Source organism: Actinokineospora iranica (assembly GCF_900101685.1).
Taxonomy (GTDB): Bacteria; Actinomycetota; Actinomycetes; order Mycobacteriales; family Pseudonocardiaceae; genus Actinokineospora; species Actinokineospora iranica.
On the sequence record NZ_FMZZ01000008.1, the window covers coordinates 1 to 113,248 of the forward strand.

111 protein-coding genes (1 of these 111 cut by a window edge) are annotated in these 113,248 nt (G+C 69.7%); 81 read left to right on the top strand and 30 right to left on the bottom strand.

Going from position 1 to position 113,248, the window contains the following annotated elements; genetic code table 11:
• Positions 1 to 169: 169 nt before the first annotated feature.
• From BLS56_RS17095 to purH, 8 genes are all read left to right on the top strand, one after another.
• A complete protein-coding gene (locus BLS56_RS17095; protein ID WP_139190763.1) occupies positions 170 to 1,939 on the top strand; it encodes a hypothetical protein in 1,770 nt (589 codons plus the stop codon).
• Entirely contained in the window at positions 1,936 to 2,235 is a 300-nt protein-coding gene (locus BLS56_RS17100) for a hypothetical protein (protein WP_139190766.1), read from the top strand. The genes BLS56_RS17095 and BLS56_RS17100 overlap by 4 nt, the downstream gene beginning before the upstream one ends.
• Positions 2,236 to 2,357: 122 nt before the next feature.
• Entirely contained in the window at positions 2,358 to 3,527 is a 1,170-nt protein-coding gene (sucC, locus tag BLS56_RS17105) for an ADP-forming succinate--CoA ligase subunit beta (protein ID WP_091451725.1), read from the top strand.
• Between the two features lie 2 nt (positions 3,528 to 3,529).
• Positions 3,530 to 4,417, top strand: a complete 888-nt coding sequence (gene sucD / locus BLS56_RS17110) for a succinate--CoA ligase subunit alpha (protein ID WP_091451726.1) — start codon at positions 3,530 to 3,532, stop codon at positions 4,415 to 4,417.
• Positions 4,418 to 4,683: 266 nt separating this feature from the next.
• Positions 4,684 to 5,352: a DUF5336 domain-containing protein gene (locus BLS56_RS17115; RefSeq protein ID WP_091451729.1), complete on the top strand. Its 669-nt coding sequence runs from the start codon at positions 4,684 to 4,686 to the stop codon at positions 5,350 to 5,352.
• 138 nt (positions 5,353 to 5,490) lie between these two features.
• Positions 5,491 to 6,843 carry a cell division protein PerM gene (locus BLS56_RS17120; RefSeq protein ID WP_091451730.1) on the top strand — a complete coding sequence of 451 codons (1,353 nt, stop codon included), beginning with the start codon at positions 5,491 to 5,493 and terminating at the stop codon, positions 6,841 to 6,843.
• 46 nt (positions 6,844 to 6,889) lie between these two features.
• Positions 6,890 to 7,537, top strand: coding sequence for a phosphoribosylglycinamide formyltransferase (purN, locus tag BLS56_RS17125; protein WP_228771713.1), 648 nt, complete (start codon positions 6,890 to 6,892; stop codon positions 7,535 to 7,537).
• Positions 7,534 to 9,105, top strand: coding sequence for a bifunctional phosphoribosylaminoimidazolecarboxamide formyltransferase/IMP cyclohydrolase (purH, locus tag BLS56_RS17130; RefSeq protein WP_091451735.1), 1,572 nt, complete (start codon positions 7,534 to 7,536; stop codon positions 9,103 to 9,105). The genes purN and purH overlap by 4 nt, the downstream gene beginning before the upstream one ends.
• A gap of 46 nt (positions 9,106 to 9,151) precedes the next feature.
• On the opposite strand, the gene BLS56_RS17135 is transcribed toward purH, so the two are convergent.
• Entirely contained in the window at positions 9,152 to 9,460 is a 309-nt protein-coding gene (locus BLS56_RS17135; protein WP_091451738.1) for a hypothetical protein, read from the bottom strand.
• Between the two features lie 206 nt (positions 9,461 to 9,666).
• On the opposite strand from BLS56_RS17135, the gene BLS56_RS32320 reads away from it, so the two are divergent.
• Both BLS56_RS32320 and BLS56_RS17145 read left to right on the top strand, forming a co-directional pair.
• Positions 9,667 to 10,560, top strand: coding sequence for a ricin-type beta-trefoil lectin domain protein (locus BLS56_RS32320; RefSeq protein ID WP_091451741.1), 894 nt, complete (start codon positions 9,667 to 9,669; stop codon positions 10,558 to 10,560).
• 28 nt (positions 10,561 to 10,588) lie between these two features.
• Positions 10,589 to 11,383 (top strand): class I SAM-dependent methyltransferase, encoded by a 795-nt coding sequence (locus BLS56_RS17145; protein ID WP_091451743.1) that lies wholly within the window; start codon positions 10,589 to 10,591, stop codon positions 11,381 to 11,383.
• A gap of 1 nt (position 11,384) precedes the next feature.
• Here the strand turns inward: BLS56_RS17145 and BLS56_RS17150 are convergent, their stop codons facing one another.
• Both BLS56_RS17150 and BLS56_RS30685 read right to left on the bottom strand, forming a co-directional pair.
• Positions 11,385 to 12,116, bottom strand: coding sequence for a hypothetical protein (locus BLS56_RS17150; RefSeq protein WP_139190769.1), 732 nt, complete (start codon positions 12,114 to 12,116; stop codon positions 11,385 to 11,387).
• An 845-nt stretch (positions 12,117 to 12,961) separates the two neighbouring features.
• On the bottom strand, positions 12,962 to 13,249 hold the full coding sequence (locus BLS56_RS30685) for a hypothetical protein (RefSeq protein ID WP_139190770.1): 288 nt from the start codon (positions 13,247 to 13,249) through the stop codon (positions 12,962 to 12,964).
• A gap of 169 nt (positions 13,250 to 13,418) precedes the next feature.
• Between BLS56_RS30685 and BLS56_RS17155 the strand changes: the two genes are divergently transcribed.
• The 6 genes from BLS56_RS17155 to BLS56_RS17175 all read left to right on the top strand — a co-directional run bounded on the left by BLS56_RS17155 (position 13,419) and on the right by BLS56_RS17175 (position 20,471).
• A complete protein-coding gene (locus BLS56_RS17155) occupies positions 13,419 to 14,180 on the top strand; it encodes a hypothetical protein (RefSeq protein ID WP_139190772.1) in 762 nt (253 codons plus the stop codon).
• A 48-nt stretch (positions 14,181 to 14,228) separates the two neighbouring features.
• Positions 14,229 to 15,770: a DNA polymerase Y family protein gene (locus BLS56_RS17160; RefSeq protein WP_091452381.1), complete on the top strand. Its 1,542-nt coding sequence runs from the start codon at positions 14,229 to 14,231 to the stop codon at positions 15,768 to 15,770.
• Positions 15,770 to 15,898, top strand: coding sequence for a hypothetical protein (locus tag BLS56_RS32775; RefSeq protein WP_267463921.1), 129 nt, complete (start codon positions 15,770 to 15,772; stop codon positions 15,896 to 15,898). Before BLS56_RS17160 ends, BLS56_RS32775 begins: the two co-directional genes overlap by 1 nt.
• Positions 15,898 to 19,326 carry an error-prone DNA polymerase gene (locus tag BLS56_RS17165; protein ID WP_091451750.1) on the top strand — a complete coding sequence of 1,143 codons (3,429 nt, stop codon included), beginning with the start codon at positions 15,898 to 15,900 and terminating at the stop codon, positions 19,324 to 19,326. Before BLS56_RS32775 ends, BLS56_RS17165 begins: the two co-directional genes overlap by 1 nt.
• Positions 19,327 to 19,433: 107 nt before the next feature.
• Entirely contained in the window at positions 19,434 to 19,868 is a 435-nt protein-coding gene (locus tag BLS56_RS17170) for a universal stress protein (protein ID WP_175482890.1), read from the top strand.
• A gap of 12 nt (positions 19,869 to 19,880) precedes the next feature.
• Positions 19,881 to 20,471, top strand: a complete 591-nt coding sequence (locus tag BLS56_RS17175) for a pentapeptide repeat-containing protein (protein WP_091451752.1) — start codon at positions 19,881 to 19,883, stop codon at positions 20,469 to 20,471.
• Here BLS56_RS17175 and BLS56_RS17180 read toward each other — a convergent pair.
• Complete coding sequence (locus BLS56_RS17180; protein ID WP_091451755.1) at positions 20,468 to 25,720, bottom strand: glycohydrolase toxin TNT-related protein; 5,253 nt, start codon at positions 25,718 to 25,720, stop codon at positions 20,468 to 20,470. The two genes, BLS56_RS17175 and BLS56_RS17180, sit on opposite strands and share 4 nt — an antisense overlap.
• A 26-nt stretch (positions 25,721 to 25,746) precedes the next feature.
• Positions 25,747 to 26,067, bottom strand: coding sequence for a TNT domain-containing protein (locus tag BLS56_RS33040; protein ID WP_091451757.1), 321 nt, complete (start codon positions 26,065 to 26,067; stop codon positions 25,747 to 25,749).
• Between the two features lie 130 nt (positions 26,068 to 26,197).
• On the opposite strand from BLS56_RS33040, the gene BLS56_RS17190 reads away from it, so the two are divergent.
• From BLS56_RS17190 to BLS56_RS17205, 4 genes are read left to right on the top strand one after another with little or no spacing between them, the layout of a single operon-like run.
• On the top strand, positions 26,198 to 27,184 hold the full coding sequence (locus tag BLS56_RS17190; protein WP_091451760.1) for a helix-turn-helix transcriptional regulator: 987 nt from the start codon (positions 26,198 to 26,200) through the stop codon (positions 27,182 to 27,184).
• Between the two features lies 1 nt (position 27,185).
• Positions 27,186 to 28,127, top strand: a complete 942-nt coding sequence (locus BLS56_RS17195; RefSeq protein WP_091451761.1) for a DMT family transporter — start codon at positions 27,186 to 27,188, stop codon at positions 28,125 to 28,127.
• Positions 28,128 to 28,132: 5 nt separating this feature from the next.
• A complete protein-coding gene (locus tag BLS56_RS17200) occupies positions 28,133 to 28,987 on the top strand; it encodes a bifunctional methylenetetrahydrofolate dehydrogenase/methenyltetrahydrofolate cyclohydrolase (protein WP_175482891.1) in 855 nt (284 codons plus the stop codon).
• Positions 28,984 to 29,286 (top strand): DUF3017 domain-containing protein, encoded by a 303-nt coding sequence (locus tag BLS56_RS17205; protein WP_228771714.1) that lies wholly within the window; start codon positions 28,984 to 28,986, stop codon positions 29,284 to 29,286. Before BLS56_RS17200 ends, BLS56_RS17205 begins: the two co-directional genes overlap by 4 nt.
• Before the next feature lie 34 nt (positions 29,287 to 29,320).
• Here the strand turns inward: BLS56_RS17205 and BLS56_RS17210 are convergent, their stop codons facing one another.
• The gene (locus BLS56_RS17210; protein ID WP_175482892.1) at positions 29,321 to 30,154 is read right to left on the bottom strand and encodes a helix-turn-helix domain-containing protein; all 834 of its coding nucleotides are present in this window, start codon (positions 30,152 to 30,154) and stop codon (positions 29,321 to 29,323) included.
• A gap of 243 nt (positions 30,155 to 30,397) precedes the next feature.
• Here BLS56_RS17210 and BLS56_RS17215 point away from each other — a divergent pair, with 243 nt between their 5' ends.
• The 3 genes from BLS56_RS17215 to BLS56_RS17225 all read left to right on the top strand — a co-directional run bounded on the left by BLS56_RS17215 (position 30,398) and on the right by BLS56_RS17225 (position 32,820).
• Positions 30,398 to 31,381 (top strand): malate dehydrogenase, encoded by a 984-nt coding sequence (locus BLS56_RS17215; RefSeq protein ID WP_091451769.1) that lies wholly within the window; start codon positions 30,398 to 30,400, stop codon positions 31,379 to 31,381.
• A gap of 60 nt (positions 31,382 to 31,441) precedes the next feature.
• Positions 31,442 to 32,257, top strand: coding sequence for an inositol monophosphatase family protein (locus BLS56_RS17220; protein ID WP_228771715.1), 816 nt, complete (start codon positions 31,442 to 31,444; stop codon positions 32,255 to 32,257).
• Between the two features lie 158 nt (positions 32,258 to 32,415).
• Entirely contained in the window at positions 32,416 to 32,820 is a 405-nt protein-coding gene (locus BLS56_RS17225; RefSeq protein WP_091451771.1) for an SsgA family sporulation/cell division regulator, read from the top strand.
• Positions 32,821 to 32,893: 73 nt separating this feature from the next.
• Here the strand turns inward: BLS56_RS17225 and BLS56_RS17230 are convergent, their stop codons facing one another.
• Positions 32,894 to 33,274 carry a bacteriophage spanin2 family protein gene (locus BLS56_RS17230; protein ID WP_091451775.1) on the bottom strand — a complete coding sequence of 127 codons (381 nt, stop codon included), beginning with the start codon at positions 33,272 to 33,274 and terminating at the stop codon, positions 32,894 to 32,896.
• A gap of 206 nt (positions 33,275 to 33,480) precedes the next feature.
• Here BLS56_RS17230 and BLS56_RS32780 point away from each other — a divergent pair, with 206 nt between their 5' ends.
• Positions 33,481 to 34,116, top strand: coding sequence for a spermidine synthase family protein (locus BLS56_RS32780; RefSeq protein WP_091452392.1), 636 nt, complete (start codon positions 33,481 to 33,483; stop codon positions 34,114 to 34,116).
• Here the strand turns inward: BLS56_RS32780 and BLS56_RS17240 are convergent.
• Both BLS56_RS17240 and BLS56_RS17245 read right to left on the bottom strand, forming a co-directional pair.
• A complete protein-coding gene (locus BLS56_RS17240) occupies positions 34,109 to 34,669 on the bottom strand; it encodes an HhH-GPD-type base excision DNA repair protein (RefSeq protein ID WP_091452395.1) in 561 nt (186 codons plus the stop codon). The two genes, BLS56_RS32780 and BLS56_RS17240, sit on opposite strands and share 8 nt — an antisense overlap.
• 434 nt (positions 34,670 to 35,103) lie before the next feature.
• On the bottom strand, positions 35,104 to 37,194 hold the full coding sequence (locus BLS56_RS17245; RefSeq protein WP_175482893.1) for a GmrSD restriction endonuclease domain-containing protein: 2,091 nt from the start codon (positions 37,192 to 37,194) through the stop codon (positions 35,104 to 35,106).
• A gap of 727 nt (positions 37,195 to 37,921) precedes the next feature.
• On the opposite strand from BLS56_RS17245, the gene BLS56_RS17250 reads away from it, so the two are divergent.
• Entirely contained in the window at positions 37,922 to 38,182 is a 261-nt protein-coding gene (locus BLS56_RS17250) for a Prokaryotic metallothionein (protein ID WP_091451779.1), read from the top strand.
• Here BLS56_RS17250 and BLS56_RS17255 read toward each other — a convergent pair.
• Entirely contained in the window at positions 38,170 to 38,988 is an 819-nt protein-coding gene (locus BLS56_RS17255) for a metal-dependent hydrolase (protein ID WP_175482894.1), read from the bottom strand. The two genes, BLS56_RS17250 and BLS56_RS17255, sit on opposite strands and share 13 nt — an antisense overlap.
• Positions 38,989 to 39,047: 59 nt before the next feature.
• Here BLS56_RS17255 and BLS56_RS17260 point away from each other — a divergent pair, with 59 nt between their 5' ends.
• Positions 39,048 to 39,614: a GNAT family N-acetyltransferase gene (locus tag BLS56_RS17260; RefSeq protein ID WP_091451783.1), complete on the top strand. Its 567-nt coding sequence runs from the start codon at positions 39,048 to 39,050 to the stop codon at positions 39,612 to 39,614.
• A gap of 19 nt (positions 39,615 to 39,633) precedes the next feature.
• Here the strand turns inward: BLS56_RS17260 and BLS56_RS17265 are convergent, their stop codons facing one another.
• Positions 39,634 to 40,038 (bottom strand): hypothetical protein, encoded by a 405-nt coding sequence (locus BLS56_RS17265; protein WP_091451786.1) that lies wholly within the window; start codon positions 40,036 to 40,038, stop codon positions 39,634 to 39,636.
• A gap of 139 nt (positions 40,039 to 40,177) precedes the next feature.
• Here BLS56_RS17265 and BLS56_RS17270 point away from each other — a divergent pair, with 139 nt between their 5' ends.
• The 9 genes from BLS56_RS17270 to BLS56_RS17310 all read left to right on the top strand — a co-directional run bounded on the left by BLS56_RS17270 (position 40,178) and on the right by BLS56_RS17310 (position 46,295).
• Complete coding sequence (locus BLS56_RS17270) at positions 40,178 to 40,645, top strand: hypothetical protein (protein ID WP_091451788.1); 468 nt, start codon at positions 40,178 to 40,180, stop codon at positions 40,643 to 40,645.
• An 86-nt stretch (positions 40,646 to 40,731) separates the two neighbouring features.
• On the top strand, positions 40,732 to 41,304 hold the full coding sequence (locus BLS56_RS32785; protein ID WP_267463922.1) for a serine hydrolase domain-containing protein: 573 nt from the start codon (positions 40,732 to 40,734) through the stop codon (positions 41,302 to 41,304).
• Entirely contained in the window at positions 41,238 to 41,873 is a 636-nt protein-coding gene (locus tag BLS56_RS32790; RefSeq protein WP_091451792.1) for a serine hydrolase domain-containing protein, read from the top strand. Before BLS56_RS32785 ends, BLS56_RS32790 begins: the two co-directional genes overlap by 67 nt.
• Positions 41,874 to 42,002: 129 nt before the next feature.
• A complete protein-coding gene (locus tag BLS56_RS17285; RefSeq protein ID WP_091451795.1) occupies positions 42,003 to 43,223 on the top strand; it encodes an NADP-dependent isocitrate dehydrogenase in 1,221 nt (406 codons plus the stop codon).
• Between the two features lie 168 nt (positions 43,224 to 43,391).
• Positions 43,392 to 43,712 carry an SH3 domain-containing protein gene (locus BLS56_RS17290; protein ID WP_324187524.1) on the top strand — a complete coding sequence of 107 codons (321 nt, stop codon included), beginning with the start codon at positions 43,392 to 43,394 and terminating at the stop codon, positions 43,710 to 43,712.
• A 489-nt stretch (positions 43,713 to 44,201) separates the two neighbouring features.
• The gene (locus tag BLS56_RS17295; RefSeq protein WP_091451797.1) at positions 44,202 to 45,029 is read left to right on the top strand and encodes an exodeoxyribonuclease III; all 828 of its coding nucleotides are present in this window, start codon (positions 44,202 to 44,204) and stop codon (positions 45,027 to 45,029) included.
• A gap of 10 nt (positions 45,030 to 45,039) precedes the next feature.
• Complete coding sequence (locus BLS56_RS17300) at positions 45,040 to 45,354, top strand: nucleotidyltransferase family protein (protein WP_228771716.1); 315 nt, start codon at positions 45,040 to 45,042, stop codon at positions 45,352 to 45,354.
• Positions 45,344 to 45,706: a HepT-like ribonuclease domain-containing protein gene (locus BLS56_RS17305; protein ID WP_091451799.1), complete on the top strand. Its 363-nt coding sequence runs from the start codon at positions 45,344 to 45,346 to the stop codon at positions 45,704 to 45,706. The genes BLS56_RS17300 and BLS56_RS17305 overlap by 11 nt, the downstream gene beginning before the upstream one ends.
• 235 nt (positions 45,707 to 45,941) lie before the next feature.
• Positions 45,942 to 46,295, top strand: coding sequence for a hypothetical protein (locus tag BLS56_RS17310; protein WP_091451802.1), 354 nt, complete (start codon positions 45,942 to 45,944; stop codon positions 46,293 to 46,295).
• Here the strand turns inward: BLS56_RS17310 and BLS56_RS17315 are convergent.
• Complete coding sequence (locus BLS56_RS17315) at positions 46,292 to 47,800, bottom strand: S8 family peptidase (RefSeq protein WP_228771717.1); 1,509 nt, start codon at positions 47,798 to 47,800, stop codon at positions 46,292 to 46,294. The genes BLS56_RS17310 and BLS56_RS17315 overlap by 4 nt on opposite strands.
• Before the next feature lie 168 nt (positions 47,801 to 47,968).
• On the opposite strand from BLS56_RS17315, the gene trpS reads away from it, so the two are divergent.
• On the top strand, positions 47,969 to 48,991 hold the full coding sequence (gene trpS, locus BLS56_RS17320) for a tryptophan--tRNA ligase (protein ID WP_091451808.1): 1,023 nt from the start codon (positions 47,969 to 47,971) through the stop codon (positions 48,989 to 48,991).
• Between the two features lie 217 nt (positions 48,992 to 49,208).
• Positions 49,209 to 50,198 (top strand): inner membrane protein YhjD, encoded by a 990-nt coding sequence (yhjD, locus tag BLS56_RS17325; protein ID WP_091451811.1) that lies wholly within the window; start codon positions 49,209 to 49,211, stop codon positions 50,196 to 50,198.
• A 13-nt stretch (positions 50,199 to 50,211) separates the two neighbouring features.
• On the opposite strand, the gene BLS56_RS17330 is transcribed toward yhjD, so the two are convergent.
• Positions 50,212 to 51,519 (bottom strand): D-alanyl-D-alanine carboxypeptidase family protein, encoded by a 1,308-nt coding sequence (locus tag BLS56_RS17330; RefSeq protein WP_228771718.1) that lies wholly within the window; start codon positions 51,517 to 51,519, stop codon positions 50,212 to 50,214.
• 90 nt (positions 51,520 to 51,609) lie between these two features.
• On the opposite strand from BLS56_RS17330, the gene BLS56_RS17335 reads away from it, so the two are divergent.
• From BLS56_RS17335 to BLS56_RS17345, 3 genes are all read left to right on the top strand, one after another.
• On the top strand, positions 51,610 to 51,840 hold the full coding sequence (locus tag BLS56_RS17335; RefSeq protein WP_091451817.1) for an SCO4848 family membrane protein: 231 nt from the start codon (positions 51,610 to 51,612) through the stop codon (positions 51,838 to 51,840).
• A 1-nt stretch (position 51,841) separates the two neighbouring features.
• Positions 51,842 to 52,183, top strand: a complete 342-nt coding sequence (locus BLS56_RS17340; RefSeq protein ID WP_091451820.1) for a hypothetical protein — start codon at positions 51,842 to 51,844, stop codon at positions 52,181 to 52,183.
• 129 nt (positions 52,184 to 52,312) lie between these two features.
• Positions 52,313 to 53,488, top strand: coding sequence for a saccharopine dehydrogenase family protein (locus BLS56_RS17345; protein WP_091451822.1), 1,176 nt, complete (start codon positions 52,313 to 52,315; stop codon positions 53,486 to 53,488).
• Between the two features lie 388 nt (positions 53,489 to 53,876).
• Here BLS56_RS17345 and BLS56_RS17350 read toward each other — a convergent pair whose 3' ends face one another.
• Genes BLS56_RS17350 through BLS56_RS17355 form a run of 3 tightly spaced genes read right to left on the bottom strand, consistent with a single transcriptional unit; the run spans position 53,877 to position 56,116 of the window.
• Positions 53,877 to 54,947: a fatty acid desaturase family protein gene (locus tag BLS56_RS17350; protein WP_091451825.1), complete on the bottom strand. Its 1,071-nt coding sequence runs from the start codon at positions 54,945 to 54,947 to the stop codon at positions 53,877 to 53,879.
• Between the two features lie 18 nt (positions 54,948 to 54,965).
• Positions 54,966 to 55,100, bottom strand: a complete 135-nt coding sequence (locus BLS56_RS32795) for a hypothetical protein (RefSeq protein ID WP_267463923.1) — start codon at positions 55,098 to 55,100, stop codon at positions 54,966 to 54,968.
• A 14-nt stretch (positions 55,101 to 55,114) separates the two neighbouring features.
• The gene (locus BLS56_RS17355) at positions 55,115 to 56,116 is read right to left on the bottom strand and encodes a DUF2156 domain-containing protein (protein ID WP_091451828.1); all 1,002 of its coding nucleotides are present in this window, start codon (positions 56,114 to 56,116) and stop codon (positions 55,115 to 55,117) included.
• 204 nt (positions 56,117 to 56,320) lie between these two features.
• On the opposite strand from BLS56_RS17355, the gene BLS56_RS17360 reads away from it, so the two are divergent.
• The 10 genes from BLS56_RS17360 (at position 56,321) to BLS56_RS17405 (ending at position 66,437) form a co-directional block, all read left to right on the top strand.
• The gene (locus tag BLS56_RS17360) at positions 56,321 to 57,268 is read left to right on the top strand and encodes a diacylglycerol/lipid kinase family protein (RefSeq protein WP_091451831.1); all 948 of its coding nucleotides are present in this window, start codon (positions 56,321 to 56,323) and stop codon (positions 57,266 to 57,268) included.
• The gene (locus tag BLS56_RS17365; protein ID WP_091452403.1) at positions 57,265 to 58,707 is read left to right on the top strand and encodes an MmgE/PrpD family protein; all 1,443 of its coding nucleotides are present in this window, start codon (positions 57,265 to 57,267) and stop codon (positions 58,705 to 58,707) included. The genes BLS56_RS17360 and BLS56_RS17365 overlap by 4 nt, the downstream gene beginning before the upstream one ends.
• A gap of 118 nt (positions 58,708 to 58,825) precedes the next feature.
• Complete coding sequence (locus BLS56_RS17370; protein WP_228771719.1) at positions 58,826 to 60,481, top strand: aldehyde dehydrogenase family protein; 1,656 nt, start codon at positions 58,826 to 58,828, stop codon at positions 60,479 to 60,481.
• A gap of 27 nt (positions 60,482 to 60,508) precedes the next feature.
• The gene (locus BLS56_RS17375; protein WP_091451834.1) at positions 60,509 to 61,648 is read left to right on the top strand and encodes an acyl-CoA dehydrogenase family protein; all 1,140 of its coding nucleotides are present in this window, start codon (positions 60,509 to 60,511) and stop codon (positions 61,646 to 61,648) included.
• A gap of 12 nt (positions 61,649 to 61,660) precedes the next feature.
• A complete protein-coding gene (locus tag BLS56_RS17380; RefSeq protein ID WP_091451836.1) occupies positions 61,661 to 62,947 on the top strand; it encodes an aspartate aminotransferase family protein in 1,287 nt (428 codons plus the stop codon).
• 3 nt (positions 62,948 to 62,950) lie between these two features.
• On the top strand, positions 62,951 to 63,439 hold the full coding sequence (locus tag BLS56_RS17385; RefSeq protein ID WP_091451838.1) for a type II toxin-antitoxin system RatA family toxin: 489 nt from the start codon (positions 62,951 to 62,953) through the stop codon (positions 63,437 to 63,439).
• Positions 63,440 to 63,454: 15 nt separating this feature from the next.
• Positions 63,455 to 63,961, top strand: coding sequence for a hypothetical protein (locus BLS56_RS17390; protein WP_091451841.1), 507 nt, complete (start codon positions 63,455 to 63,457; stop codon positions 63,959 to 63,961).
• Positions 63,962 to 63,978: 17 nt separating this feature from the next.
• Positions 63,979 to 64,953, top strand: coding sequence for a VlmB-like protein (locus BLS56_RS17395; RefSeq protein ID WP_091451842.1), 975 nt, complete (start codon positions 63,979 to 63,981; stop codon positions 64,951 to 64,953).
• 33 nt (positions 64,954 to 64,986) lie between these two features.
• On the top strand, positions 64,987 to 65,217 hold the full coding sequence (locus tag BLS56_RS17400) for an acyl carrier protein (protein ID WP_091451845.1): 231 nt from the start codon (positions 64,987 to 64,989) through the stop codon (positions 65,215 to 65,217).
• A complete protein-coding gene (locus BLS56_RS17405; RefSeq protein WP_091451846.1) occupies positions 65,217 to 66,437 on the top strand; it encodes a beta-ketoacyl-[acyl-carrier-protein] synthase family protein in 1,221 nt (406 codons plus the stop codon). The genes BLS56_RS17400 and BLS56_RS17405 overlap by 1 nt, the downstream gene beginning before the upstream one ends.
• Positions 66,438 to 66,483: 46 nt before the next feature.
• On the opposite strand, the gene BLS56_RS17410 is transcribed toward BLS56_RS17405, so the two are convergent.
• Genes BLS56_RS17410 through BLS56_RS17425 form a run of 4 tightly spaced genes read right to left on the bottom strand, consistent with a single transcriptional unit; the run spans position 66,484 to position 69,530 of the window.
• On the bottom strand, positions 66,484 to 67,221 hold the full coding sequence (locus BLS56_RS17410; RefSeq protein WP_091451849.1) for an ESX secretion-associated protein EspG: 738 nt from the start codon (positions 67,219 to 67,221) through the stop codon (positions 66,484 to 66,486).
• Between the two features lie 7 nt (positions 67,222 to 67,228).
• Positions 67,229 to 68,488 (bottom strand): hypothetical protein, encoded by a 1,260-nt coding sequence (locus tag BLS56_RS17415; protein WP_091451852.1) that lies wholly within the window; start codon positions 68,486 to 68,488, stop codon positions 67,229 to 67,231.
• A gap of 13 nt (positions 68,489 to 68,501) precedes the next feature.
• A complete protein-coding gene (locus BLS56_RS17420) occupies positions 68,502 to 69,068 on the bottom strand; it encodes a DUF3558 family protein (protein WP_139190775.1) in 567 nt (188 codons plus the stop codon).
• Between the two features lie 27 nt (positions 69,069 to 69,095).
• Positions 69,096 to 69,530 (bottom strand): hypothetical protein, encoded by a 435-nt coding sequence (locus tag BLS56_RS17425; protein WP_091451857.1) that lies wholly within the window; start codon positions 69,528 to 69,530, stop codon positions 69,096 to 69,098.
• Positions 69,531 to 69,716: 186 nt separating this feature from the next.
• Here BLS56_RS17425 and BLS56_RS17430 point away from each other — a divergent pair, with 186 nt between their 5' ends.
• The 7 genes from BLS56_RS17430 (at position 69,717) to BLS56_RS17460 (ending at position 79,390) form a co-directional block, all read left to right on the top strand.
• Positions 69,717 to 70,112 (top strand): acyl carrier protein, encoded by a 396-nt coding sequence (locus BLS56_RS17430; RefSeq protein WP_091451860.1) that lies wholly within the window; start codon positions 69,717 to 69,719, stop codon positions 70,110 to 70,112.
• Between the two features lie 22 nt (positions 70,113 to 70,134).
• The gene (locus tag BLS56_RS17435) at positions 70,135 to 75,084 is read left to right on the top strand and encodes a type I polyketide synthase (RefSeq protein WP_228771720.1); all 4,950 of its coding nucleotides are present in this window, start codon (positions 70,135 to 70,137) and stop codon (positions 75,082 to 75,084) included.
• Between the two features lie 10 nt (positions 75,085 to 75,094).
• Positions 75,095 to 76,654, top strand: a complete 1,560-nt coding sequence (locus BLS56_RS17440; protein ID WP_091451862.1) for a long-chain-fatty-acid--CoA ligase — start codon at positions 75,095 to 75,097, stop codon at positions 76,652 to 76,654.
• On the top strand, positions 76,651 to 77,628 hold the full coding sequence (locus BLS56_RS17445) for an LLM class flavin-dependent oxidoreductase (protein WP_091451864.1): 978 nt from the start codon (positions 76,651 to 76,653) through the stop codon (positions 77,626 to 77,628). The genes BLS56_RS17440 and BLS56_RS17445 overlap by 4 nt, the downstream gene beginning before the upstream one ends.
• Before the next feature lie 10 nt (positions 77,629 to 77,638).
• Entirely contained in the window at positions 77,639 to 78,394 is a 756-nt protein-coding gene (locus tag BLS56_RS17450; RefSeq protein ID WP_091451866.1) for a thioesterase II family protein, read from the top strand.
• A 41-nt stretch (positions 78,395 to 78,435) separates the two neighbouring features.
• Positions 78,436 to 78,789 (top strand): PaaI family thioesterase, encoded by a 354-nt coding sequence (locus tag BLS56_RS17455; protein WP_091452411.1) that lies wholly within the window; start codon positions 78,436 to 78,438, stop codon positions 78,787 to 78,789.
• A gap of 157 nt (positions 78,790 to 78,946) precedes the next feature.
• Positions 78,947 to 79,390 (top strand): hypothetical protein, encoded by a 444-nt coding sequence (locus BLS56_RS17460; RefSeq protein WP_228771721.1) that lies wholly within the window; start codon positions 78,947 to 78,949, stop codon positions 79,388 to 79,390.
• 165 nt (positions 79,391 to 79,555) lie between these two features.
• Here the strand turns inward: BLS56_RS17460 and BLS56_RS32900 are convergent, their stop codons facing one another.
• Positions 79,556 to 80,848 (bottom strand): tyrosine-type recombinase/integrase, encoded by a 1,293-nt coding sequence (locus tag BLS56_RS32900; protein WP_324187526.1) that lies wholly within the window; start codon positions 80,846 to 80,848, stop codon positions 79,556 to 79,558.
• Positions 80,845 to 81,402 (bottom strand): hypothetical protein, encoded by a 558-nt coding sequence (locus tag BLS56_RS17470; RefSeq protein ID WP_139190777.1) that lies wholly within the window; start codon positions 81,400 to 81,402, stop codon positions 80,845 to 80,847. Before BLS56_RS17470 ends, BLS56_RS32900 begins: the two co-directional genes overlap by 4 nt.
• Before the next feature lie 152 nt (positions 81,403 to 81,554).
• Between BLS56_RS17470 and BLS56_RS17475 the strand changes: the two genes are divergently transcribed.
• The 5 genes from BLS56_RS17475 (at position 81,555) to BLS56_RS17495 (ending at position 85,184) form a co-directional block, all read left to right on the top strand.
• Positions 81,555 to 81,749: a helix-turn-helix domain-containing protein gene (locus BLS56_RS17475; RefSeq protein ID WP_091451871.1), complete on the top strand. Its 195-nt coding sequence runs from the start codon at positions 81,555 to 81,557 to the stop codon at positions 81,747 to 81,749.
• Positions 81,746 to 82,078, top strand: a complete 333-nt coding sequence (locus BLS56_RS17480) for a hypothetical protein (RefSeq protein WP_139190779.1) — start codon at positions 81,746 to 81,748, stop codon at positions 82,076 to 82,078. The genes BLS56_RS17475 and BLS56_RS17480 overlap by 4 nt, the downstream gene beginning before the upstream one ends.
• Before the next feature lie 101 nt (positions 82,079 to 82,179).
• Positions 82,180 to 83,223, top strand: a complete 1,044-nt coding sequence (locus tag BLS56_RS17485) for an AAA family ATPase (RefSeq protein WP_228771722.1) — start codon at positions 82,180 to 82,182, stop codon at positions 83,221 to 83,223.
• A gap of 386 nt (positions 83,224 to 83,609) precedes the next feature.
• A complete protein-coding gene (locus BLS56_RS17490; RefSeq protein ID WP_091451877.1) occupies positions 83,610 to 84,134 on the top strand; it encodes a hypothetical protein in 525 nt (174 codons plus the stop codon).
• Between the two features lie 213 nt (positions 84,135 to 84,347).
• Positions 84,348 to 85,184, top strand: a complete 837-nt coding sequence (locus BLS56_RS17495; protein WP_091452422.1) for a phage major capsid protein — start codon at positions 84,348 to 84,350, stop codon at positions 85,182 to 85,184.
• 702 nt (positions 85,185 to 85,886) lie between these two features.
• Here BLS56_RS17495 and BLS56_RS17500 read toward each other — a convergent pair.
• Positions 85,887 to 86,831, bottom strand: coding sequence for a helix-turn-helix domain-containing protein (locus tag BLS56_RS17500; RefSeq protein ID WP_175482895.1), 945 nt, complete (start codon positions 86,829 to 86,831; stop codon positions 85,887 to 85,889).
• A 422-nt stretch (positions 86,832 to 87,253) separates the two neighbouring features.
• Here BLS56_RS17500 and BLS56_RS30690 point away from each other — a divergent pair, with 422 nt between their 5' ends.
• Positions 87,254 to 87,514: a hypothetical protein gene (locus tag BLS56_RS30690; RefSeq protein ID WP_139190781.1), complete on the top strand. Its 261-nt coding sequence runs from the start codon at positions 87,254 to 87,256 to the stop codon at positions 87,512 to 87,514.
• 448 nt (positions 87,515 to 87,962) lie between these two features.
• Positions 87,963 to 88,304, top strand: a complete 342-nt coding sequence (locus BLS56_RS30695; protein WP_139190783.1) for a hypothetical protein — start codon at positions 87,963 to 87,965, stop codon at positions 88,302 to 88,304.
• A gap of 223 nt (positions 88,305 to 88,527) precedes the next feature.
• Here the strand turns inward: BLS56_RS30695 and BLS56_RS17505 are convergent, their stop codons facing one another.
• The 4 genes from BLS56_RS17505 to BLS56_RS17520 form a co-directional block, all read right to left on the bottom strand.
• Complete coding sequence (locus BLS56_RS17505) at positions 88,528 to 89,310, bottom strand: helix-turn-helix domain-containing protein (protein WP_091451882.1); 783 nt, start codon at positions 89,308 to 89,310, stop codon at positions 88,528 to 88,530.
• 297 nt (positions 89,311 to 89,607) lie between these two features.
• The gene (locus BLS56_RS17510; protein ID WP_091451885.1) at positions 89,608 to 90,978 is read right to left on the bottom strand and encodes an MFS transporter; all 1,371 of its coding nucleotides are present in this window, start codon (positions 90,976 to 90,978) and stop codon (positions 89,608 to 89,610) included.
• 295 nt (positions 90,979 to 91,273) lie between these two features.
• Positions 91,274 to 92,485: a cytochrome P450 gene (locus tag BLS56_RS17515; RefSeq protein WP_091452425.1), complete on the bottom strand. Its 1,212-nt coding sequence runs from the start codon at positions 92,483 to 92,485 to the stop codon at positions 91,274 to 91,276.
• 151 nt (positions 92,486 to 92,636) lie between these two features.
• Positions 92,637 to 93,656 carry a ketoacyl-ACP synthase III family protein gene (locus tag BLS56_RS17520; RefSeq protein WP_091452427.1) on the bottom strand — a complete coding sequence of 340 codons (1,020 nt, stop codon included), beginning with the start codon at positions 93,654 to 93,656 and terminating at the stop codon, positions 92,637 to 92,639.
• 222 nt (positions 93,657 to 93,878) lie between these two features.
• Between BLS56_RS17520 and BLS56_RS17525 the strand changes: the two genes are divergently transcribed.
• A complete protein-coding gene (locus tag BLS56_RS17525) occupies positions 93,879 to 95,300 on the top strand; it encodes an MFS transporter (RefSeq protein WP_228771723.1) in 1,422 nt (473 codons plus the stop codon).
• 11 nt (positions 95,301 to 95,311) lie between these two features.
• Positions 95,312 to 96,703 (top strand): phenylacetate--CoA ligase family protein, encoded by a 1,392-nt coding sequence (locus BLS56_RS17530; RefSeq protein ID WP_091451889.1) that lies wholly within the window; start codon positions 95,312 to 95,314, stop codon positions 96,701 to 96,703.
• Positions 96,704 to 96,709: 6 nt separating this feature from the next.
• Here the strand turns inward: BLS56_RS17530 and BLS56_RS17535 are convergent, their stop codons facing one another.
• Both BLS56_RS17535 and BLS56_RS17540 read right to left on the bottom strand, forming a co-directional pair.
• Complete coding sequence (locus BLS56_RS17535; protein ID WP_175482896.1) at positions 96,710 to 97,171, bottom strand: MarR family winged helix-turn-helix transcriptional regulator; 462 nt, start codon at positions 97,169 to 97,171, stop codon at positions 96,710 to 96,712.
• 167 nt (positions 97,172 to 97,338) lie between these two features.
• Positions 97,339 to 97,797 carry a MarR family winged helix-turn-helix transcriptional regulator gene (locus tag BLS56_RS17540; protein WP_228771724.1) on the bottom strand — a complete coding sequence of 153 codons (459 nt, stop codon included), beginning with the start codon at positions 97,795 to 97,797 and terminating at the stop codon, positions 97,339 to 97,341.
• 236 nt (positions 97,798 to 98,033) lie between these two features.
• Here BLS56_RS17540 and BLS56_RS17545 point away from each other — a divergent pair, with 236 nt between their 5' ends.
• From BLS56_RS17545 to BLS56_RS17570, 6 genes are all read left to right on the top strand, one after another.
• The gene (locus tag BLS56_RS17545; RefSeq protein WP_091451897.1) at positions 98,034 to 99,677 is read left to right on the top strand and encodes an FAD-dependent monooxygenase; all 1,644 of its coding nucleotides are present in this window, start codon (positions 98,034 to 98,036) and stop codon (positions 99,675 to 99,677) included.
• A gap of 410 nt (positions 99,678 to 100,087) precedes the next feature.
• Positions 100,088 to 100,978: an AfsA-related hotdog domain-containing protein gene (locus BLS56_RS17550; RefSeq protein WP_175482897.1), complete on the top strand. Its 891-nt coding sequence runs from the start codon at positions 100,088 to 100,090 to the stop codon at positions 100,976 to 100,978.
• Positions 100,979 to 100,982: 4 nt separating this feature from the next.
• On the top strand, positions 100,983 to 101,678 hold the full coding sequence (locus tag BLS56_RS17555) for an HAD-IB family hydrolase (RefSeq protein WP_091451901.1): 696 nt from the start codon (positions 100,983 to 100,985) through the stop codon (positions 101,676 to 101,678).
• A gap of 5 nt (positions 101,679 to 101,683) precedes the next feature.
• On the top strand, positions 101,684 to 103,387 hold the full coding sequence (locus tag BLS56_RS17560; protein WP_407640534.1) for an acetyl-CoA carboxylase carboxyltransferase subunit alpha: 1,704 nt from the start codon (positions 101,684 to 101,686) through the stop codon (positions 103,385 to 103,387).
• 321 nt (positions 103,388 to 103,708) lie between these two features.
• Positions 103,709 to 103,939: an acetyl-CoA carboxylase biotin carboxyl carrier protein gene (locus BLS56_RS17565; protein ID WP_228771725.1), complete on the top strand. Its 231-nt coding sequence runs from the start codon at positions 103,709 to 103,711 to the stop codon at positions 103,937 to 103,939.
• 12 nt (positions 103,940 to 103,951) lie between these two features.
• Positions 103,952 to 105,328 (top strand): acetyl-CoA carboxylase biotin carboxylase subunit, encoded by a 1,377-nt coding sequence (locus BLS56_RS17570; RefSeq protein ID WP_091451908.1) that lies wholly within the window; start codon positions 103,952 to 103,954, stop codon positions 105,326 to 105,328.
• A gap of 131 nt (positions 105,329 to 105,459) precedes the next feature.
• On the opposite strand, the gene BLS56_RS17575 is transcribed toward BLS56_RS17570, so the two are convergent.
• Complete coding sequence (locus BLS56_RS17575; RefSeq protein WP_175482898.1) at positions 105,460 to 106,197, bottom strand: AfsR/SARP family transcriptional regulator; 738 nt, start codon at positions 106,195 to 106,197, stop codon at positions 105,460 to 105,462.
• 261 nt (positions 106,198 to 106,458) lie between these two features.
• Here BLS56_RS17575 and fabI point away from each other — a divergent pair, with 261 nt between their 5' ends.
• The 9 genes from fabI to BLS56_RS17620 form a co-directional block, all read left to right on the top strand.
• Complete coding sequence (gene fabI / locus BLS56_RS17580) at positions 106,459 to 107,280, top strand: enoyl-ACP reductase FabI (RefSeq protein ID WP_091451913.1); 822 nt, start codon at positions 106,459 to 106,461, stop codon at positions 107,278 to 107,280.
• Positions 107,277 to 107,774, top strand: a complete 498-nt coding sequence (locus BLS56_RS17585; protein ID WP_091451916.1) for a MaoC family dehydratase — start codon at positions 107,277 to 107,279, stop codon at positions 107,772 to 107,774. The genes fabI and BLS56_RS17585 overlap by 4 nt, the downstream gene beginning before the upstream one ends.
• On the top strand, positions 107,771 to 108,370 hold the full coding sequence (locus BLS56_RS17590) for a flavin reductase family protein (RefSeq protein ID WP_091451918.1): 600 nt from the start codon (positions 107,771 to 107,773) through the stop codon (positions 108,368 to 108,370). The genes BLS56_RS17585 and BLS56_RS17590 overlap by 4 nt, the downstream gene beginning before the upstream one ends.
• Positions 108,367 to 109,404 (top strand): beta-ketoacyl-ACP synthase III, encoded by a 1,038-nt coding sequence (locus BLS56_RS17595; protein ID WP_091451920.1) that lies wholly within the window; start codon positions 108,367 to 108,369, stop codon positions 109,402 to 109,404. Before BLS56_RS17590 ends, BLS56_RS17595 begins: the two co-directional genes overlap by 4 nt.
• Positions 109,405 to 109,444: 40 nt before the next feature.
• Positions 109,445 to 110,710, top strand: a complete 1,266-nt coding sequence (gene serS / locus BLS56_RS17600; protein WP_091451923.1) for a serine--tRNA ligase — start codon at positions 109,445 to 109,447, stop codon at positions 110,708 to 110,710.
• A 239-nt stretch (positions 110,711 to 110,949) separates the two neighbouring features.
• Positions 110,950 to 111,291 (top strand): hypothetical protein, encoded by a 342-nt coding sequence (locus tag BLS56_RS17605; RefSeq protein WP_091451925.1) that lies wholly within the window; start codon positions 110,950 to 110,952, stop codon positions 111,289 to 111,291.
• 12 nt (positions 111,292 to 111,303) lie between these two features.
• The gene (locus BLS56_RS17610) at positions 111,304 to 112,266 is read left to right on the top strand and encodes a hypothetical protein (protein ID WP_091451928.1); all 963 of its coding nucleotides are present in this window, start codon (positions 111,304 to 111,306) and stop codon (positions 112,264 to 112,266) included.
• Positions 112,263 to 112,745: a YbaB/EbfC family nucleoid-associated protein gene (locus BLS56_RS17615; protein ID WP_091451931.1), complete on the top strand. Its 483-nt coding sequence runs from the start codon at positions 112,263 to 112,265 to the stop codon at positions 112,743 to 112,745. Before BLS56_RS17610 ends, BLS56_RS17615 begins: the two co-directional genes overlap by 4 nt.
• A 74-nt stretch (positions 112,746 to 112,819) precedes the next feature.
• Positions 112,820 to 113,248 carry the 5' portion of a hypothetical protein gene (locus BLS56_RS17620; protein WP_139190785.1) on the top strand. 411 nt of this gene lie beyond the right edge of the window, so only the first 429 of its 840 coding nucleotides appear in the window; the start codon lies at positions 112,820 to 112,822; its stop codon lies beyond the right edge, outside the window.

Here is a 113,248-nt window from a genome sequence, read left to right on the forward strand (position 1 = left end):
GCGAGGGGCGGCCTGCGAGGGGCGGCCTGCGAGGGGCGGCCTGCGAGGGGCGGCCTGCGAGGGGCGGCCTGCGAGGGGCGGCCTGCGAGGGGCGGTGCCGGGGGCTGGGCGCGGGGATCGGGCGGTCTTGCCCGGCCTTCGGACGTGCGGGTTGCTAGCGTTGCCGTCGATGACTTCGCGGACTCGAACGCCGCTGGGCCGCTCGGCGGCCATGGTGGGCGACACCGATCCTGTGCCTGTTCCCGGTGAGCGGATCGGGTGGGGCGAGGCGCCGCTCCGCGTCCGTGCCGCGCTCGGGTTCGCCGTGGTGGGCGCTGTGCTGCAGAGCGCGGGACCGGTCGTCGGGCTGGTGGACGGCTCGCCGCCGCGGGGGTTTGGCGCGGTGCCGCTGTTGGTGGTGCTCGCGCTGCTGCCCCCGTTGTGCGCGGTGGTTCTCACCGTGGCCGGGCGGGCGGTCACGGCCGCTGGGGTGCTCGTCGGGGCGGCGTTGCTCGCGCCAGGGCGGGCGCTGGTCGACGCGCAGTTCCTCGCCGAGCCACTGGTCGCCTCGCGGCCCGAGATCATGGTTCCCACCAGCCTCGCGCCGCTCACCGCTGGCGGCGGGCTGTGGCTGCTGCTCGGCGGGCACCTCGCCGTCGCCGTCGCCGGGCTGCTCGCGGTGGGGCGGGCGGGGGCTCCGCTCGGGACCGCCTACGCCGCCGAGTTCGACGACCACTCCGACGACCGCTCCGCCCGCGCCCGCGGGATCTCGCTGTTCTTCGCCCTGGTCGCGGGCAGCGGCGCCGCCGTCGGGCTGCTGCTCGCGCCGTTCGTCTCCGCCGACGCGTTCGTGCTCGCGGGCGACGTCATCGAAAGCCCCGCCCCCGCCCGCTACGGACTGCTGGCGCTCGCCGTCGCCACGGCGGCCGCCGCGGTGTTCGCCGCCGGGTCCGACCGGCCCGCCGTCGCCCGCGGCGTGCTGACCGGCGTGGCGCTGGCCGTGCTGGCGGTCACCGGGCCGCAGATCGCCGCGGGCCTGGTGGTCGACCGGCTCAGCCCCGCTCCCGGGCCGTACTTCGCGGCCCTGGGCATAGCCGCCGTGACCGCCGCGGTCTGGCTGCTCGGCCGCGACGCGCCCGAACCCGAGCAGCGCGAGGTGAGCCTGGAGTCCGGTCGGGTGCACCGGGTCGCCGGGGTGCTCGGCCTCCTGGCGGGCGCGGCGGCGCTCGGCGCGGCCTTCGGCGACCAGCTCGTGGTCGCCGCGGGCATCGAAGCGCCGGTCGCCTACTCGAACCGGCTGTTCGTCCCGGCCGGGCTGCTCGTGCTCGGCCTTTCCGCCGCCCTGCTCGTCCCGCGCGCCGCGCCCGCTGTGCGGCCTGCGTTCACCGTCGCCCTCGCCGCCGTGCCTCTCGCGGCCGCGGCCGCGCTCGACGGCGCGTTCACCGCCACCGGGGTAAGCGACGACGTCCGGGTCGGGCCGGGGGTGTGGTCCGCGGGCGTCGCGCTCGCGTTCGCCGTCGCCGCCGCCGTGGCGGGCGGGATCGCGGGCGGCGCCGAACGCGACGACGTCGACCTCACCGAGCGCCGGGTCGACCTGACGCTCGCCGGTCCGCTGGCCGCGGCCGCCCTGTTCGCCGTCGGTGCCTTCGGCCTTCCCGCGGTCAAGGCGCCCGCCCTGGTCCCGCCGGGCATCTGGGCCGAGTTCCGGCTGGCTTCCTGGGGTCTGCTGCTCGCGGTCCTGGTCGTGCTTGCCGTCACCGTGATAGCCCCGGCGTCCCGGCCCACCCGCGCGGCCGCGCTGCTGCTCGGCGCGGCCGGGCTCGTCGGCGTGCGGGTGCTGGAGTTCCCGCTGACCGCGGCCCGCGCCGAGCAGTCGGCGCCCGGCCCCGGCCTGTGGCTGTCGCTGGCCTGCCTGGCGGCCCTGGTCGTCGGCGCCGCGACCGCGGTGGCGCGCCGGTGAGGCGCGTGCGGATCGTCCTCGCCGAACTCGGGCCGGGGGAGCGCGCCCAGGCCGTCGCGCGCGACCTGCGCGACGCGGGTGCCGAGGTCATCTACACCGGCAGGCTCACCGGCCCCGCGCACGTCGTGGGCACCGCGCTGCAGGAGGACGCCGACGCGATCGCCGTCGACGAGCAGCGGGAAGCGGTCGCGTCGCTGCTGTCCGAACAGGACGCCCCCGACGTCGAGGTCCTCGGGTTCGACACCGTCCTGGACTGGGCGAGCGAGGCCGGGCGTGAGGCCCGCCACGGGCGGTGAGCGAACTCACCACCTGCCGTGATGGACCTCACCGGGTGCGAAGTGTCAACCCCATTCCCACGTCGCTAGGGTTCCCACCGTCCGACAGCAGCGCGTCGACACCGTAGTCAGGAGACTGTCGAGTGGACCTGTACGAGTACCAGGCGAAGGACCTCTTCGCCGCCCACGGGGTCCCGGTCCTGCCGGGCGACGTGGCAAGCACCCCCGAGGAAGCCCGCGCGATCGCGGAGAAGCTCGGGCAGACCGTCGTCATCAAGTCGCAGGTCAAGACCGGCGGCCGCGGCAAGGCGGGCGGCGTGAAGCTCGCCGACGACCCGGCCGACGCCCAGGTCAAGGCCGAAGCGATCCTCGGGCTGGACATCAAGGGGCACATCACCCGCAAGGTGCTGGTGACCGTGGCGTCCGACATCGCCGAGGAGTACTACTTCTCCTTCCTGCTCGACCGGGCCAACCGGACCTTCCTCGCCATGGCCTCGGCCGAGGGCGGCATGGAGATCGAGCAGCTGGCCGTGGAGCGCCCCGAGGCGCTGGCCAAGGTCCCCGTGGACGCGATCGAGGGCGTCGACCTGGCCAAGGCCCGCGACATCGTGGCCCAGGCGAAGATCCCGGCCCCGGTGGCCGAGCAGGCCGCCGAGGTCATCGTCAAGCTGTGGGACGCCTTCGTGCAGGAAGACGCCACGCTGGTCGAGGTGAACCCGCTGGTCCGCGACCCGCAGGACAAGATCATCGCCCTCGACGGCAAGGTCACCCTGGACGAGAACGCGTCCTTCCGCCACCCGGCGCACGCCGACCTGGTGGACACCGAGGCCGAGGACCCGCTGGAGGCCGCGGCCAAGGCCAAGGACCTCAACTACGTCAAGCTCGACGGCGAGGTCGGCATCATCGGCAACGGCGCGGGCCTGGTCATGTCCACCCTGGACGTGGTGGCCTACGCGGGCGAGAAGCACAACGGCGTGAAGCCCGCGAACTTCCTCGACATCGGCGGCGGCGCGTCCGCCGAGGTGATGGCCAACGGCCTGCACATCATCCTGAACGACCCGGACGTCAAGTCCGTGTTCGTCAACGTCTTCGGCGGCATCACTGCCTGCGACGCGGTCGCCAACGGCATCGTCGCGGCGCTGGCCATCCTGGGCGACGAGGCCACCAAGCCGCTCGTCGTGCGCTTGGACGGCAACAACGTCGACGAGGGTCGGCGCATTCTGGCCGAGGCCAACCACCCGCTGGTTACCGTGGTCGACACTATGGACAACGCTGCCGACAAGGCCGCCGAGCTCGCGGCCGCGGGGGTCTGACAATGGCTATCTTCCTGACCAGCCAGAGCAAGGTCATCGTGCAGGGCATGACCGGCTCCGAGGGCACCAAGCACACCGGCCGGATGCTCAAGTCCGGCACCAACATCGTCGGTGGGGTGAACCCGCGCAAGGCGGGCACCAAGGTCGAGATCGAGGGCGTCTCGCTGCCGGTCTTCGCGACCGTCGCCGAGGCGATCGAGGCCACCGGCGCGGACGTGACGGTGATCTTCGTGCCGCCGAAGTTCGCCAAGGACGCGGTGATCGAGGCGATCGACGCCGAGATCGAGCTGGCCGTGGTGATCACCGAGGGCATCCCGGTGCACGACAGCGCCTACTTCTGGGCGCACGCCGTCGCGAAGGGCAACAAGACCCGGATCATCGGCCCGAACTGCCCCGGCCTGATCAGCCCCGGACAGTCGAACGCGGGCATCATCCCCGCCGACATCACCGGCCCCGGCAAGATCGGCCTGGTGTCGAAGTCCGGCACGCTGACCTACCAGATGATGTACGAGCTGCGCGACATCGGCTTCTCGTCCGCGGTCGGCATCGGCGGCGACCCGATCATCGGCACCACCCACATCGACGCGCTCGCCGCGTTCGAGGCGGACCCGGAGACCGAGCTGATCGTGATGATCGGCGAGATCGGCGGCGACGCCGAGGAGCGGGCCGCGGCCTACATCAAGGAGAACGTCACCAAGCCGGTCGTCGGCTACGTGGCGGGCTTCACCGCCCCCGAGGGCAAGACCATGGGCCACGCAGGCGCCATCGTCTCCGGCTCGGCGGGCACCGCGCAGGCCAAGAAGGAGGCCCTTGAGGCCGCCGGGGTCAAGGTCGGCAAGACGCCGTCGGAGACCGCCGCGCTGGCGCGCGAGCTGTTCCAGGCGCGCTAAGGCGTCCGGAAGGCGTCCCGGAGGCATCCTGAAGGGCATCCTGGAAGGCATCCTGGAAGGCATCCTGGAAGGCATTGTGATGACACTGAGGCGATGACGCTGAGGTGTTAGGACCACACGGTGGGGCCGGCGCTGGTAGCGTCCGGCCCCACGGTCGTTTTCCCGATCGGGGGGAACCGACGCAGGCCTGCGGACGTCGCACGGCCGAGCGGGGCCGGCGTTCTCGTTGGCTCTGATAGTTCTTTTGTCGCTGAGGAGAGCACGCGATGACCTACCCAGGCGGTGCACCGGGCGGATACCCGGGCCCAGGACCGCAGCAGCCACCCCAGGGCTTCGGCCCGCCGCCGACCGCAGGCGGTGGCGGCAAGCTCGGCTTGGCGCAGATCCTGCACCTTGCCGTCGCGGGCCTCGGCACGCTGAACCTGTTCCTCGGTTTCGCCCCGCTCGCCATCGAGCGCAGCTTCTACGAGAGTTTCACCGGTTGGGTGCCCGGCCTGCTGTTCGTCGGCGGCCTGTTCGCGCTTCCCGCGATTCTGCCCGGTGAGAAGAAGGTCGGCATCGCCTCGGCAGCGGTGACGCTCGGCGTGACGCTGGCGTTCCTGTTCACCGTCTTCGCCGCCGACGGTGAGTTGAAGGCTGGCGGGATCATGGTGCTGATCTTCGGCATCCTGCAGGCCGTCGCCGCGGTCGCCGCGTTCCTGTTCGAGGCGGGCATCGTCAAGCCGCCGCAGCCGGGGGCGCAGCAGCACGGCCACTTCGGCCAGCCGGGCGGGTACAACCCGCAGTCGAGCCAGTTCCCGCAGCCGCAGTACGGGCAGCCGCAGCCGCCGCCGCAGTCGGGCCAGCAGACCACCTTCGCCCCGCAGCAGGGCCAGTTCGGCCAGCAGCCGCCGGGGACCCCGCCGGGCGGGTACCCGCAGCAGCCGCAGGGCTGAGCGAAGGATTTTCCCCGAGGGGGGCGGCACTCGGTGCCGCCCCCCTCGGTTTTTGTCCATTGTGGTCGCTTCACCGGATCGGGCGGGCGGCGGCGTGCCGCGCCCGATCAGCGCTAACCGAATGTCAGAGTGGGTGACATGCGCGCTGCCCGAACGGAGGTCGACCGGACTTTCCCCCGGTCACTGTGGGCCAAAGTGCTCGCGGTAGTCGCGATCGGCCCCCTGCTCGCCGTCTACGCGGCGGTGGCCGCCCTGCTGGCGTTGGTCACCGCTGTCGCCGCCGAGGCGCACTTCTCCACCGCGGGGGTCCTCGCCGCCGCCATGCCCGGCTGGCTCGCCGCGTACCAGGTGCCGGTCGGGATCGGGGGCCGCTCTCTCGGCGCGCTGCCGATGCTGCCGACGGTCCTGGTGCTGCTGCTGGTCTGGCGCACGGCGGGGAGCGCGGCCGACCGGCTCGACGTCGTCGGCCCCCGGGAAGCGGGCCGGGTGGTCGCCGCCGTGGTCGGCGCGCACGCGGTGGTGGGGCTGGGGCTGGCGTTGCTGTGCTCGGGCGGCGCGATCGACGTCGATCCGCTGGCCGGTCTGTACTACCCGGCGCTGTTAGCGGGTCTTGCCGCTTCTGTCGGCGTGCTGCCGCGCTCGGGCGCGGCCGAGTGGGTGGCGCTGCGGGTCGACCGGCTCGCGTTGCGCGGGCTGTGGGCGGGGCTGCTGGCGGTCGTGGCGCTGCTCGCGGTCGGCGCGGGTGTGCTGACCCTGGCGTTGGCCGCCTCGTTCGGCACTATCCGCGATCTGTTCGATGTGGACGACACCGGTAGCGCTGTCGGGATGCTCTTGCTGTCCGCGGGCTACCTGCCGAACGCGATCATCGCGGCTACCGGGTTCGCGGCAGGCCCCGGATTCGGCATGGGCGGGCTGTCCATCGGGCCGCTGGGCTTCACCGGCGGATCGGTCCCCGCGCTGCCGCTGCTGGGGGCGCTGCCCGCCGACCACGCGCTGTGGTGGCTGCTGCTGCTCGCCCTGCCCGCTGGTGTGGGCGCGCTGGTCGGCTGGGTGCTGCGCGCGGTGGACGACTCGCCGCGGTCGCGGCTGCGGGCCGTCGCGGTGGCCTCGGTGGTGGTCGCGCTGGTGTTCGCGGTCCTGGGCGGGAGCGCGGGCGGCCCGCTCGGCGGCGGGCCGTTCGACCCGCTCGACCTGCGGGCGGCGTGGCTGTCGGTGGCGCTGGCGGTGTGGGTGGGCGTGCCCGGCGGAATCGTGGCGTGGCTTACCGGGCCGAGGGAGCACGAGGCTATAGAGCCGGACAGCTTTGACTCGGACGGTTTCGACTCGGACAGCTCCGCCGCCGACAGCGTTGACCTGGACGATCTTGACCGGGACGACCCCGACTTCGGCGACGACCCGGCCGACGTTGATCCACATGATGATCCACTCGCCGATCCACAAGCCGCCGAGACCCCGGACGAGCCCGAGGGCGAACCGGGATCGGGGCGCTGAGCAAGATCAACTCGGCACGCCTTACGCTGGGCCTATCCCGTTCCGGTTGCCGCAGGAGTCCACGCTGAGCGCCCAGTACCCGCCCGCCACGCCTGCCAGGATCGTCGTCCTGGTGTCCGGGTCGGGCACCCTGCTGCAAGCCCTCCTCGACGAGGCGGCCCGCCCGGCTTTCCCAGCCGCGATCGTGGCCGTCGGCGCCGACCGCACCGGCATCGAGGGCCTCGCCCGCGCCGAACGCGCCAACCTGCCCGCGTTCGCCGTCCGCGTCGGCGACCACCCCGACCGCGCGGCCTGGGACAAGGCGCTCACCGACGCCGTCGCGGCCTACACCCCCGACCTGGTGGTCTCGGCCGGGTTCATGAAGATCCTCGGCCCGGCCTTCCTCGACCGCTTCGGCGGCCGGGTGATCAACACCCATCCCGCGCTGCTGCCGTCGTTCCCCGGCGCGCACGCGGTCCGCGAAGCCCTCGCCTACGGCGTCCGCGTGACCGGCAGCACGGTTCACCTGGTCGACGGCGGCGTCGACACCGGCCCGATCATCGCCCAGGAGCCCGTCGAGGTGGCTCCCGGCGACGACGAGGCGGGCCTGCACGAACGAATCAAGGCGGTGGAGCGGCGGCTCCTGGTCGACGTGGTCACCAGGATGGCGCGCGAGGGCTACACCGTGGACGGACGAAAGGTGAGCATCCCGTGACGGAATCTGCCCAGCGGCGGCCCATCCGCCGCGCGCTGATCGGCGTGTCGGACAAGGCCGGACTCCTGGAGCTGGCGACCGGCCTGCACGCCGCCGGGGTGGAGATCGTCTCCACCGGCGGCACCGCGAAGACCCTCGCCGACGCGGGCGTGCCGGTCACCCCGGTCGAGGAGGTCACCGGCTTCCCCGAGTCGTTCGGCGGCCGGGTCAAGACGCTGCACCCGCGCGTGCACGCCGGTCTGCTCGCCGACATGCGCGACCCCGCGCACGTCGCGCAGCTCGACCAGCTCGACATCACGCCGTTCGACCTGCTCGTGGTCAACCTGTACCCGTTCGTGAAGACCGTCGCCTCCGGCGCGTCGCCGGACGAGTGCGTCGAGCAGATCGACATCGGCGGCCCGGCGATGGTGCGCGCGGCGGCGAAGAACCACGCCAACGTCGCCGTCGTTGTCGACCCCGCGCGCTACGAGTGGGTCTTGGCCGAGATCGCCGCGGGTGGTTTCACCCTCGCTGACCGGCAGGCTCTTGCCGCTGCCGCGTATCGGCACACGGCGTCTTACGACGTGGCGGTAGCGTCGTGGATCGGCAACGTCTTGGCCCCCGACGACGAGGGCTCCGGCTTCCCCGGCTGGGTCGGCGCGACCTGGGAGCGCCGCGACGTGCTGCGCTACGGCGAGAACCCGCACCAGCGCGCCGCCCTCTACGTCCAGGGCGACGGCTCGTCCGGCCTGGCCACGGCGACTCAGCTGCACGGCAAAGAGATGTCCTACAACAACTACGTCGACGCCGACGCCGCCTGGCGTGCCGCCCACGACCACGCCGCGCCCTGCGTCGCGATCATCAAGCACGCCAACCCGTGCGGCATCGCGGTGTCCGAGGTGGACATCGCCGAGGCGCACCGCAACGCGCACGCGTCCGACCCGCTGAGCGCCTTCGGCGGCGTGATCGCGGCGAACCGCGAGGTCAGCGTGGCCATGGCCGAGCAGGTCGCGGAGATCTTCACCGAGGTCATCGTCGCCCCGGCCTACGCCGACGGCGCGGTCGAGGTGCTGACCAGGAAGAAGAACGTGCGCATCCTCGTCGCGGAGCCCCCGCGCCGGGGCGGCGCCGAGATCCGCCCGGTGTCCGGCGGCCTGCTCATGCAGACCGTCGACACCATCGAGGCCGAGGGCGACGACCCGGCCAAGTGGACCCTGGCGACCGGGACCGCCGTCGACGAGGCCACCCTCGCCGACCTGGCGTTCGCCTGGCGGGCCTGCCGCGCGGTGAAGTCCAACGCGATCCTGCTCGCCCGCGGCGGCGCGACCGTGGGCGCGGGCATGGGCCAGGTCAACCGCGTCGACGCCGCCCGCCTGGCGGTGTCCCGCGCGGGCGACCGGGCCAACGGCTCCGTCGCCGCGTCCGACGCCTTCTTCCCGTTCCCGGACGGCCTGGAGGTCCTGCTCAAGGCGGGCGTCCGCGCGGTCGTCCAGCCCGGTGGGTCCGTGCGGGACGCCGAGGTCATCGCCGCGGCGGAAGCGGCGGGCGTCCCCGTCTACCTCACCGGCACCCGCCACTTCGCGCACTAGACCACGCTGACGGCGCCCTTCCACCGGAAGGGCGCCGTCGCCGCGCTCACGCCGGGAACGCGTCCCACTGGACGGGGATCTTGAGGGACGAGTAGACCGACGAGCAGTAGGCGTAAGAGGTCGTGCCGGACGCGGCTTTCGCGCCCTGTGCGACCTGGCCGTTGTTGCAGACCGCCGCGCCGATAAACGAACTACCGGTGCATCGGATACCGGCGGTGGCGCTGTCATTCCATACCAACGAGCAGTTGAACGCGGCGGCTGTGCTTTCCGCGTTGGCGGTAGACGCGCCGGAGAGAAGACCGGCAGAGCTGATCAGAACCGCGGCAAGCGCCGAGGCGAAGTTCATGGTGCGCATGGAGAGACCCTTCGTTCGGTGTGGAGCCCGGCCGCCGATCTCGCCGGGTCGCTTCACGGTGGCCGGTCGGCGTGTCGCATCTGTGGACACGTTTGTCGCGACACTTCGCACCCCCGCTGACCAGGTCTTTCACTCCCAAGATGCTGTCCGTGTCGGTTTCGCTACCCTCCGACAGACAGAGGGTCGACAAGTGGAGCGGGGAGCGCGTGGACGCCGAGGAGGAGCCCGGGATCACCACCCTGGGCGAGTTGGGCGGGTATCTGCGGGCGCTGCGCAAGGGCCAAGGGCTGTCGCAGGACAACGTCAGCGGCCGCGCCGCCCGACAGCACCTCAAGATCCGCCGGGAGCGGGTCTCGGAGATCGAGAACGCCAAGCGGGAGCCGCCGACCGAGCGTGAACTGCTGGCGATCCTGACCGCCCTGCGGCGTCCTGCGGCCGACATCGAACGGCTTCAGGCCGCCCGCGCGAGAATCCTCGGCGGCGAGTCGGAAAGTCCCGTGGAGCCCACTCCGGCGCGCCGGAAAACCCGGCTGCTCACCGTCGCCGCCGCCGTGGCGATCGTCGCGGCCTCGGTGGCCGTGCTGTGGTCGAGCCGGGGCGACGAACCCGTCGCCACCCCGCAACCGGTGGCCGCCTGGGGCGCTCCGCCCGGCGCGCTGACCCCCTGCGAGACAGTCGACGGGCAACAGCACTTCGAGTGCTTCCTCTTCTCGCAAGGCAACCCGTCTTACGCGCTCGACTTCTACGCGCACTCTTATGAGGTCGTCATCTGGGAACGCAAACCGGATAACGACACGTACGCGTGGAGTCAACGCTGGCAGTTCTGGCGGATCGCCGACCGCGACGCCTACCTGCTGCGCAACCCGCGCACCACCCAGTGCCTCACCGCGCTCGGCCCCGACCTCGGGATGCCGCTGTCGATCACCCCGTGCGACCCCGCCAACCCACACCAGCTCTGGAACCGGCGAGACGGCACGCTCAAGACCCAGTCCGGTATGTGCGTCGACGTGCCCCGAGAGCAGTACCGCATGGGCGAGAAGCCGTACCTCTATCCCTGCCACGGTCGTGCCAACCAGGTGTGGCTGGCACGACACACGTGACGGTCCTCCGATCGGTTAACTTGGGGCCATGACCAACTCCCTGGGGGCTCTCTTCGACGCGGGAACCACCCACTTCGACGCGCTCACCGACCGACTGTGGGGCCCGGTAAGCGCGAGCGCGGTAGCCGTCGCTCAGCCGGTCGAGGGAGAGCACGTCTTCGACGCCTGCTACGGAACCGGCGCGTCCGCCCTGCCTACCGCCCGCGCGGTAGGACCGACCGGCCGCGTGGACGCCATCGACCTGGCCGACAAACTGCTCGCCGTCGGCCGTTCCCGCGCCGAGGGCCTGCCCTGGCTCACCTTCCACCACGGCGACGTGACGACCTGGTCCGGCGGCCCGTACGACCTGGTCCAGTGCGTTCTCGGCGTGTTCTTCCTGCCCGACATGGACGCGGGCTCCCGGGCGCTGATCAGCCGACTGCGCCCCGGCGGCCGCTTCGCCGCGACGGTCTGGCGCAAGGAGGCGATCCTGCCGGTCCCGGAAATCCTCCAGAACGCCGTGTCACCGGAGCGCGCCGAGACGCCTGCGGCACCCGTGCGGCGCGGCGCGAGCGAACGCGTCAACACCCCGGAGCTGCTCACGGCCTGGCTGACCGCCCTCGGCCTGCGCGACGCGCGGGTCGTGACCGCGCCGCACACCCTCCCCCTGGACCCGGACGTGGCCTGGGCGCTGGTGCTCGGCTCGGCGCTGCGCGGCTTCCTGACCGGCCTCGACCCGGCCGCCGTCGAACGCACCCGCGTCCGCTTCACCCAGGAACTGCTCGACCGCGGCGTGACCGCCATCGACGCCACCACCCTCGTCGGCGTCGGCACCGCGGTCTAGCTCAGAGCGCCGCCTCGACTTCCCGGGCGGCGGCGTCCACCAGCCCCGCGAACTCCCGGGCGTCTGGCGCGACGTTGCTGAACAGCCCCGCGTCCCAACCCTGGTACCCCACCGTGACGACGTGCCGGTCCTTGCGGAAGATCAGGTCCACCGAGTAGAACGCCGAGTCGGTGAACTCCTCCACGAGGACCGCCTCGTCCCCGATGTCCTCGATCTTGTGCACCACGGTCTTGTCCGCCCCGACCCCGTTCTCCGCGATCGTCCGACGGCTCTTGAGGTTCCCCTGGAACTCCGCGGCCGCCTGTTTCTCTGGTGACTGGTCGTCACTGTTGGCCTCGGTGAACTCGATCATGTGGACGCTCAGGTCGCGCAACCCCTCACCGTCGACGCCCTCCGTCTGCCCCCACTTGCACCAGACGTACTTCCGGCCCGTCCCGCCATCGGCACCCGGCACCCGGTGCGGGTTGGTGGTTCGCATCTTGGCCCGCGTGGCCGCGCTGACCCGGTCGCACTCCTGCGCCAGCGTGTCCCCGGAAGGCGGACTGCCCCCATCGGCGTGCGCGGAGAGGTAGAAGAACACCCCCGTCCCCGCCCCGCCGAGCAGCAGAACACCCACCACGATCCCCACGATCAGGGGAGCCTTGCTCTTCTTGGGCGGAACCGGCGGCGGGTAAGCCTGCGGATAGGCGTGCGGATGGGTATGCGGATAGTGGTGCCCCGGCATGTGAGTCATCGGTGTAGCCCCCCATGAGATGTGACAGCCGGAGAGTATGCCAGTCCGCTGTGGACCCGAAACAGGTTGACAGGCGACCGGCGGCGGGTACACTTGGCTTATCGAACAAGTGTTCGAGTGGGGCGACCGGAGTCGAGGCCGCTCGTCCCAGTCGCCGTCTCCCCACGGCTGTTCCGCGTATTGAGCGGTACGCGAGGCAACCAAGGGAGGTGCGCGGTGCGGTCGCTGGCTGCTTTCGGCGCGGGGAAGTACCTGGGAGCAGCCGGCGACCGTCCACCGTCCCAAGAGGACAAAATGACGGCCTCGCCTTCCGTCCCCTTGTTCGCGCCCCAACGTCCCGCCCGCCCCGCTCATGGAGACCGCCCCGCCCGCTCCGCCCACGACGGTCGCGACGGCCGCGACGGTCAAGGTCTCCGCGTGCCGCCCGGCCACGAGCAGATCCCGAGCACGTTGCGGTCAGGGCAACGCGATCATCCGCGGCCGCGCCTCCAATCGCACTTCCGGCCGCACCTCCAGCGAAACCTCCAGTCGAACCTCCGGCCATACTTCCGGCGACACCAGTCGCTTTTCCGGCCGCACTTCGCTGCTTCCGTGCCAGTCAGGCCGGTGCCAGCCAGGCCGGTGCCTGCGTCGCGGTATCGCCCCGCGCTAGCCCTCCGGCCTCTCGCGGCCTCTTCCGCCACTAGCGCGTTCGACATCCGTGCCCTGGATTTCGGCACTCCCGGCCCCAGAGTGTCCACTTCGGACGCCGTCAACGCTGTCGCCTTTTACCCTCCTGCCCCGGTGGCTCCGGTCGTCTTCGTCTTTTCCTCTGTGCTCGTGAGGCCGCGACTCTTCGCTGCTTCTCAGCCCGATGCCGCTTCTACGCTGTCGTTTTCCCCTGCGTCGCCAGTTCCTGCTGCCCTGACTGCTTTCTCCCCGCCCGTCAACCCGCCAGCCCGCACTGTTCCCCCGGCTCCCGCCACTTCCTCGGTACCCGCCACTTCCTCGGTGCCCACCGCTTTCCCGGTGTCTGTCACTTCCTCGGTACCTGCCACTTCCTTGGTGCCCATGGCTTCCTTGGTGCCCGCCACTTCCTCGGCACCCGTCGCGTCCGCTCCGATCACGGCGGCCACTGCCTTTGCTGAGATCACTTCTCCTGGGGCACCCGTTCCTGAGGTCCCCGTCGCCTCTCCTGTGCCCGCGGTCTCTCCCGCATCCACCTCTCCTGCTTTACCTGCCTCTCCTTCCGTGCCCACCTCTCCTTCCGCGCCTCCCCCTCCTTCCGTGCCCACCTCCTCTTCCGCACCTGTCTCCCCTTCTGTGCCTTCCGACCCGGCCGCGCCCTCTCCACTCGCCGCCCCCGCCCCCCTCGGGTCCCCGGTCCTGCTCGGCCCACCCAGAAAGCGGCTCGACACCCGCCAAGCCGTCAACCTCAAACCAGCAGTCGCTCTCGAAGTCGACACGCGTTCCCATCCCCTCTCGTCCCCCCGTGTCCTCCCCGTCCGCTCCGACCTGGCCGCTCTGTTCCCCTGGGGCGGCCTCCGCCGGGGCGGCACCGTCGCCGTCCGCGGTTCTTCCGCCCTCTTGCTCGCCCTCCTTGCCGAGTCCAGTGCCCGCGGTTCCTGGTCCGCCGTCGTCGGTCTGCCCGATCTCGGCGTCCTCGCCGCGGCGGAACTCGGCGTCGCCGTCGACCGATTGGCCCTGGTGCCCCGGCCCGGCGTCGACGCCGCCTCGGTCGTCGCCGCGCTGCTCGACGGTTTCGACGTGGTCGCTGTCGCCACCCCCAGGATCGGCGCGGCGCACGCGCGCAGGTTGTCGGCCAGGGCGCGCAGTCGCGGCGCGGTCCTCATCCCGTTCGGCTCCTGGCCGGGTGCCGACCTCGAACTGACCTGCGTCCGTGGCCGCTGGTCCGGTCTCGGCGCCGGGCACGGCAGCCTCGCCGCCCGCCAAGTCGACGTCCAGGCCCGCGGTCGCGGCGCCGCGGCCCGTCCCCGGCACGCCTCTTTCACTCTTCAGGGCGGTCTTCCCACTCCATGCTTGACGCCTCCCGTCGTCGAACATATGTTCGAGACAGGCAGTTGAAAAACCCTCATCCACCGACCCTGACCTGCGGAGAAAGTCGTGTCCCGTCTGCTCGTCCTGTGGTGTCCCGATTGGCCGGTCGTCGCCGCGTGCGCCGTCGCGGGGCGCAGCGTGGCCGCACCCGCCGCCGTCGTCTCGGCGAACCGGGTGGTCGCGGTCAACGCCTCCGCGCGGGCCGAGGGCGTCCACCTCGACCTGCGCCGCCGCGAGGCCCAGGGCCGCTGCCCTGACATCACCGTCTTCCCCGACGACCCAGATCGCGACGCCCGATTGTTCGAGCCGGTCGCGGCGGCGGTGGAGGAGGCCGCGGTCGGTGTCGAGGTGGTCTGTCCGGGGCTGGTCGCCGTTCCCGCGCGCGGCCCCGCCGCCTACTTCGGCTCGGAGGAGGCCGCCGCCGAGCGGCTCATCGACCAGGTCGCCGCCCACACCGGCGTCGAGTCCCAGGTGGGGGTCGCCGACGGTTTGTTCGCCGCCACCCGCGCCGCCCACCGCGGCGTGGTCGTCGCCCCCGGGGCAGGCGCCGAGTTCCTCGCCCCGCTGAGCATCCGGGAGTTCCGCGAGCACCCCGAACTGGTCGATCTCCTGCGCAGGCTGGGCATCCGCACCCTCGGCGCCTTCGCCGCGCTCGACCCCGGCGACGTCGTCTCCCGCTTCGGCGCCGCCGCGGGCCGCGCCCACCGCCTCGCCCGCGGCTTGGAGCAGCGCCCGCCCGCGCGCAGACGCCCGCCGGTCGACCTCTCCGTCACCCACAACCCCGACCCGCCCATCGAGCGGGTCGACGCCGCGGCCTTCGTCGCACGCGGCCTCGGGGAGCGGCTGCACTCCGGCCTCGCCGCGCACGGCCTGGCCTGCACCCGCCTCGGCATCCACGCGAGCACGGCCAACGGCGAGGAATTGAGCCGGGTGTGGCGCTGCGCCGAGCCGCTCACCCCCACGGGGATCGCCGACCGGGTCCGCTGGCAGCTTGACGGCTGGCTGCGCGGCGCCCGGCGTCCGTCCGCGGGCATCACGGTCCTGCGGCTCGAACCGGAGGAAACCGTCGACGGCCGCGCACTGCAACTGGGCCTGTGGCAGGGCGGCCACGACGAGCAGGCCGAACGCGCGGCCCGCGCGATGGTCCACGTGCAGGGGCTGCTCGGTCCGGAGGGGGTGCTCACCCCGGTCATCGGCGGCGGCCGGGGTCCCGCGGACCAGGTCCGCCTTGTCCCCTGGGGGGACGAGCGCGTCCCCGCGGCGCCCGTCGACCAGCCTTGGCCGGGGCGATTACCGGCGCCCTCTCCGGCGACGGTTCCGACGCGGACGTTGCCCGTGTCGGTGATCGACCGCGACGGCCTTGAGGTCGGGGTCACCGGTCGGTTCGTGCTCACCGGAAGGCCGGACGTGGTCGCGGTCGGCGGTGGGCAGACCCGCCGAGTCCTCGCCTGGGCCGGTCCGTGGCCCGCCGACGAGCGCTGGTGGGAGCTGGGCGCCGGGCGCAGGCGGGCCCGGTTGCAGGTGCTGCTCGCCGAGAAGTCCGAAGAGGACAGTCAGGACGCGCTGCTGCTGGTGCGTGAGAACGAGAAGTGGTCAGTGGAAGGGATATACGACTGATGATCCATGACGACGAGCAGCCCATGGTGGTCGACTGGCTCGACATGGTCGGGTTAGCCGAGCTCATCCCGCAGCCGAGGCATTCGCCGGAGAACTGGTTTCCGCCGGGTGGGGTCCCTGAGCGCTGATGGGGTGGAACAACCCGCCGGTGCGGTGGTCGGAGTTGGAGCGCGTCCTCTCCGGCCGGGCGCCTGAGATCGGCGACGGCGGCGACAGCCCCGCCTGGACCCGCCGCCGTGAGCGCTACCTGCCGCCCGCGGGGGTGAGCGCGCCGGGGGCGACCGACCACGCCGACGGCGACTCGCGGGTGCCTTACGCCGAGTTGCACTGCCACTCCAACTTCAGCTTCCTCGACGGCGCCAGCCATCCCGAGGAACTGGTGGAGGCGGCGGCGCTGCTGGGGTTGGACGCCATCGCGATCACCGACCACGACGGCATGTACGGGGTGGTCCGGTTCGCCGAGGCGGCACGGGAGTTGGGCATTCGGACGGTGTTCGGGACCGAGTTGAGCCTGGGGCTGACGGCTCCGCAGAACGGCGTCGCGGATCCGGAGGGGGAGCACCTGCTGCTGCTCGCCGAAGGGGAGGAGGGGTACCGCAGGCTGTGCCGTGTCCTGACTTCCGCCCACCTGCTGGGCGGGGAGAAGGGCAAACCGGATTACAACCTGGCGGAGGTGGTCGAGGAGACCCGTGATCACTGCGTCGTGCTCACCGGGTGCCGCAAGGGCGCGGTCCGCCGCGCGCTCGCCGAAGGGGGGCCTGCCGCGGCCTTCGAGCAGTTGCGCCTGCTGGTCGTCGCGTACGGGCCTGACCGGGTGTTCGTCGAGTTGGTCGACCACGGCCTGCCCGAGGACTCGGCCCGCAACGACCTGATGGCCGGGATGGCCGCGGAGTTGGGCTTGCCCACGGTCGCGACCAACGCCGTCCACTACGCGCACCCCGCGCGTGGGCGCCTGGCCGCGGCGATGGCCGCGGTGCGGGCGCGGCGCGGCCTTGACGACCTGGCCGGGTGGCTGCCGCCGTCGGCGACCGCTCACCTGCGCACCGGCAGGGAGATGGCCGCCCGGTTCGCGCGGTATCCGGGGGCGGTGCAGCGCGCCGCGGTCCTCGGGGTGCGGCTGTCCTTCGACCTGAGCTTGGTGGCCCCGGAGTTGCCGCCCTTCGACGTGCCGGAGGGGCACACGGAGATCTCCTACCTCCGGGAGTTGGCTTACCGCGGCGCGGCGGTCAAGTACGGCTCGGCCGCGGAGTCCCCTCGGGCCTTCGCGCAGATCGCCCACGAGTTGCGGGTGATCGAGGAGTTGGGGTTCCCCGGCTACTTCCTGGTGGTCTGGGACATCGTGCGGTTCTGCCGGGCCAACGGCATCCTCTGCCAGGGCCGCGGCTCCGCGGCCAACTCGGCGGTCTGCTTCGCGCTCGGCATCACCAATGTCGACGCGGTCCGGTGGGAGTTGCTGTTCGAGCGGTTCCTCGCCCCGGCCCGCGACGGCCCGCCCGACATCGACCTCGACATCGAGTCCGACCGCAGGGAGGAGGCCATCCAGTACGTCTACGACAAGCACGGCAGGCGCCACGCGGCGCAGGTGGCGAACGTGATCACCTACCGCGCCAAGTCCACCGTGCGCGACATGGCCAAGGCGCTGGGGTACTCCCCGGGCCAGCAGGACGCGTGGAGCAAGCAGATCGACCGGTGGGGTCCGCTGAGCAGCACGGTCGGCGACAACCACCTCGACGTGCCGCCCGCCGTGCTCGAACTGGCCGGGCAACTGGAGGGTTTCCCACGCCATCTGGGCATCCACTCCGGCGGGATGGTCATCTGCGACCGCCCGGTCAGCGAGGTCTGCCCGGTCGAGCCCGCCCGTATGCCCAACCGCACGGTCTTGCAGTGGGACAAGGACGACTGCGCCGCCGTCGGCCTGGTCAAGTTCGACCTGTTGGGCCTGGGGATGCTCTCCGCCCTGCACTACATGGTCGACCTTGTCGAAGAGCACCACGGCAGGAAGATCGACCTGGCCGAACTCGACCTTTCGGACCAGAAGGTCTACGACATGCTCTGCCGCGCCGACTCGGTCGGCGTGTTCCAGGTGGAGAGCCGAGCCCAGATGGCCACCCTGCCCCGGCTGAAACCCCGGGAGTTCTACGACCTGGTGGTCGAGGTCGCCCTCATCCGCCCCGGCCCCATCCAGGGCGGTTCCGTCCACCCCTACATCCGCCGCAAGAACGGGATCGAGAAGGTCGCCTACGACCACCCCCGCCTGGAAAACGCCCTCCGCAAGACCCTGGGCGTGCCCCTGTTCCAGGAACAGCTCATGCAGGTCGCCGTCGACATCGCCGACTTCACCCCCGCCGAGGCCGACGAACTCCGCCGCGCCATGGGCGCCAAACGCTCCACCCGCCGCATGGAACGCCTCCGGGAACGCTTCTACCAGGGCACAGCCAACCACGGAGTGGACGAGGCGCTGGCGGGCCGCATCTACGAGAAACTCATGGCCTTCGCCAACTTCGGCTTCCCGGAAAGCCACGCGCTGAGCTTCGCCTACCTTGTTTTCGTCAGCTCCTGGTTCAAGCTGTACTACCCGGCTGCCTTCTGCGCCGCCCTGCTCCGCGCCCAGCCCATGGGCTTCTACTCCCCCCAGTCCCTGGTGGCCGACGCCCGCCGCCACGGTGTGACCGTCCTCGGCCCCGACATCAACGCCAGCCTCGCCCACCCCACCCTCGAACCCCACCCGACCGAGCCCGCCCCGGCCGAACCCGGCCCGGAGAACCCGCAACGCCCTGAAGACCACCTTCGGGGCGTTCGGCGCGAGCCGCCGGGGGAATCGGCGGGCACTGACGACCGCGGGGAGCGCGTCGCTTCGGTGGCTGTGCGCATGGGGCTTGGCTCGGTCCGCACCATTGGCGACGAGTTGGCCAAGCGCATTGTCGAGGTTCGGGGGGACGAGCCTTTCCAGGACATGGTCGACCTGGTGCGGCGGGTTTCCCTCAACCGGGCACAGATCGAGGCGCTGGCCACCGCGGGCGCCTTCGGCTGCTTCGGGCTGCGGCGCCGGGCGGCCCTGTGGGCGGCGGGCGCCGTCGCGGGGGAGAGCGCCGACCGGCTGCCCGGGACGGCCGTCGGTGTCCGGGCCCCCGAGCTTCCCGGCATGGACGAGATCGAGGTCGCCGTGGCCGACGTCTGGGCCACCGGCCTGTCACCGGACAGTTTCCCCACGCAGTTCATCCGCGGCCGCCTCACTCGGCTCGGCGCGATCCCGGCCGCCGAGTTGTCCAAAGTGGACAGCGGGACCCGGGTCCTGCTCGGCGGCGCGGTGACCCACCGCCAACGGCCGCAGACCGCGGGCGGTGTCACGTTCCTCAACATCGAGGACGAGACCGGCATGGTCAACGTCGTCTGCTCACCCGGTCTCTGGGCCCGCTACCGCCGAGTCGCGCGCGGCAGCGCCGCCCTGCTGGTGCGGGGCATTGTCGAGAGCACGGAAGGTGTGGTGAGCCTCTACGCCGACCACTTGCGGCACCTGGACCTCCGCATCCCGGCCAAGTCCCGCGACTTCCGCTGACCGCGACCACAACACCCAAGCAACGACTGCGGGCGCTGTCGACCAACCCCTTGGGAATACTCACTTTTGAGCGTTTTCCGGCACCCCGTCCAGCCTACGATCGACCGGTGGCGGGTAAGGAGAAAGACGGGCTCGCCCTCATCGTCGTGGGCTTGGACGGCGGTCTGCCGTCGAAGAACGCGTCCGCGTGGGCGGCGGGCCTCGCCCGCCGCGAGCACGCCAAGTTGCTGCTGGTCTACGTGGAACCGCTGGCCAATCCGGCTTACTGGACCGGTGTCGGCATGGAAGGCGCCGCCGAGGCCGCCGTGGCGTACGTCGCGGAGATGCGCCGCGACGCCGCCCGCTACCTCGACCCGGTCGGCGTCGCGTGGGACGTCGTGCATGTGCGGGGGGACGCGGCGCGCGGGCTGGAGTCGGTCGCCGAGCGGTTCGAGGCCGACTGCATCGTCGTGGGCCGGTCCGGTCGGGGCGGCGGCCGGGTCGGCTCGGTGCCCAAGTCGCTGATCGCCGACGCCTTGCGGCCGATTGTCGTGGTGCCGTGACAGTCTGGGCGGGTGGAGACCGGCGAGGACTACAGCGACACCGACCTGCATGGCCAGCACTGGGAGCAGCGGCACTTCACCGACTGCGACTTCACCGACGCGGACATGCGCGGCCTGGTGACCAGCGGCTGCACCTTCACCCGGTGCGAGTTCGCCCGCGCCGACCTCGGCGAGTCGAAACACAGGTCGACGGCGTTCCGCTCCTGCTCGTTCGACCGGACCACGCTCACCGAGAGCGAGTTCATCGGGTGCAGCCTGATCGGGTCCACGTTCCTCGACTGCAGGCTGCGCCCGTGGACGGTGCGCGACAGCGACCTGACCCTGGTCGGCCTGTCCGGCGCCGCGCTGCGCAAGGCCACGCTCGCCGGACTCCGGTTTCGCGAGGCGAACCTCACCGAGGCCGACTTGCGGGAAACCGACTTGCGGGAGGCGGACCTGTCCGGCGCCCGCCTCCGCGGCACCAACCTGCTCGGCGCCGACCTGCGCGGGGCGCGGATCGACGCCGACGGCCTCGTCCAGGCCACGCTGCGTGGCGCGCGCGTCGACCTTGACACGGCCGTGGCATTCGCCGCCGCGCACGGCCTGGTGATCGACGCCGGTTAGGGCCGGGTGGGCGCTTCCCGGTCGTTGACCTCCACGAGGACGCCCGCGTCCAGCAACTCCACGATCGAGCGGGCCAACAGGTACGCGGTGCCGCCGCCGGGCTGCTCGAACCACGGAATCGCGACCCCGGTCAGCGCCTCGGTCGGCTTGACCACCCGGTACGCGCGGTAGGGCCGATTCACCCAGTCCGGGACCAACGAGCGTCGCTCGAACGGGGTGCCCGCGGCGTAGGTGAGGTTGCCGCCGGGCTCGCCGTAGCGGTCGATCTCGGTGCCTGGGGCCAGTTCCAGCAGTCGCTTGCCGCGGAACAGGGTCAGCGGCGGCTCACCAGGCCGTGGCTGGATCGGCCAGTCCTGGGGCCTGCGCGGGGTCAGCGACGGCTCCGGCCCGCGGGCCTCGGCGCGTGGCGTTGGCCGAGGCTCGGGCCTGCGTGGGACGAAGTCGTCCTCGTCGTCGTCCTCGTCGTCGAACACCGCGGCGGGCGCGGCGGCGGCAGGCGCAGGCTCCGGTGCGGCGCCCCGACCGCCGAACGCGAACGGCTTCGCCTCGGCCGGGGTGAACAGGTCCTCTTTCTCGGGCCGGGACGGCTGGAACAGGTCTTCGCCGGGTGTGGGCCGCACCTGCCTGCGCGCCCGGTAGTCGTACTCGTCATCGTCGTCGTCTTCGAGATCGGCAGGCGACGCCTGCACGGTCGCGGGCCCCGGGTCGACCGGGGCGCCGCGCGCCCCCGAGTCCAACAGGACCTTCCCGACCAGGAACGCCGCGGCGTCGGCCACGTCCGCGAACACCGTCGGCGCCACGAAGCCCTGGTCGAACCAGCCGACCCGCCAGCCCTCGCCGGTCTGCTCCATGGTCCACGCCGCCGCCCCCGGCGTCCCGATCCGGTACCGGGACTCGCCGATTCCCAATTCGGTCAACCGGGTCCGCGCCCGCTCGACGGTCGCCGCGGGCGACCCCTGCTCGGGCAACGCGGCAGGCGGCACTTCGGCGGACCAGCTTCCGGCAGGCTGCCGGTTGGCGCGACTGTCCTTTTCGGATACGTGATTGTCTTTTGTGGACCGCGAATCCTGGGCCTTGGCGTCGCCCATCGGGACGCCTGCCGCTGTCGGGACCTCGGACCCGTTGCGCCGCACGGGAACCGTGTCGCGTTCGGACTCGCCCTGCCGCCACCCCGGCCGCGCGCTCGCCTCGGCCTGCTCGGCGACGTGCTGCTGGTGCGCCAACTCGGCCTGATCGTTGGACTGGGCCTCGTCCGCGGCCGCGCCTTCGGTGAGCCGGGCTTCATCGGTCGGCCGCTGCTCAGGGGAGACGCCAGCGGTCTCGGTGAGGCCTGCCTCGTCGGCTGCCTGCGTGCCGTGCGGCTCGCTCGCCGGTTGCGCTTGCCCGGTTTGGTCGGTGAAGCCGGGGTCCGAGGACGCGTCCGCGTCGGGGATGCCCACCTGGTTGTCGACGTGACGGTCCTGCGTGCGGGGCGACTCCTGGGCCTCGTCGCCGAACCCCGTGTCGGCGAACCGCTGACCATCGGTGGACTGCGTGCCTTGGTCCGCGACCTGATCGGCGGCCGGGTGGCTCGCGACCGGGGCGTCGGCGTGGTCGGCGGGCTGTGGCTCGTCCGCCGGGTCGGCGTACCGCGTGTCGACTGCCGCGTGGGCCTGCCCGGACTCGTCGGTGGCCTGGGCGTCGACCTGGCCCGCGGACTCCTGGGCGTCTACGAGGTCGGCCTGGCCGAACCGCGACTCTTCCGCCGAGTCGGCCTGGTCGGCGAAGTGCGCGTGATCCCCTTGCTGGGAACGGGATTCCTCGCCTGACTCGGGATCGACGTAGTCCGCTGCACTGGCGTGGTGAGACTGTTCGCCTGTCCCGGTGGCCGAGTGGGGCTGGTCGGCGAACTCGGGCAGGGACTGGTCTTGGGGCTGTCGGTCACCGGCGAACAGGGGGTCCGCTGTGAACTGCTCGTCTGCTGAGTGCGGCTGGTCGGTGAACCGGGACCTGGGCTGCTCGGTGGATTCGAGGTCGGCGGTGTCGTGCTCGGTGAACCGGGTGGCTGTCGAGTCGGTGAACTGAGCGCCCGTTGGGTGGGGCTGTTCAGCGTGTCGGGTGCCGGACTGAGGGGCTTCCGCCTGGGCGGCGAACTGGTCGTCGGTGGTGAATCGCGCGTCGGCTTGGTCGGCGGCGTGGGACCCGCCTGGGTTGGTGAGACCGGCCTCGGTGTGCGGGGCGAACTGGGATTCGCCTGCCTGCGGATGAGGGGTGAAGCGCGGATCGCCGGTGAGAGGTCGGTCGGCGAACTGTGGTTCGTCGGTGGAGTGGGGTTGGGTGGCCGACCGGGATTCGTCCTCGGAGTGGGGCTGGTCGGCGAACCTCGGTTCGTCGGTGAGGTAGGGCTGGTCGGTCTGCTGTGGTTCGTGAGTGGGGTGTGGTTGGTTGGCGAACCTTGGTTCGTCGGTGGGGTGGGGCTGGGTGGTGAGCCCCGGTTCGTCACTGGGGTGGGGTTGGTCGGCGAACTGCGGCTCACCGTCTGCGTGGGACTGGGGGGTGAACCGCGGTTCGTCGGCCGGATGGGATTGAGGGACGGCCTGGGATTCGTCGGCAGGGGACGGCTGGGTGAACCCGGCCGCCGCCTGGTCGGCGAACTGGGAGTCGGACTCCTCCGTGGACTGGGCATCCACCACGGCGCGGGACCGGGCGGCGAAAGCCGATCCGGCCTGGGCTGTGTGCGACCCGCCCGCGAACGGGGACTGGTCAGCGACGTGGGAGCCGTAAGCCTGCTCCGCGTGGCGGGCGTCGTCGGCGGCTTCTGGCCCGCGCTCGTAGGCGTGGTCGGCCGGGTCGGCGAAGTGCTGTTGGGGGTCGGTCGACTGGGGAGCGCCCGCGGCGAGGTCGGCCTGCGGCGGCTGGGGGGCGAACCGGTCCGCCTGGGCGGTCGCGAAGTGGGTGTCCGGAGCCGCTTCCGGCTGGTCGCCGAAGGTGGGCTCAGTGGCCTGGCGCCTGCGGTCGGCGTCCTCGTCAGCGAAGTCCGGCCGGGGGGTTTCTGGCTGGGGTTCGCCTGTCCCCGGGGAGTAGGCGAATGCGGGTTCAGCCTGGTCGGTGAGGTCCTGTTGCCGAACCAAGCGCGGGTCTGCCGCGGGTTCGGCTGGGTGGTCGGGGGTGTGGTCGGCGTAGGCCGGTTCGTTTGGCTGTGGGGAGTAGGCGTAGGTGGGTTCGGGTTGGTTGGTGAGGTTCTGTTGCCCGGTCGAGCGCGGGTCTGCCGCGGGTTCGGCTGGGTGGTCGGGGAAGTGGTCGGCGTAGGCCGGTTCGTTTGGCTGTGGGGAGTAGGCGTAGGTGGGTTCGGGTTGGTTGGTGAGGTTCTGTTGCCCGGCCAGGTGGGGGTCTTCCGCGGGCTCGGCCGGATGGTCAGCGGCGAAAGCCTGCTCGCCTGAGGGTGAGGGCTGGCCGTAGGCGGGTCCCGGGTCGGGGTGGTCGGTTTCCTGGGGCTCGGCGTGGTCGTTCCGGTGTGGGGTGGTGCGGCCGGTTTCCGCGGACTCGGGCTGGTCGGCGGGGGACTCGTCTGGTCGCCGGGGCTCGGTGGCGTCTGGTTGGGGGGTGTTCGCCGACTGGTCGAAGCGGGGGGCGTCGATCAGGTCGGCGAAGTGGGGTTCGGGCGCCGCCTGCTCGTCGGCCGACTCGGGAGGATCAGCGGGGGACCAGGTGGGCTGGTTGTCCTGGTCCGCCTGGGGCTGGAACAGGTCCGTCTCGGCCGCCGCGGCGGGCTGGGGGACCTCGGCTGCCGTTGCCGGGGCCTCGGTGGGCCGGGCGGCCGACGCCCAGGAGGGGACCCACTGGTCGCCGGGCGGGGTGGGCTCGGGGGCTCGGCGGCGGCCGGTTTGGCGGGACTCCTGCGCCGGGTCCTGGGCTGGGGTCTCGGTGAACGCCCACGCGGATTCCGCTGACTCGGCCGCGGGAGTGCGGGACCAGGGCGGCGGGGTGTCGAACGCGGAGGGCTCGCGGCGGGCCGGTTCGTGGCCGAGGTTCACCTCGGCGGGGGCGAAGGCGTCGAAGCTGGTGCCGAAGGGGCCCGGCTTGCCGGTCTCCGCGCCGCCGCTGGGGGACCAGCGGTCGCCGGTGAACTCGCGGGGGGTTTCCGGCTGGGGTGGCTGGGTGTAGTCGTTCCCGGTGGGCGGAGTTGGGGTGGACTCGGCGGGGGTGAATTCGCGGGGGGTTTCCGGCTGGGGTGGCTGGGTGTAGTTGTTTCCGGTGGGCGGGGTCGGGGCGGGCTCGGCGGGGGTGAATTCGCGGGGGGTTTCCGGCTGGGGTGGCTGGGTGTAGTCGTTCCCGCGGGGCGGGGTCGGGGCGGGCTCGGCGGGGTCCGGGGTCCGCGGCGGCGCGGCCGGGCTTTCCGCCGCGGCGCGCGGCGGGCCGCCGAGGCCGCCCGCGGCGGGGACGCCGCCGGGGCGGGGCGGGCGCGCGGGGCCGCGGCTGACGAAGGCCGCCGCCGCGGCGCGGGAGTTGTCGTCCACCTCGGGGACGGTGAAGTCGGTGCGGCGGATGTGGTCCACCAGGTCCGGCTCCGGGGGCACGCCGTGCACGCGCAGGTAGTAGTTGACCGCGGCGGGCCAGATCCAGGCGCCGTCGGTGTGGAAGGCGACGGGGACGGCGAGGCGGCCTTCCTCGTCCAGGTGGTCGGTGTCGAAGCCGCGACCGGGCAGGACGACCGGGGCACTGTCGAGGTAGTGCTGCAGGTCGTCGCGCTCGGTCTCGTCCAGCGGTGGGCGGTTGATCGCGGGGCGGCCCCCTGGGGCCTGGCCGTCGAAGATCCGGGCCATGCGGAACGGCGGCTTGAGCGAGGCGAGGCGGCGGATCAGCCAGTCCGGCACGTTCTCCTCGTCGCGGGGGAAGGTGCGCAGGTCGTCGGCGTAGGCGGGCGGTGGCGGCGGGGTGATCCACCGCGGCTCGTCGCGGTCGTATTCGAGGTTGTACGCCGACGGGTGATCCAGTTGGTACCGCGCGTTGTACCAGGTGCCGCGGCCTTCCCGGTACATCCCGGCGCGCAGCCGGGAGAACAGCATGGCGATGTCCGGCGAGACGGGGAAGTCCGCGACGGTCTCATCCCGGAACGTGACCCGGCCCGCGGTTTCCCGGTACCGCCCGAGCGCTCTGTACTCGACGCTCACCGAGGCCCACTCCGCCGGTGCGGCCCGGAGCAACGCCAGCCCGATCTGCTTGACCAGGGCGTCCTGTTCGGTCGGGTTCAGCTGCGTCGGTTGTGCCACGGTGACATCTTCTCCTGCCGGGATGCCTACGGCATACGGTGGATCGAGCGGTGGTCGTCTGCCAGCGATAATGACAGACCGTTATCATCCGGTCGGTGGTGCGGCGGTCGCGGTGGCCGCGGGAGTCTCCCGCGGCGGGTCCCCGGCGAGGGGGTCGCGACCGGGTTGGCCAGCGCGTACCCGGTCCCGCCGCCGGGTGGGTCGAACCAGGGGGCGGCCGTTCCGCGCAGGGTCGGAAGCGGCCGCGCCACCCGGTACACATGGTAAGGGCGGGACCGTCCGCAGGGGCGAAGCGACCTTGCGCGAAAGAGTGTTATCCGGCAGGGCCGCGCGTGGACGGCCGTCACGCGCGGCGACCGTGATCGGCGCCGCCCGCCCGCGCCCGCGTCAGCCGTTCCTCACAGTGGCAGTGGGCGCGATGTTTGTGTCAGCGTCACATCTGTGCCAGCCTTCCAGGCGCTCACCGGGAGGAGAACGATGTCCGACGGCGACCTCGCCCCGCACCTGACCCGTCTCGGGCTGCCGGACGACGAGATCCGCAGCTACCTGTACCTGCTGCGCACCGGGCCGTCCACAGTGGAGGAGATCGCGGTCGGCTCGGCCGAGCCGGTCGACATCGTGCGCGCGGCCGTCCGCACCCTGGTCGACGCGGGCCTGGTCGGCACCGGCGGCCCGGACGGCAAGACCATCACGCCCGTCCCGCCCGCGTCCGGCCTGCAGATCCTCAGCCGCCGCCGCGAGTCGGAGCTGGAGCAGGCCCGGGTCGCCACGCTCAACGCCTACGACACGTTCCGCCGCGCGATCTCCCCGCAGCGCACCGACGACCTGATCGAGGTCGTCACCGGCACCGCCATCGCGCAGCGCATCCAGCAGATGGAGCTGAGCGCGCGCAAGGAGATCCGCCGCCTCGACTCCCCGCCGTACTTCACCGAGGGGCACGTCAACAACGCCGAGCTCGAGCAGCTGGCCCGCGGCGAGGTGACCTACAAGGTCGTCTACGCCCGCGCGTCCATCGAGGACCCGGGCCGCTACGCGCAGAACATCCAGCCGTGCGTGGCGGCGGGGGAGCAGGCCCGGGTGCTTCCCGAGGTCCCGGTAAAGCTGACGATCGTCGATCAGCAATTCGCCACAGTGTCTCTACCGGTTGCCGAAGCGGACGTTAACCGTTCACTGTTGGTCGTGCGTCCCAGCAGCCTCTTGTCCGCGCTTACCGGGCTTTTCGAGGCCTCTTGGCGGCTCGCGGTCCCCTTGCACGCCGGCGCGCGTGCCCCGTCTCCCGTGCAGCCGATAGAGCAGCGGCTGCTCGGCCTGCTCGCGGCGGGCGCCAACGACGACTCCATCGCCCGCCAGCTCGGCGTCAGCAGGCGCACGGTGTTCCGGCACCTGCAGCGGCTGATGGACCACGCTGGCGCCACCTCCCGGTTCCAGCTCGCCGTGCACGCCGTCCGACACCGCTGGATCTGAGGTGCCCGTCCGGGCGCTCGGCGCGGGGCTGTCGCTGCTGGGCGGCGTGTCGCTGGCGGCGCAGGCCCGGATCAACGGGCAGCTCGGGCAGCGGCTCGGCGACGGGGTCCTCGCGGCGCTGGTCTCGTTCCTGGTCGGGCTGGCCATCGTGGTCGCCGCCGTCGCGGCCGTCCCGGCGTGGCGGGCGGCCGCGCCGAGGTTCGCCGCGGCGGTCCGGACCCGGCGGCTGCGGCCGTGGCAGTGCCTCGGCGGGGTCGCCGGTGCGCTGTTCGTCACGACGCAGGGGCTGACCGTGCCGGTGCTCGGCGTCGCGATGTTCACCGTGGCCGGGGTCGGCGGGCAGGTCGTGTGCGGGCTGCTGATCGACCGGGCCGGATTCGGGCCAGGGGACGCGCGGCCGGTCACGCCCAGCCGCGCGCTGGGCGCGGTGCTTGCCGTCGTCGCGGTAGGCATCGCGGTGTCCGACGAGTTCGGCACGCCGTCGCTGCTGTGGCTGGCGCTGCTTCCGGCTCTCACGGGAGCGACAGTCGCCTGGGCCCAAGCTGCCAACGGACTGGTAAGAGCTGCCACCGACAGTGTTGTCTTCGCGACGTTAGTCAACTTCGCGGTCGGCACTGTCGTCTTGCTCTTAGTCGGCGCGGTAGACGTCGCGGTAAGAGGGATTCCCTTGCTGCCACCGGATCTTCTCCTGTACTCAGGAGGAGCCTTGGGGTTGATCGTGGTCTGCACGGCGGTTTTCGCGGTGCGATTCGCGGGCGTGCTCATGGTCAGCCTGTGCGTCATCGCCGGACAGGTGGCCGGGTCGGTCGTCCTGGACTTCCTCGCGCCCGCGCACGGCGGCGGCGTCGCGCCGACCACGCTGATCGGCGTCGCCATGACCCTGGTCGCGGCCGGTGCGGCGGCGGTGCCCAGCGGAGGTGGGTCCGCGCGAGTGAGAGGATGAGACCCGTGACCGCGACGATTCTTGACGGCAAGGCCACCCGCGACGCCATCCTCGACGAGCTGCGCGCCAGAGTCGCCGCGCTCGCCGAGCGCGGGGTCGTTCCCGGGCTCGGGACGGTGCTGGTCGGCGACGACCCCGGCTCGCAGGCCTACGTCCGCAGCAAGCACAACTTCTGCCAGAAGATCGGCCTGAACTCGATCCGGCGCGACCTGCCCGCCGAGACCACCCAGGCCGAGCTGCACGCGGTCATCGACGAGCTGAACGACAACCGCGACTGCACCGGCTACCTGATCCAGCTCCCGCTGCCCGGCCACCTCGACCCGGGGCGCGCCCTGGAGCGCATCGCCCCGGAGAAGGACTCCGACGGCCTGCACCCGGTCAGCCTCGGCAAGCTGGTCCTCGGCGACTCCGGCCCGCTGCCGTGCACCCCGGTCGGGATCGTGGAGCTGCTGCGCCGCTACGAGGTCCCGATCGCGGGCGCCCATGTCGCGGTCGTCGGGCGCGGCGTGACGGTCGGGCGGCCCCTGGGGCTGCTGCTGACCCGGCGCAGCGAGAACGCCACGGTCACCCTGTGCCACACCGGCACCAAGGACCTCGCCGCCGAGGTCCGCCGGGCCGACATCGTGGTCGCGGCCGCGGGCAACGCGGGCCTCGTCACCGCCGACATGATCAAGCCAGGCGCCGCGGTCCTGGACGTCGGCGTCACCCGCACGGACGCGGGCCTCGTCGGCGACGTCCACCCGGACGTGCGGGAAGTGGCGGGCTACCTGGCCCCCATGCCCGGCGGCGTCGGGCCGATGACCATCGCCATGCTCCTGCGCAACACGGTCGAGGCGGCGGAGCGGAGCCTGCGGGCGTGAGCGTCAACCCGCAGCGCGGCGGCAAGCACCCGGCCCTGGTGCACCTGCCGTTCGGCCTGGTCATGACCGTCGTCGTGGTCGGCCTGGTGCGTGTCGTGCAGTACTACTGGCGGGAGGGCACGGTCTGGATCGGGCTGGCCCTGCTGCTGGCGGCGGGTCTGCGGGTGCTGCTCCGCGACGAGCAGGCGGGCCTGATCGCGATCCGCAGCCGCGCCGTGGACGTGCTGCTCTACGGCGCTTTCGGCGTGCTGGTGATCGCGGTGGCGCTGACCATCGAAGGCGGTCCGCTCAACCGGTAGGGAGCGGCAGACGTGACCGGGCTTCGCCGACCGGTCACGTCATCGCCTCGATCAGCGCGGCGGAGGCGTCCTCGTCCAGGGCCACGCTCAGCAGTTCCACCACGACCCGGTCGTACAGCTTGACCTCGGTCGCGTCCTCGACGAACAGGCTCGACGTGCGGTTCTCCAGCAGGACCACCGCGCCGCGGCCGCGGAACTGCATCCGCTGGAACGACCCGTTCAGCCCGGGGTGCCCGTGCGTCAGCCTGGGCACCACCCGGATCGTCACGTTCGTCTTGCGGCCTGCCTCGACCAGGTAGCGCAACTGCCCGCGCATCACCTCGCGGCCGCCGATCGTGGTCCGCAGCGCGGCTTCGTTCAAGATGGCGAAATAACGCGGCGGCGTAAGAGCGCGCAAGACCGCTTGGCGGCGGATTCGTTCGGTGGTCCGCTCTTCTATCAACTGGTCGTCAACCATGTCTACCTCGCGGGCGACAGCCTGGGCGTACGGGACTGTCTGCAGCAGGACAGGCACAAGAGTCGCCTGGTAGTCGACCAGCATGTCCGCCTTCGACTCCAGGATGCGCAGCGCGGCGAACCGGCCCGCCGGGGTGTCGTCCGGCCACACCGCGGGCTCGGCGGCGTGACGGGCCAGCGCCAGCAGGTCGTCGCGGAGGTGGCCGGTGACGCCGTAGATGGCCAGGAGAGTGACGACGTCGGCCACCTTCTGCGGTTTCCGGCCGTTCTCCATCCGGCTCAGCTTCGAGGTGCTGATCCCGACCTTCGCCGTCACGTCGGCCAGGCTCAGCCCCGCGCTCTCCCGGTGCCTGCGCAGCTCCTCGCCGAGCAGTTCGAGCCGGACGGTGGTGTCCGGTGCGTGCAGCGTCATGGCTCCCCTCGCGCCTGATGGCCAGTTCGGCGCCATGATCGCGGTGCGCGTCGCGGGATACCGACAGCTCAGGGGTCTGTCGGCGGAGAACCACCCGAAGGAGTCGAGACCCTGATCACCGCCCGGGGTCGCGGGGGTTCGCGCTTGGTAGCCTGCCCGGTGCCGGGCGACGCTGCTGACAGGGCAGAACTGCCACGCGATCGCTCCGCCGACTCATCCGTCTGTCTCGGGAGGATCTGCCAAGTGGCACCCGTCAACGTCACCGTCACCGGAGCAGCCGGTCAAATCGGTTACGCCCTGCTCTTCCGCATCGCCTCCGGCGCGCTGCTGGGCCCCGACACCCAGGTCCGCCTGCGGCTGCTGGAGATCCCGCAGGCCGTCAAGGCCGCCGAGGGCACCGCCATGGAACTCGACGACTGCGCGTTCCCGCTGCTGAGCGGCATCGATGTGACCGACGACGCCAAGAAGGCCTTCGACGGCGCCAACGTCGCGCTGCTCGTCGGCGCCCGCCCCCGCACCAAGGGCATGGAGCGCGGTGACCTGCTTGAGGCCAACGGCGGCATCTTCAAGCCGCAGGGCGAGGCGATCAACGCGGGCGCGGCCGACGACATCCGCGTCCTGGTGGTCGGCAACCCGGCGAACACCAACGCCCTCATCGCCCAGCGGCACGCCCCCGACGTCCCGGCGGCCCGCTTCACCGCGATGACCCGCCTCGACCACAACCGGGCGATCTCGCAGCTCGCGGCCAAGCTCGGCGTGACCGTCGCGGACATCAAGAAGCTCACCATCTGGGGCAACCACTCGGCCACCCAGTACCCGGACGTCTTCCACACCGACGTCAACGGCAAGTCCGCCGCCGACCTCATCAACGACGAGGCGTGGCTGTCCGACACCTTCATCCCGACCGTCGCCAAGCGCGGCGCGGCCATCATCGAGGCCCGCGGCGCGTCCTCGGCGGCCTCCGCGGCCAACGCCGCCATCGACCACATCCACGACTGGGTGCTGGGCACCCCCGCGGGCGACTGGACCTCCATGGCCATCCCGTCCGACGGCTCCTACGGCGTGCCCGAGGGCATCATCTCGTCCTTCCCGGTCACCTGCGAGGGCGGCGAATACCAGATCGTCCAGGGCCTGGAGATCAACGACTTCTCCCGCACCCGCATCGACGCCTCAGTCGCCGAACTGATCGAAGAGCGCGACGCGGTCAAGGCCCTCGGCCTGATCTAAGACACGCGCAAAAGGCCCTTACCGATCCGTCGGTAAGGGCCTTTGTCTTACGGTGCTGCGGTGACGTTCATCCCGTGGCCGATTCCCGAGCCCGACCTCCCCGCAGGCGTGCACCCAGCCCTGGCAGCAGCCGCACGAGCGGCCTGCACCGCTTACCGCGACGCACGCAGACTGCTTACCCGCCCGCAGCTAGCCGAAGAGATCGCCATGGGCGCTGACGGCACCCCCACTATGCGAGTAGACGCACTAGTCGAGGACGCGATAGCCGAGGCGGCACAACGGCACCGGGTCAACCTCTTGTCCGAAGAGGCCGGTTTCGTGGACAACGGCTCGGCGACCACGCTTATCGTCGACCCGTTGGACGGATCTGCCAACGCCGCGTCAGGCGTGCCGCTGTCCTGTTTCGCCGGTGTGCTCGCCCGCGACGCGATAGCCGGCGAGGCGGTGACGGTCTGGCTCGACACCGGCCGGTCCTGGTGGGCGCGCGCGGGCCATCCGACGCCTTACCGCACCACCGGGCGCACCACTGTGGACGGCGCTACGGTGAACCTGTTGCGCCCGAAACCCTCCGCACGCGACGCGTGGCTCAGGGTTGCCGAGCGGGCGGGGCGGCTGCGGGTCTTCGGGACGACGTGCCTGGAGGCGGTCCTGGTCGCCGAGGGCTCCATCGACGCCTTCGCCGACCCCGGTTCGGACACGCTGCGCATCGTCGACCTGGCCGCCGCCCTGGTCACCGTCCCGGCCGCGGGCGGCGCGGTCATCGATGCCCGCGGCCGTCCGCTGGAGTTCGATCCCGACCTGACCCGTCGCTGGTCCGGCATCGCCGCCGCGACCCCGCGGCTGGCCGACGATCTGGCCGCGACAATCCTGGGTTGACCCCGCCGGGTGCCCGAACGTGTGGCCCATTCGAGTGCTTTATCCCCCGATAGCGTGAATATTGGCCGAGATGGCATCACGGACCGGCAGGAAGCGCGTTCTCATGTCTGACGGTTCGCGAACACCACGAGCGAACTCCGGGATAGGAGGCCCACGAGATGAACATCGACGCCGAGCACTCCGAGCAGCTCATCTCGCTGTACGGCGGCAGCACTCCGGTGCAGTCCCGCTGGACCTACCGCGCCAGCGAGCCCTACACGGTCGCCGCGGCCTTCCAGACCGACCGGGACCGCTGGGTCGAGTGGGTCTTCGGTCGGGACCTGTTGGTCGCGGGGCTGTCGGGTCCCGCTGGCGAGGGTGACGTGCGGCTGCTGCCCGATCTCGCCAACGGGCGCGCGGCGCTCTACCTGGAGATCGAGTCGCCCGACGGCCACGCGCTGCTGGAGATGAACTACGAGGCGATCCAGAACTTCCTGGCGACCACCGTCGCCATGGTGCCCCTGGGCAACGAGGGCGACTACTTCGACATCGACGCCCTCATCGAGGAGATCACCAACGTCTGAGGCCCGCGCGCGGGCACTGACGCGGCCGCCTGTCCGGACTGGGCAGGCGGCCGTCGTCGTGCTTACCGGACGTTTAGAGGCAAGCCTGCGAAAGCGCGTTGACCGCGTCGATCTTGTCCTTGGCCCAGGATGTCACGCCGGTCGGGTCGAGGTTGGGCACGCTCAACTCGTTCACCTTGGCGGCCATTCCGTTGATCGCGTCCTGGAGCGTCACGTCGGTGGTCTTCTCCGCCAGCGCGGTGAGCTCGTCCGCCGTGCGCTTGGCGTCCTCGGCGGTCTGCTCCACGTCCTGCGTGCTCGGGGTGAAGTTGGCGAGCTTGAGCGCCTCCAGGCAGATGTTCGCCTTGTCGGTCGCGTTGCTCGCCGCGTTGGTCGCCTCCCGGACGGAGTCACAGGCGGTGAGACCGCCGAGCAAAGCCGTCGCGGCCAGGACGATCGCCAGCCGAGATCGCATCGTGCCCCCAAGGGGTGAGGAGTGGTGAGGGTGTCAGATTATCCGTTTTGCCGGGCCAGCCAGACCGCTACCCGGAGACGAACGCACGGCAGTGACCTCCGCAAACGCTTGCGCCTGACGGTGCTTGTCGACCTTGGAACCCACAAGAGTGAGGCCGGGTGCGGAAGTGCCGCCGGGACGCCACGACCCTGGCTACCCTGGCCGGGATGCGAGCCCCGAAGATCATCGATCGAGCCGACGGCGCCTGCGGAGACCTGGTCCTGCGCCGCGCGGCCGACCACTACGAGATCATCGCCGACGGCATGTTCCTCATGGACACCCGAGCCGGGCAGTCCGAACGCCTCCTGGTCCGCGCCGCCGCGTCCCGTATGCCCGGCGGCCGCGTCCTGATCGGCGGCCTCGGCGTCGGCTTCTCGCTGCGCGAAGCCCTGTCGCTGCCGCGGGTGAGCGAGGTCGTCGTCGTGGAACGCGAACCCGCCGTCATCCGCTGGAACCACGGCCCCCTGGGCAACGCCGACGCCCTCACCGACCCCCGCACCCACTGCGTCGAAGCCGACCTGGTCGCCTGGCTCGCCGCAACCGACACCCGGTTCGACGCCCTCTGCCTGGACATCGACAACGGCCCCGACTGGACCCTCTCACCCGACAACGCGTCCCTCTACTCGGCCGACGGCCTGGCGCTGCTCGCCCGCCGCCGCACCCCCGGCGGCGTCCTGTCCATCTGGAGCGCCAACGCCAGCGCCTCGTTCCTGTCCCGCCTGCGGTCGACCTTCCAGCACGTCGAAGTCCTGGAGGTCCCCGTGCCCCGCGGCGAACCGGACGTCGTCTACCTGGCTACCTAGCCGCCTTGGCCGCCTTCTTGAACGCCCGCACCTCGCCCAGGGACACCGCGTCCACCACATCGGCCACCGACCGCCGAGCCCCCTCGAGCCCGTAGTCCCCGGCCGCTTTCCGCCACCCCTCCGGCGTCACCCCACGCTGCTTGCCGAGCAGAGCAAGGAAGATCTTCGCCTTCTGCTCCCCGAACCCGGGCAGCGCCTTGAGCCGCTTGAGCACCTCCGGGCCACTGGGGCTGTCCCAGATCGCGGCGGTGTCCCCGTCGTAGACCTCGACAATGTGCTGACACAACGCCTGCACCCGCTTCGCCATCGACCTGCCGTACCGGTGGATGGCAGGCGGCGTCGCAGCGAGGTCGGCGAAAGCCTCGGGGTCGTACTCCGCGATCTCCCGGACATCGAGCCCGCCGAGACGGTCGTAGAGCTTCTTCGGCCCCTTGAACGCCACCTCCATCGGAATCTGCTGGTCGAGCAGCATTCCGAGCAACAGCGCCAGCGGATCACTCTCCAGCAACGCGTCCGCGTCCGGATCCTGAGCGATGCAGAGCTTGGTCGTCATGCGCAGCATCGTGACACGATGGACGTTCACCTCGCGCGCCGGTCGGGGCTTGCGGGATCAGGGACAGCAGACGTGCCGGACAGTACGGTTTCGAAGATCCGGTTGCCGGACGGACATTGCTCATCGCCTTAGTGATCCCCGAGCCCGCGCGAAGCGGGCTTCCCACGTTCCCTGCGCGATTTCGAGATCAGAGACACCACCTGAGTGCGTCGAACTCTTAATGCAACGAGGATTCGCCATACTTGCGGGCTGGCAGTGCGCCGCTATCGTATCGCCGTTAGCTATCGCTGGCTCAAGAATCATCCGGATATCAAGTTCGCCGAAGCGGTTATAGAAGTTTTTTACATTAATGCAAACCTTCATCCGAATCTGCTTCGCAGGGTGCTCCTCCAAGTATCGATTCCGCGCTTGGAGGAGCACCCTACGTGTCGCTTTTATGTTAGATTCAAAACGCCTTGACCTGTCGGATGGTCTGCTTCGCCAAGATCACCCTGGGAGAGTCGCATCAATTCGGTCATGCCGATTCGGCAGGCTTCCGAAGCGCGACCGTTTCCTTGAAAAGTGACTCCCTCGATAGAAAGCGCGTGAATCTGATCCTCGATATTCTGGAAACGGTGGCAGCCTGAGGCGGGGATCGAGCCGTCACTCTTGAGAACCCGATGCCCGTTCGGTAGGTCGTACTCCACAAGCCACTTGCTGAGGCTTCGCCGATGGGTACCGCAAATCTGCGCAATCGTGAGGTAGTTGGTCCATCGGCCTGATGGTATTTCGCTCAGCGCTTGCCGAACCAGCGCTAGTTTCCTGCTTTCCGGCTGATAAGGGACAGAGTCTCCCGGGCCCGGCCACATTTGTATTGCAAGGTCTGCAAGCATTGAGCTCCGATGGCGGATCTCCGCTTTACCCCACCTCTCGTTATCGGCGATCTTGAGATTGGAGATGAGTCCGCTCTCGGCTAGAAGCTTCTTTTTCTCGCTAAACCCCTTATTTGACAGCTTTGCATTGTATGCCGAGAGAGTCAGATTACCAATAGTGTGCACAAGTGACTGATGAAGGTCATCAATGCCCTCGTCCTCCGCGCACTCGTCTTCGATGGTCCGCGACCACTCATCGTTCAGCGTCTGCGGCATCACGTGTTCGATAGTCAGCTTGGAAGCGGCGAAATCAACGATTTCAACGCGACCCTGCGCTTCCTCAAGACTTCTTAGAATAAAGTACTTCTGCCACTCTTTGCCGCGCCAGTAGAACGGCTGTTCGAGCATGGCTTCGCGGACGTCGTCGTCTGAAGGAAACCTTCGTCTTTGCCGGGTCAAGATTCTGGTTATTGCTTCTTGTGTCGGTATCTCGTCAGATAGTGACTTGACTAGATCATTTATCATCACGTTATTTCCTGCTCGCCCGATGCCTACGATCAACTGTCGGACGAGATAGCTTTCAACGATACGTAGAGCGTCTGCTACTGCTTGTGGTTCTAGTTGTCCATCTTCATACGCGAGCAAGACCATCATGGTAATCGGGTAGACCACCGTTGCTCGCCATCGATTAAGACGGTCAAGAGCTTCTCGGATGATGGGAACGGGTTCTTGCTCCGGTCTCAACACGCGCTTGAAGACTTGCGCTTTCCTGCTGAGCTCAACTATCCACTCTTCGACGTCGGATTCCAGTTCTAGGCGATCGAGAAACTTCTGCTGCTCGCGATAAAGGGAATGTAAAGTGGCGCCTCTCTTCCCCTTAAGGATTAAGTCGAGCCAGATCAAATCGACTAGATTTTGATCATTTAGTCCACTCTGCATTGGCAGCCAATGCTGTTGGTAGATTCGATCAGCGTTCGCGGGGAGGCGCATGAAGAGGTAATTGCGCAGCAGGTCCGCCTGTGTAAGCTTTAGTCCGGTATTGTTTAGGGACTCGAAGATTCGATGGACATTGTCACCCGTTTGTGCCGATATCTCGACAAATGACAATCTGCTCACAACTACTTGTTCAAGGCGTTGTATCGCGAACTCGGGGCGCTCGGATGCCTGGGAAAGGTACTTTTCGAGTTGGCCCTTAAAGAATCGATACGCATTGCCGATCGCATCTTCTCCGCCAGCCTGTGGAAGCTTCTCGACAATGTCTTTCCAAGATTTTCTATCAGCTTGCGTGGGCAGCAGGGTGTATCTTTCATCACCCTGGGCGAATTCATTGACGAGGTATTGGACTTCAATCTTTCTCGCCAAATTGTCAATCTTGGTGGCGCAGTAGTCTCGAATGGTGCATAGAAGTATGCTCAGTGTTGTAATTCGTTGCTGCCCGTCTACAACTAGCCAGCTTTGGACTCCTGATGCAGTGTTCGAGAGGCTCGGCGCGAGGACGACAGAACCAAGAAAGTGTCCATCGTCATCGTCTTCCTCTGAAAGCAAATTCGTTATATCTAGCCAGAGTTGATCCAGTTGATCACGCTTCCAGCTATAAGGACGCTGGTACAGTGGTACGACGTACTGTTTCTCGCCCTGAAGAAGGTTTCGAAGGACGGTCTCGCTAGCTCGCATTATTTCCATTCATATGAAGCCGTAAGGGCGTACAGTATACGCTACCCGATATTGGGCTGGATAGGGGTGTCTCTGTGTCTGATCTGATACCTCAAGAAAGGGGGCTTTCGGCTAGTTTGCGATCTGTTGAGAAGAAAGTGGAGAGATCTCGCAGGGTGTAATGGTTATTAGGAAAAATCGATTCGAGCTGCGGTGAGGCGGAAGGCCCACTCGGCGGAAGCGATTTCTATCTACCTACACGATCGAGGAACTGGCGGGGCTGTCGCGTTGTTGACTGCCTCTCGGATCTACCGGCGATTCGTGTCGCTGGTCGGGCAAGTAGTGCGCCTAGCGCACCCCGTCCTGACGTGGGGTGCTGTCAGAGCAGGAGGGGTGGTTCTGATCGTACTGGTCGTGCCAATTTGAGAATGGAAGAACCAGACCGAGAAAATCTTGGGGTAAGCGCCGCCGCTTCAGGTTGCCCAATTATGTGATGTTCAACTATACCGCTGACTACTCCCGGTGTTCTCGGCGTTGCCGAGTTCGATCCACGATTCGCACAGTGCTGTGCCTCATTCGTGTGACGGCTCCCCGTTTTGTCATGCAAAGGGGGAACTCGATGAGAGTGCTCCTCCCCAGGCAGAACGGCTGCCACGGGTGAGTGGTGGGGGCGGTTCCGGGTTGCCGGGTGGTGGGGTTGGGCGCAGGCTGCACTTCGGAGCGAGCGAGCGAGCGGAAGGAGTGGCTGGTGGCGACTTGCGACACCTGCGGCAATGACTACTGGATGACGTTCGAGGTGCGCACCGTGAGCGGGCAGGTGCACACCTTCGACAGCTTCGAGTGCGCGGCCACGAAACTGGCGCCGGTGTGTGAGCACTGCCGGTGTCGGATTCTGGGGCATGGGGTGGAGGTGGAGGGGCGGTTCTTCTGTTGCGCGCACTGCGCGCGGGAAGGGGCGGCGCACCTGGGGGATCAGATTCGGGACGCGGTGGGGGCTCATCCGGCTTGAGCCCACGGGGTCAGGGGGACGCCGTCGAGGAAGGGGAGGACGCCGGTTCGGTGCAGGGCCACGGCGGACATCCAGACGGCCACCGCGGTGAGGATGGGGCCGATGACGGCCATCTCGACCTTGCCGCCGGTGCGCATACGCAGGAGTTTGGGCGGGGCCACCGGGTACCAGGTCTTCCAGGCGATCGGGACCGGCCACAGGATGGGGCAGCCCTGTTCGGTGATGGCGTCGCCCAGGTAGTGGGCTATGCAGCCGATGCCGACGGCGACGCCGCAGGCGGCGGCGTCGGCTGAGGTCTGGTCGGTCCACTTGAGGCAGGCGTAGGTGAGCAGCAGCGCGGTTCCGGTGATCCACAGGGCGTCGTTGCGGGGGCACCACTTGTGCATGATGCCGCGCACCGCCAGGCCGCTGAAGAAGAACATGAGCACCGGCAGCGCCCACGACTGGCTGGTCTGGATGATCGCGGTCGTGGCCACCGCCGCCGCGATGGCGAAGACCAGGGTGTGGGTGAGGCCGCGGTGGCCGCCGTCGCGGTTGGAGTCCTTTTTGGTGCGGGTCAGCCGGTAGGTGCCGTGGCTGATCGCGTTGACGAGCTTCGACCCCGCCTGGGTGACCGGGCCGAACGTGCTCGACACCGTGGACTCCGGGTGGTCCAGGTCGGGCAGCAGCGCCGCCCCGGTGCACATGACCGCCCCGACCAGCCAGCCCTTCGCCGACAGGTTGCCGATGGCGCTGCCGGAGGCCAAGGCGGTGACCGTCGCCCAGGCCGTCAGGCCGCTCATCGCGTGGGTCGGTCCGGTTGACACGTGCTGCCCCCTGAATGATCGAAAGCCGGTTAGCCGGTGCTCACCTTAGGATCGGACGGGTGCTGCGTCCCACGTATCCGATCAAGACCCGCCGACTGGCCCTGCGCCCGTATGCGGCCGACGACCTCGACGCGCTGTTCGCGATCGAGTCCAGGGCGGACGTCTGCAAGTACCTGTACTGGGAGCCGCGCACCCGCGCCGAGGTCGCCGCCGACCTGGAGCGGCGGATGGCGACGACCACGCTGGAGAACGAGGGGGACGCGCTGCGGCTCGCGGTCACCCTGCTCGACACCGGCGAGCTGATCGGCGGGGTGATGCTGGCCTGGCGCAGCGTCGAGCACAGCGGCGGCGAGATCGGCTTCGTCCTGCACCCCGACCACCACGGCAGGGGCTACGCCGGGGAGGCCGCCGTCCAGTTGCTGCGGCTGGGCTTCGAGGACTTGGGGCTGCACCGCGTCTTCGCCCGGCTCGACGCGGCCAACCGGCCGTCCGGCAGGCTGCTCGAACGGCTGGGGATGCGGTTCGAGGGGCGGTTCCGGGAAAACGAGTTCGTCAAGGGCGCCTGGACCGACGAAGCCGTCTACGCGATGCTCGCCCACGAGTGGCGCGACCTGACCGAGGGCTAGTCCGGGGCCTTGTCCGGGGCTAGCTCATGGGCTGGTCCAGCGCGCGAAACCGCTCGTGCGCTGCCTGCCTGCTGACCCCGAGCGCCGCGCCGACGTCGGCCCAGGACGCGCCGGTCGCGCGGGCCGCGGCCACCGCTCGCTCGGTGAGCGGACGCTGCCAGGACTCGACCTCGGCCAGCAGTTTCAGCGCCACCTCGGGCCGGCACCTGGTCAGCTCCTCGACCTGCTCGCGCAGGATGTCGGACTTGACCAGCAGCCACGACGGCGGCTCCGCCTCCAGCGCGGCCAGCGCGTGCGCGCGCATCCAGTGCTCGACGGCCTCGTCGCGGCTGGGGAAGCCGCGGTCGGCGGTCCAGCCGCAGTCGCAGGCCGGGCGCAGGTCGGTGATGGTCGCGCGGTGGCCGTGGATCTCCAAGTCGTCCATGGGTGTCAAGGTACCTTGACGTCTCCTGGGGATCACTCGGTCAGGTGGACCGGCGGCGCGGGAGGTGTGGTCGACGCTGGGCCGGGGCACGCCCAGATCCCCGCTGTTCGCCTGAATAGGCAAGACGGAAGGAAGCCGGATGTCTCTGACCCGTGCCGTCATCGTCGCCGGGAGCAGTCTCGCGTTGCTGGTCTCGGCGGTCCCCGGCGCCGCCGCCGACGACCGCGCCGACCCGGTGGTCCTCGACACCGTCGACAGCCTGGAAGAGTTGAAGCCCATGCGGGTGGCGTTCTGCCTGTCCGGTCCCAACGCGCAGTCGCGCTACGACGTGACCGCCGAGGCGCTGGAACCCGACGACTCCCCGGACGGCGAGATGTGCGCGATCGCCGATGTTCCCGACGCGCCCACAGGTCCGACAAGCAGCGGGACGGTAAGCGCCAGTCGCGCCACCAGTGAGGACGAGAAACACCTGGGGTCGACCACCACCAGCGACCCCACAAAGCTCAACATTCCCATCAGCGTCTGCAACAGCGCCGCCGGCGTCATACGCATCGTCGTGCCCCGTCTCGGGGCCGACAACGTCGTGGACTGCACAGCCGTCGGCTGACCGGCAGCCTCCCTCCGGGAGTTTTCCGGGCCGAGCCCGGGTGACGCCCGATGCCGGGGCGCGCCCCGCGCGGTGAGGCTGGCGGCATGGGAATCACCACACTTGTCGCGCTGGCGACCAGCGCGCTCCTCGTCACCGCCCCGTCCGCCGACTTACCGCCGCTCGACCCCGCGCTGATGCTGGCGTCGATCTCCGGCCTGCCCAACACCGACGTGTCCGCCGCGATCGTGCAAGTGCGCGGCAGCGCGGGTGAGTGGGCGGGGACCGCCGGGGTCGCCGACATCCACACCGCCTGCCCTGTGCCGCAGGACGGGCGGTTCCGCGTCGGCAGCATCACCAAGACGTTCACCGCGACCGCGGTTCTCCAACTGGCCGCGCGGGGGCGGATCGACCTGGGCCGCGACGTGCGGTCCTACCTGCCTGATCTGCTGCCCGCCGAGTACCCGCCCATCACCATCCGCCAGCTGCTCAACTACACCGCGGGCCTGTCCGGCATCGACTTCGACCACAAGGACCCGGCGTGGTTCCTCGCGCACGGTTCGACACCTGGACACCGCGCCAGCTCGTCGACCTCTCGGTGCGGGGCAAGCCGATGGTCTTCGCGCCCGGGACCAAGCAGCTCTATGGGAACGTCACCTACCACGTCCTGGGCATGGTGATCGAGCAGGTGACCGGCCGCCCCTACGGCGAGTCGATCCGCGACGGGATCATCCGGCCGCTGCGGCTGTCCGGCACAACTGTGCCGGGCGCCGACACGCGTATCCACGGCCCGCACGCGCGCGCCTACGAGGCCGTCACCGTCGACGGGCGGACCAAGCACATCGACGTCACCAAGGCCAACCCGACGTTCCAGTGGGCCGCGGCCGAGATCGTCTCCACCGCGCCCGACCTGGACCGCTTCCTGGTCGCGCTGATGTCGGGCGAGCTGCTGCCGCCCGCGCAGACCGCCGAGCTGTTCGCCGTCCCGGACGTCGCGGCCCACGACGGCGACGACGACCCGGCCAACGACGTCCCCGCGCACTTCGGCGGCGGCATCGGCCGGTTCGCGGTGGCGGGTGTCGAGTTCTGGGGCAAGACCGGCGACCGGCCCGGCTTCGCCAGCGGCGTGGGGGCCGTGCGCGACCTGTCCCGGCGGCTGGTGTACTCGCTCAACACCCTGCACATGGGCGGCGACGAGCAGCCCGAGACGGCGCGGCGGATAATCGCGGCGGCGTCGGGCGTGGGGTGAGCGAGACAGGGCCTAGCATCGTCGGCGGGTGACTGTGCCCACATGCGCGCGCCGCACGACCGGCTACCAGTACGCTTGTACCGTTTACAAGGCGCGTGGCAGGAAAAGGCGAGAGGAGCACCGCGGCTCATGGCCAAGATCAAGGTCCAGGGAACGGTCGTCGAACTCGACGGCGACGAGATGACCCGCATCATCTGGCAGTTCATCAAGGACAAGCTGATCCACCCGTACCTGGACGTCACCCTCGAGTACTACGACCTCGGCATCGAGCACCGGGACGCCACCGACGACCAGGTGACGATCGACGCCGCCAACGCCATCAAGAAGCACGGCGTCGGGGTCAAGTGCGCCACCATCACCCCGGACGAGGCGCGCGTCGAGGAGTTCGGCCTCAAGAAGATGTGGATCTCGCCCAACGGCACGATCCGCAACATCCTCGGCGGCGTGGTCTTCCGCGAGCCGATCATCATCTCGAACATCCCGCGACTGGTGCCCGGCTGGACCAAGCCGATCATCATCGGCCGCCACGCCCACGGCGACCAGTACAAGTCGACCAACTTCAAGGTGCCCGGCCCGGGCAAGGTGACCATCACCTTCACCCCGACCGACGGCTCCGAGCCGATCGAGCACACCGTGGTCGAGATGCCAGAAGACGGCGGCGTCGTCATGGGCATGTACAACTTCAACAAGTCCATCGAGGACTTCGCCCGGGCCTCGTTCTCCTACGGCCTGCAGCGCGACTACCCGGTCTACATGTCGACCAAGAACACCATCCTCAAGGCCTACGACGGCGCGTTCAAGGACATCTTCCAGCGCGTCTTCGAGGAGGAGTTCAAGGCCGAGTTCGACGCCAAGGGCCTCACCTACGAGCACCGCCTCATCGACGACATGGTCGCCGCGGCCATGAAGTGGGAGGGCGGCTACGTCTGGGCGTGCAAGAACTACGACGGCGACGTCCAGTCCGACACCGTCGCGCAGGGCTTCGGCTCGCTGGGCCTGATGACCTCCGTGCTGATGACCCCGGACGGCAAGACCGTCGAGGCCGAGGCGGCGCACGGCACCGTCACCCGGCACTTCCGCCAGCACCAGGCTGGCAAGCCGACCTCGACCAACCCGATCGCGTCGATCTTCGCCTGGACCCGCGGCCTCATGCACCGCGGCAAGCTCGACGGCACCCCCGAGGTGATCGAGTTCGCCGAGAAGCTTGAGCAGGTCGTCGTGGAGACCGTCGAGAGCGGCCGGATGACCAAGGACCTGGCCCTGCTCGTCGGCCCGGACCAGGAGTGGCAGACCACCGAGGAGTTCTTGAACACCCTCGACGAGAACCTGCAGAAGAAGATGGCGGGCTGACACATCCGCTGAGCAGGGCCTCCGGCGCGCGCGCCGGAGGCCCTGCTTCGTCACCCAGCGTGCCCGCGTTGGCTCCAGTGGGTGGTTCCTGGATTTGACCCTGGCGCGAACGCACTAAAGTCGGGAATCGTTGTCACGACGGTGTTCGTGCTTAAGGGAGCGTGCCTGGTGTTGGTGCCGAAGCGAACGATGCTCGTGGGCGCGGCCCTGGTGGGCGTGGTCGTCGTCTACTCGATGGGGGTCGAGCCGCCTGGTCGCGACGGCTCCGCGCCCGCGAGCAGCGAGTCCAAGTGCCGGGTCGAGGTGACCGCTGACGTGCTCAACGTCCGGGCCGCGCCGGACGGCAAGGCTGAGATCGTGGGCAAGTTCAAGCAGGGGGCCGAGGCTGACGCCGAGGTGATCGTGCAGAACGGGTTCCGGATGCTTGGTGAGAACCGGTGGGCTTCTGCTGAGTTCTTGAAGCCGTTGCCTGGGCGGGCTTGCGACTGAGTCCGCTGGCTGGCTGGCTGCTGCTGTCTGCTGGATGGGGTGGCTGGCTTCGGGGCTGGGTGGGCGTGGCTGTGGGGTTTGCTCGATGGGGTGGAGTGGTTTCTTCGGGGCCCCTACGAAGGAAGATCCCGTCGCGGGGAAAGACGGGTGGGGAGCCTCCGGCCCCACGACCACGGCGAGTTCAGGGATCTTCCTTCACCCCCGAAGAAACCACTCCACCCCATCGAGCACCTGGCGGGCGCTGGTTCGGCCTGGCAGGAGGGCAGGTGGGCTGCACCGCAACCATCGAGCACCTGGCAGGGCCGGTCCTGTTGGCAGGAGGGTGGGTGCCCTCTCCCCCGCACCGGTCGAGCACCGGGCGGGCGTGGGGGCGGCCTGGCAGGGGCGGGTGTGGTCTTGAGATGGGTGGGTGGGTGTTTCCTCTCTCTCTTCTCTCTTCTGGTGAGGTGGCCTTCGGGGTGGGGTGGGGGTCGCCTCTAGGGTTGGGTTGTGCTGACCGTCTCCACTGTGAATGTCAATGGGTTGCGTGCCGCCGCCAAGAAGGGGTTTGTCGAGTGGCTGGCGGCTACTGAGGCGGACATCGTGTGTCTGCAAGAGGTTCGGGCCGCGCCTGATGATCTGCCTGAGGATCTTGCCGCTCCGGCTGGGTGGCACACCGTGCACGCCGACTCGCGGGTGCTCAAGGGGCGCAGCGGGGTGGCGATCTACTCCCGGGCTCAGCCGTCGGCTACGCGGGTTGGGTATGGGGTCACGGAGTTCGAGGCCAGTGGGCGTTATGTCGAGGCCTGGTACCCGGGGGTGGTCGTCGGCAGTTTGTACTTGCCCAGTGGTGAGGTCGGGACGTTGCGGCAGGAGCAGAAGGAGCGGTTCATGGCGACCTTCCTGCCCTACCTGGTCGAACTGCGGGACAAGGCGGCCGCCAGTGGGTGTGAGGTCGTCGTCTGTGGGGACTGGAACATCGCGCACCAGGAGATCGACCTGAAAGCGTGGAAGGCCAACCGGAAGAACTCCGGGTTCACCCCTGGGGAACGGGCCTGGATGGGGCGCGTCTTCGATGAGGCGGGCTACCGGGACGTCTTGCGGGTGCTGCGTCCGGAAGGTCCCGGCCCGTACACGTGGTGGTCTTACCGCGGGAAGGCATACGACAACGACAGTGGGTGGCGGATCGACTACCAGGTCGCCACCCCGGGGTTGGCGACGCGCGCGGTCAAGGCTGTGGTGGAACGCGCGGACAGCTACGACGACCGCTGGTCCGACCACGCTCCCTTCACCGCGGTGTACGACTGGCCAGCGGGTGGGGATCAGGCACAATCATGACCAGGAGGTGATGGCGGTGCACGAACTCATCGAGGCCAAGCGGCACGAGATCGAGAACCTGTGCCGCGCCTTGGGGGTCGCTCGTCTCGATGTGTTCGGCTCGGCCCTCGGCGGCCGGTTCGACCCGCTCACCAGCGATGTCGATGCCCTGGTGGAGTTCAACGTGACACCGGGCTTTGACTACTTCGACAGCTACTTCGCCCTCAAGGAGGGGCTGGAGCGGATATTCGGCCGCCAGGTCGACCTGGTGAGCGGTGCGAGCCTTCGTAACCCGTACTTCCGACAGAGCGTCCTGGAGACCAGGGAAACCCTGTATGCGGCGTGATCCACGCGCCTATCTGTGGGACGCGCTACGAGCGGCGGATCTACTCGATCAGTTCCGGGAAGGCAAGTCTTTCACGGACTATCAGTCGGATGCCCTGCTGAGTTCTGCGGTCGAACGCCAGTTTGAGATCATCGGCGAGGCTCTCAACAGGCTGTCGAAGGTTGACGCAGAACTTGCGGCTTCACTCCCGGATCTGCCTCGCATCGTGGCCTTCCGCAACATTTTGATCCATGGGTACGCCGATGTCGACGATGCGCTGGTGTGGCAGGTCCTGACTGAGAAGTTGCCTGCGCTGAAGAAGACTCTCCGCGTCCTGCTTGATCGACTTGACCGGTCTGTCTCGGATGGTTGACCGGGCGTAAGCCGCTGCGGTCGTCAACTGCACGGGAGGCGGAGCGCGGTATGTGCTTGATCGACTACCCCGTGGCACTGGCCACCCGCCAGGGGGATACGCTCGGGGGGCAGCTAGCCGATCGTGCGGTTCTGGGTGTCGATGATTGACACGGTCGGTAGCTTTTTCAGGGTCCACGCAGGAGTGCTTAGTCCGGTTGAGGGACGGTGCTACGGGTGTCAGGCGGTGTCAGTTCGTGAAAGCGCAGGCGGTGCGTGACCTGGGGGGCCGCATCGGTGTGCCCGTGACGGTCTCGGTGGCTCTGCTGGTGGGCACGGCGGAATCGGCTGCCGCGGCGACGGCGGCGGTGGAGAGCACCGCGCAGTTTCCCTTCGGTGGGCCGTTGGGGATCGGGGCCGTCGTCGTGGGGGCCGGGGGACTGGTGCTGGGACTGGTGCGCCGCCGCCGGGTGACCGCCGCTGCCGCCGCGGCTGAGAAGCTTGCCGAGCCGGTTGTGGTCTCGTTGCCGCTGACCGTCCCCACCCGCGGAGAAGGCCACCTCCACTACGCGGGGCGTGGCGAAGGTGGCCTTCAACAGACCCGTTCCTAGCTGACCGCGTCCAGGGCATCGACCAGGCCGGAGCCGTAGAAGCCGCGGCCGGTGACGCCGCCCTCGCAGGTCGCCGCCCACACGCCGGTGCCGTCGGGGTCGTAGACGCCGGGCGGGCAGGGGAGGCGGTCGGCGTCCAGGCGCAGTTCCGTGATCACCCGGGCCGCCGACCAGTCGGGATGGGTCGAGCGGATCAGGGCTGCCACGCCCGCCGCGTGCGGGGAGGCCATCGACGTGCCCTGCTTGTAGCCCCAGGCGCCGTTGACGATCGTGGACAGGACCCGGCCGTTGCGGTCGGGGGTGTTCGGGATCTGCATCCGGTCGCCGCCGGGGGCGGCCACCTCGGTCTCGGTGACGCCGTAGTTGGAGAAGTACGACTTGAGGTTGCGCGCGCCGGTCGAGGACACGCCGACCACGCCGCGGACCTCGGCGGGCAGTTTCACGCACTCGTTGCCGGTCTCGCGGGTCACCGGGGTGCCGTTGTTCGGGCTGCCCTCATCGATGATGTCGTGCGAGAGGTCCCAGTTGCTGTTGCCCAGCGCGGCGACGTTGACCACGCCGCGGTTGGCCGAGTAGTCGATCGCGCGGGTGACCGCGGTCGCCACGGCCCGCTGGTCCGGGTCGGTCTTGCACCACAGGTACCACGGGTCGACGAAGTAGGAGTTGTTCGTGACCTTGATGCCGTGCTCGGCTGCCCAGATGAACCCGCAGATCGCGTACTCGGGGTAGATGAACCCGTCGTCGTCGACGACCTTGACCGAGGCGACCTTCACCTTCGGGGCGACGCCGACGATGCCGACGCCGTTCTTCGCCGCGGCGATGATGCCCGCGACGTGCGTGCCGTGGTCGCTGGTGGTGGGCGACCACGCGGCGGGCGAGGTGTCCGGGACGCCCTCGTTCACGCAGCCGACCGAGCGGGCGGCGTCGACGTTCGGGGCCAGGTCCGGGTGGCTCGCCTCGATGCCGGAGTCGAGCACCCCGACAACCAGGTCGGGGCTGCCACCGGAGACGGCGTGCGCCCGGTCGGCCTTGATCGCCGCCAGGTTCCACTGGTTGACGCTCAGCGGGTCGCCCGCGGCGGTCTGCTGCTGCGGGGCGTCGGCCGCGATGACCGCATCGGTGGCCTCGATGTCCTGGTCCGGGGCGGTGGCCGACAGTGTGAGCGCGGGATCGGCCAGCTCGGCCAGGTTCCGCGTCGCGCCCGCGGCCTGCACGCCCGGCTTGCCGCGGACGACGGCGGCGAAGTCGGGTTTGGCCGACGCGGCGATCACCACGCCGATTTGCGGCCAGCTCTGCACCACCGCGCCACCCGAGGCGCGCACCGCCTGGTCGAGCGCGCTCACGTCGCCGGTCGACTTGCTCAGGACGACGAAGTGCGCCTCGCCCGCCGCGGGCTCGGCGACGGCCGGGTGACCGGTCGCCGCGGCGAGCCCCGCCGCGGTCGCGACGGCCACCGCGACGCCGAGCAGGCGCAGTCGGGACCGTCGTCGGAGTGATCTCTGCACGGAAAACCTCCAGATGTGACTGAGTCACCGGATCGCGCGCCGGTCAGGCGGCTGGGGCGACCTGGTGCGCAGAACCTGTCATTCACGGACTTCACTCGGCAATCCGCCGGATGGGGCAGCGGCTCACCCGACCCGGGCCCGGTCCGGGCCGACTGGGACAATCGACGCGTGTCGACCGAGCCAGCCAGCACCCCGCCGGAGCGCAAGCCGCGCGTCCTGTCCGGCATCCAGCCCACCGCCGACTCGTTCCACCTCGGCAACTACCTCGGCGCCGTGCGGCAGTGGGTCGCGCTGCAGGAGACCCACGACGCGTTCTACTTCCTCGCGGACCTGCACGCGATCACCGTCGAGCACGACCCGAAGCTGCTGCGCAAGCGCACCCGGGCCTCGGCGGCGCAGCTGCTCGCGCTCGGCCTCGACCCGGAGCGGGCCACGCTGTTCGCGCAGAGCCAGGTGCACGAGCACGCGGAGCTGGGCTGGGTGATGCAGTGCCTCACCGGGTTCGGAGAGGCGAGCCGGATGACGCAGTTCAAGGACAAGTCGGCCAAGCAGGCGATGGTCTCCGTCGGATTGTTCACCTACCCCGTCTTGCAGGCTGCGGACATCTTGCTTTACCGACCGCAGTATGTGCCGGTCGGCGAAGACCAACGCCAGCATCTTGAACTGACCCGCGACCTCGCGCAGCGGTTCAACTCCCGGTTCGGCAAGACTTTCCAACCGCCGGAGCCGTTCATCCTCAAGGACACCGCCAAGATCTTCGACCTGCAAGACCCGTCGGCGAAGATGAGCAAGTCGGCGTCGAGTCCGGGCGGGATCGTCGAACTCCTGGACGACCCGAAGGTGTCGGCCAAGAAGATCCGCTCCGCGGTGACCGACGCGGGCCGCGAGGTCGTGTTCGACCCGGAGAACAAGCCGGGCGTGAGCAACCTGCTCGGCATCTACTCCGCGTTGACCGACCGCGGCATCGCGGACTTGCAGAACGCCTACGACGGCAAGGGATACGGCGACCTCAAGAAGGATCTCGCCGAGGTCGTCGCCGAGTTCGTCACGCCAGTGCGCGCGCAGGTCAAGTCCTATCTGGACGATCCGGCCGAATTGGACAAGATCCTGCGCCGCGGCGCGGAACGGGCGCGCGAGGTCGCCGCGGCCACCCTGTCCCGGGTGTACGACAAGGTCGGCTTCCTGCGCTGAGGTGGCGCCCTGCGCCGCCGGAACAGCTGTGGCATCGCTATCCCTTCCGCGGCGGAACGCTGGAGAAAACGGGCTGGAATCCAACGTTAACCCGGGTTTTCGGCCGCGGAAGCGCTGTCACTCGAAGGTGTCCGGGAATCCGAAGTGGATTCGCGTTGCGGGGAGTCGCCGCGACCTTTAGCTTTCACTCGTGACGGGGACCCCAAACGAGTCAAAGATGGCCCGACTACGTGAACGCAGGCCGGGAATCGACCACCTGATCAGAGCCTACGACGCGTTCACCGAGCGGTACGGCAACCACTTCGCCGCGTCGATCACCTACTTCAGCGTCCTGTCGCTGTTTCCGTTGCTGCTCATCGGGTTCGCCGTCCTCGGCTTCGTCCTCGCGGGCCAGCCGGACACGCTGGAGTCCTTCCAGGAGAGCATCACCGAGTCCGCGCCCGGCAACCTGCGCGGCCTGCTCACCGACCTGGTGAAAACCGCGGTCGAGCAGCGCGGCGCGGTCGGCGTCATCGGCCTGCTTTCCGCCGCGTACACCGGCCTGGGCTGGATGAGCAACCTCCGCGACGCGCTGACCGCGCAGTGGGGCCAGAAACCGGTGCGGCAGTCGTTCCTGCGCGGCACCGCGGTCGACCTGCTCGCCCTGCTCGGCCTCGGCTCGGCGATGGTGGTCTCCTTCGGCCTCAGCGCCGCGGGCAGCGGCCTCGCCGACCTGCTGCTGAGACTGGTCGGCCTCGACGGCTACGGGTGGGCCAAGGTCCTGCTGTTCCTCGTCGCGACCGCGCTGTCCCTCGGCGCGAACTGGCTGGTGTTCCTCTGGGTGATCTCCCGCCTGCCGCGCACCTCGGTCAGCGCCCGCAGCGCCATGCGCGGCGCGCTGGCCGCGGCGATCGGCTTCGAGATCCTCAAGCTCATCGGGACGGTCTACCTCAACAGCGTCCTCGGCGGCCCGCTCGGCGCGCTGGTGGGGCCGATCGTGGGTCTGCTGGTGTTCGCGAACCTGGTGTCGCGGTTCCTGCTGTTCGTCACCGCGTGGACGGCGACGGCCAAGGAGAACATCGTCGAGGAGCCGCCGCCCGCGCCGCCCCCCGCGGTGATCCGGCCCGCGGTGACGGTCTCGGGCGCGCCGCGGGTCGGCGACGCGCTCGGGCTCGTCGGCGTCGGGGCCGTGCTGGCGTGGGCGCTGCGGCCCCGACGCAAACCCTGAGCCCCGTGGTCGGTCAGCCCGCCATCCGGGCCGCGCGGGCGGCCTTGGCGCGCTTGCGGCGGATCCACAGGGCGAAGGAGACCAGGACCGCCACGCCCGCCAGGACCACCAGCGGGGCGCCGTAGGTGCCGAACGCCGAACGCTGCGCGTCGGCCACCTGGCGCTCGGCCGCCTGCTGGTCCGTCGCGGCCGCGCTGCCCAGGCCGGTGTTCTGCTTGGGCTGCGCCTCCGGCGCGTGGTCGACCAGCTTGCCGACCGGCTTGGCGCGCTCGTCGGCCAGCGCGAAGCCGTAGTCGAGCAGCTTGGCGGCCTGCTCGGCCAGCGGGGCCGGGTTCGACTCGCCGCGCAGCAGGACCACCGAGATCCGCCGCTGGCCCTTCTTGGCCGCGCCCAGGTAGGTGTGCCGGGCGTCGTCGGTGAAGCCGGTCTTGCCGCCGAGGAAGCCGGGGTAGCGGCCGAGGAGGCGGTTGTCGTTGTTGACCTTGTAGCCGGGCCTGCTGCCGTAGCCGGGGAAGTCGATCGACTTGGTCGAGATGGCCTCGGCGAACTCCTTGTGCTTCATCGCCGCGCGGAAGACCAGGCTCAGGTCGTAGGCCGAGGTGCTCATGCCCGGCCCGTCCAGGCCGGACGGGGTGGCCGCGCGGGTGTCCAGCGCGCCCAGCTCCTTGGCCAGGGCGTTCATCTTCTCCAGCGCCGAGGGCAGCCCGCCGAGCTGCCGGGCCAGCGCGTGCGCCGCGTCGTTGCCCGACCGCATGACCAGCGCGAACAGCAGCTGGCGGACGGTGTAGCTGCCGCCAGGGCCGACCCCGACCTTGGTGCCCTCCTGGTTGGCGTCCTCCTGGGTGCCCTCGACCACCTCGTCCAGGCGCAACTCGCGCACCACGGCGATCGCCAGCAGGGTCTTGATCAACGACGCGGGCCGCTCCCGGGCGTGCGGGTCCTTCGCGGCCAGCACGTCGCCGGTGTCGATGTCGGCGATCACCCAGGACGCCGAGGTCACGTCACCGGGCATGACCGCGTCCGCGCCAACGGGCTGGACCAGGCCGCACTCGCCCATCCGGGTCCCGCCGACCGGCTCGTCCGGCACCGGGAGCGGCTGCGGGCTGACCTCGCCCGGCTTCGGCTCCTCGGAGGTGTCCACCGGCGGCGGCGGACGGTCGTGGTTCTGGCACTGGGCGCTGTTCTGCCCCTCGGTGGGCTGGGCCTTCTCAGGCCCCCCCGGGGCTGCCTTGGCGCCGGGCGTCGCGAGCAGAGCCGCGACGATCAGGGCGCACAGAGACACGAAAAGAGCGGGCACGGACCTGCGGGCTGCGAAGCGCACCTCAGCAGATTAAGGCCTGTCACGATCCGGCCACGATCCGCCCTGTCACCCACACGTGGCAATGTCGCGTCCGCGCTGGATACTGCCCGTGTGACGCTCACCCGCCGCGCCTCGCTTTTCCTGCTCGCCTTCGGCATCTGGTCGTGGGTGATCTGGCCGACCTTCCTCAAAAATATCTGGGCAGACCCCCGATCGTGGACCGACGGCGCGCCCACCGGGTTCTTCGTCGTCCATGCCCTGCTGACCGCGGCGTCCCTGCTGTTCGGCACCATCATCGGGGTCATCGGCTGGCGGGCCTGGATCGCTCGGAGAAGGAGCTGACGTGGAGTTCGTCCGACTGTCACTGGTCTTCCTGCACCTGCTGGGCATGGGCGCGCTGGTGGGCGCGTTCCTGCTGCAACAGCGTGACCGCGCGGTGGTGAACAAGGGCTGGCTGCACGGGGCGGGCCTGCAGCTGCTCACCGGCATCGCCCTGATGGGCCTCGCCCCACTCACCGACGCCGACTACAACCACATGAAGCTGGGCATCAAGCTCCTGGTCGTGGTCGCCATCGCGGGCCTGGCGTTCGCCTTCACCGCCAAGAAGACCGCCCCCACCTGGCTCAACCCCACCCTCGGCGGGCTGCTGGTGCTCAACATCGGCCTGGCGGTGTTCTGGACCTGACCCGCCCTGTCGGCGAGAGTTCGCGAAGTCTTCCGCCCCGCCACGCCTGCCGTCTTCTTCCGTCGATCCCCCTTTCGGGGGCTGCGGTTCGTCTGGCCGCGCCGGGTTACCGGTGGGTAATCTGGCGGTATGCCTACCGGCCGGAAGTATGACGTCGTGTTGTTCGGGGCCACCGGGTTCACCGGTGCGCTGACCGCGGAGTACCTGGCGCGGAACGCGCCCGCGCGGATGCGGTGGGCGCTGGCGGGGCGGAACGCGCGGAAGCTCGCCGAGGTGCGGTTGCGGCTGGCCGCCATCGACCCGCTGTTGGCGGAGATGGACCTGCTGGTCGCCGACGTGGAGGACCCGGCCTCGCTCAAAGCGGTGGCCGAGGCGGCCCGGGTCGTGGTGACGACAGTCGGGCCTTACATCAACTACGGGGACGCGCTGGTGGCCGCGTGCGCGCAGGCGGGCACCGACTACGCGGACCTGACCGGCGAGCCGGAGTTCGTCGACCGCACGTACCTGCGCCACCACAAGACGGCCGTGGCCAGCGGGGCGCGGCTCGTGCACTGCTGCGGGTTCGACTCGATCCCGTACGACCTCGGGGTCTACTACACGGTGAAGCACCTGCCCGAGGGGGCGCCGCTGAAGGTGGAGGGGTTCGCCAGCGCGAACGCGGCGTTCTCCGGGGGCACATTCCACTCGGCGGTGACGGCGTTCTCCCGGCTGCGAGCGAGCGCGCGGGCAGCGAGGGAACGGCGCCAAGCCGAGGGCAAACCTCAGGGCCGCACAGTGCGCGGCCTGGTCGGCAAACCCCGCCACGAGAAGAAGGTGGGCGCATGGGCCCTGCCCGCCGCGACGATCGACCCCCAGATCGTGCTGCGGTCGGCTCGGGCGCTGCCCAGGTACGGGCCGGAGTTCGGCTACGGGCACTACCTCGCCATCAAGAAACTCCCGGTGGCGGTCGGACTCGTCGGCGGCGTGGCCGCCCTGCTCGCACTCGCCCAAGTGCCACCCGCGCGAAACTGGCTGCTCGGCCGAAAGAAGCCGGGCGACGGCCCGTCAGCGGCCAAGCGGGACAAGTCCTGGTTCAAGGTGGTGTTCCTCGGCGAGGGCGGCGGCAAACGAGTCGTCACCGAGGTGTCCGGCGGCGACCCCGGCTACAGCGAGACATCCAAGATGCTCGGCGAGGCCGCCATGTGCCTCGCCTTCGACGACCTACCCCCAACCTCAGGCCAGGTGACCACCGCGGTAGCCATGGGCGACGCCCTGACCGAACGTCTGATAGCGGCAGGCATCAAGTTCAGCGTCCGCGAGGGCTGACCGGCCGGGTTCCGCAAGCGCCCGCCTCGATGATCGCGAGTTATCCACAGGCGCGGCGGTGCATCTTCCCCCCGCTGACCTGCGGCGATAGACTGGAACGGGGTCAGCCCCCAGGGTGGGTGGGGCTTTGTTGTGGAGCTGTGGGGCTGTGGGGCGGCGAATGAAGGTTTCGCGGGCATGGTGCGGCCTGCCACCCGCCTACCCGCCAACCGCACCCAAGGCTCGCCAACTGCTCGATGGGGTGGAGCAGCAAGGACACCGGCCCATCTGCCAGGCAGCACCCACGCTCGCCAGCCAACCCCACGAAAGCCCGGGAACACCCCCATCGAGTAGATTCCAGCAGCCCCGAAAGCCACCCTCCCCAAGGAAAGGTGGCCTCCAGGAACCCTCAAGCGGCTTGGCTGAACGTGACCTCACCAGTGCGAGTAGGAGCACTGACGTCGTGCAGGAAGGTGGCGACTTCCTTGTACGAAGCCCAGAACCCCAGCTCGTGATAAGGAATCCCCTTCTCCTTGCAGTACTCGATCGTGAGCTGCCGCGCCCTGGGTAACGACTTCTGCGGCATCGCGGGGAACAGGTGATGTTCGATCTGGTAGTTCAGCCCGCCGTACATGAAGTCCATCAACGGCGAAGGGTTGATGTTGCGGGAAGTCAGCACCTGCCGCTCCAGCCAGTCCAGGGTTTCTTCCTCGCCGTCGCGGATTTCCATGCCCTTGTGGTTGGGGGCGAAGATCATTCCGAAGTAGACGCCCATGACCGCCTGCTGCACGACCAGGAAGCCGATGGCCAGCAGGGGGTTGAGGACCAGGAACAGGCAGGTCAGGTAGATCGCGAGGCGCACCAGGATCAGGGCGGACTCCAGGACCGGCGATTTGAGCTCGCCCCGTTTGGCGATCGTCTTCACCGCGGTCTTCTGCATCTTGTACGACTCCAGGGTCAGCAAGATGAAGAACAGGATCGACTGGTGGCGCACGATGAACCGCTGCACCCTGGTCCGGGTGGCGTACTGCTTGATGTCGAATATCGCTGTGCGGCGGCCGATGTCGGGGTCGAGGGACAGGTGGTTGGGGTGGCTGTGGTGGCGGTTGTGGTGGTTGACCCACCAGCCGTAGCTGAAGCCGTTGACCAGGTTGGCGTGGGTGTAGCCGACGATCGTCGCGGACTTGCGGGCGCGGAACATCGACTTGTGGCCCGCGTCGTGGAACATGAAGGACGCCTGGGCGCACCAGAGGCCGCACCACACGGCGACCAGCAGCTGCCAGGGGGAGTCTCCGACGAGGAAGAACGCGGCGATGCCCGCCGCGAGCATTCCCAGGTTCAGCGAGATCCTGCGGTAGTACCAGCCTGCCCGCAGGTCGAGCAGGCCTTCTTTCTTCACCCGCTTGAGCAGCTCGGTGAAGGTGGCCGACTGCGCGGACAGCTGCACGGGGTCCGGCGCCACGGTGTTCGGGGACTGCATCGCGTTGCTCTCTCCGTCTCAGTTGGCCGCGAGGGCGTCGTGCAGCGCGGCGAGGGTGTCGTCGGCCGCCTCGGCGACGGCCGGGTCGTCGGGGGCGCCGAAGATGCCGAACAGCGCGCCGACCGCGGCCTGCGTCAATTCCTCTGTGGACATTCGGGTGCTTCCTCTCAGAACGCGCCGCAGGCGCGGAAAACGTGGGCGAAACCGGCTAGGGACGCCCGGTCCTGGAAACCGATGTACTCGGGGATCACCAGCGACGGCGCCCACTTCTGCTTGTAGGCCAGCTGCGACTGCGCCGGGTACAGGTCAGCGCCCTGGGCGAACAGGGCGTGCATCAGCCACTGGAAGCCCAGGTTGTGGCCGGGGATCTCCTGGGCCGAGTCCAAGCCGGTGAACGGGGTGAAGCCGAAGTGCAGCCACGGCACGCCTTCGCCGCGGAAGGTCTCGATGGCGGTGGAGTTGATCGCCTCCATGATGCCGGGCGACTCGTGCGGGATGCGGCGGCTCAGGTCGTGCATCCAGCCGTGCCGGGCGCCATAGACCGGGGAGTAAGAGATGTAGCCGACCGGCGCTCCCTCGATGGTGCCCAGGAACATCCGGCGGTACGGCTGGCCGTCGCCGCCGATTTCGCCGACGAGGAACTCCAGCTGGTGCGCGTCCTCGCCCTTGGACCCGAGCCACTGCCGGTCGATGTCGGCGACGGCGTCGGCGTGGTCGGCCGCGGTGACCTCATCGACGACCAGACCGTTGCGGAAGGCCCGGGAGATCTTGTTGCGCAACTGCATGAACTTGGTGCCACACAACGAGAACTCGGGCAGCGACACCGCCCACGACGCGCCGATCTGGTTGACCGTGAACCCGTGCCGCGCGTAGATCTCCGCGTCGTGCCGCTGCAACTGCACGGCGACGACCTTGAGCCCTTCGGCCTTCGCGTGCGCCAGGAACGCCGCCAGCAGCTTCGCGTAGTCCGCCTCCGGCGCGAACGCGCCGCCAAGCTGGACGAGGTAGCCGCCCGCGCGCCGGTAGGCGATGGCGCCATCGGCCAGCGGGCTGGTGAAGGTCTCCGTGCGCGCGTTGAGGGCGAGGAACGCCGAGGCGTTCTCGGCCTGGGTGTGCGCCCGGATCTGCTCAAGCACCGGGATTTCGGTCCTGCTCACTGTGGTCGTCACCGTTGCACCCTTTCTTCCTTCGCAATGGGGTCTGGTCGCGGCGAAGGTCAGTAGAACACCGCGACAAATGCTCGTGAAAGTCCCGGAGGCGCAATTGTCAGGCCATGGTCAGGGTGCTGTCAGAACCGGACGCCATTGTTTTCCCGTCAGCGATTCACGGGCGAATCGCGTGTGGCGGCAACCCCCGCGACGTCAGGAGAGCCGATGACCGGGACAGTGCCCAGCCAGGCCCCGAACCGGGTGCTGGTGATCGCCAACCCGACGGCGGGCAGCGCGTCGAACGCCCTGCTGTCGGGTGTCCGACAACGCTGTCTCGCGCACGCTCCGACGACGTTGCACGTCACGTCGTCGCAGGGTGAGGCGACCGAGAGCGTGCAGCGCGCGCTCGCCGAGGCGCACCCGCCGAACCTGGTCGTGGTGATCGGCGGCGACGGCACGGTCCGCGAGGTCACCGAGGGGATGGCGGGCGCGGCCGAGCCCACCCTCATGATCATCCCCGGCGGCACCGGCAACTCGGCCTACCGGATGCTGTGGGGGGAACGTCCCTGGTCAGCGGCCCTGGCAAGCGTTTTCGACGGCACCGCAGCGCGGCGCAGGCTCGACCTTGCCCGGCTCGCCGAGACCGGCGCGCTGGTGTTCCTCGGCGCCTGCTCCGGCGTGGTCGCCGAGGCCCTGGTCTACGCGAAGCGGACGACGCTCACCGGCCGCGCCCGCTACGCCAAGGCCCTCGCCGACGCCGCCGCCGCGTTCACCCCGTACCCCGGCCGGGTGGTCGTGGACGGCGCGACGCTGTTCGAGGGCGGCACTGTCCTGGCCAACGTCGGCGGCGGGCGCTACCGGGGCGGGCAGTACCTGCTGCTGCCGCTGTCCGAGCTCGCCGACGGCCTGCTCGACGTGGTGGTCATCAGCGACCAGGTGCCACTGGCCGAGGTCCCCGACCTGGTGCGCGGCGGTGACCACCTCGGCGTCCCCGGCGTCTACTACGGCCGGGGCAGCCACATCGAGGTGCTGCGCACCGACGGCGAGCAGCTGGTCTTCGAGCACGACGGCGAGCTGCGCCAGAACGTGGCCGCCGGCATGTCGATGCGGGTCTCGCCGGGCGCGCTGCCGGTGTGGTGCGACCCGGACGTGGTGAAAGCTGGCTCGTGGTGAGCCGGTTGCGCCGCCTGTCGGAGTGGGCGGCGGGGCTGGCGCATGAGGACATCCCCGGCCGGGTCCGCGAGCTGGCGGCCAGCCAGATCCTGTCCCAGCTCGCCGCGATCCGCGCGGGCGCGGCGCACCCGCTGGGCGCGAAGCTGGTCGACGCGTTCGGCTCCCCGACGCAGGACGACCGCGCCGCCGCCGCCGCGGTGCTGGCAGGGCTCGGGTCGTGGCTGAACCTGGACGACACCGCCTACGCCGGGCACCTGTCCAACTCGACGGTCGCGGTCCCGGTGGCGTTCTCGCGGGACGGCGACGGCGCGGCGCTGGTCACCGCCGTGGTCACGGCCAACGAGTGCGCGGCGCGCCTCACCGCGGCGGCCACCCTCGGCCCGCTGCGCGGCCAGAGCGCCCTGCACACCCACCTCGCGGGCACGGTCGCGGGCCGCCTCAAGTGCGAGGGCGCGGACGCCGACGTGTGGACCGACGCGTTCGCGCTGGCCTTCGCGATGCCGAACTGGCCGCTGATGCGCGCGTTCCTGGCCAGCGACGCGCGCCTGCTGTGCACGCTGACCCCGGTCCGCGCCGCCAACGACGCCTGCGCCGCCGCCCGCGCGGGCCTGCGCGGCGCGGACGACATCATCGAGCACCCGGACGGGTTCCTTGCCCGGTTCGCCACCGTGCCGCTGCCCGACCTGGTCGACCACCGGCTCGGCGAGCGGTGGCACACCGAGACGCTGTCGTTCAAGCTGCACCCGGGCGGCCCCGGGATCGACGCCGCGATCGACGTCGCCGCCGAGCTGGGGCCGTTCCTGGCCGAGGAGATCGCCGACGTGCTGGTGGAGGCGTCGGCGTACACGCTGCTGGCCGACAAAACGTCCCGCCGCTACATCGCGGGCGCGGACTCGGCCCTGGGCGCGCTGGTGCTCAACGTGGCGTATCCGGTGGCGACGGCGCTGCTGACCGGGCATTTCCTCGCCGCTGACCTCGAACGGCCCGCTTCGGCCGACCCGGCGCGCTGGGCCGTGGCCGAGCGGGTCCGGCTGGCGCACGACCCGGCGATGACCCGCGCGCTGTTCGCCTCCGACGCGCCGTTCGGCGAGGCGCTGCGGCACGCGGGCACCGCCGGTGAGCCGTGGCTGCGGTCCTTCGGCGGCGACGAGCTTGTCGCGCTGGCGGCCGGGGCCGAGCCGACGGGCGACTTCGCCCAGGCCATCAAGGCCACTCCTGCCCGCGTCACGGTAAGGCTCACTGACGGCCGCACGGTAAGCGCTGAGCGCGCCATCCCGCTCGGCGCGGCGGGTCCGGACACCCGGGAGCGGCACGCGTGGCTCATACGCGAGAAGTTCATTTCCGTCGGCGGTTCGGCCGAGGTCGCAGGCGCCGCGGTGAAACTCGATTCGATGAGCGTCGCCGAACTGCGCGAATGGCTCGCCACCGCGCTTTTCTGATCAATCAATCGCCTGTCAGGGCGCGGTCAGATGATTCTGCGAGAGTCGGACCTGTACCGCGCAGGGCAAGAATGCGCGTCCCGAATTGTGACGGACCCGCCACCGGGAAGGGCATGAGATGATGCTTTTTGAGGCAGACCCGAGTCAGCGCTCCGGTGGGACGGGCGAGCAGGACCGCGGCGCGCCGCTGCGCAGCTACGACCTGTACATCGGCGGCAAGGACGTCCCCGGTGACGGCTGGGTCTACACCACCAGCGCGGCCTCGCTGCTGGAGGACGTGTTCACCAGCATCAGCCTCAAGCGGGCCCTGGAGAAGAACCCCGACGACGCCGCGTCGCGGCACCGGTACGTCGTCGGGCGCTGCGGAGTCGCCACCACCGAGCACATCGACGAGGCCACCGCAGCCGCCGCGGCCGCCGCCCGGGAATGGGCCGCGGTGCCGCTGGAGCGCCGGATGCGCCTGGGCGGGCTGTTCCGCCAGACGCTGATCGACAACCAGGACGCGTTCCTGGAACTGCTGGTCGCCGAGTCGCACCCGGTGAACCTGGCGCGCTGGGAACTGAGCTGCCTGCAACAGGTTTACGGGCCGGAAAGCCTGGACTGGTACGCGCAGCGGATGCACACCGAGTTCCAGCACGGCAGCCGCCGCCTCATCGTGCGCCGCCAGCCCGACGGCGTGGTCTGCTTCAACCCGCCGCAGAACGCCGCTGGCCCCAGCGCCGCGCTGGCGATGCTGCCGCTGATGGCAGGGAACGCCGTCGTCGTGCGCGCGCCGCGCAGCATCCCGCTGAGCACCATGTACCTGTGTCGCGACCTGATGGCGCCGCTGCTGGACGAGGTCGGCGCGCCCGCAGGCGTGCTGAACGTGATCTGCAGCAACCCCAAGCAGACCATGGACCGCTGGGTGGAAAGCCCGCTGGTGAACGACATCTTCTTCATCGGCGGCTCGGAAGAGGGCTTCAAACTCCAGGAGCGCTGCATCGCCAACGGCAAGAAGCCGATCCTGGAGCTGGCGGGCAACGACACCATCGTGGTGTGGAAGGACGCCGACCTCGACCTGGCCACCGAGGCGATCCTGGAGTGCTTCTACGGCTCCGGCCAGATTTGCATGGTGCCCAACTGCGTGGTGGTCCACCCCGAGGTCGCCGACGAGCTGATCGCCAAGATCCGCGAGCAGATCGTGGAAATCCGTCCCGGATACCCGGACGAGGAAGGCGTGCTGCTGTCGCCGGTGCGGCGCGCGGAGAAGTTCTTCGCGTTGCAGCGCCAGGCGACCGACAACGGCGCGGTCCTGATCTGCGGCGGCGGCCGGATGGAGATCGACGGCACCCCGTCGGACACCGGGGTGTTCCTCCAGCCGACAGTGTTGCGAGTGGACGGTCTGGCCACCGCGCGCGAGCTGGACATGGTGAAGCACGAGACGTTCTTCCCGCTGCTGCCGGTGATCGTGCCCGCCGCCGCCGGGGACAGCGAGCACTTGGACGACTTCATCGAGTTCGTCAACACCAACGACTACGGCCTGCGCAACTCGCTGTGGGCCGGGTCCGATGAGATCGTCGACGCCTTCGTCGCGCGGGTCGTCAACGGCGGCCTGCTCAAGATCAACGACTCGCACATCGGCTTCCTGCCCTACCTGCCCAGCCACGGCGGCACCGGCCTCACCGGCGGCGTCTTCGGCGAGGCCAACTACCCGATGCTCAAGACCTCGCACGTGCAGGGCGTGAGCGTCGCCACTGGAATCCGCCCCCGGCAAGCCGTTTTTGGCGACGCCTAAACCCTGAACACGATTCTGGAGGTTGTCGTGCGTTCCCTCGACAGCGCTCGCGAGGTCTGCGAGCGGTTCCACCCCGGGCTGGTCAAGGCGTTGGGCGAGCTGACCTTCGCCGAGCGCGAGGCCCCGGGCAGCCCGGTCATCGACCTGTTCCGCGAGCACGGCGGCGTCGGCCTGCTGGTGCCGACCGAGCACGGCGGCCACGGCGCGGACCCCGTGCAGGCCGTGCGGGTCATGCGGGCCATCGGCTCGATGTCGCCGTCGCTGGCCGCCGCCGCGACCATGCACCACTTCACCGCCGCCACCCTCTACGCGCTCGCCCCGACCGAGGGCCGGTTGACCGGCGCGCAGATCGACGTGCTCAAGAGCGTCGTGCCCGACCGCAAGATCATGGCGTCGGGCTGGGCCGAGGGACGCACCGAGCAGAACATCCTGATGCCCGCGGTCACCGCGGTCGCCGCCCCCGGCGGCTACACCCTCAGCGGCACGAAGAAGCCGTGCAGCCTGTCGAAGTCGATGGATTACCTCACCGCCAGCATCGCCGTCCCGGGCCCGACCGGTGAGCCCGAACTCGCGATGGCGATCATCCCGGCCGACAGCCCCGGCATCTCGGTGCACCCGTTCTGGGGCAACGACGTCCTCGCCGCCGCCGAGAGCGACGAGGTGCGGCTGGAGAACGTCTTCGTCCCCGAAGACCTGATCATCCGCACCACCGAAGAAGACCCGGAGCGGATGGAGGCGTTGCAGCTGGCCGGATTCGTCTGGTTCGAGCTGCTGATCTCCTCCGGATACGCGGGCGCCGCCGCCGCGCTGGTGGAGAAGGTATTGCAGCGCAGGCGGGGCAGCGCGACCGACCAGATCCAGCTCGTGGTCAAGGTCGAGTCGGCGTTCGCGGTGCTGGAGGGCGCGGCCCGCGCGGTGCTCGACGGGGTGGACGGCGAAGAGGCCGTCGCGGCCGCGCTCGTCGCCCGGTTCGCCGCGCAGCAGGCCATCGCCGAGTCGACCGCGACCGCGCTGGAACTGCTGGGCGGCCTGGACTTCATCACCTCGTCCGACAGTGCCCGGCTCGCCTCCGGGGTGCGCCCGCTGGCCTTCCACCCGCCCTCGCGCGCCAGCGTCGCGGAAGCCCTGATCGCCTACTGCGCGGGCGACGCGCTCGTCCTGGCCTGAAAGGAGATCACCGTGACCGCAGTGGCGGACACCCCGGTCTCGGCTGGCGACGAACGCATCCTGGGGCTCTACCGCGCCCACCTCAGCCGGGGCAGGGTGACCCTGGCCGAACTGCTCGGCAGCCACGTCGAACACCTCTCCGACGGCGCCTGGATCACCACCAGCGACGGCGAGCGGTTCCTCAACTGCGGCGGCTACGGGGTGTTCATCCTGGGCGCCCGCCACCCCATCGTTCTGTCCGAAGTGGAGCGGCAGCTCCGCAAGAACCCGATGGGCACCCGCATCCTACTGGAGCCCACCGCCGCGGAGGCCGCGGAGCAGCTGTGCGGGGTCGTGCCCCAGGGGCTGGACCGGGTGCACTTCTCCCTCTCCGGCGCGGAAGCGGTGGAGACGGCGCTGAAACTGGCCAGGGCCAACGGGTACAAGCGCACGGTGTCGATGGTGAACGGCTACCACGGCAAGTCGCTCGGCGCGCTGTCGGCCACAGCCAAGGACGTCTACCAGAGCCCGTTCCGCCCGCTCATCCCCGATTTCCTCCACCTGCCCTACGGCGACCTCGACGCCCTGGCGGCCGAGCTGTCGGCGCACCCGGGCCAGGTCGCGGTGATCCTGGAGCCGGTGCAGGGCGAGGCAGGCGTCGTGATCCCGCCCGCCGGATACCTGCGCGGCGTCGAGGCGCTGGTGCGCGAGCACGGCGGCTTCCTGATCCTGGACGAGGTGCAGACCGGCATGGGCCGCCTCGGCGAGTGGTGGGGCGCCGACCTGGAGGGCGTCACCCCGGACGTCTTGCTGGCGGGCAAGGCGTTGGGCGGCGGCGTCATGCCGGTGTCCGCGGCCATCGCCAGCCGCAAGGCGTTCAAGCCGTTCGACAAGGACCCGTTCCTGCACACCGGGACCTTCGCCGCGATGCCGGTGCTGATGGCCGCCGTGCGCGGCTCGATCCGGGCCCTGCAAGAGGAGCGGCTGGTCACCCGGGCAATGGAGCTGGGTACCGCGCTGCTGCCGCGGATCGCCGAGATCGTCCAGCGCAACATCGGCCACCTCGTCAAGGAGGTGCGCGGCCAAGGGCTGCTCATCGGCATCGAGCTGATCGAGCCGGGCCTGGCAGGCGAGCTGCTGACCGAGCTGTTCAACGCCGGTGTGGTCGCCAACCACTCGATGACCGGCAGCGCGGTCGTCCGGTTCACCCCGCCCGCGATCCTCACCGCGTCCGATGTGGACTTCCTGTTGACCGCGATAGACCAGGCCACCCGCGACCTCGTCACGGGCTCGGCCACGATGCCGGAAGGCGGTAGGTGACCAGTGCGACACGTTGACCTGGAAGCGACAGTGCGCGGAGCCGACGCCGCGGCGGTGCTCGCCGAGCTCGTGCGGTTCGACCGCTACCCGGACCTGGCGCCGCACGTGCGCGCCACCGAGGTCCACCAGACCCTGCCCTCGGGCACCGGCAGCTCAAGCTGGGAGCTGCACTTCCGCAGCGGCCTGCTGCGCTGGACCGAGGCCGAGGTCTTCGACCTCGACGCGCTGACAGTGGCCTTCACCCAGGACGACGGCGACTTCGACACCTTCGCCGGAACCTGGACCTTCACCCAGGACGGCGCGGACGTGACCGTCGCGTTCGCCGCCGATTTCGACTTCGGCATCCCGTCCATGGCGGGGATTCTCGACCCGATCGCCGAGCGGGTCATCCGGGAGACGGTGGCCTGGGCCATCGACGGCTCCTTCCCGGAGGTGTCCTTCGCGGGCGACCTCCTGCTCCAGCCCGCAGCAGCGGCCACACCTGGCCAGTAGACCCGGGAGTCCACAATGGACCAGCTCAACCCCTACGAGACGCCCAAGACCTTCCAGCTGCACCGCGCCGAGTACCTGTTCGGCGTGGCCGTGGTCACCGGCCTGATGATCGCGAACTTCAGCGAGCTGCGCTGGTGGGTCGTGGTGGCCGGATTCTTCTACATCGACGTGATCGGCTACCTGCCCGGCGCCATCGCCTACAAGAAGGCCAACGGCGGGCCGGTGCCCAAGGTCTACTACGTGCTCTACAACGTCATGCACAGCTTCATCACCCAGGGCGCGGTGATCCTGCTGTGGTGCCTGACGATCGGCCCCGAGTGGGCGCTGCTCATCATCCCGTTCCACCTCTTCGGCGACCGCGGCCTGTTCGGCAACTTCATGAAGCCCTTCGGGCTGCCGTTCGAGCCGGAAGCCCAGCCCACCTACCAGAAGATGCTGGACGACCTCGGCATCGATCAGAAGGCCCCGGCAGGCCACGGGCAGAAGACCGCCGAATCGCCCACACCGCAACCCGCGAGCTGAAAGGACACCGAGTCGCGATGACCCAGTCCATTGCCCCAGAAGCGGATTTCGACGCCGCGCCGACACTGCTCGACGGGGCCAAGAACCTCACCCTCACCGCGCAGCGCTGCGACCTCGCCTACTGGTTCACCGAGGTCGCCCAGGGCACCCTCGCCGGCCGGGGCGCCAGCGGGCACGGCCCGGACGCGGCGGTCCCGGACTTCATGCGCGAGGACGGGCCGCTGCGCCAGGCGCTGATCCTGGAGTTCGGTTTCCGCGCCCTGTCCGAGGAACTGGCCACCCGCCTGCTGGCGCACTACGTGGCCAACGCCCCGGGCATCCCGGAGATGGAGTTCTTCGCCACCCAGCTCATGGACGAGGCCCGGCACGCCCGCGTGTTCCGCAACCACCTGGTCGAACTCGGTGTGCCGCAGGACAAGCTGTTCGCCGAGATCGAGGACATGACCGCGGAGTACCGGCGGCGCGTGCTGACGCCGGTCGAGGAGTTCTCGCTCGACATCGTGCGCGACCGCAAGGACTTCTACGGCGGCGTGGCGGTGTTCACCATCGTCATCGAGGGCGTCCTCGCGCCCGCGGCCGAGCTGAGCGAGCGCAAGTGGGGCGTGCTCGACCCGGCCGCCGGTGAGATCTCCCGGGGCACCTCGATCGACGAGATCCGCCATCTGGTGGTCGGCAGCTCCGTCCTGCGCGAGCACCTGATCAAAGTCCCGGAGTACAAGCCGCGCCTGCTGGAAATCCTCGAGGGCGGGCGGAAGCTCTGGAACGAGGTGCCCGACCGGGAGTACGTCATCCACCGCGAAGAGCTGTTCCAGAAGGGGATGCACCAGCACGCCGACCTGGTCGGCGACTACGAGCTGTGGCCCGGTGTGCGGATGCTCGACACCACCCCGGACGAGCGCTACGACGCGGCCGAGCGGTGGACCGACGAGATGGCCGAGTCGCGGATGACCTACATGGGCCTGCCCGTCGACTGGCTGTCCGGCCCCGCCTGAACCCGATATCCCAGTAGACACAAGGAGAACGCCGTGTTCGAGACGCTCAAGAACATCCTCGTCGACAAGCTCAAGGTCTCCCCGGACCAAATCACCATGGAAGCGTCCAAAGAGGACGTCGAGCTGGACTCGCTGGCCGTGGTCGAGCTGTCGCTGGTGCTGGAGAAGGAACTCGGCCTCAAAATCAGCGACGACGAGCTGATCGAGGTCGAGACAGTCGGCGAGATCGTCGCCCTGATGACCGAGCGGAGCGTGACGGTCTGATGGCGGGCCCCGGCGACGTCGCGGTGACCGGGCTCGGCCTGGTCACCCCCGGCGGGATCGGGGTCGAAGCAGGCTGGGCGGCCGTGCTGGCGGGCCGGTCGGCCGCGGCCCACGACCCCGTCCTGGCGAAGAACCCGGTGTCGATCTCCTGCCGGGTGCCGGGCTTCGATCCCGAGGCGTTACTCGGTGGCCGCAGGGCGCACCGACTGGACCGGTTCGTGCAACTCGCGCTGGTCGCGGCCAAGGAGGCGGTGACCGACGCCGGACTGGACACCGCCGCCTGGGACGGCGCGCGGGTCGGCGTGGTCATCGGCAGCGCCGGTGGCGGCGCGGAGACCTTCGAGGCCCAGCACCGGGTGCTGCTGGAGGAGAACCCCGCGTGGGTCTCGCCGCTGCTGCTCCCGATGCACCTGTCCAACATGGCCGCGGGCCAGGTCGCCATGGAGTTCGGCGCCCGCGGCCCGAACATGGTGGTGGCGACGGCGTGCGCCTCGGGCGCCACGGCGATCGGGATCGCCCGGGACCTGCTGGCCCGCGACCGGTGCGACATCGTGCTGGCCGGGGGCACCGAGGCCCTGCTGAACCCGGTCACCATGGCCGGGTTCGCCCGGATGGGCGCACTGTCCAAACGGGACGATCCGGCCGCGGCGTCGCGCCCGTTCGACATCGACCGGGACGGCTTCGTCGGCGCGGAGGGCGCGGCGGTGCTGGTCCTGGAACGGCTTTCGGACGCGCGGGCCGCGGGCAGGCGGGTCCGGGGCAGGGTGCTGGGCTACGGCGCCACCGCCGACGCCCACCACGTCACCTCCCCGGACCCCGACGGCCGCGGCGTTCGCGCCGCGATCGACGCGGCCCTGGCCGAAGCGGGGGCGACGACGGGAGATGTCGTGCACGTCAACGCGCACGGCACCTCCACCCCGCTCAACGACCTGGTCGAGGCGCAGGTGCTCGCCCGGGTCCTGCCGCACCGCCCGCTGGTCACCTCGACCAAGGGCGTGACCGGGCACATGATGGGCGCGGCTGGGGCGGCGGAAGCGGTCTTCGCCCTGCTCACCATGACCCACGGCGTGGTCCCGCCCACGGCGAACACGACCATGCTCGACCCGCGAATAGACATCGATGTGGCCCTGGCGGCCACGCCGGTGTCGCAGGGGCTGGTCCTGAGCAACTCGTTCGGCTTCGGCGGGCAGAACGCGGTGCTGGCCCTCGCGGCGGCATGAGACCCGGGCGGTGGCCTCGTTTCGCGGGCCGCCGCCCGGGTTCTTCTTAGGTGGCCAGGAGTTCGCCCAGCCGGGCGGCGAGCCGGGCGTTGTCGGCCGGGGTGAGGGTGGTCCACTCGGCGCCGTCGGGGCCGCGGGTGACGGAGAGAGCGTAGCGGCCCTGGTCGTTGTCGACCCAGACGACACCGGGCAGGCGACGCGGTTTCCCCTGCGGTGTGCGCGAAGTGAGGCCGAGGATTCCCGCGCGCAGCAGGGGCCGCTCCAGGACCGCCTTGAGCTGCCGCGACTCCGGCCCGCCTGCCTGCTCCAGCGCAGGCCGCATGAGGTTGCCCGGCTCGACAGGACGGCTGGCGGACAACGTGATCGAGCGTCCCGGGCCGGGGCGGTTCCCGGGCACCAGATCGACCACCGACATGATCACAGCGGTGTCCCGCACCTCGCTGAGCCGCACGGTCTGCTCCCGCTGCACGGCCAGAACCGCCTGCCGCCCACGGGAAACAGCCAACGCCTTCCGCGGCCGCTCCCCACCCGCGGTGAGCATCACGACCAGGCTGACAGCCAACTGGGGCGCGGCGAGCAGCCGCAGCGCGTCCTCAAGTTCAGGCACGGGCCTGCCGGACCGCACCAGCCCGTCGCGCTCCAACACCCGGTGGGTCACGGCTTTGATGCGCGCCCGCTCATCCAGCGTGTCCCCATGACTGGGAACCTCCAACGGAAACGGCACTGCGCCGAGCCCGAGATCGCTCCACAGCACGTCGAAACCGGCCAGCGACAGGGTGGCCATCGCCCGCTCAGCCCCCGATCACCGGTGGGGCGGTCAGCTCATCGGGCCCGAACAGGTCGTTGGGGTCGGTCTCCTGCAGGTAGGTGGGTCGCTCGTGCTCGCTGTCCTCGCCGCCTTGCCCGCGCGCGCCACCCATGCCGCCCGTCCCCATGCCCGCCGCGCCCCGCCCCGCAGCGGTTCCCCCGCGCCCGGCGGCCGCATCGGCCCCCGCGGCCCCGATCCCCGAGGGCGCCCCACGCCCGGTGGCCGCACCCCGGCCCGCGTCCCCCGACCCACCGGCCCCCGGCCCACCGGCCCCGAACCCACCAGCCCCGAACCCACCGCGGCCTCCGGTCGTCCTGACGCCGGAGCGACCGCCCCCGAAGCTTCCGCCCCCGGGCACGAACCCGCCGCCGAACCCGATGGCCGGACCACCGGCGCCAACACTCTGACCGCCACCTTGCCGAAGGGAACCACCATCCGGTTGCTGTGCGCGTCCCCCGCCAGCCGGGTCAGTCCCCGAGTCCGGCGGGACGAAGGGGCGCCCCGACTCACCCGGCCCACCACGGAACTCCGGCGGGGCCACATCCCGCCCGCCACCGTCACCGCCGCCCGAGTCGCCACCACCACCCCGACGGCCGCCGGAATCACCACCTGGCCCCACGGGAACCGGCGCAGGTCTCCCCACCCCATCCCCGCCGGGGTCAGGGGCCGGACCAGGGGCCGGGCCTGGGTCGAGAACGGGCGGCGGTATGAGTTCGGACAGGGAGATCACGGTCGACGCCAGCGCCGCGTCGCGCTGACTGAGCACGTGGACGGCTTCGCTGTGCGCGGCCTGGCTCTTCTCGAACTGCTCTTGAAGCTGCCAGCTGAGCGCGGCCATCCTGGCCGGGTCCGAACCCGCGGCGGCGGCCATCTGCTCGGGGTTGTACGGCACCGGCTCGGGCATGGAGATCTTGGCCAGGTGCGCGGCATCGGCCTGCTCGCCGATCGACTGGCTCGCCGCCGTGAACACCTCGCTGCTCCGCATACTCCACTCGGCGATCTGGCCGAGCCGGTAGCGCATGGCGTCGGCCGCCTGCCCGGTCCACCCGGTCTCCGAGCCGAACGCGGCCCGCTGCAATGCCTCGGCCGCCCTGGCCAGCTCGGCGCCGACCTTCTTCCATTCCTCCGCCAGGGTGCGGACTTCGCCAGGCTGGGCACTCGCGGCCATCTCCACGAGCTTTTCGTGTTCGAGCCCCTGATAGTGCGCATTCGGCTGCGGCACGTGCCGTTCGCCCGGAGTCATCCGGTCACCCTCCTCATGGCAGCTTGGGATCGATGATCCGCCCGATCAGCGTCGCGTTGGCACACGCTTTCGCGGTGTCGCCACGGCCACTGGAATTGGCGGTGATATGGGCCGAGGACGTTTCGGTTATCGCGATGAAGACGTCGCACGCGCCGTTTCCGCCGCCCATGTTCTCCAGTTTCGTGGCCTCGTGCCTGCCCACCTCGACAGGTGTGGGTGTTCCGCCGTGGTAGTTGCCGTCTTTCAGACCTGTGCGGGTGGAGAGGCTGACAGCCACTCCCCAGTCCCCGCTTTTGGTCCAGTCGCAGGACTTCGTCGTCCCACGGGTCGCGGGCTCGCCGGGAGCGAGGCCGAGTTCGCCGCGCTCGGTCTCCGACAGCAACTCGCACGGGTCCAGCGTGGCGAGTTCCGCGGCAGGACCGCCTGCGCCCACGGCTGACTTGGACGTCGTGGTGGTCGGCCGCGCGGTCGTCTTGGTCGTCGAGGTGACGTCGGAAGGAATCGCGACACCTGGTTCCTGGCTTGCGCACGCCGTCGCCGCGACCGCCAGCACGCTGACAATCAAGAACAGCTTGGGCATCCACCTGATCACGAGCGTCCCCCGGGCTTAGTGGAAGTGGTCCGCGTTGCCTTCGTCGGCGCTGCGGTAATGGGCCATGCTGGCCGCTACGGCTTGGATGATGGTGTCGATCTCGGCGCTGAACGTGGTCAGCTTTTCTTGTGCGGAGTCCGCCAGTTGGCGGTCGAAAGCGCTGACCTGCTGTGCATAGCCACCGCCGAGCGGGGCTTCCCAGGTGAACTGAGAGAAGTCTCGACCCATACGAATCGCGGAGTCTTGGACAATCCGAAGTTGATCTATAATGGCGTTGGCCGTCTCGGGCGCGATGGTGAACTCGCCCGCTCCCGCCGCGGCGGAAAGGCCTCCCAGGGCGGCGAAACCGCCTCCGTCTGACGACGGTCGGCTGTGGGCCTCCATCCACTGCCGCATGATCGCCTGCGCTTGTTCCTGCGCTGGCGGCAGCGGTGACGTGCCGTCGGGCATGACTCCCCCTGTGCGTGACGGGTCGGCCACTAAGGGTATCGGGGCGGCCGCCGGTTGCCGAGGGTTTGGTTGGCAGATGACGACAATTGGTCATCTCTCCAGGTCAGTCGCCGGTCAGGGACGCATCAGCCGGGACTGCTCTGATCGGGGTCGCGGAAGTGGGAAACCTGAACAACGGAGGCCGCCATGCCCGAACGGACCCCGACAGTCGATGAGTTGCTGGCTGTGCCGCTCTCCGAGCGCCCTGACGCCCTGGAGGCCGTTGTCGTGGGGGAGTTTCGGGCGGCGCTGCTGATGGGGGCGGGGGAGGACTTGGCGCTGGACAAGGCTTTCTTCGAGTTGGGGCTGACCTCCCTGCGGATCACCGACGTGAAGCGGCGGTTGGAGGAGCGGTTGGGGTGTGACATCAGCGCCAACGCGTTGTTCAACCGGCCGACCGTGCGGGAACTGGTTGCCTACCTCATGACCGACGTCCTCGCCGACGTTTTCCCGCGCCAGCAGGCAACTTCGGCGGCCGCGGCGGGTGCGGAGTCGGATCGGGTGTTTGTCGACGACATGCTCAAGGACCTTTACCGCGCCTGAAGCGCGTTCATCGGAGGCGGACATGGCAATGCCGGACGAGACTGGTCTCGGTGAGGAACTGCGGCGTCAGCGGGAGACGATTCGGTCGCTGATGCTGGAGAAGTACGAGCCCATCGCGATCGTCGGCATGGGGTTGCGGTTTCCTGGCGGCAGTGGGAATCCGGCTGAGTTCGCGGACTTCCTGCGGGCCGGGCGGTCGGGCATCGTGCCGCTCCCGCGGGACCGGTGGGACGCGGCGGCGTTCACGCCGAGTGGAACGGACGACAAGGGCAAGATCCGGGCCGAGAACGGCGGCTACCTGGATCGGCTCGACCTGTTCGACGCGCCGTTCTTCAACATCTCCCCCAAAGAGGCGCAGTACATGGACCCCCAGCAGCGGCTGCTGCTGGAGACCGCGTGGGAAGCGTTGGAGCACGCCAACATCGACCCGACGCCGCTGCGCAAGGGCAACGGCGGCGTCTATGTCGGGGCCAGCTCCATCGACTACGCCTTCGAGATGGACCAGCTCTCCTACCCGGAGTTGGACGGGCATCTCGCTTCCGGTGTGACCTTCTTCCCGCTGTCAGGACGGCTTTCCTATTTTCTGGGCTGGCATGGGCCGTGTCTGACGGTCGACACGGCGTGCGCGTCGGGCTTGACCGCGGTTCACCTGGCGGTCAAGGGATTGCGGTCGGGTGAGTGCGACATCGCCCTGGCGGGCGGGGTCAACGCGCTGCACCACCCGCGCACGCAGGTGATCTTCTCGGCGGCGAACATGCTGTCGACCGACGGGCAGTGCAAGACTTTTGACGAGTCCGCTGACGGGTATGCCCGTGCCGAAGGGTGCGGTGTGCTGGTCCTCAAGCGACTTTCGGACGCCCGTCGAGACGGCGACACCGTGCTCGCGCTGGTCCGGGGCACCTCGATCGGCCAGGACGGCGACAGCGCCGGGCTGACCGTCCCGAATGGACCGGCGCAGGAGCAGGTCATGCGGGCAGCGCTGCGGGCCGCGGCGCTGGACCCGGTGGACATCTCCTATGTCGAGGCGCACGGCACCGGGACGCCGCTGGGCGACCCGATCGAGATGGGCGCCATCGCCGACGTGTTCGCCCAGTCCCACACCAAGGACGCGCCGGTCATCGTGGGCTCGGTGAAGACCAACCTGGGCCACATGGAGCCGGTCGCGGGCATCGTCGGCGTCATCAAGACCGTGCTGCAACTGCGCGAGTCCACGATCTTCCCGCACCTGAACTACACCAACCCCTCCGGCCGCATCCCCTGGGCCAGCTACCCGGTCGAGGTGCCCACCGCGGCCCGCCCGTGGACCGCCGAGGTGAAACGGGCGCTGGTCAACAGCTTCGGTTTCGGCGGCACGATCTCCGCGGCCGTGCTGGAGCAGGCCCCGCCGGTGGCTGGGCCCACCAAGAGGCCAAGTCCGGTGGCGGGTGAGGTTTTCGCGCTGTCGGCGAAGAACCGGCGCTCGCTCAAAGCCCAGCTCGACCGCTACCGCGACTACCTCGCCGCGCACCCGGACACCGACCTGGGCGAGTTGTGCCGCACGGTCACCACCGGGCGGGCGCATTTCCCGCTGCGCGTCGCCGGGGTCGTGCGGACCATAGCCGAGCTGGAAACGCTGCTGGACAAGGACGTCGACACCGTGAGCGCGGGCGAGTCGCGCAAGATCGCGTTCCTGTTCACCGGCCAGGGATCGCAATACCTGGGAATGGGCGCGCCGCTTTACCGCGACCACCCCGAGTTCGCGCGGAACCTGGACGAGTGCGACCGGCTGTTCGCCCCGCTGCTGGGCCGCTCGGTGCGTGACCTGGTGCTGGGAACCGCCGCCGACGACGGCACGATCGACCAGACCCGCTTCACCCAGGCCGCGCTGTTCGCGCTGGAGTACTCCCTGGCGCGGCTGTGGATCGGCTGGGGCGCCCGGCCCGCCGCGCTCATCGGGCACAGCATCGGCGAGGTCGTCGCGGCCACCGTCGCGGGTCTGTTCACGTTGCCGGACGCGGTGAAACTGGTCGCGGCGCGCGGGCGGCTCATGCAGTCGGTGACCGCGCCCGGCGGCATGGCGGCGGTGACCGCGCCCGCAGAGGACGTGGCTCCGCTGCTGGACGGCTACGACGACCTGGCGATGGCCGCCTACAACGCGCCGTCGCAGTGCGTGGTGTCGGGCGCAAGCGCGTCGCTGGCCGAGGTCACCGCGAAGCTGGCCGAGCAGGGCGTCACCGTCAAGCCGCTCGCGGTGTCGCACGCGTTCCACTCGCCGCTGATGACCGAGGTGTTCGACGAGTTCCGGGCCGAGCTCAACGGGATCACCTTCCACGAGCCGCGCCTGACGCTGATCTCCAACCTCACCGGCAAGGTCGCCCGGGTCGCCCAGATTTCGGACCCGGAGTACTGGGTCCGGCACATCGGCGAGCCGGTGGACTTCGCCGCGGGCATGGCCGCGCTGCAGCGCCGGGGCAAGCACGTGTTCATCGAGGTCGGCCCGTCCGGCGCGCTCACCGCGCTGGCCAAGAAGTGCGTGGACGCCGCCGAGCACCGCTGGATCACCAGCGCGCACCCGAAAGACCCCGAAGGCGCGACGATCCGCAAGTCCGTCGCCCAGCTCTACACCGCCGGGATCACCGTGGCGTGGGCCGCTTTCCACGGCGACCGCGCCGGAACCCGGCTGGTGCTGCCGACTTACGCCTTCGACCGCAAGCGCTACTGGCTCCCCGAGGGCAAGGGCAACTACGCCCGCGCTGTCGGCGGCCACCCGCTGCTCGGCGCTGAGGTGCCCGGAGAGGCTGGCACGCGGGAGTTCCGCGCCCAGGCCGCCGAGGCGCCCAACGCGGAGGCGCTGCTCGACCTGCTGTTCGCGGTCCAGGACAAGGTGTTCGGCGAGACGGCCCGGCCGGTGACCGACGTGCGGCTGACCGCGCTGCCGCCCGGCGAGAGCGAGGCCGTGGATTTGCGCACAGTGCTGACCGAGGACGCCCACGTGCGCGTGCATGTCGGGGAAACCATCGTGGCCACTGCCACAATCGGCGCGCCGCAAGCGGATTCTCGCGCCGGGTTCGACGGAACCGAGATCGGGTTGGTCGGCGAGCCCGCCGAGTACCTGCCCTCGACGGTGTTCAGCGTGGTGGGCGACGGTGTGCCGTTCCGGGTCGGCGCGGTGCGGCTGGTGAAGAAGCCCCGGTCGAGCGCGCTGCGCGCGGTGGTCCGGGCCGCCGAGCCGACCTTCGTTGACGAGGATGTCCGCGCGGACGTCGCCGTCTACGAAGGTGACCGCCTGGTGGCCGAGCTGTCGGAGGTCGGGCTGTCGCACGGCACTCCCGGTGACTTCCTACACCGGATGCACTGGGAGCCGATCCCGGTGACCGAGCCCACAGTCGCGCTCGCGCCCCGGCGGGTCGTGGTGCTCAACCGTGACGCCGACCCCGCGCTGGCCGCGTCCGCCGAGGTCGCCGGGGTCACGCTGCGGTTCGGCGCCGAGCACGTCGGTGACGACCCGACCGACGTGGTCTGGTTCTGGCGCCAACTCGAAGGGTCTGGTGTGGACGGTCTGCGGGCGGAAAACGAGCACAACTTCACCAACCTGCTGGCCACCCTGAAAACCCTGTCGGAAACCGGTTTCGGCCGCGCGCAGCGGCTCTGGCTGGTCACCGAGCGGGCGCAGGTCCTGCCCGGCGACGACCTGGCCCCGCCTGAGCGGCTGGCCGCGGCGACCCTGTGGGGCTTCGGGCAGGTGCTGCTCAACGAGTTCCCGCCCTACCGCCCGACCCTGGTCGACACCGACGGCGTCGACGGGCTGCTCGCCGAGCTGCGAGCCAAGGACGTCGGTGACTTCCAGGTCGCCTACCGCGACGGCGTGCGGCACGTTCGGCGGCTGCGCCCGCACACCGCCGACGGCGGTCACGCGGTCCGGATTCGGGACGACCGCACGTATCTGATCACCGGTGGTCTGGGCGCGCTCGGTCTGGTCACCGCTGAGAAACTGGTCGCCCTCGGCGCCCGGCACATCGCACTGGTCGGCAGGCGCGGCACGCCCGCCGCCGACGCGGCCGAGATCTGGGAGCGGCTGCACGACCGCGCGGAAGTGACGGTGCACCAAGGCGATCTCGGCGACGCCGCCGACGTGCGGCGGATCTTCGCCGACCTCGCCAAGGGCCACCCGCTCGCGGGCGTGGTGCACGCCGCCGGCGGGCTCGCCGACGCGCCGATCCCCGCGCAGACCTGGGAAAGCATCGACGGCCTGTTCGGCCCCAAGGTCTACGGGTCGTGGCTGCTGCACGAGGCCACCAAAGACCTGCCGGAGCTGGACTTCTTCGTCGCCTTCTCCTCGGCGGCCTCGGTCGTCGGCGGCGTGTCGCAGTCGAACTACGCGGCGGCGAACGCCTTCCTCGACCAGCTCTGCCACTGGCGCGCCGCCCAGGGCCTGCCCGCGCTCGCGGTGAACTGGGGCCCGTGGTCGGAGGTCGGCATGTCGGCGCGGCTGAGCGACCTGCACGTGAAAGCCTTGGAGCACGAGGGCGTCAAGTTCTTCACCCCGGCCAAGGCGCTGCGCGCGCTGACCGCGCTGCTCGGCGGGGACGCGCCGCAGGTCGCCGCTGGCGAGGTCGACTGGCCGCGGTTCATGGCGGCGAAACCGGTCGCCAGCGGCCTCTACAGCGAGCTGTTCACCCCGGCCGACGGCGGCGACAGCGGCCTGGACCCCGACGAGCTGCGTGGATTGCCTCGGGGGGAACGGATCGCGGCCATCCGCGACTTCATCCGCCGGACGGTCGCCCGGATTCTGCTGGTCGAGGATGTCAACGACGTCGAGGTCGGCGCGGAGTTCGTCCGGATGGGCATGGACTCGCTGGCCTCGGTCGACCTCAAGAACACCCTGGAGAGCGCGGTCCGCGTGCCGCTCCCATCCGGGGTCACCTTCGACCACCCGACCCCGACGCTGCTGGCCGAGTTCGTCGACCTGAGCCTGTCCGGTGTCCCAGCGTAGGAGAGAGGCCATGAACCAGAACTGGACGCTGACCGCCACGTCGGCGCGGCACGCCGCCGACCGCGCCGACCACCCGGCGGTGCTCTGCGAGGACCGCGTGGTCACCTACACCGAACTGCACCGCGAGTCCAACCGCACCGCCCACCGGCTGCTCGCCGCCGGTCTGGGCGTCGGCGACCGGATCGCCTACCTGGGTCTGGAGTCCGAGCACTACTACGAGATCGCATTGGGCTGCGCCAAGTCCGGGGTCGTGCTGGTCCCGGTCAACTGGCGGCTCACCCCAGCCGAGGTCGACCACATTCTGCGCGACTCCGGTGCCACGCTGCTGTTCGTGGAGCGCGAGTTCCTGTCGGTCGCCGAGAAGGTGCGGCCCGAGCTGCCCACTCTGCGCGAGGTGATCGAGCTGGACACGGCGGCGGAGCGGGCGGCGGGTTTCCAGGCGTGGAAGGGAAACAGCCCGGCCGACGACCTGGTCTCGCCCACCGGCCCGGACGACGCGGTGCTGCAGATCTACACCAGCGGCACCACCGGGTTCCCCAAGGGCGTCGTGCTGGCGAACCGGGCGTTCTTCACCCTGCCCGAGGCGATGGCCGAGGCTGGCGTGGCCTGGCTGGACTGGCTGCCGACCGACAAGAGCCTGATTTCCCTGCCCGGCTTCGGCATCGCGGGCATGGGCTGGTTCATGCACGGCTTCAACGCGGGCGCCACCAACGTGGTCATGCGGATGTTCGTCTCGGAGGAAGCCGTCCGTCTCATTGAGACAGTCGGAGTGACGGTCACCTTCGCCGCCCCCGCGATGCTCCAGATGCTCGTCGAGGAACGGAAAGTCGGGCCGGACACCTTCACGTCGCTGCGCAAGGTCGCCTATGGAGCCGCGCCGATCTCGTCGGCCCTGCTGGAGCGGCTGATCGACGTCATGGGCTGCGAGTTCGCCCAGATCTACGCCGCCACCGAGACCGGGACCTGCGCGGTGTCGCTGCCGCCGGAGGACCACGTGCCGGGCAGCCCGCTGCTCAAGGCCGCGGGCAAGGCCTGCCCCGGGCACGAGCTGAAGGTCATCGACGGGCAGGGGAACGTGTTGCCGCCCAACGAGATCGGCCAGGTCTGCATCAAGACGCCCGCGCACATGCTCGGCTACTGGAACCTGCCCGAGGCCACCGCGAAGACCCTGATCGGCGACTGGCTGCACATGGGCGACGCGGGCTACCTGGACGAGAACGGCTACCTGTTCCTCTGCGACCGCATCAACGACACGATCATCCAGGGCGGGCAGAACATCTACCCGGCCGAGATCGAGAAGGCGCTGGCCGAACACCCCGACGTCAGCGACTCGGCGATCATCGGACTGCCGCACCCGCTGTGGGGCGAGGCGGTGCACGCCTGCGTCGTCGCGCGCCGCGAGACCACCGCGCGCGAGCTGATGGTGTTCCTCTCCGGGCGCATCGCCGACTACAAGATCCCCACCGAGTGGGAGTTCCTGGATGCCATCCCCCGCAACCCGTCCGGGAAGATCCTGCGCCGCGCGCTCCGCGAGGAGCGGATGCCGACCACTGAAAGGGCACCAGCATGACTAGCACGGTCCGGATCGGCGCGCTGCTGCCGACCCGTGAAATGGCCATCCTCAACGACTTCTCGATAGCCCCGCTGCTCGACTTCGCCCGGCGCGCGGAAAAGCTGGGCTACGACTCGCTGTGGACCGGTGACTCGCTCGTCGCACGCACCCGGCTCGACCCGTTCGTCGTCCTCTCGGCCGCGGCCGCGGTCACCGAGCGGATCACCCTGGGCACCGGCGCGCTGACCGCGTCGCTGCGCCATCCGCTGCTGGGGGCCAACATGGTCACCAGTCTCGACCACGCCTCCGGCGGCGACCGGCTTGTCCTCGGCCTCGGCGCGGGGTTCCCGATGCCCGAGAGCGAAGACGAGTTCACCTCCGTCGGCGTCCCGTTCGCGGGCCGAGTCGGCAGACTTGACGAGACCGTGCGGTACTGGAAGACGGCGTGGTCTGCCCGGACCGAAGGCGCACCGACTGTCCACAAGGGAACGATTTGGCAGACCGAAGGGCTGGACCGCCTGGCCGCGCCCGCCACCGCGGGCGGCCCGCCGCTGTGGCTCGCGGGCAGCGACACCCCGCGCGTGCTCGCCCGCGCGGCCCGGCTCTACGACGGCTGGCTGCCGTTCCTGCCGACCGACACCGCTTACGCGGCGGCGTGGTCGGCCATCCAGGAGCAGGCCGCCGCGCACGGCCGCCCGGAAGGCGCGGTCACCCCCGGCCTCTACGCCACCGTCAACATCAACCCGGACGCCGCGAAAGCCAAGGCACAGCTGGAGGAATACCTCCAGGGCTACTACGGCCGCTCGCTGGAGATCATGTCGACCTTCCAGGCGTACGGCTGGGGCAGCGCCGACGACTGCGCCGAATGGCTCGCGGGCTACATCCGCGCGGGCGCCCGGCACATCGTCGTGCGCATCGGCTCCCTCGACCCCGGCGACCAGCTCGACCAGCTCGCCGAGGCCGTGCTTCCCGCCGTCCGGGCCCTGGTCTAGGGGCGCGGCGATGGGAAACTGGTTCGAGCCTGCCGAAATCGGCTCCGACGCCCCGCTGCGGCTGTTCCTGTTCCCGCACGCGGGAAGCGGCGGCGCGATCTACCGCAACTGGGGCGGCCTGCTCATCCCCGACTTCGCCCAGCAGATCGTGTCGCTGCCCGGCCGGGAGAAGCGGATGGGCGAGGACGCGTTCACCGAGATCGAGCCGCTGGTCGACGCGCTGTACGAGGCGATGCTGGACGAGCTGGACGACCGGCCGTACGCGTTCTTCGGGCACTGCCTCGGCGCGCAACTCGCCTACCGGGTCGCGGTGTCGATGCGCCGGGGCGGCGAGCGCGGCCCCATCCTGATCGGCGCGTCCGGCTGGTCGCCGGAGGGGTTCCAGCAGGCCACCTATGAGCAGAGCCAGATGCCCGAGCCGGACATGATCGAGTGGATGAAGACCCTGGGCTCCTTCCCCGATGAGGTCTACGGCGACCCGCAGGTGCTGGCGATGATCATTCCGGCGCTGCGGGCGGATCTGGCGGTGGTCTCGACCTATGTCGATGACGCCGCCGAGGTGGACGTGCCGCTGGTGTCCTACAGCGGCAAGTCCGACCCGCTGATGTCGCCCGGCGCGATGGCCTCCTGGCAGACCCGCACCACGGAGTACCTGGGCAACAGCGAGTTCACCGGGGACCACTTCTACATCGACAACCCCGACCACGCCGTCGCGGTGACCGCGGACCTCACCCGGCACCTGACCCGACGCCTGGCTGTCGTGTGACCGGGGCGGAGTTGCTGCTCGCCCAGCTTCCGTTCGCGCGGATGCTGGGCGTGCGGCTCGTCGTGGCGACCCGCGAAGAGGTGCGGGCCGAGCTGGACTGGTCGCCGGAGCGGTGCACGGTGAAGTCGGTGATGCACGGCGGCGCGCTCATGGGCCTGGCCGACACCGTGGGCGGCGTGCTGGCGTACCTGAACCTGCCTGCAGGCGCGCAGACCTCGACGGTGGAGTCGAAGACGAACTTCCTGCGCGCCGTGCGGTCCGGGACCGTCACCGCGCTCGCCCGCCCGCTGCACGTGGGCGCCCAGTTCATCGTCGCCCAGACCGACCTGCTCGACGACACGGGCACGCTCGCCGCCCGGACGACGCAGACCCAGGCCGTCCTCCCGGCCCGCTGAAGACACTCTTCTGAGTGCTGTAAGAACCCTGACACGTGCCTGTACGCTGACAGGACCCTGACACCCCGCTGACGTCGCGGGCCGGTTACCCGTCAGGTAATCGCTTTCCGGCGGCGGACCCGCCACAGTTGTCCCACGCGCTACCGAAGGAGATACCGTGACCACGACCGCACACGGCGCCTCGCGCCTGTCCGACAGCAGCGCCGCGGCCACGCCCGCCGTGACCCTGCTCCGCCGCTTCCTCGCGCTCGACGCCGTCGTCACCACCGGCAACGGCCTGCTGTACCTGGCGTTCTCGACGTGGGCGGGCGACCTGCTCGGCGTGTCCCCCACGGCCCTGGTCGGCATCGGCGCGTTCCTGACCGTCTTCGGCCTCGGCGTCGCCGCGCTCGCCATGAGCAAGAACCCCGCGCGCGGCGGCACGACGTTCGTCATCGACGCGAACTTCCTGTGGGCGGCGGCCAGCGTCGTGGTCGCGCTGTTCGGCCTGATGGGCGCCAACACGATCGGCACCGTCTGGACGATCATGCAGGCGGGCACCGTCGCCGGTTTCGCCGCGCTGCAGCTGTTCGCCCTGACGAAGCTCAAGAGCGCCGAGTAAGTCTTCCCCCGCGCAAGGCCGCCGTCGCTTCGACGGCGGCCTTCCAGGATCTAGCGTCCTAAATGGATAGACAACGCGATAGTTGACCTGCGCTTTTGGTTCTTGTTCGTTCCTGGCGGTCTGGTTTGGTTGCGGTTGGAGTTGCGTTTGCATTGGTGATGGGGGTCAGCCGTCGGCGAACAGTGCCGTACCGATGCGGGCGGCTGCGTCGCGATGGGCTGCTGAGGCGACGTGGGTGTACCGCTGTGTGTCACGTAGGTCGGTGTGCCCAAGGATCTCTTGGACCACGCGGACGTTGACGCCTTGCTCGATGAGCAGGGTTGCGGCGGTATGGCGTCCGTCGTGAAGCCGGCCGGGGCGCACGCCTGCGGCGGCGAGTAGGTCGGTCCACTCGTTGTGGTCGTCACGGCGGTGGATGGGTGTTCCGTCCGGTCTGCTGAACACGAGATCGTGGTCCTTCCAGGCGGTGCCTGCGGCCATGCGTTCGCGGCGCTGGGCGGCGCGGTGCTGTTTGAGGATGGTGACGAGTTCGGGGGCTAGCGCGAAGGTGCGGCGGCGCTTGCCCTTGGGTTGGCGGAACACGGGTCCGCCGCTGCGCTGGGGGCAGGTCGAGGCGTGGGCGGCGCAGTCGACGGGGCAGGGTTTCGGGCAGGGGTGCTTACGGTGCCGGGTGCAGTCCTTGGGGCACTTGGGGCGGTGGCGGCGGGCTCCGCAGGCGTGGGGGTCGTCGCAGCCGTGTGCGTAGCGCTGGTGTTGGAGTTGCCACCACACCCGGACTTCCCCGGTGTCGAGGTCAAGGTAGGACCACCGAAGTCCGAGCACTTCGCCTTGTCGGAGTCCTGCGGACAGGCCCACCGACCAGCGAGCGCTATTGCGTCGGCCGCGTGCGGCGGCCAGGATCGCGCGGGCTTCCTTCTGACTGTAGGGCTGGATCTCCTTTTCGATGAGTTTGGGAAGATCGATGAGCTGGGCGACGTTGCGCGTGACTTTGCGGCGTTTCATTGCGGAATTGAAAAAATGGTAGACAAGCTGGTGGGCTTGGATCATGTAATTGACCGACCGACCCGCTTTGATCATGGCCGCGTAGAGCGCGTCCAAGTATTCGGGTTCGAGCTGGTCGATTCGGTGGTTCCCGATATGAGGAATGATCCAAGCTCGGGAGAGTGTCCAGTATTTGTCCACCGAGATCGGCGCGATGGATTGCGGCGCGATCGTGTCGAGAAACGTCGTGATCCATTCGCGCATGGTGGGCGGACGTCCGGGGCGCTTGACGTTGCCCGCGTCGCGTTCCTGTTCCAGCTTCTGAACCTTGGCGGTCACCTCAGCTTCGGTCTTCCCGGTCCGGTGCCGCCGGTCGGGCTTGCCGTCCGGCTTGACGCCCATAGTGACGTAGCCGTGCCACCGCCCCTGGGCGTCCTCGTAGATGGACGATCTGCCGTTCGGTTTACGCGCGCTCATCCGGCCTTTCCTTTCGTTCCCGCCGGGAGGAATCCCCGGGCTCGTGCTTCTTTGACCCAGCGGCGGACGGTGGCAACCGGAACCCCGGATTCCTCCGCTATCACGGCCGATGGCCGTTTGCTCTCCGTCGCGGCCATGATGTAGACCTGTGCGAATTGAGAATAGAACGCTCGCGGGTCTTTCCCGTCCGGGCGCATCATGACCGGACGGGAAACCGGAGGAATGCCAGTTCGGGGCACCGAGTCTTTGAGATCGAGAAATGAATCTGTTTCCTGGGTGTAGAACTGACGACCCATCAACATGTGCAGGTCGCGCACATCGGGTGACGATTCGGGCTTGCGGAGCTTGCCGACTTCCGCGCGGAGCATGTTGAAAAGCGCTTCCACGGTCGACAATTGGACGCCGCGCATCATCGCGGGCGTGACCTGGTCGGCGTGTAGGTACAGGTCCGTCACGACCATGCGCCCGTCGCGTTCAGCCATGCGCACGTGCAACCCCGCGCCGTCCGGCCCTTCCATGGACACCCAACCAAGGTTCGGTGTGTTCTCGCTCATAGCGTCACATCGCTTTCGTTCACCCGAGTCCGCTCATGTCCGCGAACCACGCCGCTCAACTTAGCCTACTTGATTGGCCGCCGTCGAGGTGCTACCTCTGGGGTTCGCCCAACTGGGCGAACTTGGTCGGACAGGAGAGGTGCGGGACGAACATGCAAGGACAGGTGTTGTTGACGCCGGAGCAGGCAGCGGAGCGGTTGGGGTTGGGTCGGACGACGGTGTACGCATTGATCGGTTCGGCCGAGTTGGAGTCGGTGAAGATCGGTCGGTCGCGTCGGGTGCCGGTCGATGCGGTGGCCGCGTATGTGGAGCGGTTGCGCCAGGCGCAGGTGTGGGGGCGCGCGTGAGCCGCCCGGAAAGCGACGTGGTGTTCGGGGTGCTCGAACTCCGGATGTCCGATGTGGACGCCTCCGGTGTCGGGCGTGGGTATGGGGCGGTCCCGCCCGGTGTGCGGGTCCGGGTTCGCCTCGATGACGCCCGGTGGGTCGAGGGCGACCGGTTGACGGTGCTGGCGGATGTGTGTTTCGGGGCGGGCGCGGTGGAGGTAGTCGGCACCGACGCGGGGGCGGTGGCCGATGTGGTGGGCCACCTGCGGCGCGCGCACTCCCAGTTCCGGGCGGCCGAGGTCGAGGCGGCCCGTCTGGTCGCCGGGTTCGCGTCGTGGGGTGCGGTATGAGCACGGGGAAGCCGGGCCGGTCCACCGCGAACTTGTCTGTTGTGGACGACGGGGCGGTCGGTGGTCGCCGGGTCCGGCTGACGGAGGTGTCCAAGGTTCCGATGCGCGCAGTCCGCTGGCTCTGGGACGGGCGGGTCCCGGCCGGGGCGTTGACGTTGATTCCCGGTAGGGAGGGGATCGGCAAAAGTCAGTTCGCGTGTTGGCTGACGGCGCAGGTGACGCGGGGGATGCTGCCGGGCGTGTTCAACGGGCAGTCCCGCTCGGTGGTCTACGCGGCGTCGGAGGACTCGTGGGCGCACACTGTCGCGCCGCGACTGTCCGCTTCGGGCGCGGACCTGGACCTGGTATACCGGGCCGATGTGGTGACCGGCGGCATGGTGACCGGTATGAGCCTGCCCCGCGACTGCGAGGAGTTGGGCGCGGAAATCACGCGGTTGGGGGCGGGCCTGGTCGTGCTCGACCCGTTGTTGTCGGTGATCGCGTCCACTATCGACACCCACCGAGACCGGGAACTTCGGATCGCGCTGGAACCGTTGGTGCGGATGGCAGACGACACCGGATGTGCCATCGTGGGGTTGGCGCACTTCAACAAGTCGGTCAGTGCCGACCCGCTGACCCTGATCACCGGAAGCCGCGCGTTCTCCGCTGTCGCGCGGGCGGTCCTCGCGGTCGCCCGTGACGAGGACGACCCGGACCGGGCCTGCGTGATCTCCCAAGCCAAGAACAATTTGGGCAGCCTCGACGTCCCTTCCTTGCGCTACCGCATCGACGCGGCTTCCGTGTCCACTGAGGACGGACCGGCAGAGGTCGGGCGGTTGGTGATGTTGGGGGAGACCACCCGCAGCGTCGCCGACATCCTCGCCGAGACCGACACCGACCCCGACGCCCGGTTCGAGCGCGACGACGCGGCCACCTGGCTACGGGACTACCTGATCGAGCACCACGGCACCGCGCAGGCCGGGGACGTGATCAAAGCCGCCCGCGCCGACGGCATCGCCGAAGCCACCCTCAAACGCGCCCGTAAGCGCGTCGGTGTGACCAGCACCCGACGCGGGTTCGGCCAAGGCGCGGTGTGGTCGCTCGACCCTCCCCCCGGCCCGTCCGGATCACATCCGGCTCAACCGTCCCAGGACCCGAAACCCTGATCCGATTGAGCCGAATGAACCGACGTGATCCCAATGGGCACCGTCGCGTTCGGATCACCACAGCCTCATTCAGGCCAATCAGCTCATTGCCAATGGCCCTCACAGCAGTGATCCCGATTGATCCGAACACCAAGATCCTAAGTGGAGTCATCATCCGATGACTCCACTCTCCCGGCCCGAATCCTGAGAGGACCTGGGATGACCGACACGACAAAGCAGTTCGCGCCCTGCCGGGGCGGCTGTGGCGCGAGTGCGCCCCGGTGGCCGGACACCGGGAACCCCTCGTTCTGCCCCGCCTGTTGGATGCTCGCGGAACTCCGCAGACGCTCCGGACTCGCGCCACTGCCCGATGGCCACTACCCGACCACACGAGAGCGAGGAACGCCATGACCGAGACACCACCGTTCAGTGACCCCGACCCGACCGCCCACGCCACCGCCACCGGCACCGGCACCGGCACCGGCACCGGACCATCCCAGATGGACACCGATTCCGCTGTGGCGCCGCCCGAGATCGACGCTCCACAAGAGACCGACACCGGACCGGACACCACCACCGGAACCGGGCGGGGGAACGCGGAAGCCGCGAAGTACCGTCGGCAGTTGCGCGCCGCCGAGACCGAACGCGACCAACTCGCCGGAGTCGTGGAAGGGCTGCAACGCGCCGAAGTCGAGAGGATCGCCGCGACCAGGCTGGACGTCGCGGCCGACGTGTGGCGGTTCGGTGCCGAACTGTCCGAACTCGTCACCGACACCGGTGTGATCGACACCGCCAAAGTGGACGACGTGCTCCGAGGAATCCTCGACCAACGCCCCAGCATGGCCGCCCGACGCAGGCCCCAGCCCGACCCGTCGCAAGGGGCCGGACGCACCCACAGTGTCCCGACATGGGCGCAGGCCCTGAAAAGTTGATCCACCACGAACCGTGGTGAACACGTAAACCGTTGCGGCACAATAGAAAACAGGCACCCGGCACGCTAGAATGCTCCCATCGGAGGGACTGGCGGGCCGGGTGCCCGTATGTCCACATCCGACGAGACCTAAGCCCCAGGAGGGCTACCCGTCCACCGGCCAGGAGCCGAACGGGAATCCCCTATCCCTCCCACCCAATTGGGGCTTCCACTCGTGCTCACCACCGCAAGCGCGGGCGTGGGCGGCATCCTGCCACCCTCGTTCGCCCAACTCGTCATCCGGCCCGTTCAGGCCGCGTCCGTGGCCTTCCAGATCGCCACAGAGGACACCACCACCAGCAACGTCTTCTACATCCCCATCGTGGCCACCGACCCCGTGGCCGCGTGGGTCGCCGAAGGCCAGGAGATCAACCCCACGGACGCGGTGCTCGACCAGATCCCCGTCCGACCATCCAAAGTGGCCGGTCTGTCCGTCATCACCCGAGAACTCGCCAACGACTCGAACCCGGCCGCCGCGAACATCGTCGGCCAAGGACTCGCCCGCGACATAGCCCGCCGTGTTGATGAGGCGTTCTTCGGCAAACTCGCCGAACCCGCACCGTCCGGACTGGACAGCCTCACCGCAGTGACCACCGTCGCAGCGGGCGCGACATGGGCCAACCTCGACCCGTTCGCCGAAGCGATCAGCAAAGCCGAACAAGTCGGCGCGATCCTCACCGGGTTCGCCGCGAACCCCACGGACGCGCTCGCCCTGTCCAAGCTCAAAGAACACACCACCTCCAACCGGCCGCTACTCGGAGTCGACCCGGCCGCCCCCACCGTCCGCAGGCTCCAAGGGGTCCCTCTGCTCGTCTCCCCCGCCGTGACCCAAGGAACCGTCTGGGGCATCCCCCGCGACCGCGTCCACCTCGTCCGCCGCGAAGCGGTAGAGCTGGCCGTAGACCACTCCGCCTACTTCACCAGCGACCGCGTGGCCCTCCGCGCCACCATGCGCGTCGGCTTCGGCTTCCCCCACCAGACCGCCATCATCCGCATCAAGATCGGCACCTGACCGAAAAGCTTCGCCCGACGGCGAAGCTTTTCACGCGACCGGGACACAGACCGCTAAATCCGCCCGACGGCGGATTTAGCGACCCGACCAGGCGGACACCTACCCTCCCTGAAAAGGTGTGCCCGATGGCACATCTTTTCACGGTCGGACGGGCTGGCTTACACGATTCAGACCCGCCTGACGGCGGACCCGACGACACGCGGCCAAGATCTCAAAAGGTGCGCCATATGGCGCACCTTTTCACGGTTGGGAGATCAGCCGTTCAAATCCGCCATATGGCGCATTTGACCCACGTCACACCACCGCGCGCTACCCCCAGGGGGGTGACCCCTCAGCAACACGGCCAGGCACAAGCCGGTGAGGCCCACCCGTGCCCCGCCAAGTTTCCGACCCGCCCCACCGAACCCCACCACACCACCACACACCACCGCAGACACCCGACCAGCCACGCCCGGAAACCCAGTCACCACGGCGGCATCCGTGAGCGTCACTATCGAGCACCCGCACACACCCATTCAGCTCACCACATGATCCGAATGAACCGAACGAACAAACACGCAGGTCAGCCCGGCTGCTCGAAAACGCAGCTTCCGGACCGACCCGCGCTCTGCCGACTGGCTGACTACTGACGTCCCATCGGGGCAAACACGCAGGTCGGCCCGAGGACGCGAAATGTGCGTCTCCGGCTTCGTGACGCTGTCTCTACCATTCCTCCGTCGCGTAGTTGTCGCCCAAGACGGTGCGAACCCAAGTCGTTGCCCACTCGGCTTCCCGGTGTTCGTCGGGCATAGCGGCCAGTCCGGCCAAGACTTCTCGCGCCCCCTGTTTTTGTTGCCCTGTCAACCACAGAACGCGTCCCCGATGTAGACCCCACAGACCTTCTGTGTACCAGTAGCCAGACTCCGGCGGTTCCTCATCGCTGGCGGCTTCGGCAGCTCGATCTGCGACGATCAGCGCGTGTTGAGCGGCAAGTGATTCCTTGGCAGCGGCGAGAATCCTCGCGCGCTGGTACAGATCATAAACCCTGAGCAGCGGATGAACTCCCTGAACGGCCAAGGAACGATCTGCCAAGGTGGCCGCGTCGGTGGTACGGCCATTGATGAGTGCCGCGTAAGCCTTGAAACTCAAGCCGTGCACGAGGCGGTCGGGACTGTTCGACTCAGCGGCAAGGGATATCGCGTCATTCAGGCTTTTGTCGGCTGCTGTCATGTTGCCCGTGGCAAGCTCCAACGACCCTCGATACTGGTTGATCTCGCTGGCGAGTGCGGCTGTCTGCTGACTGAGGTCGGAACCTGCGCTCAGCGTGAGCGCGACACCGAACTGAGCAAGCCCTTGGACGGCAGGCAGAACCGCGCTTGCGCTGGTGGCATCTTCCAGACGCCTTGTCGCGCCGAGAATGGTTGCCGTGTCCGCCAAGCTTCCCCGATCGACACGATGGGGCGCTATGGCCGTCGCCGCAAGCCGTTCCACATCAATACCTAGCGCTTGTTCGTAGGCCCGGACATGTTCCGGTCGAACCGCGCGCTTCCCAGTCTCCAACATCCCAAGCAAGGGCTTGGAATAGTGGGTCCTCCCCGCAAGCGCGGACAAGCTGACGCCAGCGGCCTCACGCGCCGCGCGTAGCAGTGCTCCCAGGTTGTTCACCACCGGCCCCCTTGTAGACGCATGTAGACGCGCACACCCTTCCCAGTCACTGACCGCAACCACGATGCTACTCGTTGCGGGACTCAAGCGACAGGAAGGACTCCGTTGTCAACAGTGGGGGATAGGCGACCTCGAACGCGCAAGCCACGGCTTGATAAGCGCCGGACGTGGGCGCACTCTACGCGTGATACCGCCGATCAAGACACTGTGATAGTTACCGTCGGGGTCTATCTGCCGCTGCTCTGGTCTTTGGATCGAAACGGCGTGGCCCTAGTGCGACCATACGTTCGGATTCATTGGGGGCATCGCGGTCGCGGCGGCGAAACGACTTCCCGGCCCATACTCAAAATTGCTTGATCCGCAACTGTCACGAACCCGGACGCCGCTATCTGGGGCGAACCGATCAACAGCAAGGAGTGTTCTCAATGTCAGGGCATATCGAACAAGCGGCAGGCGCTCTCAATGCGGCAAGCCAAGCCGTGCCGGTAGAGCATCTTGCGGCGGCGAGTGACCAGATTTCATCAACGGTGGTTGCGGCAATCCAACAGGCAGGCGGAACCGTGGGGCAGGAACTCACCCAGCTTGCACTTGCGGTCAAATCCGAAGTCGACACCAATGTGGGACGCCTTGTGGAACTGCGGCAGCAACTGGAGGCCGCCGCGATAGCGGTAATGCGTGGCGCTTGAAAATCGGGGGGCAGCGGCAGTGCCCACGCGCCGGTATCGTCCGAACCGGCCAAGGAGGACGCCCAGCCCGTAAAGTCGGCAACAACGACAACACGTCCTTACAAGACGGTCGCGGAGGAAGAAGGGACTATTCGTTCCTTCCACTCGTTCAGTGCCGCAAAACGCGCTCTCGGGCGGCGCGAGGGACACGAGTTACACCACATTGTCGAGAGATGTCAGGGTGCCAGGGGCGGCAAACCCGGCCGCAGTGAGTTCACAGAGGAAAGGATCAACACAACCGATAACCTCGTGTGGGTTCCAACAAAGATCCACAGGAAGATATCCGCGTTCTACTCCAGTAAAGCGCCCGGAACTGGCGCACCCTGGCGGGATGAGCTGAACGGGGTAACATGGGAACGGCAGTACAATTTCGGAGTGCGGTCACTGACTCGGATATGGAGGCAAGTAAGTGAGTGAAGCCGGTTTGTATCGGTTCCGAAATGCGGTACTACAGCATTGGCGGTGTATCGAAGTCGGCAACAACAAGGAAGCCGACGCCCATACAAGCATCGCGGATGAGATCGCACGCGATTGGGAATCCGCTGGCCAAACTCACAATGTCCTTGTGCCGCTACTCGCTGAGGCTGAACCTGTAGAAGTCCGGTGCGCGGCAGCAATTTACTTGCTTCACGTTGGATATGAAGACGAAGCACTGCCCGTGCTTGAGAGCCTCGCAGCCAATGACAGCATCGGTCTGGTGGCGTCGGCAGCCGAGTTGACCCTGTTGGGCTGGGAGAAGCGACAGGGCTAAGCCGACCGCTGTTTGAGACACACCAGCCAGCGAGCATCCCAGCTCGACTGACGAACAGGAAGGGCACCCGGCCGTTCGGCCGGGTGCCCTCCTGCTTTCCTGGTTGCAGTAGCGGTTGCAGTTCACCACCGTCTAGCCCGGATCACCAACGTTCACCAAGGCTGTGACCTGCACAGATGAACTACGGCGACCAGCCAAGACCTGGTTTCCCAGAAGGCGGCCTTCACGGCGTCCGGAGCCGGTCTGCGGTCACCTGGTCGGCGGGGAGGAAGGTCTCGATGGCCAACTCGGAGACGGTGACGTCCAACGGGGTGTTGAACGTGGTCGCCGTGGTGACGAACGACAGGATGGAGCCCTCGAACTCCAACTGGAACGGCAGTGCCACCGCCACTGTCGGCCCCGGGCCTTCCCCGGGCAGGCCGGGAACCAGCGGGTACGCGTTCACCTCGTCATACAGGTCGCGCAGAGCCTCCGACGGCCGGTTCGCGAGCTGCCGCTCCACCCGGTCGAGCAGATGCTCCCGCCACGCGGGGAAATCCACCACCCGCCGCGCCAACCCCTCAGGATGCAGCCCGACGCGGAGCAGGTTGAGCGGCGCAGCCAACAGGTGCTCCGCGACCCCGGCCAGCATGACGCGCCGCACCCCTTCGTTGGCGGCCACCACCTCGTAGGCTCCGTCGAACACCAGTGCGGGAAAAGGACTGTAGGCGTCGAGCAGACGTTCGATCCCCGCCCGGACGGTCGACATCTCGGGCGAGTCCAACGGCAGCTCGGAGTACACGGGCGCGTACCCAGCGGCCAACAGCAGCGCGTTGCGGTGACGAACCGGAACATCCAGCTGCTCAGCCAGCTTGATGACCATCGCCTGACTGGGCTTGCTCCGCCCGTTCTCCACAAAACTCAGGTGCCGCGCCGAGCTGTCCGCGGCCAACGCGAGATCGAGCTGGCTCATGCGGCGTCGTTCCCGCCACTGCCGCACCAGCGGCCCCACTCCTGCGGTCTCCATTGGTGCAGGCTACTTCCCTGGTATGCCTTGAGCTGCGCCCTGGGCTGGCTCTCGCGCCTTGCTCGATGGGATGGAGCAGAGCAACCCCACCCTCCAACCAGCCGAGCCGACCCCGTCAGGCACGGGATGGAACCGAGCGGCAACACAACCACACACCAAGCCGCACCCGGCCCTGCCAGGCGCTCGATGGGGTGGAGCAGCAAACCACTCCACCCCATCGAGTAGACCACCAAACCCAGCCCTCGCAGCAGCTTCCGAAAGGCCACCTCCAAGCGAACCCGAAGGCGGCCACCCGAGTCAGGACTTCACGTACTGCTCCACTTCCACACCGGTAGTGCGATCCCCAAGGGCCAACAGAACAGTCACCATCGCCGCGGTGCACACCGTGATGACAGTGAACAAGGCACCCGGACCATGGCCCGCGAGAACAGGCAGGAGAACGAACGGAATGGCGGCAGCGCTCAACCGTGAGAACGAGTACGCCATCCCCGCCGCCGTAGTGCGGATCTGCGTCGGATACTGCTCACCCAGATAAACATGCGACGCGTTGGCGAAGACGTTGCTCACCAACGTGTAGCCGATACCGCAAGCGACCAGCATGGGGACCGAGGCCGCGTAACCGAAGCCCAAACCGAAAGCGGCCATCGTCGTCGCCGACGCGGCCAGGAGGGTTTTGCGTTCAAAGCGGTCCATCAGGGGCACCGACAGCAGGGAGCCGATCGGGTAGCCGATGAACGAGATCGCCACGTAGCCCAGGCTCGCCACGATCCCATAGCCCTTGGCGGCCATCACCTGCGGCGCCAGGGTGCCGAAGCCGTAGTACGCGGTCACCGACAGGACGCTGAACGTCCACAGCACCAGGGTCCGCTTGCGGTACTCCCGGGCCAGGAGCGCGCCGATGCCGGGACGCTTGCTCTGGGGGACAACGGCGGTGGGGGTGTGGACGGGGCTGGGGACGCCTGCTTCGGCTTCCATGCGGCGGACCAGGGCGTCGGCCTCGGCGTCGCGGCCCTGGACCGACAGCCAGCGGGGGGATTCGATGAGTTCGCGGCGCAGCACCCACACGACCGCGGAGCCCAAAGCGCCCAGGACGAACAGGACGCGCCAGCCGTCGACGCCCATGACGGTCTGCGGGGCCAGCCACAGGGCGGCGAAACCGACAGCAGGCACGCCGCAGAAACCGGCCGTGTAGGCCCAGGCCAGGTAGCGGCCGCGCTTGTTCGCGGGGAGCATTTCGGCCAAGTAGCTGTCGGACAGGGCGTTTTCGGCGCCGATGCCGACGCCCGCGAGGAAGCGGGTGGCGATGAGCCACAACGCGTTGGGGGAGAACGCGCCCAGCAGGGTGAAGAACGAGTAGACGCCCAGATTCAGCATGAACACGGCGCGCCTGCCGTAGCGGTCGGCGAACCTGCCGAGCACGATCGAGCCGACGAACTGGCCGACGAACGCGGACGCCAGCACCAGCTTGAGTTCGGTGCCGCCGAAGGCGAAGTCCGCCTGCAGCACCTTGGCGATCGTGCCCGACAGGTTGCTGTCGAAGAAGTCGAAGAACAGCCCGATGCCGACCACGAGGGTCAGGTGCCGGTGGGTTCTGCCGACCGGCAGCCGTTCCATCCGGTCACCGATGGTCGTGGCCCCGTCTCGGGGTGGGGCAAGGGTTTCCGACATCACTTGTCTCCGTTCGGCCCGGGGAGCGGAGAAGCGCGGGGCCGCGGCGGGGCAAGCCAGACCTGGCCTCTCCGTGGCGTTCAGGTGTCCAGGGAGGCCAAGTGTGTCCGGGTGGTCTGATCGGTGGCTGACACCGGATTGACCTGGGTGGATCACCAGCGGGGCATGAGTTCCGGGCAGCACAGGGTGTCGGGAACCGGCTCGGTGTCCACGTCGCCGCCGAGCGGCCCGAGGCCGTCGAGCGGCGGCGTTGGCGCCGCGTCCGGGTCGGCGCTGTGGGTCGTGGTTTCCCCGTTTACTCGGTGATACCGGCGAAGCGGACGAACATCCGCTCCGGGCCGCGCAGGTTGACGTGCGGACGGTACGTCAGCAGGCCCTCGTCCAGCTCGGGGGACTCGACCCGGCGGGCGAACTCGGCCAGCGCGATCGAGGCTTCCAGCCGGGCCAGTCCGGCGCCGACGCAGAAGTGCGGGCCCGCGGCGAAGGCGAGGTGGTGGTTTCCGGTGCGGCGCAGGTCGAAGCGGTCGGGGTCGGCGAACGCGGCCGGGTCGCGGTTGGCTGCGGCGAGCAGCAGCATGATCACGCCGTCGGCGGGGACGGGCACCCCGTCGATGTCCATGTCGCGGCGGGCCACGCGGGTGACCATCTGGGCCGGGGTGTCGTAGCGCAGCACCTCGTCGACCGCGGCGTTGGCGAGGTCTGGGTGCTCGCGCAGCGCCTGGAGCTGGTCGGGGTGGCGCAGCAGGGCGAGCACGCCGTTGGCGATGAGGTTCGCGGTCGACTCGTAGCCGCCGACGAGCAGCAGCGCGCAGGTGGCCAGCAGCTCGGCTTCGGAAAGCGCCTCGCCCTCCAGCTGGACCAGGCGCGAGAGCAGGTCGTCGCCGGGGCGTTCGCGGCGGAACGCGACCAGATCGGCGAAGTAGAGCCGAAAACCTTCCTTGGCGAGCTCGATGTCGGCGATCACCACCGGGTCGCCCATGTCGGTGGCCGGGTCGAGGCCGCGCACCAGCCGGTGCGACCAGTCCTGCAGGATGTCGTGGTCGCGGGCGGGCACGCCCAGCAGCTCGTTGATGATCGCCACCGGCAGCACGGCCGCGAGCTGGGAGACGACCTCGATGGCGTTGGCCTCGCCCGCCTTGTCCAACTGCTCGCGCACGATCGCGCGCACCCTCGGCTCCAGCCCGGCGACGACGCGCGGGGTGAACGCCCGCGACACCAGGCCGCGCAGCCGGGTGTGGTCGGGGGCGTCCATCGACAGGAACGAGTCGGCGGGCACCTCGTCGGGGGTGTCGCCGAAGGTCGCGCCGAGCAGGGAGCGCCGCCGGTCGCTGCTCACCGCGGGGTCGCGCAGCACAGCGGCGCAGTTGCGGTAGTCGCCGACCACGACCAGCGCGCCGCCGAGCTCCGCGCGCGGCGTGGCGCGCAGGCTCGCCAGGACCGGGTACGGGTCCGGGCGGTTGGCCGGGTCGAAGAGAGTCGCGAGAGAGGGTTCCGCCGTGACGGTCATGGTCACCACTTTGCTTCCGTAGTTGTTTCAGGTCAAGCGTTCCCGGTCTGTCGCTCGGGTGCTGTCACAGGTTTCGCTACGGTATCAGTGTTCTGCTACTTATCAAGATACTCCAAACGCGGCGTCCGAATGACGCGCCGCTGACCCGTGGTCACCAGCCCGGGGAAGTCACGATTTCCAGCACGGCGGCGGCGAAATTGAAGCCAACCCCGACGCCGAAGACCAACACGAGATCGCCGACGGCCACGTCGCCGCGCGCGAGCAGGAAGTCCAGGCCCGCGAACTGGTCGCCCGCGCCGAGATGGCCCACCGCGCGGCCGAACTCCCACACCGACTGCGCCTCGGTGAAACCCAGCGCGTGGTAATTCTCCGCCTGTCCGCCGCCGCGGTGGATGAACGGCAGGACCGCGCGGGCGATCCGGTCTTGGTCGACGCCCGCGTCACTGAGCACCTGGTCGCGGGTCTTGAGCATCGCCGCCTCGATCCGCTCCCAGCCGCCCGCGGCCGCCGGGGTCCGCGAATGCCGCAAAAGCCTGCGCAGCACCGGAACCGGCGCCTCCGCGCCCGGGGCGAACCGGAACGGCTCGCCGCCGCGGCCGAAGCCCTCCAGCGAGTTGTCCGCGTGCGCGGCGGTGGCGAGCACCCGGGCGACGCCGCCGCGGGTGGACAGGGCGATGGCGGTGCCGCCGTCGCCGAAAAGCGTGTACATCTGCGAGTTCCACCGGTCGAACGCGGGCGCGGCGAAGGCGTCGCCGGTGGTGAGCAGGGCCGTGGTCCCGAACCCGCTTTCCAGATACGCGGTGGCCATGTGGAATGCGGCCATGCCACCGCACGAGCGCTGCTGCAAGTCCATCGACACCGCCTGCGCGCCAACGGTCTCGTTCGCGACGTAGCTCGCGGTGCCCCACATGTCCAGGCCCTGGAACCACAGACTGCTGTGCAGCAGCAGTTCGTACTCCGCGGCGGCGATGCCCGACCGCGCGACCGCGACCCGGCCTGCCGCGACCGCCATTTCCGGGCCCGCGACGCCGTCGGCGACGGCGATCGAGTCGTAGCCCAAGCCGGTGTGCGGGTCGTCCACGAGACCGGCCGCCTCCGCGTCGGCCACGTCGACGGCGGGCGGCAGCGCGGTCGCGGTGCTCGCGACGAAGATATCTTTCGTGCAGCGCACGGTCATCACCTCTCGCTCGGTCGAGAATCCGGCTTGGGGGTTGGGTTTGGTCCGTTCGCGCACAATGTCAATGCCGCCGCTGATAGCGCCTTGACCGCGCGCTGACGGTGATGCGCCGCTGTTCGGCAATACCGCGTACGCCGTCAGAGCACCGTCAGGCCGGTGTCAGGGCGCGCCGGTTGACTGCGCGCACCACAGGGCCTGAGCAGGGAGGCGGACGCCGTGGCGACGCACGCGGAACCGGTGTCCGAAACCGTTTCGGCGCCCGCTTCTCCAGCCCGCTGGGGAATGCTGTTGGTGCTGCTTTCCTGTGATTTCATGGTCACGCTCGACTTCTTCGTCGCCAATGTGGCGATTCCCTCGATCCAGCGCGATCTCGGCGCGGGCCACGCGCAGGTCCAGTTCGTCGTCGTCGGCTACGGCCTGGCCTACGCGGCGGGCTTGATCACCTGGGGCAGGCTCGGCGACATCCACGGCCGCAGACGGCTGTTCGCGCTCGGCCTCGGCCTGTTCACCGCCGCCTCGGTCGCCTGCGGCCTCGCGCCGACGGCGCCGCTGCTTGTCCTCGCCCGGGTCGCGCAGGGACTGGCCGCGGGCCTGATGGCCCCGCAGGTCCTGGCCATTCTCGGCACCGGTTTCACCGGCGCACGCCGGGCCAGGGTGTTCGCGATCGCGGGCCTGAGCAAGGGCGTCGCCGCGGTGTTCGGCCAGCTGATCGGCGGTTTGCTGATCGCGGCGGACGCGGGCGGTCTCGGCTGGCGGCTGTGTTTCCTGGTCAACCTTCCGATCGGCGTCGCCGCGCTGGCGATGACCCCGCGCGCGGTGCCGGAGTCCCGCTCGGGCGGGTCGACCCGGCTCGACGGCCGCGGCGCGGTCCTGGTCGCGCTGGGCCTGGTCGCCTTGGTCCTGCCGTTGGTCGAGGGCCGTGAGCGCGGCTGGCCTGTCTGGTCGTGGGTGAGCCTGGCTCTCGCGGCGGCGCTGCTCGCGTTGTGCGTGGCGCGACAGCGGCGGCTGACCGCGCTTGGCGGCACACCGTTGGTCGACGTAAATCTGTTCCGGGACAACGCTTTCACTTTCGGCGCCGTCATCACGACCCTGTTCTACGCCGCCATGGGCGCTTTCCTGCTCGTGCTCGCGGTGTACCTACAGGACGGTCTAGGTCTGAGCCCGGTGGAGTCCGGCCTGCTCTACACCGTCATCGGCGCGGGCTTCTTCGCGATGACCCTGTGCGGCCCGGCGATCTTCGCCCGCATCGGGTCGAGGCTCGTCGTGCTGGGCGCCCTCGTGCTGGCCGCGGGGTGGGCCGCGCTGGCGCTCACCGCGACCGCGGGCGTGCTGGCCCTGCTCCCGGCGCTGCTGGCCTGCGGGCTGGGCATGGGCATGGTGATGAGCCAGCTGACCGCGCTCACCATCGCCGCGGTGCCCGCCCGGCGCGCGGGCGCGGCGTCTGGGGTGCTCAACACCGCCGTGCAGGTCGGCAGCGCGGTCGGCGTCGCGCTGGTCGGCATCGTCTTCTACGGCTCCCTGAGCGGGGGCTACCCGGGCGCGCTGGCGGCGAGCCTGGTCGGCATGGTCGCGCTCGGCCTCGTTCTCGCCGCGCTGGCGCGGCGGCTGCCCCATCCGTCCACCGCAACTGACAAGTGAGGTCGCACCCCATGACGGAAATCCACGCGGCGAAAGTCTACGACGAGGCACGGCAGCCGCATCTGCGGGCGGTGCTGTCGCGGATGAGCGCGGAGGCCGAGAAGCTGACCTGGCCGCTGGAGAAGCTGCACGAGTTGCGCGACGAGCGGCTGCGCGCGCTGGTGCGCCACGCCAAGGAAAACTCGCCCTGGCACCGGGAACGGCTCGCCGACGTCGAGGTGGAAGGCCTCACCGGGGACGACATCCGGCACCTGCCCACGATGAACAAGGCCGACGTGATGGCCAACTGGGACGAGATCGTCACCGACAAGCGGCTCACCATCAAGGTGGCGCAGGCGCATCTGGACAAGGTCACCGAGCACGGCCCCGAGTACCTGTTCGACGAGTTCCACATCGTCACGACCGGCGGCTCCTCCGGCCTCACCGGACTGTTCCCGTGGGACTTCGACGGCTGGCTTGAGGCGGGCCTCGGCTCGTGGCGGCTGATGCCGTGGGTGGTCAAGAACCTCGACCTGTCCCCGCCGCGCGGCGCGTTCGTCGGCGCCGCGCACGCCTCGCACATGTCCGACGCCATCCGGGCCACCTTCGACACCGGCGACGCGAGCTGCAAGGTGCCGGTCACGCTGCCGCTCAACGACATCGTCGACGCGCTGAACGCCTTTCAGCCCAACCAGATCCTGGCGTACCCGTCGATTCTGTGGCGGCTGGCGCTTGAGCAGCAGGAGGGGCGGCTCGACATCAAGCCCGAGGTGATGCTGGGCGGCGCGGAGCCGCTGTTGCCGCACATGCGCGAGACGATCGAGACCGCGTTCGGCGCCCCGGTGGTCGACTTCTACGGCACCTCGGAGACCTGGATGCTGGCCAGTTCCATGCCCGGCCGCCCGGAGCTGCACCTGGGGGAGGACTTGGCCGTCTACGAGCCGGTCGACGCCGAGCACGCCCCGGTCCCGCCGGGCGTGCCCGCGGCGAAACTGCTGGTGACCAACGTGATCAACAAGGTGTTCCCGCTGATCCGCTACGAGATCGCCGACGAGGTGCTGTTCCTGGACGAGCCCAACCCGGGGCCGTGGACGGGCCGCCGGATCGCTCCGGTGTCCGGCCGCCACGACGACGTGTTCGAGTACCCGGACGGCGTTTACGTGCACCCGTACGTGTTCTGGACGCCGCTGTGGGACTCCCGGATCGCCCAGTACCAGGTGCGCCAGACCGCGGACGGCGCGGACATCACCGTGGAGCTGCGCGAACCGTGCGATCTCGCCCCGATCCGGGCGGCGCTGGTGGCCGCCATGCGGGAGGCGGGCCACCCGGGTCCGGTGGTCGGCATCGCCGCGGTGGACCGCATTCCGCGCAACCCGGTCTCCGGCAAAATCAAGTCCTTTGTGTTCCTTCCAAAGGGACGGTGAGCTGACTCACGCTTCGGTTTCGTCGAAGGCGGTGACGACGCGGCGCAGATAGTCCCGGAGTTGGCGGCGCTCGCTGGGGCGCAGGGCCGCGGCCAGCCGCTCGTCGGCGGACTTGGTCAGCAGCTCGGCCTTGCGCAGCAGCGCCCAGCCATCGCCGCTCAGCTTTGTCAGCAGAACCCGCTCGTGCACCTGCGACGGGCTGCGCTCGACCAGGTTGCGGGCGGCGAGCTTCGCCAGGATCGCGGCCATGCTCTGCGGGGTGACCAGGCAGAGCCGGGCGAGGTGCGCACCGGACAGATCGGGCGAATCGGCCAGGACGAGCAGGGTGGTGTACTGGCGCACGGTGAGGTTGGTCTCGCGCAGCAGTTCCGCGGTCGCGCCGGACAGGGCGTGGTCGGCGCCGCGGATCGTCGCGGCGATCTCGTGGATGCCCACCTGCTGGTCTCGGCTGGGGAATCCGGCTGGCACGTGTCCCCCTAGTGCGTCAGGCGGCCATGGCGATCCTGGCCCGGGCGAGATCGCGCAAATAGTAGCAGAGGTCTCGCAGGTATCAGTACTCGTATACAGATGGCCGCCGGTAACGAAACCGGCCGCACCCTGCTGGGGTGCGGCCGGTTGCCCGTGTCTGGCGCGGTTTACTCGTCCACCAAGACCTTGATCGCGCGTTCCAGCAGTTCGGTGAGCGTTCGGCGCTCGTCGTCGGTGAACTCCGCGGAGAGCCGCTCCTCGACCGCGTGCGCCTTGACGTCCGCGCGCTTGAGCAGCGCGCTGCCCGCGCGGGTGAGCTTGGTGACGAACACCTTCTGGTGCACGCTCGACGGGCTGCGGGTGATCAGCCCCTTGGCTTCGAGGTTGGCCAGCACGGTCGCCATCGTCTGCGGGGTGACCGCGCAGATGCGGGCGAGTTGCGCGCCCGACGCGCCGGGCAGGTAGGACAGCACGAGCAGGCCGCTGTACTGCGGGACGGTCAGCTCGAACGGGCGGAGGGCGGCGCTCTTGGCCGACATGAGGGCCTGCTCGGCGCGCTTGATCACATGGCCGGGGCGCCGGGCGATCTCCGCCTCCAGGCCTGCCATGCCAGAACGTGTAGTCAAGTCAGCCTCCTGTGGTGCAATCGAACCATGATATGCCCGCTGCCGTGGCATGACAAACGAGCGACGGCAAGTCGACTGCGTTGAACCGTTCGGCGGACAGGGTTCAGCCTAGCCCCAAAGGGCAGTGCGCAAGGTGTTCCCCTGGCGGCTGCTGTCCGGGTAAGGTCCCTCACTTGAGTAAGGAAACTGATACGGCTCCCCGTCGACAGTGGTTGCCGGGCAACCGAAGGAAGCTCATGACCGGTCAGTCGGAGTCGGCCGCCGCGGCCAGCGAGCTGCCCGTTCTCGTCGTGGGAGCGGGCCCGGTCGGCCTCACCGCCGCCGCGGAGTTGCTGCGCGCGAACATCCCGGTCCGCTGTGTCGACGCGGCCGAGGGGCCGTACCAGCACAGCCGGTCGCTGGCCGCGTGGCCGCGGCTGCTGGAGATCCTGCGTGGGCTCGGCGTCGACCTGCGCGATCCGGCGCTGGGCCACCCGTGCGGCGGCCTGCGCTACTTCTCGGCCAACCGCCCGGTGCTGTCGCTGGACTTCCGCGCGCACACCCGCCCGATGATCGTCGGCCAGCCCGCGATCGAGCGGGCGCTGCTCGCCGCGCTCACCAACCGCGGCGGCTCGGTGCGGTGGCGCACCCGGCTGGTCGGACTGGAGCAGAGCGAGCACCGCGTGCGGGCCCGATTATCCGGGCCGGACGGCGGGACCGAGTGCGCCGAGTTCGCCTATGTCGTCGGAGCCGACGGCGCGGGCAGCACGGTTCGCAAACTGCTCGGCATCCCGTTCGACGGCGTCACCTACCCGATCGACTTCCTGCTCGCCGACGTCCGCCTCCACGGCGAGAACCGCGTCCTGGACGCGGACAAGGCCTACTACTTCGTCTCGGATCACGGCATCCTGGCCCTCATCGGTATGCCGCACGGGCGTTTCCGCGTGTTCACCTCCGCGCCGCCCGGCCTCGGCCGCGCCGAGTTCGGCGCCGACCCGGACGGCGCCCTGGCTGTGGTCCAGCGGCTGCTCGACGAGCGCGGCCCCGGCGGGCTCACCGCGACCGAACCAGTGTGGTGCAGCGCTTTCGCCGTGCACGCCCGCCACGCGGGCCGGATGCGCGCGGGCCGGGTCTTCCTGGCGGGCGACGCCGCGCACGTGCACAGCCCGGCGGGCGGGCAGGGGCTCAACACCGGCGTCGGCGACGCGCACAACCTGGCCTGGAAGCTGGCCATGGTCTGGCGCGGTGGGGCCGCGCCCGCGCTGCTGGACACCTACGAGCCGGAGCGCCGCGCCGCGGTGGCCGCCGTGGTGCGCGACGCGGACCTGCAGACCAAGGCGTGGCTGCTGCGCAACCGCGGCCTGCGGGTCGCGCGCGACCTCGCCGCCCGCGCCGTCTCGGCCATCCGGCTCGCCGATATCGGCTACCTGCCCCGGCTCGCGGGCCTGCGGGTGCGCTACCCGACCGACGCGCGCCCGCGCGACGCCCGCCGGTCGCCGTACCGGCCAGGCGCGCTGGCGCCCGCGTGGCCGGTGCTGGTGGACGGGACCGCCGTACCGCTGCGGGAAGCGCTGGACCCGGGCCGTTTCACGCTGCTGATCGACCGCCGCGGGCGCGTGCCCGGCCCGGCGTTGCGCGAGTTGGCCGATCGCGTCGCCGCCGAGTGGTCGAGCGCGGTCGACGTCCGCACGCTGTACGACGGAGAACTCCGAAGCGGGCTGTCCGAACAGGACGATAGGCGCGGCGGTCGGCTTGCGACGCTGGTGTTGATCCGCCCGGATCACTATGTGCTGGACCGGGTCGCGGAACGGCACGCGCACGTCCTGCGGAAACGACTGGAAACGCTGCTGTACCGGGAAAACGGCCGTCCGGTCGAGCCCGGCAGGCCGGTGCTCCGCTAGCCGCCGGACCTCCTGGCGTCATTGCCGCGTCAGTATTTCGTCAGTGCTCAACGATTTGTTAATCATTGTGCTCGGTCAATGTCATGAATACTGGCGGCGCTGCGGCCGAACGCCCGAAACGCTGCGCCTTTTGGCGGGAAGGTCCGATGTTAAACATTCCCAAGACCGCCGCTTATCGCGTCCAATGGCACGTTCTCGACGTCGCTCGGAACGCGAAAATCGTTACGCTCCAACGTATTCAGGTATTCATCAGGTATAGTGGTCCAGTCCTTGACTTCGCGAGTGGATAGTAGCCATCATGCTGTTGGGGATAACACGCCCGCTGTTGACTTTGAGTTCTAATGAGAGTCAGCACATTGGTACTCGGCTCGCCTGGACGACACCGCTCAGCACGTGACAAGGGGACAACCATGGACGCAGAGCTCCTCGACACCACCTACCTGGTGGGTGACCGGTTCGCCGCCTTCGCGACGAAGGACCGCGTCGAGACCGTGAACCGGTTCATCGGCAACGTGCGCAGCGGGTTATGCGACGGTTTAGCCGAGCCGGTCAGACTCGTGGCGGGCCAGGGAGTGGACGAGTCGGACTGGGACACCGTCCGCGCCGAGCTGTCGCGGCGCGGACTGCTCGACCGGTTCCTGCTCCCCACCCGCCTGCCCGCCGTAGTCCCCGCCGCCGACGTGCACAAGCGCCGCGATGAGAACGTCCTGCTCGCCGACGTCGAGCGCCGCGGCCCGACGACCCTCGCCGCCCGGCTGCGCCTGTCCGACCGCAACGAGCTGGTCACCGACCACGTGACCGGCCAGCACCTGTCCGGCATGGTGGTCATCGAGGCCGGTCGGCAGTCCATCTTGGCCGCCACCAAGGCTTTCGTGTTCACCGCCAGCGCCGAGTCCGCCAGCGCCAAGTCCAACCTTGCCGAGCCCGCCGTTGCCGAGTCCGACTTCGCCATGGTGCTGGGCTCGCTGAACGTGGCCTTCGAGCGCTATGTGTTCCCGATCGCCGCCGAGCTGGTGGTCGAGCTGGTCAAGCTCGCGACCTCCAAGCCCGCGCGGATGGAGTTCACCGCCGAGGTCGTGGTGACCCAGTGCGGCGAGGTCGCCGCCCGCCTGGCCGCCGAGTTCCAGATCGTGCGCGCCCGCGGCCTGGCCCGCCAAGAGGAAACGCTGGCTGGGCGGGCGATCGAGGCGCACGCCGCCGCGGAACGCGACCACGGCCCGGTTTCCCCGCCCGCGGCGACGCGCGTGTGCGCGAGCACGGCAGGCCTGCGCTCGCCCGCGCGGGTCGGCTTGAGCTCCTGAGCCGATGGGCGCCCGCGGCGCGGCGTTCTTCGACGTCGACGAAACCCTGATCACGCTCAACAGCTGCATCGACTTCCTCGACCACCGGATGCACCGCTCGCGCGATCCCCGCGTCAGCGCGTGGCGGCTGCTCGCCCCGGTCGTCGGCCTGGACCGCGTGGAGGCGAACCGCGCCTACTTCCGGCTCTACGCCGGGCTTTCCGTCGCCTCCGTCGCCGCGCAGGGGCGGGCGTGGTTCGCCGAGGTCCGCGACCGGCTGTTCCACCAGCCGGTGCTGGCCGAGTTGCGCGCGCACAGCGCCCGCGGCGCCCGGATCGTGCTGGTGTCCGGGGCGTTTCCCGCGTGCCTTGACCCGATCGCCGCCGCGGTCGGCGCGGCGGACGTGCTCTGCTCGCTGCCAGTCGTGGCAGACGGCCGCTACACCGGGGAAACCGAGCGCACGATGATCGGCGCGGCGAAGGCCACCGCGGCGCGGGCATACCTTGCCGCGCACGCGATCGCCGCGGCCGACTGCCACGCGTACGGGGACCACGCCTCCGACCTGCCGATGCTCGACACCGTCGGGACGCCGGTCGTGGTCGGGGCCGACCCGGTGCTGTCCCCGCTCGCGGTGCGGCGCGGCTGGCGCGCGCTGCCTGGCCCCGCGCCGTACCGCGAGACCGTCGCCCACCACCTATCCGCGGGAGCACCACTGCCATGACCGAGATGCTGGACCAGACCCGAGCCGAGGTGATCCGGGCGCGGATCGCCGACGTGCCAGTGGGAACGTGGGTGAAGTGCGCGGGCTGCGGCGCCGGGCTCTACGGTCCCCGGCTGCGCGAGCACGCCGCCACCTGCCCCGAGTGCGGCCACCACTTCCCGCTGTCGGCGGCCGAGCGGATCGACCTGCTCGCCGACCCGGGCACGTTCACCGAGCACGACGCCGACCTCGCGGCGCTGGACCCGTTGGGGTTCACCGACAGCAAGCCTTACCCGGAGCGGGTGGCCGCCGCGGTCCGCAAGACCGGCAGGCAGGACGCGGCGCGCTGGGGGGTGGCCCGGATCAGCGGCCTGCCCGCGGTGCTCTCGGTCCTGGACTTCGGTTTCCTGGGCGGCAGCATGGGTTCGGTCGTGGGGGAGAAGGTCAGCCGCGCCGCCGAGCACGCGTTGCGCACCCGGACGCCGCTGGTCGTCTGCTCCGCCTCCGGCGGAGCCCGGATGCAGGAGGGGATCTTCTCCCTGATGCAGATGGCGAAGACCGCCGCGTCGCTGCGCAGGCTGTCCGACGCGGGCGTGCCGTATGTGTCGGTGCTGTGCGACCCGGTGTACGGCGGTGTCAGCGCCTCGTTCGCCAGCCTCGGCGACGTGATCATCGCCGAGCGCGGTGCCCGCGCGGGCTTCGCCGGGCCGACCGTCATCGAGCAGACCATCCGGCAGAAGCTGCCCGCCGGTTTCCAGACCGCCGAGTTCCTGGTGGACAACGGGCACATCGACGCCGTGGTCGCGCGAACCGAGCTTCGGCGCGCGATCGGCCGTGTGCTGCGCTGGCACGCGGCGGACGGCGCGCCCGAGCCCGGTGAGCAGGCCGAGCCCGCCTGCGGTGTGGCCGCGGGCGCGTGGGAGACCGTGCGGCTCGCCCGCGACCCGGGGCGCCCGCACCTGGGCGAGTACATCGCCGCGGTGTTCGACGACTTCATCGAGTTGCGCGGCGACCGGGCCCGCGAGGACGACCCGTCGATCGTCGGCGGCCTCGCGCTGCTCGACGGCGCGCCGGTCGTGGTCGTGGGGCACCGCAAGGGCCGAGGCACCACGGAGGGCGTCGCGCGCAACTTCGGGATGCCGCACCCGTCCGGCTACCGCAAGGCAGCGCGGTTGATGCGCTACGCCGAGCGGTTCGGAATGCCGCTGGTGACCTTCATCGACACCCCGGGCGCGTTCCCCGGAATCCGCGCCGAGCAGGAGAACCAGAGCGGCGCGATCGCCGACAACCTGGCGTTGCTGGCCGGTCTCGGCACCGCCGTCGTGTCCATTGTGGTCGGTGAAGGAGGCAGCGGCGGGGCGCTCGCGCTCGGTGTCGGCGACCGGCTGCTGATGCTGTCCAACACGATCTACTCGGTCATCAGCCCGGAGGGCTGCGCGTCGATCCTGTTCCGCGACTCCGGCCGCGCGCCGGAGGCCGCCGCGGCGCTGCGGCTGACCGCCCGGGAACTGCGCGAGTGCGGGATAGCCGACCGGATCGTCCCGGAACCGCCCGGCGGCGCCCACCTCGACCACCCGGGCACGGCCAGGGCGGTCAAGGACGCCCTGCGCCAGGAACTGGCCGAACTCCGGCAGATCCCGGTCCGGGTCCTGCTGGATTGCAGGTACCGCAGGCTGCGCGCGGCGGGCAGGTTCGCCGAGGGCAGCACCGACATCAGCGAAAGGCACTGACCATGTCTCCTTTGGACACCACCGCGCAACTGGCGGAGGTCCCGCGCGGACGGCTGACCCGACACGTCGAGCCGCCCCCGCGTAGCGACGGCCCACCGAGCTTCGAGGGGTTCGTGCGGTTCGACGGCGCCCAGGTCGAGGCCGTGCTGGCGGGCGCGGGCACGCTCGCGGACATCCTGGCGCGCACCGGCGCGCAGCGGATCGCGGTGTCCCTCGGCGGCATCCAGTGGGAGGTGGAGGCCCCCCACTGGCGCGCCGTCGGCTGTTCCGGTCACCCGGGAGCCGCTGCCGGAACAGGAAAGCGGGCCGGTCGGGCACCAGGTGACCGCGCCGCTGGTCGGTGTGTTCTACCAGGCCCCCGGTCCGGGCAAGCCCCCGTTCGTCGAAGTGGGCTCCGCGGTCGTGGCCGGGCAGCAGGTGGCGATCGTGGAGGCGATGAAGATGCTCAACGAGGTCGTCGCGGACCGCGCGGGTGTCATCGGGGCCGTCCTCGCCCACGACGGCGATGTGGTCGAGTACGGCCAGCCGCTGTTCCGCATCGACCCGGCCTGAGGAGTGTCCATAATGGATGGGATCGGCAAGGTCCTGGTGTGCAACCGGGGCGAGATCGCCGTGCGGGTGATCCGGGCGTGCCGCGAGCTGGGCATTCCCAGTGCGGTGGCGTATTCGGCCGCGGACTCCGACTCGCGGGCGGTGCGGCTGGCCGACGAGGCCGTCTGCGTCGGGCCGGGCCCGTCGCCGCGCAGCTACCTCAACGTGCCAGCGCTCGTGCACGCCGCGGGCAAGGTCGGCGCGGACGCGGTGCACCCGGGGTACGGCTTCCTCTCCGAGGACGCCCACTTCGCCCGGGTCTGCGGCGATCTCGGCATCACCTTCATCGGGCCGACGCCCGAGGTGATCACCGCGATGGGCGACAAGACCAACGCCCGCCGCGCGATGGCCGCCGCGGGCCTGCCGGTGCCGCCGGGCAGCGAGGACCCGCTCAGCGGCCCGGCCGAGGCGGCCGAGCGGGCCGCCGAGATCGGCTACCCGGTGATCCTCAAGGCGGCGGCGGGCGGCGGCGGCAAGGGGATGCGCGTCGTGCACCGGCCGGAAGACCTCGCCGACGCGCTCGCCGACGTCGCGCACACCGCCCGCACCATCTTCCTGGACGACCGGGTGTACCTGGAGTCGTTCATCACCGCCGCCCGGCACGTCGAGGTGCAGATCCTCGGCGACCAGCACGGCTCGATCGTGCACCTGGGTGAGCGGGACTGCTCCATCCAGCGCCGCCAGCAGAAGCTGGTCGAGGAGTCACCGTCCACTGTGCTCAGTGCCGAGATGCGCGAGCGGATGTGCGCGGCGGCGGTGGCGGGCGCGCGGGCGGTCGGCTACTCCAGCGCGGGCACCGTGGAGTTCCTGGTCGACCCGGCGGCTGAGTTCTACTTCATGGAGATGAACAGCCGCATCCAGGTCGAGCACCCGGTGACCGAGGTCCGCAGCGGCGTCGACCTGGTGGCCTGGATGATCCGGGTCGCCGCGGGCGAGCCGCTGGCCTTCGGCCAAGCCGACATCGCCATGACCGGCCACGCGATCGAGTGCCGGATCAACTCCGAGGACGCGGCCAACGGCTGGGCTGGCTCGTTCGGGACGCTGGAGCGGTTCGTCCCGCCCGCGGGCCCCGGCGTGCGGGTGGACACCCACGGGTTCCCCGGCTACCGCATCCCGCCGTACTACGACTCGCTGCTGGCCAAGGTGATCGTGCACGCGGACACCCGCGCGGAGGCGATGGCCAGGATGGACCGGGCGCTGGCCGAGTTCGACTGCGCCGGGGTCGCCACCACCATCGGGTTCCACCGGGCGCTGATGGCGCACCCCCGGTTCCGGGCAGGCACCCACCGGCTCGATTTCGTGGAGAATCACCTCACGGCGACGGGGGAATTGAGCGACACCGAGCTCTGACCCGCAACAGCCGAATACCGGGCGCGCTCCCCGCGCCCGGTATTCGGCGTTGTCTCATTTCCGGATAAAGCTGTGGGAAAGAAAGAACCCCGCCTTTCCGGAGAAAGGCGGGGCTGGTGGGGAGTCGGCGCTCAGGTCAAGGAGGGAACCGGTGCGGGCCGGGGCTGGAGAACGGCGTCGTGGGCCAGGATCGCCATTTGGCACTTCTGCAGCACCGGGGACGGCTCGACGCCGAGCTCGTCCATCAGCCGCGCGCGCATCCGCTGGTAGACCGCGAGCGCGTCGCGCTGGCGCCCGCAGCGGTACAGCGCGACCATCAGCTGCTGGCACAGCCGCTCGTTGAGCGACTCGGACTCCACCAGCTCGCTGAGCTCGGCGACGATCTCGTTGTGCCTGCCGATCATCAGCTCGGCCTCGTAGAGCCGCTCCAGCGCCGCCGCCCGGTATTCCTTGTACCGGACCGCCGCGGCCTGGCAGATGAAGCCGCCGAGGGTGCCGCCGAAGGTCGGCCCGCGCCACAGGGTCAGCGCCGTGCGCAGCTTGCCGATCATCTCCAGCGGGTTGTTCGACGGGTTCGCCCGCACGTCGAGCAGGGCGTGGGTGAACACGTCGGCGTCGAAGGCGTCGCCGTTGAGGCACAGCCGGTAGCCCGATGGCATACTGAGGAAGCGCGGGGACTTTCTCGCCGGGTCGACTCCGCGTAACCGTCTGCGGAGTCTGCTTATGTGCGCTTGTAAGGCGTTTTCGGCGTTGCGGGGCGGATTGTGCTCCCAGAGTTCACCGATCAGCGACTCGGTCAGCACGAGCCGATCGTGATTGACCAGTAGCGCGGCAAGCAGGGTCCGCTGGAAGGTCCCGCTGATCTCCACCGGTTCGCCCCCGGCCTGGATCTCAATGGGTCCAAGTATTCGATAGGTCAACATGCGGGCGCCCCCTTGGCTGGGTCTGTTAGCTCAGAATGCTTCCACGAATCAGAACACTGATGCAAGTATGACCCAGGTTTTACTCAGTTTGCTGAGTCTTATACGCCAACTGTCCCAATGGGCAGCGGTCAGCTCCCCATCAACCGCCTGTCAGGCGCGCGGTCCAGCATCGGCACCGGGCCGAACCGTCTACGCGATGAGGTAACGATGCTCCTGCAGGGAAAGCGATTGCTTGTCACGGGTGTGGTGTCGACCAAATCGATCGCGCACGCCGCAGCCCGGCTCGCCATCGATGAGGGCGCCGAGGTCGTGCTCACCGGGTTCGGCCGGGGCCTGCGGATCACCGAGCGGCTGGGCGAGGCCCTGGGCTGCCCGGTGCTGGAGCTGGACGTCACCGTCCCAGAGCAGGTCACCGCCGTCGCCGACCGGCTGGACGAGAAGTGGGGCGCGCTCGACGGCATCCTGCACGCGGTCGCCTACGCGCCCGCGGCCGCGCTCGACGGCGGTTTCCTCACCGCGCCGTGGACGGACGTGGCCACCGCGCTGCACGTGTCCACCTACTCCCTGGCCGCCGTCGGCCGCGAGTTCGCGCCCCTGCTCGCCCGCGCCGGCGGCGGCTCCATCGTCGGCCTGGACTTCGACGCCGACGTGGTCTGGCCCGGCTACGACTGGATGGGCGTGGCCAAGGCGGGCCTGGAAAGCTGCGCCCGCTACCTGGCGCACGCGCTCGGCCCAGCGGGCACCCGGGTCAACCTCGTCGCCGCAGGCCCGCTGCGCACGGTCGCCGCGTCGGCCATCAAGAGCTTCGAGGTGTTCGAGAACGTCTGGCAGGAGCGCGCCCCGCTCGGCTGGGACGACCGCGACGCCACCGCCGTCGGCCGCGCCGTCTGCGCGCTCTGGTCGGACTGGCTGCCCGGGGTCACCGGCGAGGTCATCCACGTCGACGGCGGCGTGCACGCCATCGGCGGCGCCCTGCCCAAGCCGGTGGCGGCCGAGGCGGCCCAGTTCGAGACCGCGGCCGTCCGATGACCAGGGTCGTGCGCCTCGACGAGCTGCCGGGCCTGGTCGGGCAGGAGTTGGGCGTCAGCCGCTGGCACGAGCTGACCCAGGCCACGGTCGACCAGTTCGCCGCCGCCACCGGCGACCACCAGTGGATTCACGTAGACCCTAGGCGCGCGGCCGCGGAGAGCCCCTGGGGCGCGCCGGTCGCGCACGGCCTGCTCACCCTGGGGCTGCTGCCGTCGATGATCACCGACGCGGTGACCGTCGACGGCGTCGACGTCATCGTGAACAAGGGCTTCGACAAGGTGCGCCTGGCCAACCCCGTGCTGGTCGGGGCCCGGGTGCGCGGCGCCGTCCGGCTGGCGTCGGCCCGCCAGCGCCCGCGCGGCTTCCACGAGGTGGGGCTGACGGTGACCGTCGAAGTCGACGGCCAGCCGGGCACGGCTCTCAAAGCCGAGACGATCTTCCTCTACCACCAGGCCGCCGTGCTCGCTCCCGGGTGCGAAGGAGCCCACGCATGATCACCGAGGAGACCGCGACCCGGAGCCGGGTCGCGCTGCGCAAACTGGCCTCCGGCGTCGCGGTGCTGACCTTCCGCGACGGCGACCGCGCTCACGCCGCGACCGTGAGCTCGGTCGCCGCGGTGTCCCGCGACCCGCTGCTGCTGGGCACGTCGCTGCGCCGCGGCTCGCTGTTCGCCGACCTGGTGCGCGAGGCGGGAGCCCGGTTCGCGGTCAACATCCTCGGCGCGCACCAGGCCGCGCTGGCGAGCTGGTTCGCCGACCCGGACCGTCCGCGCGGGCTCGCCCAGTTCGACTGCGTGGCCTGGACTCCCGACCCATACAGCGGCGCGCCGCTCATCGACGGCTCGCTTGCCGGACTGGGCTGCGGCCTGCGCTCGCACACCCCAGCGGGTGATCACCACCTGCTCGTCGCCGAGGTGTTCGCAGGCGTGCCCGGCGAGGGCGTCCCGCTGCTGAGCTACGCGGGCCAACTGCACGACGGAACGCTGCGCAGCCTGCCGGAGCGGCAGGCCCACCCGGACTCCGCGCGCCGCACGGGGTCGGCAGAGGAAGGACCGGCCGCCATGCCCACTGTCACCGGAGCGCCGAGATGACCGCCGCGGTCGTCGTGGGGGTCGGCGCGTCGCTGCCCCAGCGCGTGGTCACCAATGCCGAGCTCGCCGGGTACCTGGACACCTCCGACGAGTGGATTCGCAGCCGCACCGGCATCGGCGCGCGCCGCTGGGTCGACCCCGGCGTGTCCACCGGCGACCTGGCCACCCGCGCCGGGGAGCTGGCGCTGCGCTCGGCAGGCGTCGGCCGGGTCGACGCGGTCGTGGTCGCCACCACCACCCCCGACCGGCTGTGCCCGGCCACCGCGCCCGAGGTCGCCACCCGGCTCGGGCTGACCGGGATCTCCGCGCACGACGTCAACGCCGTGTGCACAGGATTCCTCTATGGACTGTCCAGCGCCGTCGGCCTGATCGCCGCGGGCAACGCGGAGTCGGTCCTGATGATCGGCGCGGAGACGTTCTCCACGATCATCGACCCCAAGGACCGCGGCACGGCGGTCATCTTCGCCGACGGCGCGGGCGCCCTGGTGCTGCGCGCGGGCGCGCCGGACGAGCCGGGCGCGGTCGGCCCGCTGGTGCTCGGCAGCGACGGCGGTCTGGCCGACCTGATCCAGATCCCGGCGGGCGGCTCCCGGCAGCGCTCCTCCGGTGCGGCGGCGGAGCCGGAGGACTACTACTTCCGGATGCGCGGCCGCGAGGTCTACCGGCACGCGGTGGAGCGCATGGCGTCCTCGGCCATGCAAGCGTTGGGAAGGGCCGGTTTGACGATGTCCGATATAGACAAGTTCGTGCCGCACCAAGCCAACGCGCGCATCTCGGCCGCGGTGGGCGAACGCCTTGGCCTCCAGGAGCGCCAAACTGTGTCCAATGTGGAGTGCGTCGGCAACACGGCTGCGGCGTCCATCGGCATCCTGCTGGCCGAGGCGACCGCCGCGGGCGGCATCCGCGCCGGGCAGCGCCTGCTGCTCACCGCGTTCGGCGGCGGCCTCACCTGGGGCGCGACGACCCTGGTGTGGCCGGAGGTCACCGCGCACATCGCCGCCCCGCCGCGCGCCGCCATCGCCGCCGCGAGCTGACCCGCCCGCCGCGCCACCCCGACAGCCAAGGAGCCCCACCGTGCACGACGCCCGAGCCCTCGGCCCAGAAGCCGCCGTCCGCCTGGCCCGGCGCGGCCACACCCTGGACCTGCCCGCGCTGGCGGAGCTGATGCGCACCCGCGCCGAACTGACCGACCGCACCCAGAAACTGCGCGGGGAAGCCAATCGCCTGGCCAAGGAGGGCCGCACGGGCGGCGCGGCGGTCCGCGCCCGGGCCAAGGAGGTCAAGGAGCAGATCCACGAGGTCGAGACCCGCCAGAAGGAAGTCCAGCGCGAGCTGACCGACTTCCTGATGGTCGTGCCGAACCTCCCCGCAGACGACGCCCCCGACGGAAAGTCCGAAGAGGACGCCGTGGAGATCCGCCGCGTCGGCGAGCCACGGGACTACCCCTTCGAGCCCCGCCACCACGCCGACATCGGCGAGACCACCGGCATCCTCGACCTGAGGCGCGCCGCGAAGCTCTCCGGCGCCCGCTTCGCCGTGACCCGGGGCGCCGGAGCAGCCCTGGAACGCGCCCTCGCCGCGTTCTTCCTGGACCTGCACGCCCGCGAACACGGGTACACGGAGTACTCGGTGCCCACCCTGGTCACCCGGGAGACCATGACCGGCACCGGCCAACTCCCCAAGTTCGAGGACGACCTGTTCACAACCGCGGTCGGCGGCCGGGAGCTGTTCCTCATCCCCACCGCCGAAGTCCCCCTCACCAACCTCCACGCAACCGAAACCCTCGACGAGGCCGCACTGCCGCTGGCCATGACCGCCCGCACCCAGTGCTTCCGCGCCGAAGCGGGCTCATACGGCCGCGACACCCGCGGAATCCTGCGGATGCACGAGTTCACCAAAGTGGAACTGGTGCGCATCGTCCCCGAGGAAAACTCCCGCGCCGAACTGGACCTCATGCTCACCCACGCCGAAGAATGCCTGAAGCGCCTGGACTTGGCGTACCGCGTGGTCGCCCTAGCCGCAGGCGACCTCGGTTTCTCGGCGAGGTTCACCTACGACATCGAAGTCTGGCTCTCCGGCCAGAACCGCTACCGGGAAATCTCGTCCTGTTCGGACACCGGCACCTTCCAGGCCCGCCGCGCCGGAATCCGCCTCCGCGCCCGCGACGGAGCCAAAACCTTCCCCGCCACCCTCAACGGCTCCGGCCTCCCCATCGGCAGAACCCTCCTGGCCCTCCTGGAACAACACCAAACCCCCGACGGCGGCGTGGACATCCCCGAGGCGCTGGTCCCCTACACCGGTTTCCACCACATAGCCCCGGACGGCTCTTCCGTTCGCTGACCCAACGAGCCCGGCTCTAGCTGAGCACAGCCAGTCGCGGTGCCCCCAACCAAGAACCTCGACACCCAGGCGCCTGTCTTTCCGGTCTTGGTGCTGCCTGGCCACGTCGCGGTCCCGCGGCAAGTGTGACTTGCGTCAGGTTGTCAAGCAGGCCCATCCGGCTGAACCTGCCACCCCGCCGCTTGGTTGCTGATAGCGTCGATCGCGGGAATGATCGACACCGGGACCCGGGGGACGACGTGGATGAGTTCGAGGTGCACCTCAGCGCGTTGGACGACCTGGGGAGGAACCGGCTTCCTGGTATCAGCCAATCGATGTCCACCGCACTGGAGAAGCTGACCGAGGCGACCGGATGGATCACCCGCACGTTCGACACTCGGGGCGCGTCGATGGACACAGGGGGATTCGACACGAGTATGCCATATCGGCATTATCTATTTTGGCAACCAGGCAACGAATGCTACTACACGCTTGACTTTGTCAAGCAGGTATTCCAAGATAATCGGGACAATGTCGACTTGGCTGCGCAAGCGATCGTCGAAATCGCCACGCGCTATCGTCAAGCTGACGGGCAAGCGTAGTCGGGGAAAGAAATGGACATCGACTGGGCTGCTCAGATGAGCGATCAGGCGCACAGCCTCATCGGCATCATGAAGGCGCACGATGATGAGGGTATCGGGGCTGCCGCTCAACTTGAGGGACGCATACAGCGGATATTCGATCTCGTCTCCTGCGGTGAGACATCAACAGCGGACAGTATGATCCAGGCCCTCAATGACGCAAAGGAAGCCATCACCCAGGATCAGCATCTGCATTTCGATGGTGCGAAGCGAGACTTGGACGGCTGGTCCGGCTCTGCGGCAGACGGCTTCTTCGACTATCTCAACCAGTTGGAAGACGGCGTCGAGTTGATGAAGGACCGCATCGACGCGATGATCCTGATCATCACCGCACACGCTGCTCTCGTGAAGGGTATGCGAAGCGACGTCGTGGAGTTTGTCAGGCACACTCTGGACGGAATCGCGGAGGCCGCAACGGACGGTTGGAAGGTGGGTGCGGCTATCGTTGGCGCGGTTGTCGGTGTGGCGGGCGCTGTAGTGGGCACCGCGGCTGGCGGACCGCTTGGCGTTGTGGCCGGAACAATCGCCGCAAGTATGGTCGCGGGAGCGACGAGCGTAGCAGTGGAGGCCAAAGGTGCTGACAGCGAACTAGGGGTAATAGTCGAGTTCGTGGACTCCGGCGAAGGTATGCTCGAACTGGTCGACATCGAGCGGGCTAAAATCGAACGTGCTTTTCGGGAGTTGGCCGCGGCAGTCACCGGCGACAAGTTGTCCGAGGTGCGCCCTGCTCGTCCGATGATTATCACCGCACCGGATTTCCACCCGGGGACCTTCGGTCTCTCTCAGGAGAATCAAGGGCGGCACCGCGTGCCGCAGGACACCCGTGATCTCGTTCCTGAGCCATCGGCCCGTGCCGACGGGCCGTTTGACGGCACCACTGGTGCCGATGGCCAGCACCTGGACCGCTACTCCGAGCAGGGGCCTTCCGCGACATGAGTGACTATCGAGAATTCAGTTCGGCAGAGTTGACCGAACAAGCCCGTCAATTGAGTGGGGCGGCATCGCATCTGCACACTATGGCGATTCGCCGTAAGGAGAGCAGGCTTGCCGCGCGAGAACAAGCGATGGACATCACCGGCCAAGCGCAATCGCCAGACGGGCTGGTGCGGGCGGTCGTGGACGTCGGTGGCATGTTGACGGATCTGGAGATCGCACCCGAAGCGCTTGGCCTGCGTGCTGATCATCTCGCCCGGGTCATTTCATCGGTCACGCAGGAGGCGGCAGGTCGAGCCAGGGCGGAGGTGCGGAGTCTTTATCAGCCGTTGATTGAAGAGGGGCTGGTAGGCGACTTGCCGGTGCTGCTGCCGGGGTCGCTGCCCAAAGCGTCCGCGACCGCATCGCCGCCACCAGTGGACGCGGACGAGGACGAGGCGTCATTCGAGGAGACTTTCTCACTGAGGCGGACCGAGCGATGATGAAGGTGCCTCTCTTGCTCGCGGCAGTGGCCGGAGCCTTGCTTGTTGTGGGCTGTGCACCTGATGAGCCACCGGTGACGACGCCGACAAACCCGTTCACCCAAGACAAGGCAATCCGACCGGTGCGCATGACAGGTGGGGTGGCCTTGTCCTCGGTGCTGAGCGAAACCGCGTCGCAGATCCTGTGCCAAGTGGTGCCCAGCGACCGCTGGGCACAGTTGTTGGAAGGCGGGGTGGGCAGGCAACCGAGCCTCGACCAGTGCTCGGTGAGCAGTGACCGAGCGATGCTGACCATGCGGCTTATGCCGATGGGAAGCGCTTTCTCCGCGACGACGACTGTCGGTGGGCGGCCTGCGTTCTCCGTTCCGGCTCCTGCTACCGGGTTTGTCGTGTCACTGACAGACGGCGCTGGGAGCCCGATCGAGAAGCCGTTGCTGTCGTTGACCATCACCTCGTCACGTCTCGATCCCACGGCTCAGCGGGAAATGTTGACCCGGGTCGCG

Bases quoted from the DNA above. Each gene is read 5' to 3' on its own strand.
- BLS56_RS17285 (WP_091451795.1), top strand. From the start codon at position 42,003: ATGGCCAAGATCAAGGTCCAGGGAACGGTCGTCGAACTCGACGGCGAC.
- BLS56_RS17350 (WP_091451825.1), bottom strand. From the start codon at position 54,947: ATGCAGTCCCCGAACACCGTGGCGCCGGACCCCGTGCAGCTGTCCGCG.
- sucD (WP_091451726.1), top strand. From the start codon at position 3,530: ATGGCTATCTTCCTGACCAGCCAGAGCAAGGTCATCGTGCAGGGCATG.
- BLS56_RS17115 (WP_091451729.1), top strand. From the start codon at position 4,684: ATGACCTACCCAGGCGGTGCACCGGGCGGATACCCGGGCCCAGGACCG.
- fabI (WP_091451913.1), top strand. From the start codon at position 106,459: ATGCTCCTGCAGGGAAAGCGATTGCTTGTCACGGGTGTGGTGTCGACC.
- BLS56_RS32775 (WP_267463921.1), top strand. From the start codon at position 15,770: ATGATCCATGACGACGAGCAGCCCATGGTGGTCGACTGGCTCGACATG.
- BLS56_RS17555 (WP_091451901.1), top strand. From the start codon at position 100,983: ATGGGCGCCCGCGGCGCGGCGTTCTTCGACGTCGACGAAACCCTGATC.
- BLS56_RS17165 (WP_091451750.1), top strand. From the start codon at position 15,898: ATGGGGTGGAACAACCCGCCGGTGCGGTGGTCGGAGTTGGAGCGCGTC.
- BLS56_RS17345 (WP_091451822.1), top strand. From the start codon at position 52,313: ATGCCTACCGGCCGGAAGTATGACGTCGTGTTGTTCGGGGCCACCGGG.
- BLS56_RS17300 (WP_228771716.1), top strand. From the start codon at position 45,040: ATGGCGGTGCACGAACTCATCGAGGCCAAGCGGCACGAGATCGAGAAC.
- BLS56_RS17440 (WP_091451862.1), top strand. From the start codon at position 75,095: ATGAACCAGAACTGGACGCTGACCGCCACGTCGGCGCGGCACGCCGCC.
- BLS56_RS17370 (WP_228771719.1), top strand. From the start codon at position 58,826: ATGATGCTTTTTGAGGCAGACCCGAGTCAGCGCTCCGGTGGGACGGGC.
- BLS56_RS17225 (WP_091451771.1), top strand. From the start codon at position 32,416: ATGAACATCGACGCCGAGCACTCCGAGCAGCTCATCTCGCTGTACGGC.
- BLS56_RS17240 (WP_091452395.1), bottom strand. From the start codon at position 34,669: ATGACGACCAAGCTCTGCATCGCTCAGGATCCGGACGCGGACGCGTTG.
- BLS56_RS17435 (WP_228771720.1), top strand. From the start codon at position 70,135: ATGGCAATGCCGGACGAGACTGGTCTCGGTGAGGAACTGCGGCGTCAG.
- BLS56_RS17455 (WP_091452411.1), top strand. From the start codon at position 78,436: ATGCTGGGCGTGCGGCTCGTCGTGGCGACCCGCGAAGAGGTGCGGGCC.
- BLS56_RS17210 (WP_175482892.1), bottom strand. From the start codon at position 30,154: ATGACGCTGCACGCACCGGACACCACCGTCCGGCTCGAACTGCTCGGC.
- BLS56_RS17595 (WP_091451920.1), top strand. From the start codon at position 108,367: ATGACCGCCGCGGTCGTCGTGGGGGTCGGCGCGTCGCTGCCCCAGCGC.
- BLS56_RS17135 (WP_091451738.1), bottom strand. From the start codon at position 9,460: ATGCGCACCATGAACTTCGCCTCGGCGCTTGCCGCGGTTCTGATCAGC.
- BLS56_RS17360 (WP_091451831.1), top strand. From the start codon at position 56,321: ATGACCGGGACAGTGCCCAGCCAGGCCCCGAACCGGGTGCTGGTGATC.
- BLS56_RS17470 (WP_139190777.1), bottom strand. From the start codon at position 81,402: ATGAGCGAGAACACACCGAACCTTGGTTGGGTGTCCATGGAAGGGCCG.
- BLS56_RS32900 (WP_324187526.1), bottom strand. From the start codon at position 80,848: ATGAGCGCGCGTAAACCGAACGGCAGATCGTCCATCTACGAGGACGCC.
- BLS56_RS17585 (WP_091451916.1), top strand. From the start codon at position 107,277: ATGACCAGGGTCGTGCGCCTCGACGAGCTGCCGGGCCTGGTCGGGCAG.
- BLS56_RS17270 (WP_091451788.1), top strand. From the start codon at position 40,178: ATGTCTCTGACCCGTGCCGTCATCGTCGCCGGGAGCAGTCTCGCGTTG.
- BLS56_RS17450 (WP_091451866.1), top strand. From the start codon at position 77,639: ATGGGAAACTGGTTCGAGCCTGCCGAAATCGGCTCCGACGCCCCGCTG.
- BLS56_RS17415 (WP_091451852.1), bottom strand. From the start codon at position 68,488: ATGACTCCGGGCGAACGGCACGTGCCGCAGCCGAATGCGCACTATCAG.
- BLS56_RS17530 (WP_091451889.1), top strand. From the start codon at position 95,312: ATGACGGAAATCCACGCGGCGAAAGTCTACGACGAGGCACGGCAGCCG.
- BLS56_RS17420 (WP_139190775.1), bottom strand. From the start codon at position 69,068: ATGCCCAAGCTGTTCTTGATTGTCAGCGTGCTGGCGGTCGCGGCGACG.
- BLS56_RS17410 (WP_091451849.1), bottom strand. From the start codon at position 67,221: ATGGCCACCCTGTCGCTGGCCGGTTTCGACGTGCTGTGGAGCGATCTC.
- BLS56_RS17510 (WP_091451885.1), bottom strand. From the start codon at position 90,978: ATGTCGGAAACCCTTGCCCCACCCCGAGACGGGGCCACGACCATCGGT.
- BLS56_RS32785 (WP_267463922.1), top strand. From the start codon at position 40,732: ATGGGAATCACCACACTTGTCGCGCTGGCGACCAGCGCGCTCCTCGTC.
- BLS56_RS32780 (WP_091452392.1), top strand. From the start codon at position 33,481: ATGCGAGCCCCGAAGATCATCGATCGAGCCGACGGCGCCTGCGGAGAC.
- BLS56_RS17475 (WP_091451871.1), top strand. From the start codon at position 81,555: ATGCAAGGACAGGTGTTGTTGACGCCGGAGCAGGCAGCGGAGCGGTTG.
- BLS56_RS17560 (WP_407640534.1), top strand. From the start codon at position 101,684: ATGCTGGACCAGACCCGAGCCGAGGTGATCCGGGCGCGGATCGCCGAC.
- BLS56_RS17395 (WP_091451842.1), top strand. From the start codon at position 63,979: ATGACCCAGTCCATTGCCCCAGAAGCGGATTTCGACGCCGCGCCGACA.
- BLS56_RS17490 (WP_091451877.1), top strand. From the start codon at position 83,610: ATGACCGAGACACCACCGTTCAGTGACCCCGACCCGACCGCCCACGCC.
- BLS56_RS32790 (WP_091451792.1), top strand. From the start codon at position 41,238: ATGGTCTTCGCGCCCGGGACCAAGCAGCTCTATGGGAACGTCACCTAC.
- yhjD (WP_091451811.1), top strand. From the start codon at position 49,209: ATGGCCCGACTACGTGAACGCAGGCCGGGAATCGACCACCTGATCAGA.
- BLS56_RS17230 (WP_091451775.1), bottom strand. From the start codon at position 33,274: ATGCGATCTCGGCTGGCGATCGTCCTGGCCGCGACGGCTTTGCTCGGC.
- BLS56_RS17615 (WP_091451931.1), top strand. From the start codon at position 112,263: ATGAGTGACTATCGAGAATTCAGTTCGGCAGAGTTGACCGAACAAGCC.
- BLS56_RS17265 (WP_091451786.1), bottom strand. From the start codon at position 40,038: ATGGACGACTTGGAGATCCACGGCCACCGCGCGACCATCACCGACCTG.
- BLS56_RS17150 (WP_139190769.1), bottom strand. From the start codon at position 12,116: ATGACTCACATGCCGGGGCACCACTATCCGCATACCCATCCGCACGCC.
- BLS56_RS17405 (WP_091451846.1), top strand. From the start codon at position 65,217: ATGGCGGGCCCCGGCGACGTCGCGGTGACCGGGCTCGGCCTGGTCACC.
- BLS56_RS32795 (WP_267463923.1), bottom strand. From the start codon at position 55,100: ATGTCCACAGAGGAATTGACGCAGGCCGCGGTCGGCGCGCTGTTCGGC.
- BLS56_RS17485 (WP_228771722.1), top strand. From the start codon at position 82,180: ATGCGCGCAGTCCGCTGGCTCTGGGACGGGCGGGTCCCGGCCGGGGCG.
- BLS56_RS17545 (WP_091451897.1), top strand. From the start codon at position 98,034: ATGACCGGTCAGTCGGAGTCGGCCGCCGCGGCCAGCGAGCTGCCCGTT.
- BLS56_RS17245 (WP_175482893.1), bottom strand. From the start codon at position 37,194: ATGCGAGCTAGCGAGACCGTCCTTCGAAACCTTCTTCAGGGCGAGAAA.
- BLS56_RS17190 (WP_091451760.1), top strand. From the start codon at position 26,198: ATGTCCGACGGCGACCTCGCCCCGCACCTGACCCGTCTCGGGCTGCCG.
- BLS56_RS30690 (WP_139190781.1), top strand. From the start codon at position 87,254: ATGTCAGGGCATATCGAACAAGCGGCAGGCGCTCTCAATGCGGCAAGC.
- BLS56_RS17445 (WP_091451864.1), top strand. From the start codon at position 76,651: ATGACTAGCACGGTCCGGATCGGCGCGCTGCTGCCGACCCGTGAAATG.
- BLS56_RS17305 (WP_091451799.1), top strand. From the start codon at position 45,344: ATGCGGCGTGATCCACGCGCCTATCTGTGGGACGCGCTACGAGCGGCG.
- BLS56_RS17430 (WP_091451860.1), top strand. From the start codon at position 69,717: ATGCCCGAACGGACCCCGACAGTCGATGAGTTGCTGGCTGTGCCGCTC.
- BLS56_RS17550 (WP_175482897.1), top strand. From the start codon at position 100,088: ATGGACGCAGAGCTCCTCGACACCACCTACCTGGTGGGTGACCGGTTC.
- BLS56_RS17095 (WP_139190763.1), top strand. From the start codon at position 170: ATGACTTCGCGGACTCGAACGCCGCTGGGCCGCTCGGCGGCCATGGTG.
- BLS56_RS17590 (WP_091451918.1), top strand. From the start codon at position 107,771: ATGATCACCGAGGAGACCGCGACCCGGAGCCGGGTCGCGCTGCGCAAA.
- BLS56_RS17145 (WP_091451743.1), top strand. From the start codon at position 10,589: ATGACCAACTCCCTGGGGGCTCTCTTCGACGCGGGAACCACCCACTTC.
- BLS56_RS17515 (WP_091452425.1), bottom strand. From the start codon at position 92,485: ATGACCGTCACGGCGGAACCCTCTCTCGCGACTCTCTTCGACCCGGCC.
- BLS56_RS17570 (WP_091451908.1), top strand. From the start codon at position 103,952: ATGGATGGGATCGGCAAGGTCCTGGTGTGCAACCGGGGCGAGATCGCC.
- BLS56_RS17390 (WP_091451841.1), top strand. From the start codon at position 63,455: ATGGACCAGCTCAACCCCTACGAGACGCCCAAGACCTTCCAGCTGCAC.
- BLS56_RS17425 (WP_091451857.1), bottom strand. From the start codon at position 69,530: ATGCCCGACGGCACGTCACCGCTGCCGCCAGCGCAGGAACAAGCGCAG.
- BLS56_RS17120 (WP_091451730.1), top strand. From the start codon at position 5,491: ATGCGCGCTGCCCGAACGGAGGTCGACCGGACTTTCCCCCGGTCACTG.
- BLS56_RS17505 (WP_091451882.1), bottom strand. From the start codon at position 89,310: ATGGAGACCGCAGGAGTGGGGCCGCTGGTGCGGCAGTGGCGGGAACGA.
- BLS56_RS17610 (WP_091451928.1), top strand. From the start codon at position 111,304: ATGGACATCGACTGGGCTGCTCAGATGAGCGATCAGGCGCACAGCCTC.